The following is a 100,400-nucleotide window of genomic DNA, read 5'->3' on the forward strand; positions in this document are numbered from 1 at the left end:
GATCAACTCGCTCTGCCTGTGGTGCTGCCTCGCCTGGGTCGCCACCATCGTCATGTTCTGGTACGTGACCTCGCACAACGTCCGCAACGGCGTCATCCCCGCCCCCCGCGGCCTCAGGACCTTCTTCGACGAGTTCACCTGGATCCTGCCCGTCCTGCACATCGGGATCATCGGCATGCTGATCCTGACCCGCTGGTGGGAGTTCTGGACCTCCTGACGGCGACCGCGCTGTCAGTGCGGTGACCTAGGCTTCATGACGTGGAGCCCGACCTCTTTACCGCAGCAGCCGAAGACCGGCAGGAGAAGGACCCGTCCAGCAGCCCGCTGGCCGTCCGGATGCGCCCGCGCACCCTCGACGAGGTGGTGGGCCAGCGGCACCTGCTCAAGCCCGGATCGCCGCTGCGCCGACTGGTGGGGGACGGCGACGGCGGCCCCGCGGGCGCCTCCTCGGTGATCCTCTGGGGCCCGCCGGGCATCGGCAAGACCACCCTCGCGTACGTGGTCTCGAAGGCGACCAACAAGCGGTTCGTGGAGCTGTCGGCGATCACCGCGGGCGTCAAGGAGGTCCGGGCCGTCATCGACGGCGCCCGCCGCGCGGTCGGGGGGTACGGCAAGGAGACCGTCCTCTTCCTCGACGAGATCCACCGCTTCTCCAAGGCCCAGCAGGACTCGCTCCTGCCCGCCGTCGAGAACCGCTGGGTGACGCTCATCGCCGCCACCACCGAGAACCCGTACTTCTCCATCATCTCCCCGCTCCTCTCCCGCTCCCTGCTCCTCACCCTGGAGCCGCTCACCGACGACGACCTGCGCGGTCTGATGGCGCGGGCCCTCACCGGCGAGCGCGGGCTCGGCGGCGCCGTGACCCTCCCCGAGGACGCCGAGGCCCACCTCCTCCGCGTCGCCGGCGGCGACGCACGGCGCGCCCTGACCGCCCTGGAGGCGGCCGCCGGAGCCGCCATCGCCAAGGGCGAGCCGGAGATCACCCTGCAGACGGTCGAGGAGACCGTGGACCGCGCCGCCGTGAAGTACGACCGGGACGGCGACCAGCACTACGACGTGGCCAGCGCGCTCATCAAGTCGATCCGCGGCTCGGACGTGGACGCGGCCCTGCACTACCTGGCGCGGATGATCGAGGCGGGGGAGGACCCGCGGTTCATCGCCCGCCGGCTGATGATCTCGGCGAGCGAGGACATCGGGCTCGCCGACCCGAACGCGCTGCCGATCGCCGTCGCCGCGGCGCAGGCCGTCGCCATGATCGGCTTCCCCGAGGCGGCCCTCACCCTCAGCCACGCCACCATCGCCCTGGCCCTGGCCCCGAAGTCGAACGCGGCGACGACCGCGATCGGCGCCGCCCTAGCGGACGTGCGGAACGGCCTGGCCGGATCGGTTCCGCCGCATCTGCGCGACGGCCACTACAAGGGCGCGGCCAAGCTCGGCCACGCCCAGGGCTATGTCTACCCGCACGACGTCCCGGGCGGCATCGCGGCCCAGCAGTACGCGCCGGACACCATCCACGGCAGGCAGTACTACGAGCCCACCCGCTACGGCGCGGAAGCGCGCTACGCGGACGTGGTGGACCGGGTGAGGGCGAGACTCAAGGGCGCCGAGTAGGAAGCGCCCGCCCACCGGGACGGGTCGTCGGGCCCCGTGCGAGGGTGCGCCGCGGAGCCGGTACACTGGTCGGGATCGCTGCGTCCCGTGCCCGACTCGGTCGGCACCACCAGAACGGGACAGTCAGCCGGAGACCCGGTCCTCGGGTCAGGTCTCCAGGAGCGTCGCGCACCTTCGAAGGTGTCGCGGGCAACCCACCACCACCCGGAATCCCGGGAACGGCGGTGGGCCGTTCGCGTGCTGCACGTATGTGCCCAGACCTGGGAGCGGCTGCCCGGCAGGTCCGTCCCGTACGGACCCGGCGGGTTTCCCGGCTGCGGATGCGACCTCCCCTAACCCTGGTGAAGCCGTTTCGTACCAGTAGAGAGGTTGGTTCATGCCGAACCAGTCCCGTCCCAAGGTCAAGAAGTCGCGTGCCCTCGGCATCGCGCTGACCCCGAAGGCCGTCAAGTACTTCGAGGCCCGCCCCTACCCGCCGGGCGAGCACGGCCGTGGCCGCAAGCAGAACTCGGACTACAAGGTCCGTCTGCTCGAGAAGCAGCGTCTGCGCGCCCAGTACGACATCAGCGAGCGCCAGATGGCGCGCGCCTACGACCGTGCCAAGAAGGCCGAGGGCAAGACGGGCGAGGCGCTGGTCGTCGAGCTCGAGCGTCGCCTCGACGCCCTGGTCCTGCGTTCGGGCATCGCCCGCACCATCTACCAGGCCCGTCAGATGGTCGTCCACGGCCACATCCAGGTCAACGGTGGCAAGGTCGACAAGCCGTCGTTCCGTGTCCGTCCCGACGACGTCGTGATGGTCCGCGAGCGCAGCCGCACCAAGCCGCTGTTCGAGATGGCCCGCGAGGGTGGCTTCGCCGCCGACGGCGAGACCCCGCGCTACCTGCAGGTCAACCTGAAGGCCCTGGCCTTCCGCCTCGACCGCGACCCGAACCGCAAGGAAATCCCGGTCATCTGCGACGAGCAGCTGGTCGTCGAGTACTACGCCCGCTGATCCAGGCGTACTACCGCGGTTCACGGCCCGCCGCTTCCCCGCCCTTTCCGGTGGGGGAGCCGGCGGGCTTCCGCGTTCCCGGGACTGCCGACGACCCCGCCGTACGGAAGGGGCGCGGGGCGGACGGCTCCGCCCGGCCGCCGACGGCCGGACTCCGGCCGGCCGCGAGCGCGCGCTCCACCGCCTCCGCGGCCGAGAGCCCCTGCCCCTCCCGGAACGCGGCGCCGTACGCCTCCGCCCCCAGCGCCTCCTCCGCCTGTTGCGCGCAGAGCGACCTCGGCCCGTCGAAGGCCTCCGAGCCGAAGAGCCGGACACCCACCGTGTCCCACACCGGCACCGTCGCCCCCTGGAGCACCGCCGCCTCCACCGGGTCGCCCTCGCTCACCGTCACCAGCGCGAGGACCTCGATCGCGAGCACGAGCCCGACCAGGTCGCGGAAGGTGTGGTTGATGAGGACGCACTCGGTGAGCAGCTCCCGCGCCTCCCCGTACGCGCCCCGCGTCCACGCCGAGTACGCCAGTACGTAGAGGGCGTACGCCCGGGTCCACAGCTCGCCCCGCTCCTCGCAGATCTCCCGGACCTCCCGGCACAGGACGACCGCCCCCTCCAGGTCGCCCCTGAAGGCCCGCGCCATCGCCACCTCGACCTGCCCCATCAGCACGTTGCTGTTGAGCTCGCCGAGCTCCCGGTACGCGTCGAGCGCCCGCCCGATCAGCTCCTCGGCCCGCGCCATGTCGTCGGTGAGCAGCGCGAGACAGCCCATCCGGTGCGTCGCGTACGCCTCCGCCAGGGCGTTCCCCGAGGACCTCGCCCGCTCCCCGCACTCGTGGAGCGCGGCCACCGCCGCCGTACCGTCCCCCTGGAGCACCGCCACGTACCCGAGCACCCACAGCGCCTTCAGCCGCGCCTCCTCGTGCCCGGACTCGAGCGCGAGCGCCCGCTCCAGCCAGTGCCGTCCCTCCGCCAGACGCCCGCAGCCCACCCACGCGAACCACAGGGTGCCCGCCAGGTGCTGGGCGAGATGGGTGTCCTCCGGGCGTTCGAGACACAGGTCGAGGGCGGCTCGCAGATGGGGCAGCGCCGCCTCCGTGAGGGCCGCCACCTCCGGCTGGCGCGGGCTGAACCACTCCAGCTCGCACCAGGTGGCCAGGCCCATGTACCAGTCGCGGTGCCGCCGCCGCATCCGCTCCGTGTCGCCGAGCGCCGCAAGCCACTCCGCCCCGTACGCGGCGACCGTGTCGAGCATCCGGTACGCGGGACCTGCGGGGGAGTCCTCCCGGGTGAGCAGCGACTGCGCGAGCAGCCCGCCGAGCAGCTCGAGGATCCGCTCCGGCGGCAGCTCCCGGCCCCCGCACACGTACTCCACCGCGTCCAGGTCGAAGGGGCCGGGGAACACCGAGAGCCGCGCCCAGAGGAGCCGCTCCTCCGGTGTGCACAGCTCATGGCTCCAGCCGATGGCCGTGCGCAGGGTCTGATGGCGGGGGAGTGCCCCGCGTTCGCCGTCCGTGAGCAGCCGGAAGCGGTCGTCGAGGCGGCACAGCATCTGCTCGACGGAGAGGAGGGGGAGCCGTCCGGCCGCCAGCTCCAGGGCGAGCGGAATCCCGTCGAGCCGCCGGCACAGCTCGCGTGCGGTGTCCTCACCGGCCGGGAGAGCGGGAGCGCCGGCCTCCGCGGCCCGCTCCGCGAGGAGTGTCAGCGCGTCGGCGTCGCCAAGTGGCGCGAGGGGGAACACGGCCTCGCCCGCCACCCGCAGCGGCCGGCGGCCGACCGCGAGGACGGCGAGCCCGGGAGCGTGCGCGAGGATCTCCCGTACCAGGGGAGCGCAGTGCTCCACGAGGTGCTCGAATCCGTCCACGACGAGCAGCAGCCGCCGCTCCGCGAGGTGGTCGAGGAGCACCTCGCGCGGGGCCCTGTGGGTGTGGTCGGTCAGGCCGAGCGCCTCGGCCAGGGCGTGCTCGATGAGGCCCGGGTCGCGCAGCGGCGCGAGCTCGGCGAGCCTGACCCCGTCGCCGTAGCGTTTCTGCGCTCGCGCGGCAGCCCGCAGCGCGAGTCGGGTCTTGCCCACCCCGCCCACGCCGACCACCGTGACCAGGCGCGATTCTTCGAGGAGCGCCGCCAGTGCGGCCTGCTCGGCGGCCCGGCCGACGAACCGGTTCAGCTCCGCCGGGAGATTGCTGCGTCGCATGGGACACGGAGCGTACTCATCCACACGCTCTCCGTACAATCGGTTCCTGTGAGCCCCGCGGTACGGGCGGTAATGCGGTACGGCGGGACAGCCCGGGCGCGATAGGGTCGGGGAACGACTTTTCGCAAGGGCCCAACGACAGCAGAGAGCGGTGCAGCGTGACCGGTGGAGAGGTTGCCGGGATCCTGGTGGCCGTCTTCTGGGCGATCCTGGTCTCCTTCCTCGCCGTGGTGCTGGTGAGGCTGGCGCAGACGCTCAGGGCGACCACCCGGCTGGTGGCGGACGTGACCGAGCAGGCCGTTCCCCTGCTCGCCGACGCCTCGGCGACCGTGCGCTCCGCGCAGACCCAGCTCGAGCGGGTCGACGCGATCGCCTCGGACGTCCAGGAGGTCACCTCCAACGCCTCCGCGCTCTCCTCCACCGTCGCCACCGCCTTCGGCGGCCCCCTCGTCAAGGTCGCCGCCTTCGGCTACGGCGTGCGCAAGGCGCTGGGCCGGGGCGGGGACGGCGAGGACGTGCCGCGCGCCTCCTCGCGACGTACTGTGATCGTCGGCCGTACCGTGCCGTCCTCGCGACGCCGGAAGCAGAAGGGCTGAGCCGCGATGTTCCGCCGCACGTTCTGGTTCACGGCCGGCGCAGCCGCCGGCGTGTGGGCCACCACCAAGGTCAACCGGAAGCTGAAGCAGCTGACCCCCGAGAGCCTCGCGGCCCAGGCGGCGGACAAGGCGATCGAAGCGGGCCACCGTCTCAAGGACTTCGCCCTCGACGTGAGGGCGGGCATGGTCCAGCGGGAGGCCGAACTGGGCGAGGCGCTCGGCCTCGAGGCGGCCGACGATCAGGACCGTGAGCTTCCGCCGCCCCGCCGCAGGGCCGCGCTCGACCCCTCCGCGCGCCCGACCACCACGTATTCAATCCCCACGATCTCGTACAACCGGAATGAGGACCACTGATGGAGTCGGCTGAAATCCGCCGCCGCTGGCTGAGCTTCTTCGAGGAGCGCGGGCACACCGTCGTCCCTTCGGCGTCGCTCATCGCGGACGACCCGACTCTGCTGCTCGTCCCCGCCGGCATGGTGCCCTTCAAGCCCTACTTCCTGGGCGAGGTCAAGCCGCCCTTCACGCGCGCGTCCAGCGTGCAGAAGTGCGTGCGCACGCCCGACATCGAAGAGGTCGGCAAGACCACCCGCCACGGCACGTTCTTCCAGATGTGCGGCAACTTCTCCTTCGGCGACTACTTCAAGGAAGGCGCCATCAAGCTCGCCTGGGAGCTGCTGACCACCTCGGTGGCGCACGGCGGCTACGGGCTTGACCCGGAGAAGCTCTGGATCACCGTCTACCAGGAGGACGACGAGGCCGAGCAGATCTGGCGCGACGTCGTCGGCGTCCCCGCCGAGCGCATCCAGCGCCTCGGCAAGAAGGACAACTACTGGTCGATGGGCGTCCCCGGCCCCTGCGGCCCGTGCTCCGAGATCAACTACGACCGCGGCCCCGAGTTCGGCGTCGAGGGCGGCCCGGCCGTCAACGACGAGCGGTACGTGGAGATCTGGAACCTGGTCTTCATGCAGTACGAGCGCGGCGAGGGCACCGGGAAGGACGACTTCCCGATCCTCGGCGAGCTGCCGTCGAAGAACATCGACACGGGCCTCGGCCTCGAGCGCCTGGCGATGATCCTCCAGGGCGTCCAGAACATGTACGAGACGGACACCCTCCAGGTCGTCATCGACAAGGCCACCGAGCTCACCGGCGTCGCCTACGGCAAGGCCCACGACAGCGACGTCTCGCTGCGCGTGGTCGCCGACCACATGCGCACCTCCGTGATGCTCATCGGTGACGGCGTCACCCCGGGCAACGAGGGCCGCGGCTACGTCCTGCGCCGCATCATGCGCCGCGCCGTCCGCAACATGCGCCTGCTCGGCGCCACCGGTCCGGTCGTCCAGGAGCTCGTGGACACCGTGATCAACACGATGGGCGAGCAGTACCCGGAGCTCGTCACCGACCGCAGGCGCATCGAGACCGTCGCCCTCGCCGAAGAGGCCGCCTTCCTCAAGGCCCTCAAGGGCGGCACGAACATCCTCGACACCGCCGTCACCGAGACCAAGGCCGCCGGCGGCACGGTCCTCTCCGGCGACAAGGCGTTCCTGCTCCACGACACCTGGGGCTTCCCGATCGACCTCACCCTGGAGATGGCCTCCGAGCAGGGCCTCTCCGTGGACGAGGACGGCTTCCGCCGTCTGATGAAGGAACAGCGGGAGCGCGCCAAGGCCGACGCCAAGGCCAAGAAGACCGGTCACGCCGACATGACGGCGTACCGGGAGATCGCCGACGGCAACGGCGCCACCGAGTTCACCGGCTACACCAACACCGAGGGCGAGACCACGGTCGTCGGTCTCCTCGTCAACGGTGTCCCCTCGCCGGCCGCCTCCGAGGGCGACGAGGTCGAGGTCGTCCTCGACCGCACCCCGTTCTACGCCGAGGGCGGCGGTCAGATCGCCGACCAGGGCCGGATCAAGCTGCACAGCGGCGCCGTCATCGAGATCCGCGACGTCCAGCAGCCGGTCCCCGGCGTCTCCGTCCACAAGGGCTCCGTGCAGGTCGGTGAGGTGACCGTGGGCGCCACCGCCTACGCCGCCATCGACGTGCGCCGCCGCCGGGCCATCGCCCGCGCCCACTCGGCCACCCACCTGACCCACCAGGCGCTGCGCGACGCCCTCGGCCCGACGGCCGCCCAGGCCGGTTCCGAGAACCAGCCCGGCCGCTTCCGCTTCGACTTCGGTTCGCCGAACGCCGTCCCCGGCGCCGTCCTCACCGACGTCGAGCAGAAGATCAACGAGGTCCTCTCGCGCGAGCTGGAGGTCCACGCCGAGGTCATGCCGATCGACGAGGCCAAGCGCCAGGGCGCCATCGCCGAGTTCGGCGAGAAGTACGGCGAGAAGGTGCGCGTCGTCACCATCGGCGACTTCTCCAAGGAGCTGTGCGGCGGTACGCACGTCCACAACACCGCCCAGCTGGGCCTGGTGAAGCTCCTCGGCGAGTCCTCCATCGGCTCCGGCGTGCGCCGTATCGAGGCCCTCGTCGGCGTCGACGCGTACAACTTCCTCGCCAGGGAGCACACGGTCGTCGCCCAGCTCCAGGAGCTGGTCAAGGGCCGCCCCGAAGAGCTGCCGGAGAAGATCTCCGCCATGCTCGGCAAGCTGAAGGACGCCGAGAAGGAGATCGAGAAGTTCCGCGCGGAGAAGGTTCTCCAGGCCGCCGCCGGTCTCGTCGACTCCGCCCGGGACATCCGCGGTGTCGCCCTCGTGACCGGCCAGGTCCCGGACGGCACCGGCGCCGACGACCTGCGCAGGCTGGTCCTGGACGTGCGCAGCCGACTGGATCAATTGTCGGGGGCCTCCGACCGTCCGACGGTCGTGGCCCTGTTCACCACGGTGGGCGGCAAGCCGCTGACGGTCATCGCCACCAACGAGGCCGCCCGCGAGCGCGGTCTCAAGGCCGGCGAGCTGGTCCGCACGGCTGCCAAGACCCTCGGTGGCGGTGGCGGCGGCAAGCCGGACGTCGCCCAGGGCGGCGGTCAGAACCCGGAGGCCATCGGCGAGGCCGTCGCCGCCGTCGAGCGCCTCGTGACGGAGACGGCGTGACGATGCGCCGCGGCCGCCGACTCGCGGTCGACGTCGGGGACGCCCGGATCGGGGTCGCCTCGTGCGACCCCGACGGGGTCCTCGCCACGCCGGTGGAGACCGTGCCGGGACGTGACGTCCGGGCCGCCCACCGGCGGCTCCGCCAGATCGTCGAGGAGTACGAGCCGATCGAGGTCGTCGTGGGCCTGCCCCGCTCGCTCAACGGGCGGGAGGGTCCGGCCGCGACCAAGGTCCGCGCCTTCGCCGGGGAGCTGGCGCGGGGGATCGCCCCCGTGCCCGTCCGTCTGGTCGACGAGCGGATGACGACCGTGACCGCCACGCAGGGCCTGCGGGCCTCGGGGGTGAAGGCGAAGAAGGGGCGGTCCGTCATCGATCAGGCCGCCGCTGTGATCATCCTGCAGAACGCTCTTGAGTCCGAACGGGTATCAGGTAATCCGCCCGGTGAGGGCGTCGAAGTGGTCATCTGATCGCGATACGGTAACGTTCCGCGCGATGCGGCGGTGTTCGAACAGCTGCCGCACTACGTAGAGGCGGATCGTCCGGAAGCCTCGCGGCTGTTTTGGGGATCGATGACTGAGTATGGCCGGAGCCCCGGCTCCGAACCGTGGCACCCCGGGGACCCGCTCTACGGGGACCAGGGGTGGGAGGGCCAGCAGCAGCAGTACCCGCACCCGCAGCAGGCGAGCCAGTACGGGCATGACGGCCAGGGCTACCAGGACCCGTACGGGCAGGGCGGCCAGGGGTACGAGGGAGACCCGTACCAGCAGCAGCACGCGCAGCAGCAGTACGAGCAGCAGCAGTACGAGCAGCCGCAGCAGCAGGGATACGCCGATCCGCAGTACCAGCAGCAGGCGCCCCAGCCTCAGCAGCAATACCAGCAGGCGTACGAGCAGCAGCAGTACGAGACGGGGTACCAGGGCGGTTACGACGGTTACGACACGCCCGGGCACCTCGGACAGCAGTACGACGGCGGCTGGGAGTCCGGCCAGGCGGCGATGGCCTACAGCGCGCCCCCGGCCGATCCGTACGGCGGTCAGAACCCCGACCTCTACGGCACCCCCGAGGCGTACCCCCCGCCCCAGCCTCCCGGCCACCGGCAGAACCCGCCGGAGCCGGTGATCGACTGGGCGCCGGAGGAGGAGACCCGCCCGGAGCCGGAGGAGGAGAAGCACCCCTTCTTCACCGGCGACGACCGGGACGACGAGTACGAGGACGAGCCCGGCCCCGGCCGAGGCTCGCGCGGCGACGACCGCGAACGCCGCAGCAAGGCGAAGAAACGCAAAGGCAAGAACGGCGTGGCCTGCCTGGTCGTCGCGCTCGTCCTTGCGGGCGGCGTCGGCGGCGTCGGCTACTTCGGGTACCAGTTCTGGCAGGGCCAGTTCGGTGAGGCGCCGGACTACGCCGGCGGCGGCACCGGCGAGATCCAGGTCGAGATCCCGAAGGGCGCCCTCGGGACCGAGATCGGCAACATCCTCAAGAAGGCCGGCGTGGTCAAGAGCGTCGACGCCTTCGTGTCGGCGCAGCAGAAGAACCCCAAGGGCAACGCCATCCAGGACGGCGTCTTCACGCTCAAGAAGGAGATGTCGGCGGAGAGCGCGGTCGCGCTGATGCTGAACCCGGCGAGCCAGACCAACTTCGTCATCCCCGAGGGCAAGCGGAACACCTGGGTGTACGACACCCTCGACAAGCGCCTCGACCTCAAGCCGGGCACCACCAAGGAGATCGCCCGCGCGAAGGCGGACTCGCTCGGCCTGCCCGACTGGGCCAGGAACCACGCCGACGTCAAGGACCCGCTGGAAGGATTCCTCTTCCCGGCGAGCTACCCGGTCGCCAAGAACAGCAAGCCGGAGGACGCGCTCCGCAAGATGGTGTCCCGCGCGAACCAGGAGTACGCGAAGCTGGACCTGGACGCGAAGGCGCAGGAGCTGGGCGTCAAGGGACCGTGGGAGCTCGTCACGGTCGCGAGCCTGGTGCAGGCGGAGGGCAAGACGCACGACGACTTCCGCAAGATGTCCGAGGTCGTCTACAACCGTCTCCAGCCCGACAACCGGGAGACCTACCAGCTGCTCCAGTTCGACTCGACCCTCAACTACCTGAAGGGTCAGAGCGAGATCAAGATCTCCGAGAAGGAGACCCGCACCAACACCGACCCGTACAACACGTACAAGCACAAGGGACTGCCGCCGGGGCCGATCGGCAACCCGGGTAACGAGGCGCTGGCCGCCATGCTCAGCCCCACGACCGACGGCTGGATCTACTTCGTGGCCACGGACGGCATGAGCAAGACGGAGTTCGCCAAGACCCATGCCGAGTTCCTCAAGCTGAAGGACAAGTTCAATGCCAGCACGAACCAGTGAGACGCGCCGCGCGGCCGTCCTCGGTTCGCCGATCGCCCACTCGCTCTCCCCGGTCCTGCACCGGGCCGCGTACGCGGAACTCGGCCTCGACGACTGGTCGTACGACCGCTTCGAGGTCGACGAGGCCGGGCTGCCCGGCTTCGTGGGCGAGCTGGACGACAGCTGGGCCGGGCTCTCGCTGACCATGCCGCTCAAGCGGGCGATCATCCCGCTGCTCGACGAGATCAGCGACACGGCCGCGTCCGTGGAGGCCGTCAACACCGTCGTCCTCCGTGAGGACGGGCGGCGGGTCGGCGACAACACCGACATCCCCGGCATGATCGCCGCCCTGCGCGAGCGGAACGTCGAGAAGGTGGAGTCCGCGGCGATCCTCGGCGCCGGCGCCACCGCCTCCTCCGCGCTCGCCGCGCTCGCCCGGATCTGTGCGGGGCCCGTCACCGCGTACGTACGGAGCGAGGCGCGCGCCGAGGAGATGCGCGGCTGGGGCGAGCGGCTCGGCGTGGACGTGCGTACCGCCGCGTGGGACGACGCGGCGGAGGCCTTCGCCGCGCCGCTGGTCGTCGCGACCACCCCCGCCGGGACGACGAACGCCCTGGCGAGCGCCGTCCCCGACACCGTCGGCACGCTCTTCGACGTCCTGTACGACCCCTGGCCGACGGCGCTCGCCGCCACCTGGTCGGAGCGTGGCGGCAAGGTGGTCGGCGGCCTCGACCTCCTCGTCCACCAGGCCGTCCTCCAGGTCGAACAGATGACGGGCGTCCCCAGGGCGCCGCTGGCGGCGATGCGGACGGCGGGGGAACGGGCGCTGGCCGCCCGATAGGTCGGAGCCCGTGCCGAGGAGACCGGCACGGGAAGCAGGATGAACACGGGGGAGTACGAGGAAACATGGGCGGGGCGACAGAGCTGGCGTCGAAGTGGGACGTGGGCGTCGATGTGGTGCGCTTTCTCTGGGTGGGGTTCTTCAGCTCCCTGCCCGCATGGGCGCGCTACACGGTGCTCGCCCTCTTCGGCCTGACCTTGGCGTACGGCTTCCTCTCCTGGCTGCGGAACCGCTCGGCCTCCGCCCGGGAGACCGAGGGGACCGGCGAGGAGCACGAAGAGACCGCCCCGGAGGACGACGAGACCGTCCAGGAGAACGGGACGCGCGTCCGATAGCTGGACCGGGGACCGAGTGGGCGCCCCGGACGTGGGAGGATCGGGGGTGGCGGGCCAGGGCCGCGCACCCGGTCGCGCCGTCGCAGTGCCCAGGCGCGAGCATGAGGAGCATCGTTGAGCAGGTTGCGTTGGCTGACCGCTGGGGAATCCCACGGACCCGCGCTGGTCGCGACACTGGAGGGTCTTCCCGCCGGCGTCCCGGTCACCACTGAGCTGGTGGCGGACCACCTCGCGCGGCGGCGTCTCGGCTATGGGCGCGGCGCCCGCATGAAGTTCGAGCAGGACGAGATCACCTTCCTCGGCGGCGTCCGCCACGGGCTCTCCCTCGGTTCCCCGATCGCCGTCATGGTCGGCAACACCGAGTGGCCCAAGTGGGAGAAGGTCATGTCGGCCGATCCGGTCGACCCCTCGGAGCTCAAGGAGACGGGCCGCAACGCGCCCCTGACCCGGCCCCGGCCCGGCCACGCCGACCTCGCCGGCATGCAGAAGTACGGCTTCGACGAGGCCCGGCCGATCCTGGAGCGCGCCAGCGCCCGGGAGACCGCCGCACGGGTCGCCCTCGGCGCCGTCGCCCGCTCCTTCCTCAAGGAGGCCGCGGGCATCGAGATCGTCTCGCACGTCGTCGAGCTGGCCGCCGCCAAGGCGCCGTACGGCGTCTACCCGACCCCCGCCGACGTCGAGAAGCTCGACGCCGACCCGGTCCGCTGCCTCGACGCCGACGCGTCGAAGGCGATGGTCGCCGAGATCGACCAGGCCCACAAGGACGGCGACACCCTCGGCGGCGTCGTCGAGGTCCTCGCGTACGGCGTGCCCGTCGGCCTCGGCTCGCACGTCCACTGGGACCGGCGCCTCGACGCCCGGCTCGCCGCCGCGCTCATGGGCATCCAGGCCATCAAGGGCGTCGAGGTCGGCGACGGCTTCGACCTCGCCCGCGTGCCCGGCTCCCAGGCCCACGACGAGATCGTGAAGACCGACGAGGGCCTCCGGCGCACCTCCGGCCGCTCCGGCGGCACCGAGGGCGGTCTGACCACCGGTGAGCTGCTGCGCGTCCGCGCCGCGATGAAGCCCATCGCGACCGTCCCGCGCGCCCTCGCCACCGTCGACGTCGTCACGGGCGAGGCCACCCAGGCCCACCACCAGCGCTCCGACGTGTGTGCCGTCCCCGCCGCCGGCATCGTCGCCGAGGCCATGGTGGCGCTGGTCCTCGCGGACGCCGTCGTCGAGAAGTTCGGCGGCGACAGCGTCCCCGAGACCCGCCGCAACGTGCGGTCGTACCTCGACAACCTGACCATCCGGTGACCGCCGGCCCCCTGGTCGTCCTCGTCGGGCCGATGGGCTCCGGCAAGTCCACGGTGGGCGCGCTCCTTGCCGAACGGCTCGGCGCGCCCTACCGGGACACCGACGCCGACATCGTCGCCGCCGAGGGACGCGAGATCTCCGACATCTTCGTCGAGGACGGCGAGGACCACTTCCGCGCCCTGGAACGGGCCGCCGTCGCCGCGGCCGTCGCCGAGCACGAGGGCGTCCTCGCCCTCGGCGGCGGCGCCGTCCTCGACGCCGGAACCCGCGCCCTGCTCGCCGGCCTGCCCGTCGCGTACCTCTCGATGGACGTCGACGAGGCGGTCCGGCGCGTCGGCCTCAACACCGCCCGGCCGCTGCTCGCCGTCAACCCGCGCCGACAGTGGCGCGAGCTGATGGAGGCACGCCGCCATCTGTACACCGAAGTCGCGCGGGCCGTCGTCACCACCGACGACCGCACTCCCGAAGAGGTCGCGGACGCGGTCCTCGCGGCACTGGATCTGAAGAAGGACGCATGACGACGGACCAGGAAGTCACCCGTATCCAGGTCGCGGGCAGCGCGGGCACGGATCCGTACGAGGTGCTGGTCGGCCGGCAGCTGCTCGGTGAGCTCCCGGCCCTGATCGGCACCCAGGCCAAGCGGGTCGCCGTGATCCACCCGGAGGCGCTCGCCGACACGGGCGAGGCGCTCCGCGCCGACCTCGCCGACCAGGGGTACGAGGCGGTCGCCATCCAGGTGCCGAACGCCGAGGAGGCCAAGACCGTCGAGGTCGCCGCCTACTGCTGGAAGGCGCTCGGACAGACCGGCTTCACCCGCAGCGACGTGATCGTGGGCGTCGGCGGCGGCGCCACCACCGACCTGGCCGGCTTCGTGGCCGCGACCTGGCTGCGGGGCGTGCGCTGGATCGCCGTACCGACCACCGTGCTCGCCATGGTCGACGCGGCCGTCGGCGGCAAGACGGGCATCAACACCGCCGAGGGCAAGAACCTCGTCGGCGCCTTCCACCCGCCCGCCGGGGTCCTCTGCGACCTGGCGGCCCTCGACTCGCTGCCGGTGCACGACTACGTCAGCGGGCTCGCGGAGATCATCAAGGCCGGCTTCATCGTCGACCCGGTGATCCTCGACCTCATCGAGGAGGACCCGGAGGCCGCCCGCACCCCGGCCGGTCCGCACACCGCCGAGCTGCTCGTCCGTTCGATCAAGGTGAAGGCGGAGGTCGTCTCCGGCGACCTCAAGGAGTCCGGCCGCCGCGAGATCCTCAACTACGGCCACACCCTCGCCCACGCCATCGAGAAGAACGAGCGGTACAAGTGGCGTCACGGCGCCGCCGTCTCCGTCGGCATGGTCTTCGCCGCCGAGCTCGGCCGGCTCGCCGGGCGCCTCGACGACGCCACCGCCGACCGGCACCGCTCGATCCTGGAGTCCGTCGGCCTGCCGCTCACCTACCGCGGCGACCAGTGGCCCAAGCTCCTGGAGACCATGCGGGTGGACAAGAAGTCCCGCGGCGACCTGCTGCGCTTCATCGTCCTCGACGGGATCGGCAAGCCGACCGTCCTGGAGGGCCCCGACCCGGCGGTCCTGATCGCGGCGTACGGCGAGGTGTCGGCGTGAGCGAACCGCGTCCGGTTCTGGTGCTCAACGGCCCCAACCTGGGCCGGCTCGGCTCCCGCGAGCCCGACATCTACGGCGCCACCTCGTACAGGGGGCTCGTCGAGTCCTGCCGCACCCTCGGCGCGGAGCTCGGCTTCGACGTCGAGGTGCGGGAGACGAACGACGAGGGCGAGATGATCCGCTGGCTCCACGAGGCGGCGGACGCCTCGACGCCGGTGGTCATCAACCCGGGGGCGTTCACGCACTACTCGTACGGGATGCGGGACGCGGCCGCTCAGCGGACCGCCCCGCTGATCGAGGTCCACATCTCGAACCCGTACGCCCGCGAGGAGTTCCGGCACACCTCGGTCGTCGCGGCGGTGGCGACCGGGACGGTCGCCGGGTTCGGGATCGGTTCCTACCGGCTGGCGCTGCGGGCGCTCGCCGAGGAACTGGCCGACTGACAGGGCACCAGGAGACGTCCCCGGCCGTTCCCCCTGTGGGGGCCGGGGACGGTAACGTTCCGGCGTCACCGCATACATCAGGCGTACGAGACGGAGTGGCACCGGATGCAGCACGCAGTGGGGGGTCCGCTGCCACCGCCCGAGCGATCGGGCCAGGCGCCGGGCGAGAGCCCTGCCCAGGGCCACGGCCCTGTCCCCGGCCGACCCGGCCCGGATCTCGGCCGGGGGCCCGGTCCGGGCCAGGCTGCCGGCCCCGGCCAAGGGTTTGGCTCCGGCCCCGGCCAAGGGCTTGGCCCCGGCCCCGGCCCCGGCCCCGGCCAAGGGCTCGGCTCCGGCCCCGGCCAAGGGCTCGGCTCCGGCCAGGGCCCGGGCGCCGGCCGGGCTCCCGGCGTCGGCCAGGCTTCCGGGCCCGGCCAAGCCCCCGGCTCCGGCCAAGCCCCCGGCTCCGGCCAGCCCCCCGCCCCCCGGGCGGAAGGCGGCCCCGTCGGCGTACCGCCGCTCCTGCCGCCGCCTCCCTCGGGTGCCCCCCAGCAAGGCCCGTCGGCCGGGCCCCGGCTCGGGGTGCATCCGACCGTGCGGGCCGGGGGCCCCAGGCCTCCGCACGCGGCCCCCTCCGCGCCCCCCGCGCAGCCGGGAGCGCCCGGCTGGGGCGGCCCCGGAGCAGTACCGCCGCACCCCGGCGCGTCGCAGTACCCCTCCGGCGGTCCCCACCGCGCGGACCCCACCGGTCATGTGCCGCTGCCGCCCGTGAGCGCCCCGCTCGCGGCCTCCGTGGAGCACGGCGCCGGTACGGGCACGGCGACCCTCGCCGTGCTGCTCATCGGCCCCGCGGGCGCCGGCAAGACGACCGTGGCCCGGCACTGGGCGCAGCGCCGCCGCGTGCCCACCGCGCACATCAGCCTCGACGACGTGCGCGAGTGGGTCTGCTCCGGCTTCGCCGACCCGCAGTCCGGGTGGAACGAGCACTCCGAGGCCCAGTACCGGCTCGCCCGCCGCACCTGCGGCTTCGCCGCGCGCAACTTCCTCGCCAACGGCATCTCCTGCATCGTCGACGACGCCGTCTTCCCCGACCGGCCCGTGGTCGGCCTCGGCGGCTGGAAGCGCCATGTCGGCCCCGGCCTGCTGCCCGTGGTGCTCCTGCCCGGTCTGGAGATCGTCCTGGAGCGCAACGCCGAGCGCAGCGGCAACCGGCGCCTCTCGGACGAGGAGGTCGCCGCCATCCACGGCCGGATGGCCGGCTGGTACGGCTCGGGTCTGCCGATCATCGACAACTCCACGTACGACGTCGAGACCACCGCCCGGGTCCTCGACGACGTCCTGGCACGCGCGATAGCCAGCCCGCCCACCTGGTGACCCCGTCCGGGACTCCCGGACGGCCGTCCTGAACAGGCCGCGTCGGCGCGCTCCTCGTACGCTCGGAGCATGTCAGAGGTGTATGCGGACCGCCGTGTACGGCTGCGCGACCGGTGCGCCGCCGCGGGCAGCCCGGCGGCCCTGGTCTCCCGCCCCGCCAACGTCCGCTATCTCGCGGGCGGTTCGCCCGCAGGCGCCGTCCTCCTCGTCGGTCCTGAGCCGGACGCGGACGTCCTGCTCTGCCCCGTCGCCCCCGGCGCCGAGCCGGCCGACGGACGGCTCGACGAGCTGCTCCGCCGGCAGGTCCAGCCCGTCGGCGGCGGTGATCCGGCCGTCGCCGCGGTCGACCTGGCCCGCCGGACGGGCGCCGACGCCCTCGCGGTCGAGGAACACGACCTGACCGTGGCCCGGCACCGGGCCATGGGCTCCGTCGCGCCCGGACTCCGCCTCACCGACCTCGCCTGTGCCGTCGAACAGCTCAGGATCGTCAAGGACGAGGACGAGATCGCCTGCCTGCGGATCGCCGCCGAGATCGCCGACCAGGCGCTCGGGGAGCTCCTCGAGTCGATCCTGGTGGGGCGGACCGAGCGCCATCTCGCCCTGGAGCTGGAGCGGCGGCTCGTCGACCACGGTGCCGACGGGGCCGCCTTCCCCACCACGGTGGCGACCGGCGCGCACTCCGGGCGGCGCGGGCACCGGCCCACCGACCGCCGGGTCGAGGAGGGTGATTTCCTCTCCGTCTGCCTCGGCGCCGACTACCGCGGCTACCGGTGCGAGATCGGCCGGACCTTCGTCATCGGCACGACCCCGGCCGACTGGCAGATCGAGCTGTACGAGCTCGTCTTCGCCGCTCAGCGGGCCGGACGGGAGTCCCTCGTACCCGGCGCGGAGTACCGGGACGTGGACCGGGCGGCCCGCCAGATCCTGGACGCGGCGGGGCACGCGGAGGCCGCCGTACCCCTCACCGGGCACGGGGTCGGGCTCGAAATCGACGAGGACCCGCAGCTCTCACCCTCGGCCATGGGTAAACTGGACGCTTGTGTGCCGGTCACCGTCGAACCGGGGGTCCACCTCCCGGGCCGGGGCGGGGTCCGGATCGACGACACGCTCGTCGTGCGCCAGGAGGCGGACGGCGGACCCGAGCTACTCACCATCACGACCAAGGAGCTGCTCGCGCTGTGAGGCGCGTACGCCTCCGTGGTCCCACGTCAGTCCAGGAGATTCCGCAACCGTGGCTTCCACGAACGACCTCAAGAACGGCATGGTGCTCAAGCTCGAAGGCGGCCAGCTCTGGTCCGTCATCGAGTTCCAGCACGTCAAGCCCGGCAAGGGCCCGGCCTTCGTGCGCACCAAGCTCAAGAACGTGCTGTCCGGCAAGGTCGTCGACAAGACCTTCAACGCCGGCGTGAAGGTCGACACGGCCACCATCGACCGCCGCGACATGCAGTTCTCCTACATGGATGGCGACTACTTCGTCTTCATGGACATGGAGACGTACGACCAGCTGATGGTCGAGCGCAAGGCTGTCGGCGACACCGCCAACTTCCTCATCGAGGGCTTCACCGCCTCCGTCGCCCAGCACGAGGGCGAGGTGCTCTACGTCGAGCTCCCGGCCGCCGTCGAGCTGACGATCGAGCACACCGACCCGGGCGTCCAGGGCGACCGCTCCACCGGCGGCACCAAGCCGGCCAAGCTGGAGACGGGTTACGAGATGCAGGTCCCGCTCTTCATCACCACCGGTGAGAAGGTCAAGGTCGACACCCGCGACGGCAGCTACCTCGGCCGGGTGAACAAGTAACCGTGGCCGCTCGGAGCAAGGCACGCAAGCGCGCCTTCCAGATCCTCTTCGAGGCGGACCAGCGTGGTGCCTCCGTCCAGGAGGTTCTCGCGGACCAGATCCGGCACGCGCGGTCGGACGACCGTCAGCCGCCGGTGAACGACTTCACCATGCAGCTGGTCGAGGGCTACGCGTCCCACGTGGCGCGGATCGACGAGCTCATCGCGACCTACGCGGTGGACTGGGACCTCGACCGGATGCCCGTCGCCGACCGGAACATCGTGCGCCTCGGGGCGTACGAGCTGATCTGGGAGGACGGGACGCCGGACGCGGTCGCGATCGACGAGGCGGTGCAGCTCGCCAAGGAGTTCTCCACGGACGAGTCCCCGACCTTCGTCAACGGTCTGCTCGCGCGCTTCAAGGACTTGAAGCCGCGTCTGCGCCGGGACGCCGACGCCTGAGCCGCCTGGGCCGTCTGAGTCCTCAGACGTCACCGGCGGCCGAAGGGGCCCGCAGCACTCGTGCTGCGGGCCCCTTCGGCGTTCCCGTGGCGCAGCGGGGACGGGTGGTGCGAAAAGCACCGGGCCCGTGAACGTCGGATGACGTCCACGGGCCCGGCGGTACGTTTCTGCTGGGACCCCGGAAGGGGGTCAGTTCTCCTCGTGGGCGACCGCGCGGCGCGCGTCCGCGTCGAGGACGCCCCAGCTGATCAGCTGCTCGGTGAGGACCGAGGGCGACTGGTCGTAGATGACGGCGAGGGTGCGCAGGTCGTCCTGACGGATCGACAGCACCTTGCCGTTGTAGTCGCCGCGCTGCGACTGGATCGTCGCCGCGTAGCGCTGGAGCGGGCCGGCCTTCTCCTGCGGGACGTGGGCGAGACGCTCCAGGTCGAGGACGAGCTTCGGCGGCGGCTCGGCGGCCCCGCCCGGGGTCGTGCCCGGCAGGAGCTCCTGCACCGGCACCCCGTAGAAGTCGGCCAGCTCGGCAAGACGCTGCACGGTCACCGCGCGGTCGCCGCGCTCGTACGAGCCGACCACGACGGCCTTCCAGCGGCCCTGGGACTTCTCCTCCACCCCGTGGAGCGAGAGACCCTGCTGGGTGCGGATGGCACGGAGTTTGGCCCCGAGCTGCTTTGCGTATTCGCTGGACATAACGCTCCCGGACGCTGTGACGACATGCGGCTGCGCCGCGCGGCTGGTAACTCACTGTGAGGTTACGCAGCGTTACTCTTTCCCGTCAAGCCGAACGGTCCGTACCGCCCCCTCCCGGGGGACCGCGCCCGGAGTGGCGCCAGGGGTGCGGGGGAGGCCCCCGTCCACCCCTGGTATCGTTGACGTCGCAAATCCGACGTCCTTTAAGAGCCGTCCCGTGAGGCGGAGAAGGAGGTCCGTTTCTTCATGGACACTCAGCAGAAGTACGGCGATGACGCACGGCCCGTTCTCGAGGCCCCGGACATCGCGCGGGTCCTCACCCGCATCGCACATGAGATCGTCGAGCGCGCCAAGGGCGCGGACGACGTGGTTCTCCTCGGCATCCCCACTCGCGGTGTCTTCCTCGCCCGCCGGCTCGCCGAGAAGCTCGAATCGATCACCGGCACCAAGATCCCGGTCGGTTCCCTCGACATCACCATGTACCGGGACGACCTGCGGATGAAGCCGGCGCGCGCCATCGGCCGCACCGAGATCCCCGGTGACGGCGTCGACGGCCGCCTGGTCGTCCTCGTCGACGACGTGCTCTTCTCCGGCCGCACCATCCGCGCCGCCCTCGACGCCCTCGGCGACATCGGCCGCCCCCGCGCGGTCCAGCTCGCCGTCCTCGTCGACCGCGGCCACCGCGAGCTCCCGATCCGCGCCGACTACGTCGGCAAGAACCTCCCCACGTCGCTGCGGGAGACGGTCAAGGTCCAGCTCGCCGAGGAGGACGGTCGCGACACCGTCCTGCTCGGTTCCAGGCCCTCCGCCTAGCCGGACCGGCTTCCCCCGCGGGGCCGGGGCACACCCCTGCGCCCCCGCATGCCCTCACACCTCCCCACCACGGAGAGACACCCCGATGATGCGTCACCTCATCTCGGCCGCCGACCTCACCCGCGACGACGCCGTCCTGATCCTCGACACGGCCGAGGAGATGGCCCGGGTCGCCGACCGGCCCATCAAGAAGCTGCCGACGCTGCGCGGCCGGACCATCTGCAACCTCTTCTTCGAGGACTCCACCCGGACCCGGATCTCCTTCGAGGCCGCCGAGAAGCGCCTCTCCGCCGACGTGATCAACTTCGCGGCCAAGGGCTCCAGCGTCTCCAAGGGCGAATCCCTCAAGGACACCGCGCAGACCCTGGCGGCCATGGGCGTCGACGCGGTCGTCATCCGGCACAGCGCCTCCGGCGCCCCGTACCGCCTCGCCACCTCCGGCTGGATCGACGCCCCCGTCGTCAACGCCGGCGACGGCACCCACCAGCACCCCACCCAGGCCCTCCTGGACGCCTTCACCATGCGCCGCCGCCTGGTCGGCCGGGACACCGGACTCGGCCAGGACCTCGCGGGCAAGCGGATCACGCTCGTCGGCGACGTCCTGCACAGCCGGGTCGCCCGCTCCAACGTCGACCTGCTGCACACCCTCGGCGCCGAGGTCACCCTGGTGGCCCCGCCCACCCTGGTCCCCGTCGGCGTCGAGACCTGGCCCTGCGAGGTCAGTTACGACCTCGACCGCGTGCTGCCGAAGTCCGACGCGGTCATGATGCTGCGTGTGCAGCGCGAGCGGATGAACGCCGCCTTCTTCCCCACCGAGCGCGAGTACTCGCGCCGGTACGGGCTCGACGGCGAGCGGATGGCGAAGATGCCCGAGCACGCCATCGTCATGCACCCCGGCCCCATGGTCCGCGGCATGGAGATCACCGCCGAGGTCGCCGACTCCGACCGCTGCACGGTCGTCGAGCAGGTCGCGAACGGCGTCTCGATCCGGATGGCCGTCCTCTACCTGCTGCTCGGCGGCAACGACTCCGACTCCGCCACCCCCGCCCGTACCGAGGAGAGCAAGTAACCATGAGCAAGACACTTATCCGCGGTGCGAAGGTCCTCGGCGGCGACGTCCAGGACGTCCTCGTCGACGGCGAGACCATCGCCGAGGTCGGGACCGGCCTCTCCGCCGAGGGCGCCACCGTGATCGAGGCCGACGGCCAGATCCTGCTGCCCGGCCTCGTCGACCTGCACACCCATCTGCGCGAGCCCGGCCGCGAGGACTCCGAGACCGTCCTCACCGGCACCCGCGCCGCCGCCTCCGGCGGCTACACCGCCGTCTTCGCCATGGCCAACACCCACCCGGTCGCCGACACCGCCGGCGTCGTCGAGCAGGTCTACCGGCTCGGCAAGGAGTCCGGCTACTGCGACGTGCAGCCCATCGGCGCCGTCACCGTCGGCCTCGAGGGCAAGAAGCTCGCCGAGCTCGGCGCCATGCACGACTCCGCCGCCGGCGTCACCGTCTTCTCCGACGACGGCAAGTGCGTCGACGACGCCGTGATCATGCGCCGCGCCCTGGAGTACGTGAAGGCCTTCGGCGGCGTCGTCGCCCAGCACGCCCAGGAGCCCCGGCTCACCGAGGGCGCCCAGATGAACGAGGGCATCGTCTCCGCCGAGCTCGGCCTGGGCGGCTGGCCGGCCGTCGCCGAGGAGTCGATCATCGCCCGCGACGTCCTCCTCGCCGAGCACGTCGGCTCCCGCGTCCACATCTGCCACCTCTCCACCGCCGGCTCCGTCGAGATCGTCCGCTGGGCCAAGTCCCGCGGCATCGACGTCACCGCCGAGGTCACCCCGCACCACCTCCTCCTCACGGACGAGCTGGTCCGCTCGTACGACCCGGTCTACAAGGTCAACCCGCCGCTGCGCACCGAGAAGGACGTCCTCGCCCTCCGCGAGGCGCTGGCCGACGGCACCATCGACATCGTCGCCACCGACCACGCCCCGCACCCCCACGAGGACAAGGACTGCGAGTGGGCCGCGGCCGCGATGGGCATGGTCGGCCTGGAGACCGCGCTCTCCGTCGTCCAGCAGACGATGGTCGAGACCGGCCTCCTCGACTGGGCCGGCGTCGCCGACCGCATGTCCTTCGCCCCGGCGCGCATCGGACGGGCCAAGGGGCACGGACGACCCGTCTCGGCAGGTGAGCCCGCGAACCTGACGCTGGTCGATCCGGCTTACCGTGGAGTCGTGGACCCCGCGGACTTCGCCTCCCGCAGCCGAAACACCCCCTACGAGGGCCGTGAGCTGCCGGGACGCGTCACCCACACCATCCTGCGGGGCCGGGCAACGGTCGTGGACGGGAAGCTGGCGTGACACCACTCATCGCAATCGCCGCAGAGGCTGCCGAGCAGAAGTCGGCGGAGGTGACCGACTGGGCCGGCAGGATCGGCTGGGTCGCCGGACTGCTGCTCTTCATCGCCTTCGTCTACTGGCTGATGCGCCAGGGCTGGAAGTGGCGCGGCAGCCTCCAGTCGGACCTCCCCGAACTCCCCACCGCGCCCCCGGCGCCCGGTGCGGCGAAACTGACTCTCAGCGGGCGCTACCACGGGTCCACGACCGCCGGGCAGTGGCTCGACCGGATCGTCGCCCACGGCCTCGGCACCCGCAGCCGCGTCGAGCTCACGCTCACCGACGCCGGGATCGCGGTCGTACGCCCCGGGGCGAACGACTTCTTCGTACCGGCCGAGGCCCTGCGCGAGGCCCGCCTCGACAAGGGCATCGCCGGCAAGGTCCTCGCCGAGGGCGGCCTGCTCGTCGTCACCTGGGCCCACGGCGAGCAGCTGCTCGACTCCGGCTTCCGCTCCGACCGGGCGGCCGAGCACACCGCCTGGGTCGAGACCATCAACTCCATGATCAACACGACGGAAGGCATCGCACGATGACGACCTCCATCCAGGGAGTCGCCTCTCAGAGGCAGAAGACGGCTCCCGCCGTACTCGTCCTGGAGGACGGCCGCATCTTCCGCGGCCGCGCCTACGGGGCCGTGGGGGAGACCTTCGGCGAGGCCGTGTTCTCCACCGGCATGACCGGCTACCAGGAGACCCTCACCGACCCGTCGTACCACCGCCAGGTCGTGGTCATGACCGCCCCGCACGTCGGCAACACCGGCGTCAACGACGAGGACCCCGAGTCCTCGAAGATCTGGGTGGCCGGCTACGTGGTCCGCGACCCCGCCCGCGTCTCCTCCAACTGGCGCGCCCGCCGCTCGCTCGACGAGGAGCTGGAGCGCCAGGGCGTCGTCGGCATCTCCGGCATCGACACCCGCGCCCTCACCCGCCACCTGCGCGAGCGCGGCGCCATGCGCGTCGGCATCTTCTCCGGCGACGCCTGGAGCGGCGTCCGCGACGAGGCCCTGCTCGCCAAGGTGCAGGAGCAGCCCCAGATGAAGGGCGCGAACCTCTCCGCCGAGGTCGCCACCAAGGAGGCGTACGTCGTCCCCGCGATCGGTGAGAAGAAGTTCACCGTCGCCGCCGTCGACCTCGGCATCAAGGGCATGACCCCGCACAGGATGGCCGAGCGCGGCATCGAGGTCCACGTGCTGCCCGCCACCGCCACCGTCGAGGACGTGTACGCGGTCCAGCCCGACGGCGTGTTCTTCTCCAACGGCCCGGGCGACCCGGCCACCGCCGACGGCCCCGTCTCCGTCATGCGGGGCGTCCTGGAGCGCAAGACCCCGCTCTTCGGCATCTGCTTCGGCAACCAGATCCTCGGCCGCGCCCTCGGCTTCGGCACCTACAAGCTGAAGTACGGCCACCGCGGGATCAACCAGCCGGTCCAGGACCGCACCACGGGCAAGGTCGAGGTCACCGCGCACAACCACGGCTTCGCCGTCGACGCGCCCCTCGACACGGTCTCCGAGACGCCCTTCGGGCGCGCCGAGGTCTCCCACGTCTGCCTGAACGACCAGGTCGTCGAAGGCCTCCAGCTGCTCGACCAGCCGGCCTTCTCCGTCCAGTACCACCCCGAGGCGGCCGCGGGCCCGCACGACGCCGCGTACCTCTTCGACCGCTTCGTATCCCTCATGGAGGCCGAGCGTGCCTAAGCGCACCGATATCCAGTCCGTCCTGGTCATCGGCTCCGGCCCGATCGTCATCGGACAGGCCGCCGAGTTCGACTACTCCGGCACCCAGGCCTGCCGCATCCTCAAGGCCGAGGGCCTGCGGGTGATCCTGGTCAACTCCAACCCGGCCACGATCATGACCGACCCGGAGATCGCCGACGCCACGTACGTCGAGCCGATCACCCCCGAGTTCGTCGAGAAGATCATCGCCAAGGAGCGCCCCGACGCCCTCCTGCCCACCCTCGGTGGCCAGACCGCGCTCAACACCGCGATCTCCATGCACGAGCAGGGCGTCCTGGAGAAGTACGGCGTCGAGCTCATCGGCGCCAACGTCGAGGCCATCAACAAGGGCGAGGACCGCGACCTCTTCAAGGGCGTCGTCGAGGCCGTCAAGGCCAAGATCGGTTACGGCGAGTCCGCCCGCTCGGTCATCTGCCACTCCATGGACGACGTCCTCAAGGGCGTCGAGACGCTCGGCGGCTACCCCGTCGTCGTCCGCCCCTCCTTCACCATGGGCGGCGCCGGCTCCGGCTTCGCCCACGACGAGGAGGAGCTGCGCCGCATCGCGGGCCAGGGCCTGACGCTCTCCCCGACCACCGAGGTGCTCCTGGAGGAGTCCATCCTCGGCTGGAAGGAGTACGAGCTGGAGCTGATGCGCGACAAGAACGACAACGTCGTGGTCGTCTGCTCCATCGAGAACTTCGACCCGATGGGCGTCCACACCGGTGACTCGATCACCGTCGCCCCGGCGATGACCCTCACCGACCGCGAGTACCAGCGGCTGCGCGACATCGGCATCGCGATCATCCGCGAGGTCGGCGTCGACACCGGCGGCTGCAACATCCAGTTCGCCATCGACCCGGCCGACGGCCGGATCATCGTCATCGAGATGAACCCGCGTGTCTCCCGCTCCTCGGCGCTCGCCTCCAAGGCGACCGGCTTCCCGATCGCCAAGATCGCGGCCCGTCTCGCCGTCGGCTACACGCTGGACGAGATCCCGAACGACATCACGGAGAAGACCCCGGCGTCCTTCGAGCCCTCGCTCGACTACGTCGTCGTCAAGGCCCCTCGCTTCGCCTTCGAGAAGTTCCCCTCCGCCGACTCCACGCTGACCACGACCATGAAGTCGGTCGGCGAGGCCATGGCGATCGGCCGCAACTTCACCGAGGCGCTCCAGAAGGCCCTGCGCTCCCTGGAGAAGAAGGGCTCGCAGTTCACCTTCGTCGGCGAGCCCGGCGACAAGGCCCTCCTCCTGGAGCAGGCCGTCCGCCCGACCGACGGCCGCATCAACACGGTCATGCAGGCCATCCGCGCCGGCGCCACCCCGGAGGAGGTCTTCGACGCCACGAAGATCGACCCCTGGTTCGTCGACCAGATGTTCCTGATCAAGGAGATCGCCGACGAGCTGGCCGCCGCCGAGAAGCTCCACCCGGAGATCCTCGCCGAGGCCAAGCGCCACGGCTTCTCCGACGCCCAGATCGCCGAGATCCGCGGCCTGCGCGAGGACGTCGTCCGCGAGGTCCGGCACGCCCTCGGCGTCCGCCCGGTCTACAAGACGGTCGACACCTGCGCCGCCGAGTTCGCCGCCAAGACCCCGTACTTCTACTCCTCGTACGACGAGGAGAGCGAGGTCGCCCCGCGCGAGAAGCCCGCCGTGATCATCCTGGGCTCCGGCCCGAACCGCATCGGCCAGGGCATCGAGTTCGACTACTCCTGCGTCCACGCCTCCTTCGCCCTGAGCGACGCCGGCTACGAGACCGTGATGGTCAACTGCAACCCGGAGACCGTCTCGACGGACTACGACACCTCCGACCGTCTGTACTTCGAGCCGCTGACGCTCGAGGACGTCCTGGAGATCGTCCACGCCGAGACCCTCGCCGGCCCCGTCGCCGGTGTCGTCGTCCAGCTCGGCGGCCAGACCCCGCTGGGCCTGGCCCAGGCGCTCAAGGACAACGGCGTGCCGGTCGTCGGCACCCCGCCGGAGGCCATCCACGCCGCCGAGGACCGCGGCGCCTTCGGCCAGGTCCTCGCCGAGGCCGGCCTCCCCGCCCCCAAGCACGGCACCGCGACCACCTTCGCCGGCGCCAAGGCCATCGCCGACGAGATCGGCTACCCCGTCCTCGTACGCCCCTCGTACGTGCTCGGCGGCCGCGGCATGGAGATCGTGTACGACGAGGCCCGCCTGGAGTCGTACATCGCCGAGTCCACCGAGATCAGCCCCACCCGGCCGGTCCTGGTCGACCGCTTCCTCGACGACGCCATCGAGATCGACGTCGACGCCCTCTACGACGGCGAGGAGCTCTACCTCGGCGGCGTCATGGAGCACATCGAGGAAGCCGGCATCCACTCCGGCGACTCGGCCTGCGCCCTGCCCCCGATCACCCTCGGCGGCTTCGACATCAAGCGCCTGCGCGCCTCCACCGAGGCCATCGCCAAGGGCGTCGGCGTGCGCGGTCTGATCAACATCCAGTTCGCCATGGCCGGCGACATCCTCTACGTCCTGGAGGCCAACCCGCGCGCCTCCCGGACCGTCCCCTTCACCTCGAAGGCGACCGCCGTCCCGCTCGCGAAGGCCGCCGCCCGCATCTCGCTCGGCGCCACCGTCGCCGAGCTGCGCGCCGAGGGCCTGCTGCCGAAGACCGGCGACGGCGGCACCCTGCCGCTCGACGCGCCGATCTCCGTCAAGGAGGCCGTCATGCCGTGGTCGCGCTTCCGCGACGTGCACGGCCGCGGCGTCGACACCGTCCTCGGCCCGGAGATGCGCTCCACCGGCGAGGTCATGGGCATCGACGCGGTCTTCGGCACGGCGTACGCCAAGTCGCAGGCCGGCGCCTACGGCCCGCTGCCCACCAAGGGCCGCGCGTTCATCTCGGTCGCCAACCGCGACAAGCGCTCGATGATCTTCCCGGCCCGCGAGCTCGTCGCCCACGGCTTCGAGCTGCTCGCCACCTCCGGCACCGCCGAGGTCCTCAAGCGCAACGGCATCAACGCCACGATCGTGCGCAAGCTGAGCGAGGGCGAGGGCCCCGACGGCGAGAAGACGATCGTCCAGCTCATCCACGACGGCCAGGTCGACCTGATCGTCAACACCCCGTACGGCACCGGTGGCCGCCTCGACGGCTACGAGATCCGTACGGCCGCGGTGGCGCGCAGCGTCCCCTGCCTCACCACGGTCCAGGCGCTCGCCGCGGCCGTCCAGGGCATCGACGCGCTCAACCGCGGCGACGTCGGCGTCCGCTCGCTCCAGGAGCACGCGGAGCACCTGACCGCGGCCCGCGACTAGCAGCCCGTACGGAGATGGGGGACACCGGCGACACCGCGGTGTCCCCCTCTTCATGAGCACACCTGGACTCTCCGCATGTACAAGTTCTTCTTCAACCTCGTCTTCAAGCGCATGGACCCCGAGGAGGCCCACTACCTGGCCTTCCGCTGGATCCGCCTCGCCGCCCGCGTTCCCGTGCTCCGGACCTTCGTCGCCGCCGTCCTGGCGCCCCGGTACGAGGAGCTCCGCACCGAGGCCCTCGGCCTGCGGATGCACGGCCCCTTCGGGCTCGCCGCCGGCTTCGACAAGAACGCCGTCGCCATCGACGGCATGTCGATGCTCGGCTTCGACCACGTCGAGATCGGCACCGTCACCGGCGAGGCCCAGCCCGGCAACCCCAAGAAGCGCCTCTTCCGGCTGGTCCCGGACCGCGCTCTGATCAACCGCATGGGCTTCAACAACGAGGGCTCCGCCGCAGTCGCCGCACGCCTCCACGCGCGCGTACCGGTGTTCAGGACCGTCGTGGGCGTCAACATCGGCAAGACCAAGGTCGTCCCCGAGGCCGATGCCGCCGCCGACTACGTGAAGTCCACCGAGCGCCTCGCCGCGCACGCCGACTACCTGGTCGTGAACGTCTCCTCGCCGAACACCCCCGGCCTGCGCAACCTCCAGGCCACCGAGTCGCTCCGCCCGCTCCTCACGGCCGTACGCGAGGCGGCCGACCGCACGGTCACCGACCGCCGCGTCCCGCTGCTCGTCAAGATCGCCCCCGACCTGGCCGACGAGGACGTCGACGCGGTCGCCGACCTCGCCCTCGAGCTCGGCCTCGACGGCATCATCGCCACCAACACCACCATCGCGCGCGAGGGCCTGGGCCTGAAGTCCGACCCCGCGCTCGTCAAGGAGACCGGCGGCCTCTCCGGCGCGCCCGTCAAGGAGCGCTCCCTCGCGGTCCTCAGGCGCCTCCACGCGCGCGTGGGCGACCGCCTGGTCCTCGTGGGCGTCGGCGGCATCGAGAACGCCGAGGACGCCTGGCAGCGCATCCTCGCCGGCGCCACCCTGATCCAGGGCTACAGCGCCTTCATCTACGAGGGCCCGTTCTACGCCCGCGCGATCCACAAGGGCCTCGCCGCGCGCCTCGCCGCCTCCCCGTACGCCACCCTCGCCGAGGCCGTCGGCGCCGACAACCGAAAGGCCACCCCGTGACCCTCTCCTTCGGCACCCGCCTGCGCTCCGCCATGGACGAGCGCGGTCCGCTCTGCGTCGGCATCGACCCGCACGCCGCCCTGCTCGACTCCTGGGGCCTGACCGACGACATCGCCGGTCTCGAGCGCTTCACCTTCACGGTCGTCGAGGCGCTCGCCGACACCGTGGCCGTCTTCAAGCCGCAGTCCGCCTTCTTCGAGCGCTTCGGCTCGCGCGGCATCGCCGTCCTGGAGCGCGCCGTCGCCGATCTGCGGGCGGCGGGCGGCCTGGTCGTCATGGACGCCAAGCGCGGCGACATCGGCTCCACGATGGCCGCGTACGCGGAGACCTTCCTGCACAAGGACTCCCCGCTCTTCTCCGACGCGCTCACGGTCTCCCCGTACCTCGGCTACGGCTCCCTGAAGCCGGCCGTCGACCTGGCACGCGAGTCCGGCGCCGGTCTCTTCGTCCTGGCCCTCACGTCCAACCCGGAGGGGGCGGAGGTCCAGCGGGCCGTTCGCGAGGACGGCCGGACCATCGGCGCGACCATGCTGGCCCACCTCGCGGAGGAGAACGCGGGGGAGACCCCGATGGGGTCCTTCGGCGCGGTCGTGGGCGCCACCCTCGGCGACCTGTCCTCGTTCGACCTGGACATCAACGGCCCCCTCCTCGCCCCCGGCATCGGCGCCCAGGGCGCGACCCCGGCCGACCTTCCCGCCGTCTTCGGCGCGGCGGTCGGCAACGTCGTCCCGAACGTCAGCCGCGGGGTCCTGCGGAACGGCCCGGACGCGGCCGCCCTGCGGGACTCGGCTCTCCGGTACGCGGACGAGATCCGCGCGGCGGTCGGGGCGTAACGGACGCCGGGGTCAATCCGCAGGTCGGAGCGGAGCGACCCCGTTTCGGAGCCGTTTCGGCCCGGTGAGACGCACCGTCTCACCGGGCCGTCTCACTCCTTGACGAAAACTTGGCTCAAAACCGGGTCGTTTTGCCGGAATCGTCCCGGTCGGTCGATGCTGACCAGGACTTTTCCGCTGTTCTCGCTGACTGGAGCGGCCTCGGCCGCTAGTCTCCGGAGCAGAGCAGGCGTTCAACGACCACACCGTTGATCGTTGCTCCACTGGTGTGGGGCGACTAGGTTCCTCACCGGTCCGTATCCGACAGATCGACATCCGAGGTGACGTAGGCGTGGCTCTTCCGCCCCTTACCCCTGAACAGCGCGCAGCCGCGCTCGAGAAGGCCGCCGCGGCTCGCCGGGAGCGGGCCGAGGTCAAGAATCGACTCAAGCACTCCGGCGCCTCCCTGCACGACGTGATCAAGACCGGCCAGGAGAACGACGTCATCGGCAAGATGAAGGTCTCCGCGCTGCTCGAGTCGCTCCCCGGCGTGGGCAAGGTCCGCGCCAAGCAGATCATGGAGCGGCTCGGCATCTCCGAGAGCCGCCGGGTGCGCGGTCTCGGCTCCAACCAGATCGCCTCTCTGGAGCGCGAGTTCGGCAGCACCGGCGCCTGATCCGGTGACCGGTCCGGCTTCCGATCCGGGACACGCGTCCCGGGCACCCCGGTGAAGCTGGAATAATCGCTGCATGGCAGCAGAGGTACGTCCGCGGCTGACCGTGCTCTCCGGCCCCTCAGGGGTCGGCAAGAGCACGGTCGTCGCTCATATGCGCAAGGTCCACCCCGAGGTCTGGCTCTCGGTGTCGGCGACGACACGGAAGCCCCGCCCCGGCGAGAAGCACGGCGTCCACTACTTCTTCGTGACGGACGACGAGTTCGACAAGCTGATCGCCAACGGTGAGCTCCTCGAATGGGCCGAGTTCGCGGGCAACCGCTACGGCACCCCGCGCGGCGCCGTCCTCGAGCGCCTCGACGCCGGTGAGCCCGTGCTCCTTGAGATCGACCTCCAGGGCGCCCGTCAGGTCAAGGACTCGATGCCCGAGTCGCAGCTGGTCTTCCTGGCTCCGCCGAGCTGGGAGGAGCTGGTCCGCCGCCTCACCGGCCGCGGCACCGAGTCGCCCGAGGTCATCGAGCGCCGACTGGCCGCCGCGAAGGTCGAGCTGGCCGCCGAGTCGGAGTTCGACAGCACCCTTGTCAACACCTCCGTCGAGGACGTAGCGCGCGAGCTGCTAACGTTGATGCTGTTGACTTCTGGGGAATGATCCCCGGTTTCCATCTTCGGAAGGTAGAGCGTGTCCTCTTCCATCACCGCGCCCGAGGGCATCATCAACCCGCCGATCGACGAGCTGCTCGAGGCCACGGACTCGAAGTACAGCCTCGTGATCTACGCGGCCAAGCGCGCGCGTCAGATCAACGCGTACTACTCCCAGCTCGGCGAGGGCCTGCTGGAGTACGTGGGTCCGCTGGTCGACACCCACGTCCACGAGAAGCCGCTCTCGATCGCCCTGCGCGAGATCAACGCAGGTCTGCTGACGTCCGAGGCCATCGAGGGCCCGGCCCAGTAGGAACGTAACGCTTGTCACCACAGGCCCGGCGGAACATCCGCCGGGCCTGTGGTGTCTCATGGAGTCGTACGCATCCGAGTGCGGGGAGCAACAGTGAGCGTGGTGGCCAAGCCGAAGGTCGTTCTGGGGGTCAGCGGCGGCATCGCCGCCTACAAGGCGTGCGAGCTGCTGCGCCGGCTCACCGAGTCGGGCCATGACGTCCGGGTCGTCCCCACCGACTCCGCCCTCCACTTCGTCGGAGAGGCCACCTGGTCCGCGCTCTCCGGGAACCCCGTCTCGACCGAGGTGTGGGAGACCGTCCACGAGGTGCCGCACGTACGGATCGGCCAGGCCGCCGACCTCGTCGTCGTCGCCCCGGCCACCGCCGACATGCTCGCCAAGGCCGCCCACGGTCTCGCGGACGACCTGCTCACCAACACGCTGCTCACCGCGCGGTGTCCCGTCGTCTTCGCCCCGGCCATGCACACCGAGATGTGGGAGCACCCGGCGACCCAGGAGAACGTGGCGACCCTGCGCCGCCGCGGCGCCGTCGTCATCGAACCCGCTGTGGGCCGCCTCACCGGCGTCGACACCGGCAAGGGCCGCCTTCCCGACCCGGGGGAGATCTTCGAGGTCTGCCGAAGGATCCTGGCGCGTGGCGCGGCCGCGGTGCCCGACCTCGCGGGACGCCATGTCGTGGTCAGCGCCGGCGGCACCCGTGAGCCCCTCGACCCCGTCCGCTACCTGGGCAACCGCTCCTCCGGCAAGCAGGGCTTCGCCCTCGCGCAGGCCGCCGCCGCCCGTGGCGCCCGGGTCACCCTCGTCGAGGCCAACACCGGCCTCCCCGACCCGGCCGGCGTCGACGTCGTCCGGGTCGGCACCGCGCTCCAGCTCCGCGAGGCCGTGCTCAAGGCCGCCGCCGACGCCGACGCGGTGGTCATGGCCGCCGCCGTCGCCGACTTCCGCCCTGCCGTCTACGCCTCGGGGAAGATCAAGAAGAAGGACGACGGCGGTGCCCCCACCGTCGAACTGGTCCGCAATCCGGACATCCTCGCCGAGCTCGCCGCCGAGCGCGCCCTGCCGGGGCAGGTGGTCGTCGGCTTCGCCGCCGAGACCGACGACGTCCTCGCCAACGGACGCGAGAAGCTCCGCCGCAAGGGCTGCGACCTCCTCGTCGTCAACGAGGTGGGGGAGCGCAAGACCTTCGGCTCCGAGGAGAACGAGGCCGTGGTGCTCGCCCCGGACGGCGCCGAGACCCCCGTACCGTACGGTCCGAAGGAAGCGCTCGCCGAGACGGTCTGGGACCTGGTCCTGCCGCGGCTGCGCTCCGCGACCTGAGGGAGGACGAGACCGGGGAGAAGTCCGGAAAGAGACCCCGGACACGCTCGCCAGGCGAGACACCTGGTCCATCGCCCGACCGCGACCGATAGACTGTCCGCGGAACGTCTTGGGGCGCAGCCCCTGCCGGTCCGTCAACGAATAGCCAGCAGCCGCTGCAACCCCAGGGAGCGTTGTGTCCCGTCGTCTGTTCACCTCGGAGTCCGTCACCGAGGGGCACCCCGACAAGATCGCTGACCAGATCAGCGACACCATTCTCGACGCACTGCTGCGCGAGGACCCCACCTCGCGCGTCGCCGTCGAGACGCTGATCACCACCGGCCTCGTGCACGTCGCCGGTGAGGTGACCACCAAGGCGTGGGCGGACATCCCGACCCTCGTCCGGAACAAGATCCTCGAGATCGGTTACGACTCCTCGAAGAAGGGCTTCGACGGCGCCTCCTGCGGCGTGTCGGTGTCCATCGGGTCGCAGTCCCCGGACATCGCCCAGGGCGTGGACACCGCGTACGAGAAGCGGGTCGAGGGCGATGAGGACGAGCTGGACAAGCAGGGCGCCGGCGACCAGGGCCTGATGTTCGGCTACGCCTCGGACGAGACCCCCGAGCTGATGCCGCTGCCGATCCACATCGCGCACCGGCTCTCCCGCCGGCTGACCGAGGTCCGCAAGAACGGCACCATCCCGTACCTGCGCCCCGACGGCAAGACCCAGGTCACCATCGAGTACGACGGCGACAAGGCCGTCCGCCTCGACACGGTCGTCGTCTCCTCGCAGCACGCCTCCGACATCGACCTCGAGTCGCTGCTCGCGCCCGACATTCGCGAGTTCGTCGTCGAGCACGTGCTCGGGCAGCTCGTCGAGGACGGCATCAAGCTCGACACCGAGGGCTACCGCCTCCTGGTGAACCCGACCGGCCGCTTCGAGATCGGCGGCCCCATGGGCGACGCCGGCCTCACCGGCCGCAAGATCATCATCGACACCTACGGCGGCATGGCCCGCCACGGTGGCGGCGCCTTCTCCGGCAAGGACCCGTCCAAGGTCGACCGCTCGGCCGCCTACGCCATGCGCTGGGTCGCCAAGAACGTCGTCGCCGCCGGCCTCGCCGCGCGCTGCGAGGTCCAGGTCGCCTACGCGATCGGCAAGGCCGAGCCCGTTGGACTCTTCGTCGAGACCTTCGGCACCAACACCGTCGAGAACGAGAAGATCGAGAACGCCATCGCCGAGGTCTTCGACCTCCGCCCGGCCGCGATCATCCGCGACCTCGACCTGCTCCGCCCGATCTACTCCCAGACCGCCGCCTACGGCCACTTCGGCCGTGAGCTGCCGGACTTCACCTGGGAGCGCACGGACCGCGTGGATGCCCTGAAGCAGGCCGCCGGCCTGTAGGTCCCGCCGCACACGACCGGAGCCCGGCCACCCCATGGGGGCGGCCGGGCTCCGCTCTGCCCGGCTGTCGGTGGCGTCTGGTAGGTATGGGGCTGTGAGCAGCGAGAACGAGAGGTCCGAGGAGTCCGCCGAGCCCGAGCAGCTCGCGCTCATCCGCGAGACCGTGCGGAAGGCGAAGGTGCCGCGGGCCAAGCCGCGGACCTGGCGGGGAGCCGCGCTCGCCAAGGAGCTGCCCGTGGCGCGGGTCGTGGTGAACAAGGGATCGCTCCATCTCGACCAGTTCTTCGACTACGCGGTGCCCGAGGAGCTCGACGAGACGGCCAGGCCCGGCGTACGGGTGCGGGTGCGGTTCGGCGCGGGGGCGCACCAGGTCAAGAACGGCCGGCGGGAGGGCGGGCGGCTCATCGACGGCTTCCTCGTCGAGCGGCGCGCCACCTCCGACTACTCCGGGCCGCTCGCCGCGCTCGCCGACGTCGTCTCGCCCGAGCCCGTCCTCGGCCCCGAGCTGCTCGGACTCGCGCGCGCCGTCGCCGACCGGTACGCGGGGAGCCTCGCGGACGTGCTCCAGCTCGCCGTACCGCCGCGCAGCGCCAAGGCCGAGAGCCGCCCCTCGCCGGAGCCGCTGCCGCCGCCGCCCGCGCCCGAGCCGGGGAGCTGGACGCGGTACGAGCGGGGGCCCGCCTTCCTCGACTCCCTCGCGCGCGGCGGGGCGCCCCGGGCCGTGTGGAACGCGCTGCCCGGACCGCACTGGGCCGAGGAGATCGCCCGCGCTGTGGCCGCCACGCTCGCCTCCGGCCGGGGCGCGCTCGTCGTCGTACCCGACGGACGGGCGGCGGGACGGGCCGACGCGGCGCTCACCGCGGTCCTCGGGGAGGGACGGCACGCGCTGCTCACCGCCGAGGCGGGCCCCGAGAAGCGGTACGCGCAGTGGCTGGCGGTCCGGCGCGGCGCGGTGCGGGCCGTCGTCGGGACCCGGGCGGCGATGTTCGCCCCCGTCCGCGACCTCGGACTCGTCGTCATCTGGGACGACGGCGACGGCAGCCACAGCGAGCTGCACGCGCCGCAGCCCCACGCCCGCGACGTGCTGCTGCTCCGCGCCGCCCACGACCGGTGCGCCTTCCTCCTCGGCAGCACCAGCTGCACCGTCGAGGCCGCCCAGCTCGTCGAGTCCGGCTGGGCCAAGGCACTGATCGCCGGACGCGAGCAGGTCCGCAGGGCCGCCCCGCTGATCCGGACCGTCGGCGACGGCGAACTCGCCCGCGACGAGGCCGCGCGCGCCGCCCGGTTGCCCTCGCTGGCCTGGCAGGCCGTCCGCGAGGGCCTGAAGACCGGCCCGGTGCTCGTCCAGGTGCCCCGCCGTGGATACGTGCCGAGGCTGGCCTGCGAGCGGTGCCGGACACCCGCCCGCTGCCGTCACTGCGCCGGGCCCCTCGAAGCCCCCGAGCAGCGGGAACTGCACTGCGGCTGGTGCGGGCGCGGCGCCGCCGACTGGCACTGCCCGGAGTGCGGCTCGACCCGGCTGCGCGCCCAGGTCGTCGGCGCGCGCAGGACGGCGGAGGAACTCGGCCGGGCGTTCCCCGCGGTGCCGGTCCGCACCTCGGGACGTGACCACGTCCTGGACAGCGTGCCGGGCCGCCCCGCGCTCGTCGTCTCCACCCCAGGCGCCGAACCCGTCGCCGAGGGCGGCTACGCGGCCGCGCTGCTCCTCGACGGCTGGGCCATGCTCGGCCGGCCCGATCTCCGCGCGGGCGAGGAGGCGCTGCGCCGCTGGATCGACGCGGCCTCGCTCGTCCGGGGCCAGCCGGAGGGCGGCACGGTCGTCGTGGTCGCCGAGCCGACGCTCCGTCCGGTGCAGGCGCTGGTCCGCTGGGACCCGGTCGGGCACGCCCAGCGGGAGCTGGCCGAGCGCGCCGAGCTCGGCTTCCCGCCGGTCTCCCGGATGGCGGCGGTGACGGGCCCCCCGGAGGCCGTCGAAGGCTTCCTGGCGGCGGCCGGGCTGCCGCCGGACGCCGAGGTCCTCGGCCCTGTGCCCCTGCCCGTGGTCCGGCCGGGCGGCCCGCGTCGCCCCGGGGACCCGCCGCCGGGCGAGCAGTGGGAGCGCGCCCTGGTCCGGGTCCCGCCGGGCAGCGGCGCGGCGCTGGCGACGGCGCTCAAACAGGCACGGGCGTCCCGGCTCGCCCGCGGCGGCGGGGATCCGGTACGGATCAGGGTCGACCCGCCGGACATCGGCTGACGGGGGCCCGGGCGTCGCCGACGGTGGTGGGGCAGGCCGGGCGCTGGGCTCCGGCCGTGGCGGACGGTGGGGGACACCGGGCCGCGGTCGTGGAACGCGCGACGGCCGCCTGCCCCTGGTGGGGGCGGGCGGCCGTTCGGGTGTACCGGGCGTCAGCCGTTGCGCGGGCCCGGGAAGGCGGGCGGGCGGGGGTCCTCGCGGAGGGCGGCGCTGCCCGAGGTGGGCTGCGGGGGCATCGAGCGGGCCGCCGGGACCGAGGGCAGCGTCCGGGTCATGCCCGGCTCCACGATCGGGTCCTGGTCGACGGCGACGCCCGGCTGGGGCGCGCGCCGGGCACCGTAGCGGCGGTGGACGGCCTGCTTGGTGACGCCGAGCGCGGAGCCCACCGCGTCCCAGGAGAAACCGAGGGAACGGTCGAAGTCGACCGCGGCCGTCACCAGGTTCTCGACACTGTCCCGCAGCTCCTGCGCGAGACGGACGGTCGGGGCGGGTGCCCGCCCGTAGACGACGAAGCCCGTGGACGGGCCGGAGCGGCGAGGGCGGTAGACATTGCCCAGCTGGGCCGTGAGCGTGCGCAGTGCGTCCACCTGCCGCCGGACCCGCTCGATGTCCCGCACCAGCAGGTGCAGACTCGCCCGAGCCTGGGCGTCGTGGGTTGCGTGGTCGGCCATGTGAAAGCCTCTCGAACCGGCATGTAAGGGGGGAAGGGCCGCATGGGGGGACGGCGACCCTGTTCGGTCAATCTCTCTTGACCAACGCGCCACCGGGGCTTGGGTCACGCTGCGGGGGCGTACACGCATATGCGCGGGGCGCTCGTCCTTTCGTACGCCCCCTCCGTACGGGCGCCGACGCCCGGCGGGGACCCTGCTCGGCCCCGCGCGCGCACGCGGTGGCTCTCCGCCTCCGCCCCGCGAGCGCACCGCACCGGACGCCGGTCCCTGATCCGGCCCGATCCGCGGCCACCCCCTAGACTGGTGCGCTGCCCGCAACGCCCCCGGACAGACAGGCAGTCGCCATCCATGAAGCTCGTCTTCGCAGGCACCCCCGAGGTCGCCGTACCCGCCCTGGACGCCCTGCTCGCCTCCGGTCGGCACGAGGTGGCCGCGGTGGTCACCCGGCCGGACGCCCCGGCGGGACGCGGCCGGCGGCTCGTCGCCAGCCCGGTGGCCCAGCGGGCGGAGGAGGCGGGGATCGAGGTCCTCAAGCCGGCCAGGCCCCGCGACGAGGACTTCCTCGCCCGGCTCAGGGAGATCGCGCCGGACTGCTGCCCGGTCGTCGCGTACGGTGCGCTGCTGCCCAAGGTCGCCCTCGACATCCCGGCCCGCGGCTGGGTCAACCTGCACTTCTCGCTGCTGCCGGCCTGGCGGGGCGCGGCGCCCGTGCAGCACTCCCTGATGGCGGGCGACCAGGTGACGGGCGCGTCCACCTTCCTCATCGAGGAGGGGCTCGACTCGGGTCCGGTCTACGGCGTGGTCACCGAGGACGTCCGGCCGACCGACACCAGCGGTGACCTGCTCACCCGGCTCGCGTTCGCGGGCGCGGGGCTGCTCGCCGCGACCATGGACGGCATCGAGGACGGCACGCTCAAGGCCGTCCCGCAGCCCACCGAGGGGATCACCCTCGCGCCGAAGATCCAGGTCGAGGACGCCCACGTCGACTTCGCCGCCCCCGCGCTGCGGGTGGACCGGGTGGTCCGCGGCTGCACCCCGGCCCCCGGCGCCTGGACCGTCTTCCGCGGCGAGCGCCTCAAGCTGATCCAGGTCACCCCGCTGCCGGACCGTACGGACCTCGCCCCCGGCGAGCTCGCGGTGGGCAAGAACAACGTGTACGCGGGCACCGGCTCGTACGCCGTCGAGCTCCTCTGGGTCCAGCCCCAGGGCAAGAAGCCGATGAAGGCGGCCGACTGGGCCCGCGGCGTCCGCATCGCCCCCGGCGAGCGCCTCGGCGCCTGAGCGTGCTGCTGCCGCTCCCCGAGGGGTCCTGGTGGGACTGGGAGGTCCGCCACTACGACGGCAGCCGGCTCACCCTGGTCGCCGGCCATGACCTCTCGTACCACCACGGTCTCGAGGTCGTCTTCACGGACACCCTCTACGTCCGTTGCCCGATGCACTTCATGGACCCGGCGTTCCGCGCGCCCACGCCCGAGGAACGTGCGGAGGTCGTCCGGCTCGTCGGTGCCGAGCCGCCCGTGCTCGTCGCCTTCGAGGCGGACGGTGGCGGCACCGGGCCGGCCGTGTGTCTGATCGCGGCCGAGGAGTGGGCGGTCCACCAGGGGCGTTTTCCGCGGCGGAGGTGACCGGACGTACGCTGAGGGGGTCGGACCCCCTCATTTCGTCACGCGGAGCACCTTTGAGCGAGCAGGCACGTCGCCGTCCCCCCAAGCCCTACCGGCGGCCCCAGAAGGACCCCGTCCGGATGCTCGCCTTCGAGGCGCTGAGGGCGGTGGACGAGCGGGACGCCTACGCGAACCTGGTGCTGCCGCCGCTCCTGAAGAAGGCCCGGGAGAAGGGGGACTTCGACGGGCGGGACGCGGCGCTCGCGACCGAGCTGGTCTACGGGACGCTGCGCCGCCAGGGCACGTACGACGCGATCATCTCCGCCTGTGTCGACCGGCCGCTGCGCGAGGTCGACCCGCCCGTGCTCGACGTGCTCGCGCTCGGCGCGCACCAGCTGCTCGGGACCCGGATCCCCACCCACGCCGCCGTCTCCGCCAGCGTCGAGCTGGCCCGGGTGGTGCTCGGCGACGGGCGGGCCAAGTTCGTCAACGCCGTTCTGCGGAAGATCTCGAGGCAGGACCTCGACGCCTGGGTGGAGCAGGTCGCCCCGCCGTACGACAAGGACCCCGAGGACAACCTCGCCGTCGTCCACTCGCACCCCCGCTGGGTCGTCTCCGCGCTCTGGGACTCCCTCGGCGGCGGCCGTGCCGGGATCGAGGACCTTCTGGAGGCCGACAACGAGCGCCCCGAGGTCACCCTCGTAGCCCGCCCCGGCCGCTCCACCACGGAGGAGCTCGCCGCGGCGACCGAGACCCTGCCGGGCCGCTGGTCCCCGTACGCCCTGCGGATGGCCGAGGGCGGCGAGCCCGGTGCCATCGAGGCGGTGAAGGACGGCCGGGCCGGTGTCCAGGACGAGGGCAGCCAGCTCGTCGCGATCGCCCTCGCGAACGCCCCGCTCGAAGGCCCCGACGCCCGCTGGCTCGACGGCTGCGCGGGACCCGGCGGCAAGGCCGCGCTGCTCGCCGCCCTCGCCTCCGAGCGCGGCGCCGTCCTGCTCGCCTCGGAGAAGCAGCCGCACCGCGCCCGTCTCGTCGAGCGCGCCCTCGCCGGCAACCCCGGCCCGTACCAGGTGATCGCCGCCGACGGCACGCGCCCGCCGTGGCGGCCTGGCTCCTTCGACCGGGTCCTCATGGACGTGCCCTGCTCGGGCCTCGGTGCGCTGCGCCGCCGCCCGGAGGCACGCTGGCGCCGCCGCCCCGAGGACCTGGACGGCTTCGCGCCGCTCCAGCGGGCCCTGCTCACCGAGGCGCTGAGCGCCGTCCGCGTCGGCGGTGTCGTGGGGTACGCGACCTGCTCGCCGCACCTGGCGGAGACCCGGGTCGTCGTCGACGACGTCCTGAAGAAGACCGGAGGCGGCGAGCTGATCGACGCCCGGCCGCTGCTGCCGGGCGTACCGGCGCTCGGTGAAGGACCGGACGTCCAGCTGTGGCCACATCTGCACGGCACGGACGCCATGTACCTGGCACTGATCCGCCGGACCGCCTGACCGTCCGGCGGTTCGGCCGAGCGAACCGCAAGACTTCTCCGCCGGGCCGCCCGACGTCCGGCGGTTCGGCCGCCGACCGGCTGCCCGTTCGGGCGCCGAGCCCGGCCCTTCCGACCGCTATCTCCCGGTCTGTACGGGTCCCGGGCTCGTCGCTTCGTACCGAAAGTGGTCTGGACCGCAACCGAAACAGCTCGGCGGCAAAGAAGTACCCAAGAACGTGGGAGGCTTGGCACATGGCGCAGATCAACCCCAGCATCCTGTCCGCGGACTTCGCCCGGCTCGCCGATGAGGCGAAGGCCGTCGACGGCGCCGACTGGCTGCACGTCGACGTGATGGACAACCACTTCGTGCCCAACCTGACCCTGGGTGTGCCGATCGTGGAGTCGCTCGCCCGCGCGACCGACACGCCCCTCGACTGCCACCTGATGATCGAGGACCCCGACCGCTGGGCGCCCCAGTACGTCGAGGCGGGCGCGGGCTCGGTGACCTTCCACGTCGAGGCGGCGGCGGCGCCCGTCCGGCTCGCGCGGGAGATCCGGGCCAAGGGCGCGCGGGCCTCGATGGCCCTCAAGCCGGCCACGCCCATCGAGCCGTACGAGGACCTGCTCCCCGAGCTCGACATGCTGCTGATCATGACCGTCGAGCCCGGCTTCGGCGGCCAGGCCTTCCTCGACATCATGCTGCCGAAGATCCGCCGCACCCGTGAGCTGATCTCCAAGCACGGTCTCGAGCTGTGGCTCCAGGTCGACGGCGGGGTCGCCGAGTCCACGATCGAGCGGTGCGCCGAGGCCGGCGCCGACGTCTTCGTCGCGGGCTCCGCGGTCTACGGCGCGGCGGACCCCGCCGCCGCCGTCGCCTCCCTGAGGGCCCGCGCGGACGCCGTGACGGCAACCGCCCCGTGGGCGTGTGGCCACTGAGCCTCCGGCGGATGAACGCGGTCCGTCGGGCCGCCGACAGGACTGATCAAGGCCCGCCGGATCTGACAGGATGAACGGCGAGTCCAGAGTGTGAACGACATCGGTACGTGAACGTCGGTACGTGAACAGTCGGTACGTGAACAGCGGTACATGAACGGCAGTGAGGAGATCGCGGTGGCGGGTATGTCGGCGGGACGGTCAGCCCTGCGGATGGGCCCCGCGGAGCTGGTGCAGGCGGCGGCCATGGCCCGCCGCTTCTACCTCGAGGGCAAGTCCAAGATCCAGATCGCCGAGGAGTTCGGCGTGAGCCGCTTCAAGGTGGCCCGGGTCCTGGAGACCGCCCTCGAGCGCGACCTCGTGCGCATCGAGATCCGCGTACCGGCCGAGCTGGACGCCGAGCGCTCCGACGCGCTCCGCGCCCGCTACGGGCTCCGTCACGCCGTCGTCGTCGAATCCCCGGCAGAGGGCGAGGACGAGTCGCCCGACCCGGAGAACCTCGGCGAGGTCGCGGCCGACCTGCTCGGCGAGCTGGTCGCCGAGGGCGACGTCCTCGGCCTGGCCTGGGGCCGCTCCACCATCCACATGGCGGCCGCCCTCGACCGGCTGCCGCCGTGCACGGTCGTCCAGCTCACCGGGGTGTACGACGCCGGGACCGCCGAGCGCGGCTCCGTCGAGGCGGTACGCCGCGCCGCCCAGGTCTCCGGCGGCGAGGCCCACCCGATCTACGCGCCGATGCTGCTCCCCGACCCGGCGACGGCGGCCGCGCTGCGCAGCCAGACCGGCATCGCCCGGGCCTTCGAGTACTTCGACAAGGTGACCGTCGCCTGCGTCTCCATCGGCTCCTGGGAGCCGGGCATCTCGACCGTCCACGACATGCTCTCCGACGAGGAGCGCGCCCACTACGCCTCGCTCGGCGTCGCCGCCGAGATGTCCGCGCACCTCTTCGACGCCGAGGGGCGCCGGGTCGGACGCGATCTCGGCGAGCGCTGCATCACCGTCGAGGCGGACCGGCTGCGCCGGATCCCCGAGGTCGTGGCCATCGCCGGCGGCCAGCGCAAGGCGGCGGCGATCGGCGCGGTGCTCCGCTCCGGGCTCGTCACCAGCCTGGTGACCGACCGGGCCGCGGCGGACTTCCTCCTCACGGAGTCGAGCCCGGGCACCCACCCGGCACTCGACCGCACGGACCCCGACTACAGCTGAGGCGACACGGCCCCGGCCTCGCGGTGTCGGCTCCTCGCCCCACGGGGCCGACTTCCCGGCCCCACGCGTCGACCACCCTCCACCGCCGGGACGGCGCGCCCGTACCGGCCCCCGGGCGGCGCGGTGGCAGCATCGGGGCATGATCCTCAGGTGCGCGCGGGCCGCGCTCGCGCTGCTCGCCGGCCTCTCGCTCCTCCTCACCGGATGCTCGGGCGGCGAGACCGACCCGACCCCGCGCGGCGGGACCTCCGTCGCCTCCGCGCAGGCGAGCAGGGCCTCCACGCTGCCGGTGGTCAAGGTCGCGGATCTGCCTCCCGAGGCACGGGAGACGCTCGCGCTCATCGAGTCGGGCGGACCCTATCCGTACGCCAAGGACGGCGCCGTCTTCGGCAACTTCGAGCGGATCCTGCCGCGGAAGCCGCGCGGACACTACCGCGAGTACACGGTCCGGACGCCCGGCGAACGCGATCGCGGCGCCCGGCGCATCGTCACCGGCAGGACCGGGGAGACGTACTACACCGACGACCACTACCAGAGCTTCCGGGAGGTGGTCGGCTCATGAACGCGACCCACGGCACGGGCCACGGGGCCCCCGACCTTTCCCGCCCCGTCGTGCTCGACCTGCACGGAGTCACCGACAAGAACGCCTTCATGAACCGCTGCGTGCGCGCCCTCCCGCTGCCGGTCTGGTTCGGGCGCAACTGGGACGCCCTCGCCGACTGCCTCGCCGATATGCGCCGACCCATGGCGATCGTGGTGACCGGCTGGCAGGCTTATGCCGAGACCAGTCCCGACGAATGGGCGATCGCCGAGGAGGTGTTCTCCGCGGCGTCCCGCGCCAGCGCCGAAGGTCTCACCGTCCTCCTCTCGCTCGGTCATTTGGAGGATCCCACAGGCAAGCCCACGCAAGGCTCGGACGATTAGCCCGGGGCCGGAATTCGCACAGGCGTGGGAGAATGAACTACGTGCTTTTTCCCCTGGCTGAAATGCCTAGGGGCCGATCCGAACGACTGGGATGTCAGCACGTGCGTTTCCTCAATGACGTCAAGCCGCCCTACGACCTGACGTACGACGATGTCTTCATGGTGCCGAGCCGCTCGGCCGTCGGTTCCCGCCAGGCGGTGGACCTCTCCTCGCCGGACGGATCCGGGACGACGATCCCGCTCGTCGTGGCCAATATGACCGCTATCGCCGGCCGCCGGATGGCCGAGACCGTCGCCCGCCGAGGCGGCCTGGTCGTCATCCCGCAGGACATCCCGATCGAGGTCGTCACCGACGTCATCGCCTGGGTCAAGAGCCGCCACCACGTGCTCGACACCCCGATCGTCCTCGAGCCGCACCAGACCGTCGCCGACGCGCTCTCGCTGCTGCCGAAGCGTGCCCACGACGCCGGTGTCGTCGTCGACGAGAACCGCCGCCCGGTGGGTGTCGTCACCGACGCCGACCTCTCCGGCGTCGACCGCTTCACCCAGCTCTCCGAGGTCATGTCCAAGGACCTGCTGCTCCTGGACGCCGACATCGACCCGCGCGAGGCGTTCAACACCCTCGACGCCGCCAACCGCCGCTACGCCCCGGCCGTGGACGCCGACGGCAAGCTGGTCGGCATCCTCACCCGCAAGGGCGCGCTGCGCGCGACGCTGTACAGCCCCGCCGTCGACAAGAACGGGCAGCTGCGCATCGCCGCCGCCGTCGGCATCAACGGCGACGTGGCGGGCAAGGCCAAGCAGCTGCTCGACGCGGGCGTCGACACGCTCGTCATCGACACCGCGCACGGCCACCAGGAGTCGATGATCTCCGCCATCAGGACCGTGCGGGCGCTCGACCCGCAGGTCCCGATCGTCGCGGGCAACATCGTCGCCGCCGAGGGCGTCAAGGACCTCATCGAGGCGGGCGCCGACATCATCAAGGTCGGCGTCGGCCCCGGCGCCATGTGCACCACCCGCATGATGACCGGCGTCGGCCGCCCGCAGTTCTCGGCCGTCCTGGAGTGCGCCGCCGAGGCGAAGAAGTACGGCAAGCACGTCTGGGCCGACGGTGGCGTCCGGCACCCGCGCGATGTCGCCATGGCGCTTGCCGCCGGTGCCTCCAACGTGATGATCGGCTCCTGGTTCGCCGGTACGTACGAGTCCCCGGGCGACCTCCAGCACGACGCCAAGGGGCGTGCGTACAAGGAGTCCTTCGGCATGGCCTCGGCCCGCGCCGTGAGGAACCGTACGAGCGACGAGTCCGCCTATGACCGTGCCCGCAAGGCGCTGTTCGAGGAGGGCATCTCCACCTCGCGCATGTTCCTCGACCCGGCCCGTCCGGGTGTCGAGGACCTGATCGACTCGATCATCGCGGGCGTCCGCTCCTCCTGCACCTACGCCGGTGCCGGCTCGCTCGCCGAGTTCGAGGAGAAGTCCGTGGTCGGCATCCAGTCCGCCGCCGGCTACGCCGAGGGCAAGCCGCTGCACGCCAGCTGGAGCTAGTCACCGGGCACTGAGAGAGCCGTGGGCCCCCGGAGAGTTCCTCCCCGGGGGCCCACGGCGTTTCCGTACGGTCGCCTCGTCAGGGCCCTGGCGCCGTGGCAGGGCCGGTCGGGACGTACGGTCCGAGGGCCTCCGCCACCGCCGCCGCGATCCTGGCGTGCCCCCGGTCGTCCGGATGCAGTCCGTCCGCCAGGTGCTCCGGGCCGAGCAGTGGCCGTCCCGGGAGGACCAGGAGGCGCCCGTCGCCCTCCGCCGCCAGATCCCGGCCCGCCCGCTCCATCGCCCTGCGCAGCTCCGTGAGGGTCGCTCCGAAAGCGTTGCGGGTGTGCTCCGCCTCAGGGCGCAGCACGGGCGAGACGATGAGCAGCGGCGTCTCCGGATGCCCCTGGCGCACCAGAGCGACGAAGGCCCGGACGGTGGCGTACAGCCAGTCGGCCGTCGCGGGCGCCCGGGACCAGCAGTTGGTGCCGAACGCGAGGGTGATCAACTCGCCCGGGAGCCGCGCCAGGTGTTCGGCGAGGGGGAGCTCGCCCCGCGCCCCGCCCGCGTACCCGAGGTTCACCGGGTCGAGCCCGAGCAGCCGTCCCGCCGTCGCGGGCCAGGAGAGGGCCGGACGGGTCGACCACCAGCCCTCGGTGATGGAGTCGCCGTGGACCAGCCAGCGGGGCCGGACGGGAGCGCGGGAGAGGGCGCCGCCGACGGCCCGCAGGGCGAGCGGCAGGGGCGCCTCTCCCTCCGGGAGGTGGACGGTGAAGACACCGCCGCCCGGGGGCAGCGGGAGCGTGACGGTGGCCTCGGCGGCCGGCGCGGCGCAGGTCTCGCCGACGAGCCGCGTACCGCTCCAGACGGCGAAGCAGTGGCGAAGCCCGCCGAGCGGGTCGTCCGGCTCAGGGACGGCCGCCCGGTAGCGGAGCCGCACCGCGCGCGTACCCGGCGCGGCCGTGAACTCCAGCCGTACGCCGATGGGCAGCGCGGCCCGCTCGGCGACGTCCCACGGCAGCCGCTCCAGGTCGGCCGGGTCGGCCCGCACCGGCCGGCCGTGGTCGAGCCAGGCCGTGCCGCGCAGGAAGGGCGCCGGGTCGCACCAGCCCACCGGGGCCTCCGTCGTCGAGGGGGTCGGGAGCTCGAAGTGTGGGTCATCGGACATGAGGAGTCCATACGCGTGCGAGGGCCGGTTCACACCCCGATGTGTCGATTCATGCGGGGGAGCGCAATGTTTACCCGTCTGCGCCCGAAGCGCGCAATGATCATCCGCCACTGCGCAACAACCCTGCATTACGAGTGCGAACCTCTGGCGTTTAGGCTCGTGCCTCGTACCAGGAGTGGCGGCGACCGCCTGCTCGGCGGTTCCCCTTCCCCCGTGGGCCTGACTCGTCACGCCCGCGCACCGCTGCGGTCGTCTCCGTACCCACAGGCAGCGATAAGGAGCCTCCGCAGTGCTGGATCAAGGCGCAGCCCCGCCGGTCGTCGACACGGCCCCCCGCAAGACCTCCGCTCTCCGTGCTCTGACCCGCCGCAAGCCGGTGGAACAGCTGGTCGCAGAGGGTGGGCAGGGTGAGGGCGGCAGTCTCCGCCGGTCACTCTCGATGTGGCAGCTGACCATGATCAGCATCGGTGCCACGCTCGGCACCGGCATCTTCGTGGTGCTCGGTGAGGCGGTTCCGCTGGCGGGCCCCGCGGTCACCGTCGCGTTCGTCTTCGCCGGCCTCACGGCGCTGTTCTCCGCCCTCTCGTACGCCGAACTGGCCGGCACCATACCCGTGGCGGGATCCTCCTACTCGTATGCGTACGCAACGATGGGTGAAGTCATCGCCTGGATCTGCGGCTGGTGTCTGCTCCTGGAGTACGGCGTCTCCATCGCCGCCGTGGCCGTCGGCTGGGGCGACTACCTCAACGAGCTCCTCGACGGAACGATCGGCGTCACGCTCCCCACGGCGCTCACCGCGCCCCCCGGCGACGGCGGCGTGTTCAACCTGCCGGCCCTGATCGTCGTGGCCCTCGCGATGGTGTTCCTGCTCGGCGGCGCCCGGGAGTCCGCTCGCGCCAACACGATCATGGTGTTCGTGAAGTTCGCCTCGCTCGCGCTGTTCTGCGCGGTCGGCTTCATCGGCTTCAAGTCCGGCAACTTCTCGGACTTCATGCCGCTCGGTGCCGGCAGCATCGGCGCCGCGGGAGCCATCCTGTTCTTCTCGTACATCGGCTTCGACGCCGCCTCGACGGCTGGCGAGGAGGCCAAGAACCCCAAGCGCGACCTGCCCCGGGCGATCATGCTCTCCCTGCTGATCGTCACCGCGCTGTACGTGCTCGTCGCCTTCGTCGCCGTCGGCGCCTGGGACTGGAAGAAGTTCGCCGGCACCGACGCGACACTCGCCGCGATCATGAACGACGTCACCGGCCAGAGCTTCTGGGGCACCCTGCTCGCCGCCGGCGCGGTCATCTCCATCGCCAGCGTCGTCCTCACCGTCCTCTACGGTCAGACCCGCATCCTCTTCGCCATGTCCCGCGACGGCCTCGTCCCCAAGGTCTTCGGCAAGGTCCACGTCAAGACCGGCACGCCGCGCGCCAACACGATGATCGTCTCGCTCTTCTGCGGCCTCCTCGCCGCCGCCGTCCCGCTCGGCGAGCTGGTCAACGCCACGAGCATCGGCACGCTCTTCGCGTTCGCCCTGGTCAACGTCGCCGTGGTGGTGCTCCGCTACCGCCGCCCCGACATGGACCGCTCGTTCAAGGTGGCGCTCGGCCCGGTCTTCCCGATCCTCGGCTTCGCCTTCTGCGCGTACAGCATGTACAAGCTCGACATCATCACCTGGGTGTACTTCGGTGGCTGGATGGTGGTGGGCCTCGTGTTCTACTTCCTGTACGGCATGCGCCGCTCCCGACTGGCCTCGGCCCCGGCTCCGGCAGAGACCCCCGCAGAGAAGTGATCCACCCGTAGTGCGACTCAACGACCTCGACGAACGCATCGTCCACGCCCTCGCGGAAGACGCCCGCCGCAGCTACGCCGACATCGGCATGCTCGTCGGACTCTCCGCGCCCGCCGTGAAGCGGCGCGTGGACCGGCTCAGGGCCGAGGGCGCCATCACCGGCTTCACCGTACGGGTGGACCCGGCGGCGCTCGGCTGGGAGACCGAGGGGTTCGTCGAGATCTACTGCCGCCACAACACCTCGCCGGACGACATCCGGCGAGGTCTTGAGCGGTATCCCGAGGTGGTGTCCGCGTCGACCGTCACCGGTGACGCGGACGCCGTCGTCCAGGTCTTCGCCTCGGACATGCGGCACTTCGAGCGGGTCCTGGAGCGGATCGCGGGTGAGCCGTTCGTGGAGCGCACCAAGTCCGTCCTGGTGCTCTCGCCCTTGCTGCGGCGCTTCTCCTCGGGCTCACCGGCGTAGCTCCGTACAGCCCCCGCAGGTTGGGCGATCGGGGCGGTGCGGGCCGTGGTTCCCGCACCGCCCTTCGCCCGCCCACCCCCGTGGGGCGGTCCATGGGTGGCCGGCCGCCCTACTCGGTCGGGTAGACGAACTCCCAGGGCGTGACCCGGAAGTCGCCCGTCCCCTCCTGGACCTTCTCGAACGGCGCGCCGCTGAGGCACGGCGGGATCTTGTCCTTCTGCGGGTCGGCGGTCATCCAGGTGTAGCCGAGCCGGTCGCCGCCTGCGTCGTCGTGGACCGTGACGCCGACGCGCGCCTTCCGGAACTCCTTCACATCGGTCTCCACGACGACACCGGAGACGACGGCCACCTTCCCGCCCGTGGCGAGACAGTCGACCTTCACCTTCGCGTACCCGCCCCAGTCACCCTTGTAGTGGCTGAAGCGGAAGGTGCCGGTGGCCTTCATCGGATCCTGCCGGTCCTGTTCGGCCAGATGCGCGTCGAAGGTGAAGGTGATGTCGTCCCCGGCGGGCCGGTACAGCTTGGCCGTGCCGGTCAGCGCGGCGGCCTCCGAGACGGCGGCCGGGGCGGGAGCGTGGTCCGTCGAGGCGACGGCGGCACCCCCGGCCCCCAAGGTGAGCAGAATCGCGGCGGCGACGGCGACGGTCTTCGTACGACGGTTCATGGTTCCCCGGTCCTTTCGGCTGGTCCGGCGGGTCGACCGGACGACCACCACTCTTTCGCGGCGCCCGCCGGCCGGCGTCGCGCCGGAGGACGGTTCCGTCTCCGCCGCGCGGCGGGGAAGCCCTGGTACCCCGGGAGGAGCCGTACGCAACGAATCGCCGCCCGCCCGGCCGATCGCGCAACGGTTCGACGGTCGGTCCGCAACGCTGCAGTCTTGTCCCGACGGAGCGCGAAACCGTACCGTTTTTGACGTCTTCCCCCTTTACTTCGACCCCCGAGGATCACGCATGTCCGCGCTGCGCATCGCCCTGCTCCAGAGCTCCGGTGAGCTCGGTGACGTGGCCGCCAACCTCAAGATCCTCGACGAGGCCGCAGGACGTGCCGCCGCCGCCGGCGCGGGCCTGCTGCTCGCCCCCGAGCTCTTCCTCACCGGGTACGCCATCGGCGCCGACATGGCCCGCCTGGCCGAGCCGGCCGACGGCCCCTCCGCCCGTGCCGTCGCGGCCGTCGCCGTGCGCCACGGTCTGGCCGTCGGCTACGGCTACCCGGAGCGGAACACCGAGCGGCACGGGGTCCTGCACAACTCCGCCCAGCTCATCGGCGCCGACGGCGAGACCCTCGTGCGCTACCGCAAGACCCACCTCTACGGCGGCTTCGAGACCCAGTGGTTCACGCCCGGCGAGGAGAGCGTCGCGCAGGCGGAGATCGACGGACTCACCGTCGGTCTGATGATCTGCTACGACGTCGAGTTCCCCGAGAACGTACGGGCGCAGGCCCTGGCCGGTACGGACCTCCTCCTCGTGCCGACCGCGCTCATGCACCCCGCCGAGATCGTCGCCGAGTCCGTCGTCCCCGTGCGCGCCTTCGAGAACCAGCTCTACATCGCGTACGCCAACCGGACCGGCCCCGAGGGCGACTTCGAGTTCGTGGGCCTCTCCACCCTCGCGGGCCCCGACGGCACCGCCCGCGCCCGCGCCGGCCGCGGCGAGGACCTCGTCATCGGCGATGTCGACCCCGCCTTCCTGGCGGCCTCGCGCGCGGGCAACCCGTACCTCGCCGACCGCCGCCCCGGGCTCTACGGCTCCCTCGTCTGAGCAGCCCCCCGCCTCCCCGACCTGCCTCACCTTTTTCGTGCAAGGAGTCCGTACCCCATGACGTCCACGGTGCCCACGACCGCCGTTCCGCACAGCGACGGCCAGCCGCCGATCACCATGTTCGGTCCGGACTTCCCGTACGCCTACGACGACTTCCTGGCCCACCCGGCCGGACTCGGCCAGATACCGGCGACCGAGCACGGCACCGAGGTCGCCGTCATCGGCGGCGGGCTCTCCGGCATCATCGCCGCGTACGAGCTGATGAAGATGGGCCTCAAGCCCGTCGTCTACGAGGCCGACCAGATCGGCGGGCGGCTGCGGACCGTCGGCTTCGAGGGCACCGCCACCGAGGGCCTCACCGCCGAGATGGGCGCCATGCGCTTCCCGCCCTCCTCGACCGCGCTCCAGCACTACATCGACCTGGTCGGTCTCGAGACCACGCCCTTCCCGAACCCGCTGGCCGAGTCGACCCCCTCGACCGTCGTCGACCTCAAGGGCGAGTCGCACTACGCCACCACCGTCGACGACCTCCCGCAGGTCTACCGCGACGTGATGAACGCGTGGAACGCCTGTCTGGACGAGGGCGCCGACTTCTCCGACATGAACCAGGCCATGCGTGAGCGCGACGTCCCGCGCATCCGCGAGATCTGGTCGAAGCTCGTCGAGAAGCTCGACAACCAGACGTTCTACGGCTTCCTCTGCGAGTCCGAGTCCTTCAAGTCCTTCCGGCACCGGGAGATCTTCGGGCAGGTCGGCTTCGGCACCGGCGGCTGGGACACCGACTTCCCCAACTCCATCCTGGAGATCCTCCGCGTCGTCTACACCGAGGCCGACGACCACCACCGCGGCATCGTCGGCGGCTCGCAGCAGCTGCCGCTGCGCCTCTGGGAGCGCGAGCCGGAGAAGATCGTCCACTGGGCGCAGGGCACCTCGCTCAGCTCCCTGCACGAGGGCGCCCCGAAGCCGGCCGTGACCCGGCTGAACCGGACCGCGGGCAACCGGATCACCGTCACCGACGCCTCCGGCGACATCCGCACGTACCAGGCGGCGATCTTCACCGCCCAGTCCTGGATGCTGCTGTCCAAGATCGCCTGCGACGACTCGCTCTTCCCGATCGACCACTGGACGGCGATCGAGCGCACGCACTACATGGAGTCGAGCAAGCTCTTCGTCCCCGTCGACCGGCCCTTCTGGCTGGACAAGGACGAGGAGACCGGGCGTGACGTCATGTCGATGACGCTGACCGACCGGATGACCCGTGGCACGTACCTCCTGGACGACGGACCGGACAAGCCGGCCACCATCTGCCTCTCGTACACCTGGTGCGACGACAGCCTGAAGTGGCTGCCGCTCTCCGCGAACGAGCGGATGGAGGTCATGCTGAAGTCGCTCGGCGAGATCTACCCGAAGGTCGACATCCGGAAGCACATCATCGGCAACCCGGTGACGGTCTCCTGGGAGAACGAGCCCTACTTCATGGGCGCGTTCAAGGCGAACCTGCCCGGTCACTACCGCTACCAGCGGCGCCTGTTCACGCACTTCATGCAGGACCGGCTGCCCGAGGACAAGCGGGGCATCTTCCTCGCCGGCGACGACATCTCCTGGACGGCCGGCTGGGCCGAGGGCGCGGTGCAGACGGCGCTCAACGCCGTCTGGGGCGTGATGCACCACTTCGGCGGCGCCACCGACGGCACCAACCCGGGCCCGGGCGACGTGTACGACGAGATCGCCCCGGTCGAGCTGCCGGAGGACTGACCTCCAGAGGTCTCAGGGCCTGGTGAGCGGCGTGAGCAGCATCCGTCCCACCAGGCCCACCGACCGGTCGAGGCGCTCGGTGAACTCCCCGGCGAGCTCGGGGACACCGCGCAGCTCCCAGAGGGAGCGCGCCGCGAGCCAGGCCCCGTCCCTGGCCCGGTCCAGGCTCCAGCAGCCGAGCAGATGGGTGAGCGGGTCCGCGATCTCCAGGAGGTCGGGGCCGGGCATCAGCTCCTCCCGGATCCGCTCCTCCAGGAGCACCAGGATGTCCCCGACCCGGTCGAACTCGTCCTCCAGATCGGGCGGCGCGCACTCCAGGATTCCGCAGGCGTCGACGACGGCGAGCGCCAGGTCGTGGCCGATGTGGGCGTTGATCCCGGCGAGCGCGAACTGCAGCGGCCGTACGCCGGGGTGGCGCCGGTAGTGGAAGAGGGGCCGCCAGCAGGCGGGGGCAGGGCCGCCGGTGGCGACCGCGTCGACCGCCGCGAGGTAGCGCTCGGCGAACCGTACGTCGAGGGTGGCGGCGGCCCGCCGGTCGGCGAAGCCGCCCGCCTCGATGGCGTGGCCGATCTCCTCCGTGACGGTCAGATAGACGCGGTTGAAGACGGCGACCCCGTCGGCCGGATGCCAGGCCGCGCGCAGCGCCCGCATCCGGTCCACCACGGGGTCGACGGCTACGAAGGGTCCGAGTTGCTGCCCGAGCTGCTGGGTCTGCGCCATGGGGGCAGGCTCCCAGCCGCCGGGCCCGCGAGGGAACTCCCCGGGCCCGGCTTACCCAGAACGGGCGAATCACTCAGTTCTTCGACACCGGTTCCTCGCCGGGCGTGCTCTCGTACGAGCTGGTCCCGGAGTCGAGCAGGGGCTCCTGCTCCTTGAGGTGGGCCGGGGCGAACGCGCGCAGCACGTGGTAGCCGGTGATGACGACGATCGTGCCGAGCGCGATGCCGCCCAGCTCGAAGGTGTCGGTGATGGTCAGCTTCACCCCGCCGACGCCGATGATGATGCCGGCGGCGGTCGGGACCAGGTTGAGCGGGTTGCGCAGGTCCACCTTGGCGTTGATCCAGATCTGGGCGCCGAGCAGGCCGATCATGCCGTACAGGATCACGGTGATGCCGCCGAGGACGCCGCCGGGGATGGCGGCGACGACCGCGCCGAACTTCGGGCAGAGGCCGAAGAGCAGGGCGAAGCCCGCGGCGGCCCAGTACGCGGCGGTCGAGTAGACGCGGGTGGCGGCCATGACGCCGATGTTCTCGGAGTACGTGGTGTTCGGCGGGCCGCCGACGGCCGTCGACAGCATCGAGGCGGCGCCGTCGGCGGCGATCGCGGTGCCGAGCTGGTCGTCGAGCGGCTTGCCGGTCATCTCGCCGACGGCCTTGACGTGTCCGGCGTTCTCGGCGATCAGGGCGATGACGACGGGCAGCGCGACCAGGATCGCGGACCACTCGAAGCTCGGGCCGTGGAACGAGGGCAGGCCGATCCAGTCGGCCGTGGAGACCCCGGACAGGTCGAGCCGCCAGTGGTCGGTGACCTGGCCGCTCGGGGACATCGAGTGGATCCTGCCGAAGACCAGGTCGAACACCCAGGAGATGCCGTAGCCGAAGATCAGGCCGAGGAAGATCGCGATCCGGGACCAGAAGCCCCGCAGACAGACCACGGCCAGCCCGGTGAAGAGCATGACGAGGAGCGCGGTCCACTGGTCCTGCGGCCAGTAGGTGGCGGCGGTGACCGGGGCGAGGTTGAAGCCGATCAGCATGACGACGGCGCCCGTCACGACCGGGGGCATCGCCGCGTGGATGATCCGCGCCCCGAACCTCCGCACCGCGAGACCGGCGAGGAAGAGCACCGCGCCCACGACGAGGACCGCGCCGGTGACGGTGGCGCTGCTGCCGCCGGAGGCCCGGATGGCGGCGGCGACACCCACGAAGGAGAGCGAGCAGCCCAGGTAGGAGGGGACGGTGCCGCGGGTCGCGAGGAGGAAGATCGCCGTCGCGACGCCCGACATCATGATCGCCAGGTTCGGGTCGAGGCCCATGAGGACCGGGGCCACGAACGACGCTCCGAACATGGCCACCACGTGCTGGGCGCCGAGGCCCGCCGTACGGGGCCAGGAGAGCCGTTCGTCCGGGCGGACGACCGCTCCGGGCGCGGGTGTCCGCCCGTCGCCGTGCAGACTCCAGCGCACGCCGAGGTTCATGAGGTCGCTCCCGTTCTCCGGTTCCTGCGGCCGCGTCATGACCGCAGAAGATCAGCCATATGGTAGGCGCCACCGCCAGACGGAGTTGTGCGCGCCAGCCGGCCCGCGCCCTAGCCCCCCACCGGACCCGAGGTCTTCGCGGAGGGCGCCGCCGGGGTCGACGCCGCCTTCCGGCCCGCCGTCCTGAGCACGCCCGCACCGACCACGAGGCCCAGGGTGAGCAGGGTGACCAGGCCGAAGGAGACGACGAGGGAGGTCGCGTCGGCGATGCCGCCGATCGCCGAGGGGGCGATCAGACCCGAGGTGTACGTGATGGTGGCGACGCCCGCGATGGCCTGGCTGGGGTTCGGGCCGCTGCGCCCGGCCGCCGCGAAGGCGAGCGGGACGACGACGGCGATCCCGAGCCCGATGAGACCGAATCCGGCCATCGCCACGGCGGCGTGCGGGGCGAACACCACCATGACCCCGCCGACGGTCGCGGCGACGCCCCCGACGCGTACGGTACGGACCGCCCCGAAGCGGTCCACGACCCGGTCGCCGGCGAGCCGGGCCACGGCCATCGTCAGCGCGAAGGCGGTGGTGGAGGCGGCCGCGAGACCGGCCGAGCTGCCCAGCTCGTCCCGGAGGTAGACGGCCGACCAGTCGAGGCTGGCGCCCTCCGCGAAGACGGCGCAGAAGCCGATGGCGCCGATGACCAGGGCGGACCTGGGCGGCAGCGCGAACCGTGGCGGGGCCTCCTCGTCGGGGGTGCTGCGCACGTCGAGCACGCCCTGGCAGAAGAGCAGGCCGAGCGCGGTGAGGAGCAGGGCCGCGAGGAGGTGGTGGAGCCGGGCGTCGCCGCCGAGGTGGGCGGCGACCGTGCCGGCGGCGGAGCCGATGAGGGCGCCGACGCTCCACATGCCGTGCAGGCTCGACATGATCGACTTGCCGAGCCGGTTCTCGGTCTCGACGCCGAGCGCGTTCATCGCGACGTCGGACATGCCGGCCGTGGCGCCGTACACGAAGAGCGCGCCGCACAGCCCCCAGATGTTCGGTGCAAGGGAGGGCAGCGTCAGCGAGAGCGTCCAGAGGGCCAGCAGGCCGCGCAGCGCCGTGCGGGCGCCGAAGCGGTGGCCGATGGCTCCGGCGAGCGGCATCGCGAGCGAGGCGCCGAGCGCGGGGAAGGCGAGCGCGAGTCCGAGCTGTCCCGCGCTGACGCTCGCGTGCTCCTGGATCCAGGGGATGCGGGTCGCGAAGCTGCCGGTGACGGCGCCGTGGACGCAGAACACGGCGGCGACGGCGAAGCGCGCCCGCCGCAGGCGATCGGTGCTGGTGACGGTCTCCGCCGCCATGGGCCCCTCCCAGTGGTCGTGGTGTGTCGCGTAAACTATCAGGAAGCCTGCCTGATAAATAGAGCGCCGTGGGGAGTGCCGCTCCCCACGCGTCTGAGAGGATCGCCGCATGGCCGCATCCCCGAGCACCGCACGAGCCATCAACGACCGGTTCGCCCTGCGACTGCTCCAGGACGAGGGCCCGTTGACGGCCACTCAGCTCAAGGCCCTCACCGGACTCTCCCGGCCCACCGTCGCCGACCTCGTCGAACGGCTCCAGGGCTCCGGGCTCGTCCATGTCGTCGGGGAGTCGGGAGCCGAGCGCCGCGGTCCCAACGCCAAGCTGTACGGGATTGTCGCCGACCGCGCGCACCTCGCCGCCCTCGACGTCCGCACCCGCTCGGTCTCCGTCACCGTCTCCGACCTGCTCGGCACCACCCTCGCCGAGGCGTCGGTCCCCGTCGGCGACGACAGCGGCACGGGACCGGCCGTGGAGAAGGCGGTCACGCTCCTGGAGCGGACCGTGAAGGAGGCGGGCGCCGACCGGCTGCACAGCGTGGCCGTCGGAGCCCCCGGACTCATCGACCCGGCCACCGGCGAACTCCGCGACTCCACGGGACTGCCCGCCTGGCACCGGCGGCTCGTCGCTGTCCTCCAGGAGCGGCTGCCCGCCCGCGTCCTCGTCGAGAACGAGACCAACCTCGCCGCCGTCGCCGAACTCCGCGAGGGCGCTGCCCGCGACCGGGAGGACTTCGTCCTGCTCTGGCTCGGCCAGGGTGTCGGCGCCGCCGTCGTCCTCGACGGGAGGCTGCGCCGCGGGGCCTCCGGCGGGGCCGGCGAGATCGGGTTCCTGCCCGTCCCCGGCACCTCGGGGCTGCCCTCGGCCACCGGCTGCGACGGCGGCTTCCACGAACTGGCCTGCGCGGCCGCCGTCGAGACCCTCGCCGCCGCCCATGGACTCGACCCGGCCGACGCGCTCGCCTCGGGCCACGGACCCTTCCTCGACGCCCTCGCCCGCCGCCTCGCCGTCGGAGCGGCCGCGGTCGTCTCCGTACTGGACCCCGGCTGTGTGGTCCTCGGCGGGGAGACCGGCCACCAGGGCGGCGCGGAGCTCGCCGCGCGGGTGGAGTCCGAACTCGTGGCGCTCTCGCCCCTCCGTACGGAGGTCAGGCCCAGCAGCCTCGGCGACGCGGCCGTCCTCCGCGGCGCCCTGCTGCGCGCCCGCGACGCGGCGCAGGACGAGCTGTTCCCGTAGGAAATCCGGCCAGGGCCCGGCCTCGCGGAACGCCTCCGCGCCGCGCCCCGGACAGGGGGGCGCGGCGCGGAGGGAGCCCGGCGGCGGCAAGGGCCGTGAGTGTCCGCCGCCGGGGGTCTTCAGAGGGGAGGCGTCACAGGACGTGTCAGCAGGCGCCGAGGTCCTTCCAGACGCCCCACTCGCCGGTCTTGCCCGGCTCCTCGTTCTGGGTCCACCACTGGGCCTTCCACTTGCGGCCGATGTGGGAGACCTCGTTGCCCGCGGTGTAGACCGCGCCGGCCACGTACGCCGGGACGGTGCAGGATCCGGTGGGCGGCGTCGTCGGAGGCGTGGTCGGGGGAGTCGTCGGCGGCGTGGTGGGGGGCGTGGTCGGCGGGGTGGTGGGCGGCGTCGTGGAGCCCGGCTCCACCACCGTCGTGCCGCGCGCCAGGTCACCGGCGAGGGCGTACGTCGTGCCGTTGATGTTCACCGTCCAGTTGGAGGGGGTGGACACCGGCAGGTAGTAGTTGAACGCCAGGTCGACCGTGGCGCCGGGGGCCAGCGACTGCCAGGCCGGGAGCTTCAGGGAGACGCGGTGGAAGTCGCCCTTCAGGCCGCCCACGTTGGAGCCCGTGTGGTCGCTGCTGATCACCTTCGTGCCGAAGCCCGACTGGTCGGAGGCGTTGGCCGGCGCCGAGGTCCCGTAGTCGAACTGGAACTCCGTGCCGCCCGGCAGCGTCGTCGCCGTGTTGTTGGTGATCTTGATCTTCGGGGTGATCGGGTAGTTCGAGTCGCCCAGCTTGAACTCGGTGAACTGGGCGTCGATCTTCACGGCCTGGGTCGGCAGCGCCTTGTTCGACTTCTTCGCGCCGTACGGGGTGGCCGCCCTGAACTTGTCGTACATCAGCGAGGTGAGCGTGGAGCCCATCTCGTACTGGCCCTTGGCCGCGTTCCAGGCGTAGTCGCCGGCCATCTCCCAGACCATCGTGCCGCCGATGCCCTTGCTCACGACGTAGTCGGCCTTGGCGGCCACCGACTGCTCGTCCTCGGTGGAGAGGAAGACCTTCTTCTGCGCGTTCCACAGCCACGGCGCGACCAGGGTCGAGTCGTACCTGCGGGCGTAGGTGCCGGTCAGCGTGGTGTTCGCCGGGAAGCCGTACTGGGTGACGTAGTCGCCGACGATCCCCTTCTCCAGGTTCTTGGCGTGCCACATCGGGTTGGAGCCGGCGGGCGACTCGGCACCGTTGGTGTCCTTGTCGTGCCACAGGTTGTCGATGCCGACGGCGCCGTCACCGCACTTGGTCAGACCGGCTCCGGCCGGGCAGGTGGCCGCGGAGGCCTTGCCCCAGAGGCCGTCGGTGCCGCCCTGCACGTTCTTGTGGCCGCGGGTGTAGTAGGGCAGGCCGATGTTGATGCGGCCGGCCGGCATCGAGCCGCGGAAGTAGTGGTACGCCCAGTCGGTGTTGAGGTACCCGATGTTGCCGTACTGCGCCGAGCCGTAGACGTTGGCGGCGGCGAGCTCGCCGTCCTTGCCGTCGTCGAAGAGGGAGGCGTTGGGCCCGACGTACTCGTTCCAGGCGCCGTGCAGGTCGTAGGACATGATGTTGACGTAGTCCAGGTACTTCTGCACCTGGAAGGTCTCCATGCCGCGCAGCAGGTAGCCGGAGGACGGGGCGGCGACGGTCAGCAGGTAGTGCTTGCCGTCGGCGGCGCCGGCCGTGTCCAGCTTCTCGCGCAGGGACTTCATCAGGGCGGCGTAGCCCTGGACGAGCCCGGCGCGGCGGGCGTTGGCGAACTGCCAGTCGAGCGGGTTCCCGGCGTCCTTCATGGTCGTCGGGTACTCGTAGTCGATGTCGACGCCGTTGAACCCGTACTTCCGGATGAAGTCGACGGCCGAGGTGGCGAAGGTGTCGATCCCGGCCTGGTTGACCGAACCGTCCGCCTTGGTGGCCATCGAGTAGAAGCCGCCGGAGTCCACCCGGTCGCCGTTGTCCGCGAAGTAGCCGCCGGTCTCCGCCCAGCCGCCGACCGAGATCAGCGTCTTCACGTCGGGGTGCTGCTTCTTGAACTTGTTGAGCAGGTTGAAGTGGCCCTTGTACGCGTACGCGGGGTCCATCTCGGCTCCGGCGACACCGGGCCAGGTCATCCCGGTGGCCGCGTTGTCCGGGCCGTCCGCGCCGACGGAGAGCTTGTTGTCCCCGCCGATGTGGCCGAAGGCGTAGTTGATGTGGGTGATCTTCTCCCACGGGATGTCCTTGGCCAGGTACGCGGGCTGGCCGTTCTTGCCGGTGCGCCAGCCGGTGAAGTAGCCGATGACCCGGCGCTGGTGGTCCGCGCCCATCTTCTCGCGGCCCTCGGTGTCGTAGACCGAGCAGTACGGGACGTCGACGCCGGGGGTCTTGTGGAGCCCGTCGGGACGACAGGTCTCGTTGTCGGCCGCGTACGAGACGCCGCCGGAGAGCGAGCTGAGCAGCAGCCCGGCGACGGCCGCGCCGGAAGCGAGCAGCGAGGCTCTCTTGGTCGTGGGGGACAACACGATCGGTCCTCCTGGGGAGGTTGAAGAACACGCAACGAACAAGGGGGTGGTACGTGTTGGGCCCGTGGAGTGCGCACGCCGCCGGGCCGTTCCTCGGAGGTGACACGGAGATTAAGAGGACTAGACCAGTGCGTCAATAGGTCTGGACCAAAGAGGCCGTCGAGGATGCCGTGTGAGCCACCCCACAGGATCTCGCCCGTATCGCCCCGCGCGGCTCGTGGCACACTGGCCCTGTATCAGCAGCAGCGCACTCCGGGGTCGGTGTAATTCCGAACCGGCGGTATAGTCCGCGACCCGTCCGCAGCCAGCGGCCGGTTGACCAGGTGAGATTCCTGGACCGACGGTGAAAGTCCGGATGGGAGGCAGTGCGCGGCGGGTGACCCCTTTCAGGGGTGTGCCGGCCGTACGTCCGCTGGCCGCCGTTCTCGGCGTACCACGCGACGCCGGCCTCGGCGCACCCTGCGCGAGGCGTCTTTCCGCTCTCTGTCGTCATCGACAGGCCCCGGAGTCCGTGCCCGAAGAGGCAGGAGGACCCGGTGGCCCAGCAGGCCGACACCACCGCCATGCGACGCGCCGTCGAGCTCGCCGCCCGCGGTCTCGGCGCCACGAGCCCCAACCCCGTCGTCGGCTGCGTGATCACCGACGCCTCCGGACACCGGGTCGGCGAAGGCTGGCACCAGCGCGCCGGAGGCCCCCACGCCGAGGTCCACGCCCTGCGCGAGGCCGGCGTCCTGGCCCGCGGCGGCACCGCCTACGTCACCCTCGAACCCTGCGACCACACCGGCCGCACCGGCCCCTGCGCCCAGGCCCTGATCGAGGCCGGGATCAGCCGGGTCGTGTACGCCGTCGGTGACCCGAACCCGCAGGCCACGGGTGGCGCCGACACCCTCCGCGCCGCCGGCGTGGAGGTCTCCCAGGGCCTCCTCGCCGACGAGGCCGAGGCCGGCAACCTCGCCTGGCTCACCTCCGTACGCCAGGGCCGCCCCTTCGTCCGGTGGAAGTACGCCGCCACCCTCGACGGCCGGATCGCCGCCGCCGACGGCACCTCCCGCTGGATCACCTCCGCCGAGTCCCGCGCCGACGTCCACCGGCTGCGCGCCGAGTCCGACGCCGTCGTCGTCGGCTCCGGCACCGCCCGTGCCGACGACCCCCACCTCGCCGTCCGCGGCCTCGAAGGGGCCGTCCAGCCGCTGCGGGTCGTCGTCGACACCGAGGCGACCGCCGTGAAGCCCGGCGCCCGCGTCCTGGACGACGCGGCCCCCACCCTGATCGCCGTCGCCGAGGACGCCGCGACCGACCTCGCCGAGGCCGTACGGCTCCCCAGGGCGGCCGGCGGCGGCATCGACGTACGCGCCCTCCTGGACGCCCTCCACGCGCGCGGTGTCCGCTCCGTCCTCCTCGAAGGTGGCCCCACCCTCGCGGGCGCCTTCCTCGCCGCGGGCGCCGTCGACCAGGTCGTCGGCTATCTCGCCCCCGTCCTCCTCGGCGCCGGCCCCACCGCCCTCGCCGACGCAGGAATCAGCACCATCACCGACGCGTTGCGGCTCGACATCACCGAGACCGTGCCTATCGGATCCGATATCCGCATCACCGCCACCCTCAAGGGAGCCTGACCGTGTTCACCGGAATCGTCGAAGAACTGGGCGAGGTCGTCGCCGTCGAGCAGCTGGAGGACGCCTCCCGCTTCCGACTGCGCGGCCCCCTGGTCACGGAAGGCGCCCAGCACGGCGACTCCATCGCCGTCAACGGTGTCTGTCTCACGGTCGTCGAGTTCGGCGACGGCGAGTTCACCGCCGACGTCATGGCCGAGACCCTCAAGCGGTCCAGCCTCGGCGCCCTCGAGATCGGCTCCCGCGTCAACCTGGAGCGGCCCATGGCCGTCGGCGGCCGCCTCGGCGGTCACATCGTCCAGGGCCACGTGGACGGCACCGGCACGATCCTGGAGCGGACCCCGTCCGAGCACTGGGAGCTTGTCAAGGTCGGTCTGCCCGCCCACCTCTCCCGGTACGTCGTCGAGAAGGGCTCGATCACGGTCGACGGCGTCAGCCTCACCGTCGTCGAGGTCACCGACGACTGGTTCACCATCAGCCTCATCCCCACCACCCTCGACCTGACCACGCTCGGCATCAAGAAGAGCGGCGACCCGGTCAACCTCGAAGTGGACGTCATCGCCAAGTACGTCGAGCGGCTGCTCGGCCCCAGCGCCCGGGAGAACGTCAAGTGAACTGGCTCAACTCCGAGGCGTTCACCGTCCTCGACCAGCGCATCATCTGGTCCGACATGGTCGGCAACATCTGCGGACTCGTCGCCCTCGCGCTCGGCTGGCGCCGCTCCGTCTGGACCTGGCCCGTGCAGTTCCTCGCCGGCCTCATCCTCTTCGGCGCCTTCTTCGGCCATCTCACCGGCAGCGCCGGCAAGCAGGTCGTCGTCATGGTCGTGGCGCTCTTCGGCTGGTGGCAGTGGCAGCGCCGCCAGGGACGCGGCGGGGACGGCCACATCGCCGTCCGCTTCGCCACCTTGGGTGAGCGCGCCGCCATGATCGCCGCGGCCGCCGCCGGCACCGTCGCGGTGGCCCTGCTCTTCCAGGCCTTCCCGAGCCTGTCCTGGGACCCCTGGCCCGACGCGTACATCTTCGTCGGCACCGTCGTGGCCATGTACGCCCAGGCCCGGGGCATGGTCGAGTTCTGGTTCGCCTGGCTGCTCGTCGACCTGGTCGGCGTCCCGCTGAACTTCGCCAACGGCTATGCCTTCTCCGGCTCCGTCTACGTCATCTACGGCGCGCTCGTCCTGTGGGGCCTGCGCGACTGGTGGCTCCGGACGCGTACGCCCGCCGCTCTGGAAGGAGCACACGCATGAGCGCGCTTCACCCCTGGGACGGAACCGACCTCGCCCTCGACCCCGTCGAGCAGGCCGTCCGTGACATCGCCGCGGGCCGGCCCGTCGTCGTCGTCGACGACGAGGACCGCGAGAACGAGGGCGACCTCGTCATCGCCGCCGAGAAGGCCACGCCCGAGATCGTCGCCTTCATGATGAGCGAGTGCCGCGGCCTGATCTGCGCCCCCATGGAGGACGACGAACTGGAGCGCCTCCAGCTCCCGCAGATGGTCGAGCACAACACCGAGTCGATGCGGACGGCCTTCACCGTCTCCGTCGACGCGGGCCCCGCGCACGGCGTCACCACCGGCATCTCCGCCGCCGACCGCGCCACCACCCTCCGGATGCTGGCGAGCGGCGCCCACGAGCCCTCCGACTTCGTCCGCCCCGGCCACATCTTCCCGCTGCGCGCCAAGGCCGGCGGCGTCCTCGTCCGCAACGGCCACACCGAGGCCGCCGTCGACCTCGCCCGCCTCGCCGGACTCCGACCGGCCGGCGCGATCGTCGAGATCGCCGGTGAGGACGGCGTCATGCTGCGCCTGCCCGAGCTGGTCCCCTTCGCCCGCAAGCACGGCCTGACGATCATCTCCATCGAGGACCTGATCGCCTACCGGCGCTCCGCCGAGCCGACCGTCCGCCGCGAGGCCGAGGTCCAGCTCCCCACCGCGCACGGCGACTTCACCGCGTACGGCTACCGCTCCACCGTCGACGGCGTCGAGCACGTCGCCCTCGTCCACGGCGAGGTCGGCGACGGCGAGGACGTCCTGGTCCGCGTCCACTCCGAGTGCCTGACCGGCGACATCTTCCACTCCCTGCGCTGCGACTGCGGCCCCCAGCTCCAGGCCTCCATGGACCGGATCCAGGAGGCGGGCCGGGGCGTCGTCGTCTACCTCAGGGGCCACGAGGGGCGCGGCATCGGCCTGCTGTCCAAGCTGCGCGCGTACGAGCTCCAGGAGCGGGGCCGCGACACCCTCGACGCCAACCTGGAACTCGGCCTGCCCGCCGACGCCCGCGACTACGCGGCCGGCGCGCAGATCCTCGTCGACCTGGGCGTCCGCAGCCTGCGCCTGATGACCAACAACCCCGACAAGATCGACGCCCTCACCCGGCACGGCCTGACGGTCGAGGGCCGCGAGCCGATGCCGGTCACGGCGGGCGAGCACAACCTCCGGTACCTGACCACCAAGCGGGACCGGATGGGCCACGACCTGCCCTGGCTGGACGGCTCCCCGGCCTCCACCTGCGGCAACCAGTAAATCCTTCATTCGTACGGTTCAAGGAGAGACATGAGCGGCAAGGGCGCACCCGTCCTCAGCGTGAAGAACTGCGGCGACCTGCGGGTCGCGGTCATCGCGGCGCAGTGGCACGAGAAGATCATGGACGGTCTCGTCGACGGCGCCCTGCGCGCCCTGAGCGAGCTCGGCATCGACGAGCCGACGCTGCTGCGCGTCCCCGGCAGCTTCGAGCTCCCGGTCGTGGCGAAGGTCCTCGCCGGCCGCGGCTACGATGCCATCGTGGCGCTCGGCGTCGTCATCCGCGGCGGAACGCCGCACTTCGAGTACGTGTGCCAGGGCGTCACCCACGGCCTCACCCAGGTCTCGATCGACACCGGCGTACCCGTCGGATTCGGCGTCCTCACCGTCGACACCGAGGAGCAGGCCCTCGACCGGGCCGGCCTCGAAGGCTCCAGCGAGGACAAGGGCCACGAGGCCGTCACCGCCGCCGTCGCCACCGCGACCACGCTGCGCACGGTCAGCGAACCCTGGCGCTGAGTGCGCGACGCTCACCCCGTACTCTTAGGACCATCATGGCGAACAAAACCTTCGAAGAGCTCTTCGCCGAGCTCAAGCTCAAGGCCGAGACCGGCGACCCGGCCACCTCCCGCACCGCGGAGCTGGTGGACAAGGGCGTCCATGCCATCGGCAAGAAGGTCGTCGAAGAGGCCGCCGAGGTCTGGATGGCCGCCGAGTACGAGGGCAAGGAAGCGGCCGCCGAGGAGATCTCGCAGCTGCTGTACCACGTCCAGGTGATGATGGTCGCCCGCGGGATCTCGCTCGACGACGTCTACGCCCACCTCTGAGCACGACTCACCGGTCTCCCCACCACTCCCACGCAAAGGAAGCTCACCCCATGCTGCGCATCGCCGTTCCCAACAAGGGTTCCCTCTCCGGACCTGCGTCGGCAATGCTCCATGAGGCCGGCTACCGCCAGCGCAAGGAGTCCAAGGAGCTCGTCGTCATCGACCCCGACAACGAGGTCGAGTTCTTCTACCTGCGCCCGAAGGACATCGCGATCTACGTCGCCTCCGGGAAGCTGGACATCGGCATCACCGGCCGTGACCTGCTCCTGGACTCCGGCGCCAGCGCCGAGGAGATCCTCGCGCTGAACTTCGGCCGCTCCACCTTCCGGTACGCCACGCGCCCGGGCACCGCGAACGGCCCCGAGGACTTCGGCGGCATGACGATCGCCACCTCCTACGAGGGCATCGTCGCCAAGCACCTCGCCGACCAGGGGATCGACGCCTCCGTCGTCCACCTGGACGGCGCCGTCGAGACCGCGATCCAGCTGGGCGTCGCCCAGGTCATCGCCGACGTCGTGGAGACCGGGACCAGCCTGCGCAACGCGGGTCTCGAGGTCATCGGCGAGCCGATCCTCACCTCCGAGGCCGTCGTCGTCCGCCGCCACGGCGCCGAGGACGACCACCCGCAGGTCCAGCAGTTCCTCCGCCGCCTCCAGGGCGTCCTCGTCGCCCGCTCGTACGTGATGATGGACTACGACTGCCGCGCCGAGCACCTGGAGCAGGCCGTCGCCCTCACCCCGGGCCTGGAGTCGCCGACCATCTCCCCGCTGCACAACGAGGGCTGGGTCGCCGTCCGCGCGATGGTCCCCGCCAAGGAGGCGCAGCGGATCATGGACGACCTGTACGAGATCGGCGCCCGCGCCATCCTCACCACCGCCATCCACGCCTGCCGCCTCTGACGGCACGGACCGTACGCCCCCAGGCTCCGAGGAACACCCGATGTCCCAGCCCGCCGCCCCCGCCCTCCCGGTCACCTTCCGCCCCGGACGCACCCGGGCCGTCCTGCTGACCGTGGGGATCACGATGTTCGTCGTCATCACCGCCGTCGCGCTGATGCTGGAACGGCTCGGGCCGGGGGAGCGCGTCAGCTTCGTCTTCACCGCCGCGCTCTTCCTCGGGATCCTCGTCCTGCTGAGCCGCCCCAAGGTCGTCGCCGACGACGAGGGCGTCACGGTCGTCAACATCACCCGGACCCGGCGGCTCGCCTGGGCGGAGATCCTCAAGGTGAACCTGCGCCCCGGCGACGCCTGGGTGTTCCTCGACCTGAGCGACGGCACCAGCCTGCCGGCGCTCGGCATCCAGCCCGGCATCGCCAAGGAGGCGGCCATCCGGGACGCCCGCGCGCTGCGGGCCCTCGCCGAGACCCATGGGACGGGCGCGGAGCGGACGGCTTGAGCCTGGCCTGAGGTCCGGTCTGAGCTTGGCCTGAGTCCGGTCTGAGCCCGGCTTGGACCCGGTTTGGACCCGGTCTGAGCCCCGGCCGGGGCCACAGGGTCACGCCAGGGGTTTCCCCTCCGGCGGAACCCCGGTCCGTCCCCCATCCGGGGCCGGCCCCCTGCCCCTCGGGGCCTTCGCGTGGCTACTCTGGACGCGGTGGTGCCGAGCGGCACCACCGCCTCGCGTGTGCAGGGCCGCCGCCGCGGCCCGCGAGGCCGCCCTTCGACCCGAGGAGTGACTCCCTCCAGCAATGGACGGATCGTCCGGTAGTACCCGCGCCGCCCCCTCCCAGGAGGCGGCGGCATGATCATCTCCCTTCTGCTGCTCGTCGCGGCCTTCGTCCTCATCCTCGCCAACGGATTCTTCGTGGCCGCCGAGTTCGGTCTCGTGACCGTCGAGCGCGCCGAGGCCGAGCGGGCCGCGGCCGCCGGCGACCGGCGCGCCCGCACCGTCGTCGACGCCCTGCGCGAGCTGTCCTTCCAGCTCTCCGGAACGCAGCTCGGCATCACCCTCACCTCACTCGTCGTCGGCATGCTCGCCGAGCCCGCGCTCGCCGGACTGCTGCACGGCCCGCTCACCGCGACCGGACTGCCCGCCGGGGCGGTCTCCGGGATCTCGGTCGTGATCGGGATGCTGCTCGCGTCCGCCGTCCAGATGGTGGTCGGCGAGCTCGTACCGAAGAACTGGGCGGTCTCCCGGCCGCTCCAGGTGGCCCGCTTCGTGGCCACTCCGCAGCGCTGCTTCTCCGCGCTCTTCCGGCCGGTGATCTCCCTGCTCAACCGGGTCGCCAACCATCTGGTACGACTCCTGGGCGTCGAGCCGACGGAGGAGCTGGACTCGGTCCGCACCCCCGGCGAACTGGTCTCCCTCGCCCGGCACTCCGCCCTCGCCGGGGCGCTCGAACAGGACACCGCGGACCTCTTCGTACGGACCCTGTCCCTCGGCGGCCTCACCGCCGAGCAGGTCATGACCCCGCGCGTCAAGGTCAGCGCGCTCCAGTGGGACGCCACCGCGGCCGACGTCCTCAACCTCACCCGGGCCACCGGCCTCTCGCGCTTCCCCGTCTACCGCGACCGCATCGACGAGATCGTCGGCATGGTCCACCTCAAGGACGCGCTCGCCGTCGCCCCGCCCGCCCGGCTGCGTACCCCCGTGGGCCGGATCGCGGTCCCTCCGCTCCTCGTGCCCGGGACGCTGCCCGCCCAGACCCTCCTGGAGCGGCTGCGCCGAGAACAGCCCATCGCGGTCGTCGTCGACGAGTACGGCGGCACCGCCGGTGTCGTCACCCTTGAGGACATCGTCGAGGAACTCGTCGGCGAGGTCCGCGACGAGCACGACACCGTGAGCGACGGCCGGCCCGAAGTGGCCACCGCCCCCGCCGAGGACGGCCGGCCGACCTGGGACGCCGACGGCTCCTGCAGGGTCCACACCCTGCGCCGGATAGGCCTCGACGTGCCCGAAGGGCCGTACGAGACCGTCGCCGGTCTTGTCGCCGACCTCCTCGGGCGCATCCCCGCCCCGGGCGACCGGGCCGAACTCCCCGGCTGGCAGCTCTCGGTGCGCCAGGTCGACCGCTACCGCGCCGAGCGCGTACGGATCGTACGGACGGACCGGGAGCCGGCCGCCGGCCAGGACCACAACCCGGTCGGGGAGCCGGTCGCGGGCCGGAGCCAGGACCGGAGCGCGGTCGCGGAGCCGGTCGTGGGCCAGGGCCGGAGCCCGGTCGCCGCGCCGGTTGCGGGTCAGGGCGCCGTCGCTGTGCCCTCCGCCTCCCCGCTGGTCACGGAGGGCGTCCGATGAGCATGCTCCCCCTGCTCTTCGCCGTCCTCCTCGTCCTCGCCAACGGCTTCTTCGTCGGGGCCGAGTTCGCGCTCGTCTCCGTCCGCCGCAGCCAGATCGAACCGCTCGGCGGCGCCCGGGCCCAACAGGTTCTGTACGGTCTGGAGAACCTGCCGCAGATGATGGCGGCCGCCCAGTTCGGCATCACCGTCTGCTCCCTGACGCTCGGCGCCGTCGCCGAGCCGACCGTCGCCCGTCTCCTCGAACCCGTCTTCCACTCGGTCGGCGTCCCCGAGGGACTGATCCATCCCCTCGGTTACGTCATCGCCCTCGCCGCGGTCGTCTTCCTCCACCTCGTCATCGGCGAGATGGTCCCGAAGAACCTGGCGATGGCCGCGCCCGAACGGACCGCGCTCTGGCTCGCCCCCGGCCTCGTCGGCTTCGCCCGGCTCTGCCGTCCGGTCACGGCCGCGCTCGGCGCCTGCGCCCGGCTCGTCCTGCGGGCGTTCAAGGTCGAACCGAAGGACGAGGTGGAGGCGGTCTTCACCCGCGCGCAGCTGGGCCGGCTCGTCGAGGACGCCGGGCAGGCCGGACTGCTCGACCCGGCCGAGCAGGAGCGCCTGGAGGACGCCCTCGAACTGGGCACCCGCCCGGTGACGGACGTCCTCATCGCCCCGGCCTCCCTGATCACGGTCCCGCCGACGGTCACCCCACAAGAGGTCGAGGAGCTGACCGTGCGCACCGGGTACTCGCGTTTCCCGGTCCGCGCCGAGGAGGGCACAGCCTTCCAGGGCTTCGTGCATGTGAAGGACGTCCTCGACCTGGAGGAACGGGAGCGGCCGGTGCCGCCGCGGCTGTGGCGGCCGATGGCGACGGTCCCGGCCGAACTGCCGCTCGACGACGCCCTCACCGTGATGCGCCGCGCCGCCACCCATCTGGCGCAGGTCGAGGACGGCTCGGGCCGGGTGCTCGGTCTTGTCGCCCTGGAGGACGTCCTGGAGATGCTGGTGGGCGAGGTCCGCGACCCCGCGCACCGGAACCGCTCGGCGTCACCCGCCCAGCCCCTCGGAGCCGTATAGGCGTCACCCGCCAAGGCGCTCGGGGCCGGCAAGACACCCCCTGGTACCTGCCTTCCGGCCTCAGTACCCCGGCGGTTCCTGCTGCGGGCCGCGGTCGACAGGACCGCGGCCCGACAGGACCTCGCCGTACGCCTGCATGAGGTCGGCGAGCCGGAGGGTGGCGAGGTCCTCCCGGGTCGGGGTGCTCGCGTAGCCGGAGAGCCGCAGGTCCCGGTAGGCGCAGGACTTCTCGTACAGGGTCCGCAGGAAGCGCCCGTTGCCCAGTTCGTCGATCCAGCCCTGCTCGACGACGTGCCCGCTGATCGAGCGCAGTTCCTCGCGGGCCTCCTCGTCCCAGCCGTCCCCGTTGGCCGCGGCGAGGACCTCGCCGATGGCGGTGAGTTCCAGCGGCCGGTACGAGGGGAAGTCGACCCGGGTGGTGAACCGGGAGGAGAGGCCGGGGTTGGTGTTGAGGAGCCGGTCCATGCCCTCGGGGTAGCCGGCCAGGATGACCACGAGGTGGTCGCGGTTGTCCTCGGCCCGTTTGAGGAGGACCTGGAGCGCCTCGTCCCCGTAGGCGTCGCCCTTGCTGTAGCCGGTGTTGGAGAGCGCGTACGCCTCGTCCACGAAGAGCACCCCGCCGACCGCCGAGTCGATGAGCTCGTTGGCCTTGACCGCGGTCTGTCCGAGGAACTCACCCACCAGGTCGGCCCGTTGGGCCTCGACGAGATGGTCGCCGCCGAGCAGCCCGAGGGCGTAGAAGACCCGGCCGAGGATGCGGGCGACCGTGGTCTTTCCGGTCCCCGAGGGCCCGGAGAAGACGAAGTGACGCTTGGGAGGCTGGACCGGAAGGCCCTGGTCCGCCCGGAGTCGTGCCATCTCCAGCTGCGCCGACAACGCCTTGACCTGGCGCTTCACCGGCTCCATGCCGACCATGCCCTCCAGCTCGGCGAGCGCCGCCGCGAGCAGCGCCGGGTCGGTGGGCCCCTCGGGGAAGCGCGGCGGCACCGGCTGGGAGGGCAGCGGGGCCTTCTGCCGTACGGTCTCCGGCGGGGTGAGCGGGGCCACCGGCGGTACGGGCTCGGGTGCGAGCCGCAGTCCGTCGCCCAGTGGCCCGGGGTCGGGATCGGCGCCGGGCGCGGTGTCCCCGGCGTCCTGCCCGAGGCCCCCGCCGACGGTGCCCAGGGCGACCGTCGCGAGGCCGGCCGGGTCGTCCACGCCGTCGTACCCCTCGAAACCGTCGTACTCGGCGATCGCGGCGAGCCGCGCGGCGGTGTCCATGAACGTCGGGTCGATCCGGTGCACGGCCCGGTAGAGCGGCAGGGCGGCGGCGCTGCGCCCGGTGCCCTCATGGGCGCGCGCCAGCCAGTAGCGCAGCTCCTTGCGCTGGGGCTGCTCGCTGCGGCACCGCATGAGCGAGGCGGAGAGCAGCGGCTCGGCCTGGCCGTACATCTCCAGCCGGACCCGGGCCATGCCGCCGAAGAGCCCGGCCTCGATGCCGAGCAGTGGGTCGTCGACGAGGGTCTCGGTGTGCCGTACGAGCTGGTCCCAGTCCTTGACCAGATAGGACCGGCAGGCGTGCAGGAAGCGCACCTGGGGGTCGGTGTCGACCGGAGGGAGCCCCGCGAGCGCCCGGTCGAGCTCCGGTACGTGGCGCCCGTCGAGCCAGTGGGAGGCGTGCGCGAGCAGCAGGTCGCGCGGGCTCTCGAGCACCGGCTGTACCCACCAGCCCAGCCAGTACCAGGAGTTGAGGGTGCGCCGGTAGCGGGCCCGCTGCTCGCCGAAGCGGTCGCGGTTGCGGTACATCCGCAGCAGCGCGGTCGTGGTGTCGACCCGGAGCGCGTGCAGCCCGAGCCAGGCGTCCGCCATGCCGGGGTCCATCCGTACCGCCGTCCGGAACTCGTCCTCCGCCTGCGGATAGGCGCCCATCGTGTAGGCGTCGACTCCGCGCAGCCAGGCGAGCTCGGCGGGGGCCTGCGCGCCCTGCGTGCCGATGTCCATCGGGTCCCCCACAACCGTCTTCGCATGGACGGGATTTGACCGCACCTGGGGGCATCGTACCTGCGCAGGGGGTGCGCGCTTAAGGAGAAGCGCATGATCCGGAAGCGGTGACCCTGGGTGAGCGTCAGGGCTCGCGAAGGGCCCCGGAGAGGGCCGTCAGGGGGCCGTCGGGGGCAGAACGAAGCCCCCGATCACGGGGGAACAACCGGGGGCTTCGTGTCCGCGGCGGCTCCGAAAAGCCGCACATTCAGAACGTAAGACCTGTACGGCCCTGGGGTCAAGCGGAGTTGAGGCACTTGCGAAAGCGGACTTTCGACCTCTCAGTTCACGGACATGAAGCCGTCACGGTACGTGATGATCTGGTCCGCGCCCGCTGTCACACCCGGACCGGGAAGCCAGTCGTAACCCGTGCGGCACTCCCGTACCAGGGTGTCCGCGTCGGGCCGGGAGGGGTCGTCGGCGAAATGGCGAGTCTCCGCCACGGTCCAGCCGTCCCAGAAAGCGGCCTGGTCCGGACCGTCCCGGTGGCGGCCCCGCGCCCAGGACTCCTCGGGGTCGCGCTCCATCCACAACAGCCAGGCCAGGAACGGCCGCACCGCCCGCCGTCCCGCGCCGACGCCCTCGACGATCACGACGGGGGCCGGGGGCAGTGTCCGCGCCTCCCCGAAGCGCCGCAGCACCCAGTCGTACGGGCGGTAGGACGCCGTCTCGCCGCGCGAGAGGGGGTCGAGGACCTGCTCGCGCAGCCGACCGGTCCACGCGAAGAGCTCCTCGTGCGTCGCGAGATCGTCGAGGTGGAGGACGGGGGCGTCGCCGAGGGCGGCGGAGAGACGGGCCGCGAGGGTGGACTTGCCGGAGCCGGCGTGCCCGTCGACCCCGATCAGCCGGACCGGTCCGCAGGAGGGCGGCAGCCGGAGCAGCGCGTGCGCCGCGCGGTCGAGGTCGTTCATGGGCCCAGGGTAGGGGAGCGGGGACCTTCGCAGGTCAGCAAGGTACGGCCGTCACCGGTCGAGACCAATATTGGTACGGCGACGCGGGGCGAAGTGCTGGCGGAGGCGCGCCGCGAGCCGCGATAGTGGGCCGCGCGACCCGGGGCCGGAGGTCCGGTCGCCCGTGGTTCCCGCCACCCGCTCGTCCACAGGTCCGTACGCCCACCGTTCTCGACTGGGGGTCACCGCCCATGACCAGCTCCACCCCGCGCAGAACCGTTCTCGCCGCGGCCCTCGCGGCCGCCGGAACGGCCGCCACGGCCGCACCCGCCGGCGCCGCACCGGCCTCCGCCTCCGTGGCACCCGCCTCCGCCGCCCGGGGCCACGCCCCCGAGCCCGGACTCGTCGACAACCGTTTCTGGTCCTCGTACACCGACTGGAGGTGCGGCAGCGCCGCCGGCACCCGGGCGGTCGCCGGGTACCGTCCCGGCCTGGTCCTCGCCGCGCCCGACGGACGCACCGACTACACCGACCCGCACACCGGACGGACCTCCGCCTGGGAGTACGCGAGCTGGACCTCGCCCGTCCACACCCCGACCGTGCCCGCCACCGAGGTCATCGCCTCCTGGAACGCCCACACACCGCCCGGCACCTGGCTCCAGGTCGAACTGTCCGGCACCTACACGGACGCCACCGCCACGCCCTGGTACGTCCTGGGCCGCTGGGCCTCCGGTGACGGCGACATCCGGCGCACCTCCGTCGACGACCAGACCGACGGCAGGAGCACCGTCTGGACCGACACCCTCGCGATCGACGACGCGGCGAGCGGGCTGCGGCTCGTCTCGTACCGGCTGCGCCTGACGCTGTACCGCACCCCGGGAAGCACCGTCACGCCGACGGTCTGGCGGCTGGGCGCGATGGCGTCGGACATCCCGCACCGCTTCACGGTCCCGGCCTCCGCGCCGGTCCCGGCCCCCGAGCTGATCGTGCCGCGCTACTCGCAGAACACCCACATCGGGCAGTACCCCGAGTACGACAACGGCGGCGAGGCCTGGTGCAGCCCGACCTCCTCCCAGATGATCGTCGAGTACTGGGGGCGCCGGCCGTCGGCGGAGGACCTGGCCTGGGTGAACCCGGACTTCGTGGACCCCCAGGTCTGCCACGCGGCCCGCCAGACCTACGACCACCAGTACGAGGGCTGCGGCAACTGGCCCTTCAACGCGGCCTACGCGGCGACGTACCCCGACATGAACGCGGTGGTCACCCGACTGAGCTCGCTCACCGAACTGGAGGACCTGGTCCGCGCCGGCATCCCGGCCATCACGTCCCAGTCCTTCCGCAAGGAGGAGCTGACCGGAGCCGGCTACGGCACCGCCGGCCACCTCATGACCGTCATCGGCTTCACGGAGAACGGCGACGTCATCGCCAACGACCCCGCCTCCCCGAACAACGAGGCCGTACGCCGCGTCTACCGACGGCGCGAGTGGGAGAACATCTGGCTCCGCACCAAGCGCTACGACGCGAACGGCAAGGTCAGAAGCGGTACGGGCGGTGTCTGCTACCTCTTCTGGCCGGTCAAGTCAGCACCAAGTCAGCGCCGCGCGCTGCAGTCGCTGGGCCTGGTGTGAGCATGTACGGCCCCACAGCCGTCTCGACGACCTGACGGCAGCGCTCCTGGCCGTCCTGAGTGAGGTGGCGCGGGCCCCGACGTCGAGCACCGCGAACTCACCCCGAGCCTCAAGGTGAAGCGGCCCGTCGTGGAGAGTGAGTACGCCGAGCTCGTCGAGGCGATGTACGAGGGCGCCCGCGAAGCATGACGTCCGCACGTCCGGTACGGCAGGTCCACAGCCGTACCGGACGTCCCGTTCCCTACGCGGCCGCGGCCTCCGGCGGCGGGGAGCTCACGGCCTCCGGGCGGTCTTCCTCCCGGACAACCGCCTCGATGACGCTGTGCCCACGCGTGGTGGCCATGCCCGGGTCGTCCCACACCCGCCGCAGCGCGAATCCCGCCGAGTCCAGAAGCTCCGTCCACTCGCTCTCCGTGCGCTCCCTGCCTCCGAGGACCACCAGCATGAGAAGGTCTCCCAGGACGCTGCGCAGATCCCCCTCGGCCGGCCTCAGCACGCTCTCCACGAGGATGAGCCGTCCATGGGCGGGCATGGCCTCCCGTACCTTCCGGAGGATCTTCCTGGCGTTCTCGTCGTCCCAGTCGTGCAGGACGCGGGACAGGATGTACACGTCCCCGCCGGTGGTGACCGTGTCGAAGAAGCTCGTCCCGACCAGAGTGCACCGGTCGGCGACGCCGGCGAGGTTCTCCTCGGCCTGCGAGACCGTCTCGGGCAGGTCCTGGACCACACCGCGCATTCCGGGGTGGCGCGCGAGTACGGAAGCCATGAGCCGCCCGTCGCCACCGCCGACGTCGACGACCGTGCCGCACGTCCCGAACTCGTAGCGCTCCAGCGCCGCAACCGCGGCCGGCATGGTGGCGCCCATGGCGCGGTTGAAGACGCGCGCTTCGTCGGGGTTGGCGGCGAGGAACTCGAAGTAGTTCATCCCGAGCGCCTTGTCGAAGGCCGGACGTCCGGTCCTGACGGTGTGCAGGACGTCCGCCCAGGCGCGGAAGACGGCGCCGCTCTGCAGGAGCACACCGTCGCGGAACCCGTCCGCCGCGTCCTGCCGGAGCGCCCGGCCCGCCGGCCGCAGCGTGAAGGACTTCCCGGGGTGCTCGGCCAGCATGCCGAGGGCGGTGAGCGCCCGGCAGAAGCGGTAGAGCGCGTCCTCGTCACTTTCGGTCGACTTCGCGATGTCCCCGATCTCCCGGGGATCGTCGCCCAGGAGATCGGCCAGGCCCAGGTGCGCGGCCACGTAGATCGTCTGCCCGATCCACGGGCCGGACGCGTGGTACATCGCCTGGAGATCGGGTTCCTTCGGGGCATCGGTCGGCATGCTCTCCTCCAAGGGAGTCGGCGGCTGTCCTGGCATGGCTCTGATCCGTGGCGGGCCGCCGACGCTCAGCCCTCGGCCCCGGGGAGTTCGGCGACGACGAGCAGGTAGCCGAGCTCCCACACCTCGATGAGCTCCGACAGGTCGAGATCGTCGGCCATGTCGGCGCCGAGCGTCTCGTCGATGTGCTGCTTGTCGTGCGCGATCCGCCGGGCGATTCCCTCCAGGGTCCGCTTCATCACCTGCTCGCTGATATCGGACACCTCGACCAGGCGCAGGCCCGCCGCGCGCACCAGCCGGGGGTAGTCGTCGATGGTGACCATGGGGCCCATGACCCAGTTCTCGTAGAACTTCTCCACGGCCGGCCGCTTCCGCTCCGGAATGGGGGCGCGCTCGAAGAAGTCGGTCAGCACGAGCCGACCGCCGGGCCGGAGGACCCGGGCCATCTCGCCGAGCACCCGGAGGCGGTCGGGCATGTGGATGATCGACTCCAGCGCCCATACGGCGTCGAAGGAGTCGTCCTCGAAGGGCAGGGCCGCGGCGTCCGCATACTGGAACGAGACACGGTCGGCGAGCCCCGCCGAGGAGGCCCGCGCCCCGGCCCGTTCGACCTGTTCGTGGCTGACGGTGATGCCGAGCACGTCACTGCCGGTCGCCCGGGCCAGGCGCATCGCGGGGGTGCCCATCCCGCAGCCGACGTCGAGGACCCGGTTCCCGCGCTCGGCCCTGAGCTTCTCGATCATCAGCTCGGTGAACCGCTCCTCGGCGCGTTCCAGGGACCAGGTGTCCGTGGGGGCGTCCCAGTAGCCGAAGTGCAGGTTGTGGTCGCCGGTGAAATTGTCCGACTCGAAGCCGGCCATCTGGTCGTAAAGCATTCCGACTCGATCAGAAGAATTGATTTCCGCAGAGGGCATGTGATTCTCCATTTCGCTTCTATTGAACGAGGAGCACAGTGGCCGCAGTATGGCCGGGTGGTCGCCGCGGATATTTCGAATCCGGCGGCTCCGTTTCCCTTTTGGCGTGCGGTTTCCGGTTGATCTTCCGTGTGTCGCAGGGAACGCTACCAAGCCGTCTGTCGATCGGGCAACAAATTCTTTCATCTCGTGGATATTTCGGTGTTTGTTTCGGTGGTCCACGGATGACATGTTCTCGGCTATTCATTTCACACCGTGGGCCCCGGTGGCTGGGGCGGGACGGAGCGCTGACGTTGACTCTCGATGCGGTCCGATGTCGCACTTTTGACCATTTCGCGCCATTTACTATGCAGTGGATGGCCTGTTCGTGTTGATTCCTGTCTCACATTGTGTGCCTTTGCCCGAGGCGCCCGGGTTGCACATCGCGGTTTCAGCCATATGTGGGTACCACTCGGCCATCGGGCTGGCGTGAAATCGGACGCGATGATTCACTCGTCAGGGCGATGGGGTGCGAGAAATGGCCCCCTGTCGGCCACCGGCTCAGCAGTCAGCACAACGGGTGTTTGACCGCTTAGGTCTGCGGATCCATCAAATGGGGGAGTAGTGCTGAAAACGGGGGTTCCCGGAGAGGTCTTCTCCGGTGACGAAAGGCCGGGGCGACGGCCGGCGGCCTTCGGTATCGAGCGTTGATCCGGCCGCCATCCGCGGTCGATGAATGACGCGTGAGTATCGGGCCGGGCCGGCGCGCGTCCCTTTCGTGAGTCAGCGTGCCGCACGGCCGTCCCGCTGGTCGCCACGCTGTCCTCGCGTCGGTCCATCCGCCCACCGCGCCCACCGCGCCCGACGGCACGCCTGACCGCGCCGGTTCCGGATCTTCCCACCGGCGCGGTCCCGCGAGGCCTGTCCGGTGCGGCCACGCTTCGCCGGACAGAGTCGACCGGCCTGCCCGGTGCGGCCATGCTTCGCCGGACAGAGCCGTCAGGCCTGCCGGGTGCCGCCATGCTCGCCGGACAGAGCCGTCCGGCCTGCCCTTCCTCCTCCGTGTGTCATCCGCGCGTCCATGTCAGAACACGTGATTCCTGCCCCAAGCCACGCTTAAGGAGAAAGATCGTGCCTGCCACCTCCACGCCGTCTCAGGATCCGGACCTCATGCAGCTGTACCACATGGGCGGTCCCTGGATCGGTCAGACCATGTACGTCGCCGCCGAGCTCGGCCTTGCCGACCACCTGGGCCCGGAGCCGAGGTCCATCGCGGAACTCGCCACCGTCACCGAGGCCGACGAGGACGTCCTGTACCGGTTCTGCCGCGTCCTCGCCTCCATGGGCGTGCTGCACGCCCACCCCGGCAAGCGCTTCTCGCTGACCGAGGCGGGTGGCATTCTGCGCAGCGACGCCCCCGGAGGCTTCCGCTACGGCGTCATGCTCCAGAGCGGTGCCTGCTTCCGCGCCTGGACCGAGGTGATGCACACGGTCCGCACCGGGAAGCCGGCCTTCGACAAGGTGCACGGCGCCGCGTACTACGACTACCTCGAAGCCAACCCGGCGGAGAACGAGCTGTTCAACCGGGCCATGGGCGTCACCTCCCTGGCTCCGGCCGTCGCCGCCCTCGAACGGTACGACTTCTCGGGCATCAAGCGCCTCGTCGACGTCGGCGGTGGGGTCGGCACCCTGCTGGCCGCCGTCCTCAAGATGAACCCGGGAATGACGGGCGTCGTCCAGGACCTCGCCACCGTGACCGCCGAAGCCCCCGCCCACCTCGCGGAACAGGGCGTCGAGGACCGCGTCGAGGTGGTCAGCGCGAGCTTCTTCGACTCCGTCGTGCCCGGCGCGGACGCCTACGTGCTCTCCCGGGTGCTCCACAACTGGAGCGACGCGGACTGCCTGAAGATCCTCGGCCGCATCCGGGAGGTGATGCCCCCGCACGCCAAGCTCATCGTCGTCGACAGCGTGGTCCCCGAAGAGGGCGGTCTGCACCCCAGCATGCTCGCCGACCTCTTCATGATGGTCATCCTCGGCGGCAAGGAGCGCACCGAGCAGGACTGGCGCGAACTCCTCGACGCGGCCGGCTTCCGCATGACCCAGGCGGTGCAGGCCGAGAACGCCGGCGGCACGCTCGTCCACGCTCTGGTCGAGGCGGTACGGCGCTGACGGTGACAGACCTCCGACGCCCTTCGTACGCGCCGAGGGCCGGGCAGAGCCCCCACACCCCTCCGCACAGCCCTGCGACAAGCGCGCACCGCACCGTCCGCACCGTCCGCACCGGAGAAGAGGTACTCGCATGGTGACCCGCAGAGCATTCATCCGCACGGGCGCGATGGCGACACTGGCAGCCGCGGGCATGTCGACCACACTGCCCGCCGTCCTGGCCCACGCCGCCGACCCGCCCAACTGGGCGCAGCTCCAGCAGCGTCTGAGCGGCACCCTCGTCCTGCCGTCCGATGCCGTGTACACCGCGGCCAAGCAGCTCTCCTGGACCGAGTTCGACACCTTGACGCCGGCGGCCATCGCGTACTGCCAGTCGGAAGGCGACGTGAGCGCCTGCCTGAAGTTCGCCCGGGCCAACGGAATCCCCGCCACCGCGCGCAGCGGCGGACACAGCTTTATGGGCTTCTCGCTGACCACGGGGCTCGTCATCGACGTCTCCCGGCTCAACGGCGTCACCGCCACCGGCAACAAGGTCACCATGGGCGGGGGAGCGCTCCAGATCGACACGGTCAGCGGACTGTCGGGGACGGGCCTCGCCCTGCCCGGCGGCCTCTTCCCGACCGTGGGTGCCGGCGGCTTCATCCAGGGCGGCGGCCTCGGGTGGCAGACGCGCTTCCTCGGCATGGCCTCCGACACCCTGGAGAGCGCTCGGGTCGTGTTGGCCGACGGCAGCGTCGTCGTCGCCTCGGCGGACTGCAACGCCGACCTCTTCTGGGCACTGCGCGGGGGCGGCGGCGGCAACTTCGGCATCGTCACGTCCTACCGGGCGGTCGCGACCGCGGTGCCCACGCTCTCGCGCTTCACCCTCAACTGGACCTGGGACCAGGCCGCGGACGTCCTGACGGCCTGGCAGCACTGGGCCATCGCGGCCCCGCGCGCCCTCAGCTCCGGGCCGGTCCTCGCGCTCTTCGACGCGGCGCCCGGCAACGTCCCCACGGTGGGCGTGTCCGGGGTGTGGCTGGGCGACCCCGCCCAGCTGACGCCCCACCTGGACACCCTGGTCGGGGAGGTCGGCCACGCCCCGACGGTCCGTACCGTGGTCGACTCCACCTATACGGACGGGATGCTCGCGCTGTACGGCTGTGCCGACCTGACGGTGCCGCAGTGTCATCTGCCGGGCACCACGGGGGAGGGCAAGATCAGGCGCTTCAACTGGTCTTTCGACCGGAGCCGTTTCTTCGGCGCCGCCATACCCGCGACGGGTGTCGACGCGCTGCTCGCCGCCTTCGACGCCGACCGGGTCGCCGGGCACTCCAGGTTCATCCGCACCCTCGCCCTCGGCGGCCGGGCGAACGACCCGCGCCGCACGGAGACCGCGTACGTCCACCGCGACACCGAGTTCGTGATGAGCATCGCCACGGGTCTGCCCACGTCAGCGCCGCCGGAGGCCGACCGGACCGTCGCCCGCAACTGGGCCGGCAGCGTCTTCGACGCGGTCAACCCCCATTCGAACGGCGAGAGTTACGTCAACTACCTCGACAAGGTCCTGCCGAACTGGGCCGACGCCTATTACAAGGAGAACCTGAACGGGCTGCGGGCCGTGAAGCGGCACTACGACCCGACCAACTTCTTCCGGTTCGCACAGAGCATCAGCTGACTTACCGCGGGTGGTCGGCCCAGCGCGTGGCCGGCCACCCGCGCGGCCGTAGTGGCAGGAACTAGCGTCCAGGAGAGTCGTGCAACGCATCTTGGTAGAACGTTGGTCGGAGTTACTCGTTCTCAACCGCACCGTCGACACCCTGTGCCAGGGGACCGGCGACCTCTTCATGATCGAAGGGGCCTGCGGCGTCGGCCGCACGGCCCTCCTGCTCGAACTCGAGAAGATGGCCTCCGCACGCCAGCTGACCGTCTGCACGGCTCGCTGCAGCACCATGGAGGCGGACTTCCCCTACGGAGTGATGCGCCAGCTCCTGGAGCCGCACCTCTCCACCCTGGCGGCGGACGGCACCGAAGCGGCACGATCCGCCGTCGATCTGCTGCGGACCATGGACTCCGACACCGGTGTGCACGACGTCCACGTCCTCCACGCGATGCTCGGGGCCATCCGCAGTCTCGCCGAACGCGCCCCGGTGGTCCTGGCCGTCGACGACCTGAACTTCTGCGACGAGCCGTCCCTGCACGCCCTCGCCTACGCCGCCCGGCGTCTGAAGGGGTGGCCCGTCGCGATCGTGGGCACGCGGCGGCGCGGTGAGCCGGTGACCGCGCCGGCCATGCTGGCGGCTCTCCAGGAAGCCGGCGGATGGACCGCGCTGCACCCCGCGCCGCTGACCGCGGCCGGTACGAGGGAACTGGTCGACGCGCTCCTCGGCCACACCCCCCTGTCGGTCGTCGAGGAGGTCCACGCGCTGACCGGGGGGAACCCGATGCTGCTCGACGCAGTCATCAGGGCCTCGACCGTGCCCCACCGGGAGTCCGCCGGAGCCGACTGGTCCATGGGAGCGCTGGAGAGCCTCGTCGGAAGCACGGTGCGGACCCGGCTCTCGCACCTGCCCGCCGAAGTGCCGCGCGTCGCCGAGACCATCGCCCTCCTGGAGGGGCGGGCCGACTCCGCGCTCACCGCCGAGGCCGCCGGCCTGCCGGAGCGGGAGGGCGCGGGCGGCCTGGCCGTGCTGGCCGGCATGGGCCTGCTGACCGACTCCGCGTATCCCTCCTACGTCCACCGCGTCGTGGGCAAGGCGCTGCGGAGGCTCCCGGAATCCGTGGTGCCGGAGTGTGTGCACCGCCGCGCCGCCGAGGGACTGCACCGACGCGGCGCGCCCTCGGCGGAGGTCGCCCGGCATCTGCTCCGTACCGGGCCGACCGGGACCGACTGGGCCCCCGAGCTGCTGCGCGCCGCGGCCATGGAGGCCGTGAACGAGCGCAAGGCGGAATGGGCGCGGACCCTGCTGCGGCGTGCCCTCGAGGAGTCCCTGCCGGACGAGACGCGCGACGGGATCCAGACCACTCTGGACTGCGTCGAACTGATCACCGACCCGCACGGCCTGGTGCCCCGGCTCCGGGCGCGGCTGGGCCGGGAGCCGGACCCGCACGCCCGGGTGCGTACCGTCCTCGCCTATGCCCAGGGGCTTCTGCTCACCCATCAGGTCGAGCAGTCCGCGGAGGCGCTGGAGGAGTGTCGCCTCGGCATCGCGGCGCTGCCGCCGTCCCGGTCGCGCGAAGCGCTGCTGCGTCAGATCGACAGCGCCGAGGCGATGACGGCGCTGTTCGGCGCGTCGGCGGCGACGCAGATCACCGATCTGCTCGCGAAGCTTCCCGAGTGGGGAACCGGCAGCCGGCTGCACCGGCTGTCCCTGGAGAGCCTCAAGGCCGCCATCGAGGTGCGGACCTCGGCGGACGCGGTGATCCAGGCCCTGGACGAGGCGCTCACGAGCCAGCTGCAGACGGGCCGGGAGTCGCTGTCCATGCCGTACACGCCGTTCACGCTGCTCTGGGCCGACCAGCTGGAACTCGTGGACCAGTGGTGCGACGCGATGTTGACCGGGCGGGGGTCGGTCAATCTGTCGACGACGGTCGTGGCGTTTGCTCTCCGGTCCGCCTCGCGGCTGGAGTCCGGGCGGCTGGCCGAGGCGGAACACGACGCCCGGCAGGCCCTGGAGGTGCTCGGCGAGCAGCAGGGCCCGGACCCGATGCAGTCCCTGGTGCTCGCGCCGCTGCTGAAGGTGCTGGTCGAACTCGACCGTGCCGAAGAGGCCATGACCTTGCTGGAGACCCGCGGTTGTGCGGGGGAGCTCCCCGATCTCTGGCCGTACACCATGGTTCTCGAGGCGCGTGGTCGGGTGAAGGGCGCCCGCGGCGACATCGAGGGAGCGCTGGAGGACCTGATGGAGAGCGGCCGGCGGATGGAGCTCTGGGGAACGGTCAATCCCGCCGTCTCACGGTGGCGCTCCGAGGCGGCTTTCATGCGCAACCGGCTGGGTGACGTCGAGGGTGCACTCCGGCTGGCGGAGGAGGAGCTGTACGCGGCCCGCCGGTGGGGCACCACGCGGGCGATCGGCGTGGCCCTGCGGGCCAAGGGCCTCATTCTCGGCGGCGAGGAAGGGGCGGCCGCGCTGGCCGAGGCCGTGGAGCTGCTCGGATCCGGCCCGGCCCGGCTGGAGGAGGCGTACGCGGAATCCGGACTCGGCATCGTGCAGCGGCGCGGGAACAACAGACGGGCGGCGAGGGAGTCGCTCCGGCGTGCCCTGGCGCGCGCCCAGCAGCTCGGCGCGGTACGTCTGGCCTCGCGGGTCCACGCGGAGCTGCTGGCCGCGGGGGGCCTGCCCAGGCGCTGCGAGCACTTCGGGGCCAAGGCGCTCACGGCGAGCGAGTACCGGGTGGCCCAGCTGGCCGCGGGCGGCCGGACCAACGGATCGATCGCCCGCGAGCTCTTCGTGACCAGGCGGACCGTCGAGACGCATCTGACCCGGGCCTACCGCAAGCTCGGGATCCAGAGCCGCTCCGAACTGGGCCGGGTGCTCCAGGCGTGATCCGGGGCCGGTGCGGCCGGCGGCCGGCGCGTGTCACGCGTCGGCCGTCACGCCTGCCGGGGGGCGCAGGCGTTGTCGTACTCCTGCCCGTTCTCGATACGGGCGACCGGGGTGCCGACGAGTCGGCCCAGGACGGTGTGCAGTGCCTGCCGGGCCGACGGCTCCAGGTCGGAGAGCAGGCTGTCCTCGATCGCCCGGACGTCGTCCCGCGCGGCGTCGAGGACGCGCCGGCCGGTGTCGGTCGCCTCGACGATGCGGGCCCGCCGGTCCGCCGGGTCGGGTCGGCGGGCGACCAGCCCGGCGGCTTCCAGCTCGTCGAGGACGAGGACGAGCTTGCTCTTGTCGACGGAGACGGCCTGGGCGAGGGCGAGCTGGCTCCTCGTGGGCGCGTCGACGATCGCCATCAGCACCGTGTAGCCCCACAGGGACAGGCCGTGCTCGCGTACGGCCGAGGCCTCCGCGGTGGCGAGGCCCTGCTTGAGCCGGGCGAAGAGCCAGTGCAGATCGCTGTGGAGCCGGCTGCCCGACGCCTGCTCGTCGGCGGGAGTGGTGAGGGACATGTCAGCAGAATAGCAAAGGACCAAAATCGTCTTGACTTGAGATTATCTTGGCTTACTCTGGTCAAGACTTCAGATCGTCTTGCTTGGAAGGGATCGTTGTGCCGCAGCTTTTGCATCTCGACGCCAGTGCCCGAAGCGACTCGTTCTCCAGGGAGCTCGGCGTCGCCTTCGTCGACCACTGGAAGGCAGCACACCCGGACGGGGGGTACACCTACCGCGACCTGGTGGCGGACCCGGTGCAGCCGATCGACGAGGCCCGCGTGAAGCTGTCCACCCAGTCGTCCCTGAACGGGGTCAAGGACCTCGCGGCCATGGACGAGGTGGCCGCCACGCCCGAGCTCGCCGAGGCGTGGGCCGCGACCCGCCCCCTCATCGAGGACCTCATCTCGGCGGACGTCCTGGTCATCGGGACGCCCATGTACAACTTCACCGTCCCGGGCGCCCTCAAGACCTGGATGGACCGGGTGACCCTGCCGTGGCTCCCGCTCGCCGGCAAGTCCGCCGTCATCCTGAGTGCCCGCGGCGGCGCGTACGGCCCGGGCACGCCGCGGGAGCAGTTCGACTTCCAGGAGCCCTTCCTCCGCGCCTACTTCTCGGTCCTCGGACTGGAGGACCTGGAGTTCGTGCACACCGAACTCACCCACGCGCCGGTCATGCCGTTCCTCGCGCAGTTCCGGGACGTCCACGAGGCGTCGCGCGAAGCCGCGCTCGACCGGGTCAAGGCCCTGGCCGCCCGCGTGCCCGCAGAGAACCCCGCCGCCTGAGACGCCGCAGCGGGCGGTGAGGGCCGCCCCGTCCGTCGCACGCGCACTTCCGCAGAACACGCACTTCGTAGGAGAGGACACCTCGCACGATGGATACCGCACTCAAGGACCGCGTGGTCCTGGTCACCGGCGCCTCGACCGGCATCGGCGCCGCGACCGCCCGGGCGTACGGTCAGGAGGGCGCCCGGGTCGCCATCACCTACCGCAACAACCCGGAGAAGGCCGAGAAGGTCGTCTCCGAGATCGAGGGCGCGGGAGGGCGGGCGCTCGCGGTCCGCCTCGACCTCGAAGACCTCGGCACCGTCGAGGAGGCCGTGAACACGGTCGTCGAGGAGTGGGGCGGGATCGACGTCCTCGTCGCCAACGCCGTGCGCTGGGGCGGCGACGGCCCGCCGGACCCGAGCATCCGCTTCGAGGACGTGCCTCTCGAGGAGTGGCAGGCCATGATCAGCGCCAACCTGATCGGAGCCGCCGCCCAGGTGCGTGCCGTCCTGCCGAGCATGCGCGCACGCGGCTGGGGCCGGATCGTGCTGATCTCCTCCAGCGTCGCCGAGGAGGGCCTGCCGGGCCCCGGCCCCTACGGGACGGCCAAGTCCGGACTCTACGGGCTCGCCCGTAGCCTCGCCTGGGAGGCGGGCAGGGACGGCATCCTCGTCAACGTGGTGGCCCCCGGCTTCACGCTGACCGACAGCCGTCCGCCCATTCCCACGTTCATCACCGACAAGCTCGCCGCCGGCACGCCCACGCGCCGTCTCTCCGACGCGGACGACGTCGCCAAGCTGGTGCTGTTCCTCGGCTCGGGAGCCAACGGCAACCTCACGGGTGAAGTCGTCCGTGACGGCTCGTCGGCCGCCCGCGCCCCCCACGTCGGTCCCTGACCCTGAAACACCCCTGAACCACCCCTGACCGGGGTTCCGTCCCGCCGTGGCGAGACGGAACCCCGGTCTTTTTCATGCCCGGACGACGCCCGCACCGCCCCGGACGGCGAGCCCGCACCGCCCCGGACCGCGAGCCTGCACCGAGTGACGACCACGACGGCACGGAGTGACGGAGATTGTGACGGTACTGCTCTGACGCCCCCGCACCGCCTCTCCCCGGAGGATGACTCATGAACGGGGCGGCCGAGGAGCCGCCCCGCAAGGGAGAGGAAGGGCAGCAGGACATGCAACCCCGAATCGCCATCATCTACTTCAGCTCGAGCGGGGTGATCTCGCAGGCCGCCGAGCACCTGGCGGAAGGGGCCACGGCACGGAACGCGGAAGTCCGCGTACGGGCCCTGGGCACGCAGAGCGAGTCCGCCGACCCCGATTCCCCGGCGCCGGCCGGACGGCCCGCCGCGCCGACACTCGACGACCTCGACTGGGCGGACGGGCTGCTGATCGGGACCCCGACGTGGTTCGGCAACATCGCGGCCCCGCTGAAGGCGTTCCTGGACACCACGAGCCCCCTGGCGCTGCACGGCCGGCTGGCCGACAAGCCCGTCACCGGGTTCACCAGCGCCTCGCTGCCCAACGGGGGCCAGGAAGCCGCGCTGCTCGCGCTGTATCACACGATGTTCCACTGGGGCTCGCTGATCGTCCCCACCGGATACACCCATCCCGTACTGCGCAGGATCGGCGGCAACCCCTACGGCCTGTCCCTGACGGCCCCGGACTCGGGCCGCCTGACGGCCGACCAGATCGAGGCGGCACGTTTCGTGGGCGACAGGATCGCCCGGCTGGCCGGGCGGCACGCCTCCGCCGGCCTGCCGTCCACCCGCGAGCTCTGGGCGTCCAACGCCCGCACCGGCCCCGCGGGGGCCCTCGCCGCCGTGGACTCCCGGCGCGCGTGAAACCCGAGCTCCCCCACCAATGAGGCGAGAGGCCCCGATGAACGCGAGAACACGAGTGGCAGTGGTCGGCGCAGGCTGGGCCGGCGGACTGCACCTGGAAGGATTCCGGCGCGCGGGCGCGGAACTGGTGGGCGTCTTCAGCCGCACCCGGAGCCGGGCCGAGCAGCTCGCGGCCCGCTACGACGTGCCGGTGGTCGCCGACAGCCTCGCCGCGCTCCTGCGCGAGGCACGGCCGGACGTGGTGTCCATCGCCTCGCCCCCGCCCGCCCACCACCGGCAGGTCATCGAGGCCGTCGAAGCGGGCTGTCACGTCCTGTGCGACAAGCCCGTGGCCATGACGGCGGCCGAGGCGGAGGAGATGCTCGCGGCGGCCGTCAAGCAGGGCGTCCACCACGCCACCGGCTTCATCTGGCGCGGCGACCCCGGCCTCTCCCGGATGCGGGACCTCCTGCGGGCCGGACACGTGGGCCGGCTGCGCGAAGTCCACAGCACCTGCGCACTCGGTGCGCCGCGCATGGCCATGAACTGGATCTACGACGAGTCGGCGGGCGGCGGCGGGCTCATGCAGCACGGCACCCACGTCATCGACCGTCTCCGCTGGCTGCTGGACGCGGAGTTCACCGCGCTGACCGGCCGGCTCCTGCACGACGTGCGCACCGCGCCGGTCGGCCCCGACTTCCACAACACCCTCGACGCCTTCGCCTGGGCCAGGGACAACCACGGCCGCGAGCCCGTCGGACTGCCGACCGCTGAGGTCACCGCCGACGTCGGCTACGACATCCTCGCCGAGCTGAGCACCGGCGTGCGGGTGCGGCTGTGGGAGTCCACCCACCTCACCGGACCGGCGGAGGAACAGATCACCGTCATCGGTGACGACGGCGCCCTGACCTGGGGCGGTACGGACGGGCTGACCTTCCAGCCCCTCGGCGGACCGGCGGAACGGCTCGCCGTGGACGGAACGTCAGGCTCCGGGGCCAACACGCGGCACGAAGTGGGCCTGCGCCGCTGGGAACGGCTCAGCACGGCCTTCCTCACGTCCATCCGGACCGGCATCCCGCAGGACCACCCCACCCTCGAGGACGGCTGGCACGTCGCACGCATCGTCGACGCCGTCAAACGCAGCCATACGACCCGACGCTGGGAGGAAGTGTGAGCGCGCAAGCACCCACGGTGCCGAGCAGTCACCTGAGAGTCATGTTCTTCCTGACGGTCGAGGAAGAGGCCCAGGGCCGCTTCCTCGCCGCCTACGACCGCATCTGCGCCGACGTGGCGAACGTCCCCGGACACCTCATGGACCAGGTGTGCCAGTCGCTGACCGACCCCCAGGAGTGGGTCATCACCAGCGAGTGGCGCAGCGCCGAGGACTTCCTCGCCTGGGAGGCGGGGGAGGGGCACCGGGAGCTGGCGATGCCGCTCGTCGCGGAGACCACCAGCCGCCGGTCGCTGCGCTTCACCGTGCGGCGCGAGACCCGGCAGAAGACCGGGATCCGATGAGCGGCCGGGGACGCGTCCTGATCGCGGGCGCCGGCATCGCGGGCCTCGCCACGGGCATCGCCCTGCGACAGGCCGGCTTCGACGTGACCGTCTTCGAGCGGGCCGGCGACCCCCTCGCCGCCGCGGGCTCGGCACTCGGCCTGCACCCGACGGCCGTACTGGCCCTGCGGTCCCTCGGCCTCGACGGCCCGGTCGTCGAGGCCGGCGCGGAGGTCCACCGGTGGGAGCTGCTGGACTGGCGCGGCGAGCGCATCGGCGGCTGGCCGCAGACCAAGGTCTCCGAGGCGTTCGGCGCGCCGAGCATCACCCTGCCGCGCGCCCGCCTCCACCAGGTTCTCCACGGGGCCTTTCCCGCCGGGGAGCTGCGCCGCGGAGCCACCGCGGTGGGGTACCGCGAGACCGACGCCGGAGTCGAGATCCTGCTCGCCGACGGAACACGCGAGAGCGGCGACCTGCTCATCGGGGCTGACGGCCTGCACTCGGCGATCCGGCGCCATATGCACGGGGACGCACCGCTGCGCGCGGCGGGCTTCACCGCCTGGCGGGCGGTCAGCGACGAAGTCCTCACCGATGACACCGTGCCCACGGCACGTCAGACACTCGGCGCCGGCGCCACCTTCGGCTCCTGGCCACTGCCGGGCGGACGCACGTACTGGGTCGCGACGCTCTCCGACGAGGCGCAGAAGGACGCGGGACTCGCCGACCGCCCGGAGGGCTCCGCCCACACGGCCGAGGAGCACGCCCTTCTCGCCGAGGCCTTCCGGACCGCGCAGTCCCCGGCCGCCGGGCTCGTCGAGGCGACGCCGTCGCACCGGGTCGTCCGCACGCCGATCGTCGACCGGCCGCCACACGCCGGCTGGTCCACCGCACGCACCCTGCTCATCGGCGACGCGGCCCACCCCATGGTGCCCACCACCGGCCAGGGAGGCGGGCAGGCGCTGCTGGACGCCGCGGCGCTCGGCCCCGTACTGGGCGGCGTCGACCTGCGCGAGCGGCACGCCCTCGGCGAGCGGCTCCACGCCTTCGAGGAGCAGCGCTTCCCGGCGGCCACCGGAGTCGCGCAGGCCGCATGGCACCTGGGTCGCCTCCACCACGAAAGAGACCCCGAACAGGTCGCGCTGCGCGACCGCCGTCTGCACGCCACCACCGAGGCCGAATGGCTCAGCCGCCAGGGGCTGGGCCCGGCATCCACCGCCGGCTCCAGGAGCGCCAGATGAACCGCTACGCACTCACCTTCACCGTGAAACCGGGAACCGAACCCGAGGTCGCCCGCATCCTGTCCGGCTACGGCCGTCCGGCAGCGGGGCAACGGCCGGGCGGTCCCGCACTGCTGCGCAGGACCTCCGTGTTCCTCGCCGGGAACCGGGTGATCCGGGTGATCGACGTCGACGGAAAGCTCAGCACCGTCATGGCGCACCTGGGAAGCCAGCCCATGATCAAGGCAGTCGAGGAGGCCCTCGACCCACACCTGGAGGAGCCCCGGGACCTGTCCGGAGCCGACGGAGCCCTCGCCTTCCTGCACCGGGCACTCCTCCCGGTCGTCCACGACCGGCACACCCCCGCCCACCTGCTGCCCGGCGGCCCCGAGGCCTCCGAGAACCGCGTCGGACTGCTCTACCCGGCCCGGCAGGGGCGGGGCGGCGAGCTCGCCGAACTCCTCACCGGCACCCGGGTGCTGCGCCCGGACGTCCCCACCACCCTCGCCCGCACCACGATCTTCCGGCGCGGAGACGTGGTCCTGCGCCTGGTCGAGGCGCAGGGCGACATCGAGGACGCCCTCGACCGGATCGCCGAGGCCGCCACCCGCCACGGCGGCGACAAACTGGCCGAGCTGATCGAGTCCACCGAGAACCTCGACGACAAGGACGGCTTCAGGGCCTTCCTTGACCGCATCTCCGCTCCCCTCCTCACGGACCGCCGGATCGGAGTGCCGGCATGAGCTCCGGAACCACCGCGGCCGTGCTCGGCCTGGGCGTCATGGGCGGCGGCATCGCCCGCCGCCTCCTGGACCGAGGGGTCTCGCTCACCGTGTGGAACCGCTCGCCGGAGCCCGCCGAAGCCCTCCGCGCGCTCGGCGCGACGGTGGCGCGGACTCCCGCCGAGGCGGCCCGCCACGCGGATGTCGTCCTCGTCTCCCTCGCCGACGGCGCGGCCACCGAACAGGTGCTGCTGGGCCCGGACGGCGTCCTCGGAGACGGCCCCATCGACGGGGTTCTCGCCTCGGCGAGCACGATCGCCCCGGATCTCCTGCGTGTCCTGCGCGAGCGTACGCCCACGGTGCTCGACCTGGGCCTGCTCGGCAACGGCGAGCACGCCAGGAACGGCGAACTGCGGGTCTACGCCGGAGGAACCGAGAAGGACCTGGCGCGGGCCCAGGACGTCCTCGACCTCATCGCCAAGCAGGTGGTGCACGTCGGCGGGCCGGGCGACGGCATGCGGCTGAAGCTGCTGATGAACGCCCTGATGGGCATCCAGGTACAGGCCATGGCCGAGGCGACCGCACTCGGCGAGGCGACCGGACTGCCGCGCCAGGCCGTGCTCGACGCCATCACGGTCAGCGGATTCGCCACGCCGGTCATGGGTTTCAAGGCCCGGCGGCTCGCCGCGGACCGCTACGACAAGCCCGACTTCCGCCTCCGGCTCATGGCCAAGGACCTCGGACTCGCGGTGGCCGAGGCGGACCGCACCGGCCTCCGTCTGCCCCTCGTCGAGAGCGCCCTGGCCACCCACGAGCAGGCCGTGCGCCGCGGCGACGGAGACCTGGACTGCGCCGCCGTCGGCCGCACCCTCACCGCTGCCGACGGGGAGGGGAGCAAGCCGTGACCATCGACGTGCACGGCCATCTCAGCCCGCCGGAGTCGCTGCGCAGATACCCCATGCCTCGCTCGCTCGGCGACGCGGAGGCGATGATCGAGACGAAGCTGGCCGCCGGCGTCGATCTGACGATCATCGGCAGCCCGGTCGGGGGCGGCGCGATGGTTCCCCTGCCGGGGGTCGACAACTACGCGCAGACCGAGGAGGAACTGGCCCGCTTCCACGACTGGCTCGGCGAGTTGGTCGCCCGCCACCCGAACCACCTGCGGGCCTACGTCTACGTGAACCCGTTCGGGGGCGACGCGCACCTCGCGGCCGTCCGCGCGCGGCTGGCCGACGACGAGTTCGTCGGACTCATCGCGAACAGCAGCGTCGCGGGCCGCTACCTCGACCACCCCGACGCCGCCGACTTCTTCGCCCTCGCCGCCGAGACCGAGGCCCCCGTGCTCCTGCACGCACCCGCCGCACCCGCCGCGGGCGCCGGACTCGCGGACCTCATGGCCGTGGAACAGCTCGGCCGGTTCGCCGACGTCACGATCGGCCTCGCCTGCTGCGTACTCGGCGGCTGGCTGGAGCGCCACCCCGGCCTGCGTCTCATCGGCCAGGGTGCGGGCGGCGCCCTCGCCCTGCTCGCGGAGAAGCTCGACCGTGCCTGGTCGCCCGAGCACTGGCAGCGGGGCCCCGGCCCGCGCCCCGGCCCCGGCGCCCCTCCGCTGCCCCGGCCGCCCAGCAGCTACCTCGGACGCCTCTGGGTGGACACCGCCACCCCGAGCACCGCGGCCGTCGAGCTCGCCCTGCGCGTCTTCGGCCCCGACAAGGTCCTGTACGGCACCGACTCCCCGCCCCTTCCCGGCACTTCCGTCACCGAAGGGCTCCGGCTCGTCGAGCGCCTCGACGTCCCCGAGACGGACCGGCAGGCCGTTCGCGAGGGGAACGCCCGCGCGCTGTTCGGCGCGAGCCTGCCGCGCCCGGTCCCGGCCGGCGCCTGACCGACCACCGTCCCCGTCCCTTCCCGTACCACTTGGAGCATCCGTGACCACAAGCAAGCCCACCATCCGTATCGTCTCGATCGACGAGGTCCCCGCCAACCGCAAGCGCGGCGGCGACATGCGCACCCTGCTCAGCCCCGGCACGGTCGGGTCCACCTCGGGCTTCATGGGCGTGGCGATCCTCAAGCCCGGAGAGCGCGTGGTGGAGCACTACCACCCGTACTCCGAGGAGTTCCTGTACCTCACCACCGGCGAGGTCACCGTCGACCTCGACGGCGTGCCCCACGAGGCGCACGCCGGCCAGGGCCTCCTGGTCCCCATCGGCGTCCGGCACCGCGTCCGCAACACCGGTGACGAGGAGGCGCGGATCGTGTTCCACCTCGGTCCGCTGGCGCCCCGCCCCGAGCTGGGCCACGTCGACACCGAGGTCTTGTCGTGACCCGTCAGGCGGTCGTCACCGGCGTGGGAGTCGTAGCCCCGGGAGCCACCGGCGCGAAGGCCTTCTGGGAGCTCCTCTCCTCCGGCCGCACCGCCACCCGGGGGATCACCCTCTTCGACCCCGCGGGCTTCCGTTCCCGGATAGCAGCCGAATGCGACTTCGACGCCGGGACCGTACTCGCCCCGGAACAGATCTCGCGTATGGACCGGTACGTGCAGTTCGGCGTGGCCGCGGCCCTGGAGGCCGTCGCCGAGGCCGGCCTCGGAACCGACGAGGAGCTGTCCTGGCGCACCGCCGTCTCGATGGGCAGCGCCGTCGGCGGCACCACACAGCTCGAGGCCGAGTACGTCGCCGCCAGCGCCCGGGGCGCCACCTGGGCGGTCGACCACCGCAAGGTCTCCAGCGACCTGTTCCGGGTGTTCTCGCCGGCCCCCCTGTCCGGGGAGGTCGCCGAGGCCGTCGGAGCCCGGGGCGCCGTGCACACGGTGTCCACCGGCTGCACCTCCGGGCTCGACGCGATCGGTTACGGTCTGCGGCTCATCGAGGAGGGCAAGGCCGACATCGTCATCGCGGGCGCGGCGGAATCCCCCGTCTCCCCGATCACGGTGGCCTGCTTCGACGCCATCCGGGCCACCTCCACCCGTAACGACGACCCGGCCCACGCCTCCCGGCCCTTCGACCGCACCCGCGACGGATTCGTGCTCGGAGAGGGCGCCGCCGTCCTGGTGCTGGAGGAGGCCGGACACGCCCGCCGCCGCGGGGCACGGGCACGCTGCCGGGTGAGCGGCTTCGCGACCCGGGGCAACGCCTACCACATGACCGGTCTGACCAGGGAGGGACTGGAAATGGCCGAAGCCATCGACCAGGCCCTGTACCACGCCCGGGTGGACCCCGCGGACGTCGACTACGTCAATGCCCACGGCTCCGGCACCCAGCAGAACGACCGTCACGAGACCGCGGCCGTCAAGCGGGCACTCGGCTCGCACGCCTACGAGACCCCCGTCAGCTCCATCAAGTCGATGGTCGGACACTCGCTCGGTGCCATCGGCGCCATCGAGCTCGCCGCCTGCGTCCTGGCGATGGAGAACGAAGCGGTGCCGCCGACCGCCAACCTCGAGGTCCCGGACCCCGACTGCGACCTCGACTACGTGCCGATCGAGGCACGCCCGGCCCGCCTGCGCAACATCCTCTCGGTGGGCAGCGGCTTCGGCGGGTTCCAGTCGGCCGTCGTCCTCACGCCGGGGGAGCACGCGCGATGACCCGACGGACCATCATCACCGGCATGGGAGTGATCGCTCCCTCCGGCGTGGGCACCGACGCCTTCTGGCGCTCCGCGCTCGAAGGCCGTGGCGTCCTCGGCAGGCTCTCCCGGTACCCGTCCGACGGATATCCCCTGGCGGTCGCGGGGGAGGTGCGGGACTACGACCCGGCCCAGTCCATCGATTCGCGCATCACCGTACAGACCGACCGGTTCACCCAGTTCGCGCTCGCCGCGGCCGATCTCGCCCTGGCGGACGCCGAGCTGAGCCCCGACACGCTGCCGCCCTACTCCTTCGGAGCGGTGACCGCCAGTGCCGCCGGCGGGGTCGAGTTCGGGCAGCGTGAGATCGCGCGGCTGTGGAGCAAGGGTCCCACCCACGTCGGCCCCTACCAGTCCATCGCCTGGTTCTACGCGGCGAGTACCGGCCAGCTGTCCATCCGCCACGGGCTCAAGGGCCCCTGCGGCGTTCTCGTCGCCGACGAGTCCGGCGGCCTCGACGCCATCGCGCACGCCGCCCGGGACATCCGCTACGGCACCGCGGCCATGCTCGTGGGCGGGGCCGAGGCGCCGTTCGCCCCGTTCTCCATGGCCTGCCAGTACGGGCACGGACTGCTCAGCGACGCGACGGAACCGGACCGCGCCTACCTGCCCTTCGGCACCGGGGCACACGGATTCGTCCCGGCGGAGGGCGGCGCCATGCTCGTCGTCGAGGAGGAGGGACTGCGCGGCGAGGGCTCCCGGTCCCCGGCGCGCGGCGCGGGCTCCCGGCCCCCGGTGCGCGTCGCGGGGCACGGCACCACGCACACCGGAGCCCTGAACCACGAACTGAGCGCGGAGGGCCTCGCCAAAGCCATCACCGCGGCCCTCGACGAGGCGGAGTGCCCGCCCGGGGACATCGGTGTCGTCTTCGCCGACGGGCTGGGCGTCCCCGCCGCCGACCACGCCGAGGCGGAAGCGCTGCGCGCCGTCTTCGGCCCCACCCTCGGCACCCTCCCCGTCACCGTCCCCAAGGCCGGCTACGGACGGGCCTACGCGGGGGCGGCCGCCCTCGACGTGGTCCTCGCGACCCTCACCCTCCGCCACGGCCTGATCCCTCCTACCCCGTACGCCGACGGCACCGACCTCGGCATCGACCTGGTGACCGGCGGGCCCCGCCCGACCGGCACCCGGGCCGCCCTGGTCCTCGCCCGGGGCATCGCCGGCGGCAACTCCGCGCTCGTCCTGCGCACCGACCGGACCTGACCCACCTGGACGCCACACCCACGCCCATCTGGAGGAGAAGCATGTCCCCAACCACGGTCCTCAGCCACGAGGAGCTCGCCGAGGTGATCACCCGGTGCGCGGGAGCACCCACCGACGCGGCCGCCCTCCGGACCGAACACCCCACCTTCCAGGACCTCGGTGTCGACTCGCTGGGGCTCCTCGGCATCGTCGCCGAACTGGAGCAGATCCTCGGCATCCAGCTCGGCCCGGACGCCGAGCGGTGCTCGTCCCCGGACGAGCTGCTCGCCACGACCAACGCCCTCCTGCGATCGGCGGCCTGACATGCCCGGCAGCACCAGCAACTCCGTGGTCATCGCCGCACCCATGGACCTCGTCTGGGAGATGACCAACGACGTCGAGAACTGGCCCCGGCTGTTCAGCGAGTACGCCTCCGCCGACATCCTCGAGCGCGACGGCAACCGTGTGGTCTTCCGGCTGACCATGCATCCCGACGAGCAGGGCCGGACGTGGAGCTGGGTCTCGCAGCGCGAGGCCGACCCCGAGACGCGCACCGTCAGGGCACACCGCGTCGAGACCGGCAACTTCACCTACATGAACATCCACTGGGCCTACAGCGAGGTCCCCGGCGGTGTCCGCATGGAATGGCGGCAGGACTTCGCGATGAAGCCCGAAGCGCCCGTGGACGACGCCTGGATGACCGACAACATCAACCGCAACAGCGTGGCGCAGATGGACCTGATCCGCCGGCGCGTCGAGGCGCGCGCCGCGGAGGGCATCGCCCGAGCGAAGGAGACGCGCTCATGACCGACGGCATCGCAGCGGGCACCGCGCACGGAGCGGACAGGGCCCTGCTGGAGTCCGCCCGCAGGATCGCGGCCGGACTCCCGGCCCGCTCCCTCGAGATCGAGTCGTCCGGCACCCTCCCCGCCGATCTGGTCAAGGAGTTCACCGAGCACGACCTGTTCCGCCTCGCCATGCCGGTGGCGCTCGGCGGGACCGGGGCCGCACCCCGCACCATCGTCGAGATCATCGAGGAGGTGTCCCGCGGCGACGGAGCGACCGGCTGGTCGCTGCTCATCGGGAACATCGGCAACGCCTTCCTCGCCTGGCTGGAACCCGAGGTCTCCCGGCGCATCCTGGCCGACACCCCGGACATGATCGTGGCCGGCGGCCAGGCCCCGCTCGGCCAGGCCGTGCCCAAGGCGGACGGCAGCGGATACACCCTCACCGGGCGGTGGCCCTTCGGCAGCGGCAGCCTCCACGCCCACTGGTACATGGGCGGCTTCATCGTCATGGAGGGCGGGAAACCGAAGACGAACGACTGGGGCGCCCCGGTCATGGGAGTCGCGTACTTCCCGGCGGACCAGGCGGAGATCGACGACACCTGGCACGTCGCCGGACTTCAGGGCACCGGCAGCCACGACATCCTCGCGAAGGGCATCGACCTCCCCCTCGCCCACACCTCGGTGCCCTACTTCGCCCGTGCCACGTACGACGACCCGCTCTACCGGCTCACCGCCTACAACCTTCTGCTCACCGTGATGTCGGGCTTTCCGCTCGGGGTCGCCCGCCGCGCCCTCGACGAGACCCGCAGCCAGCTCGCCGAGCGCACGCTGCACGGCAACGGCAAGGCGTACATCGAGGACCCCGCCGTCCAGGTGGCCCTGCTCACACACGAAACCGCCCTGGACGCCGCCCGACGGCACCTCCTGGGAACCCTGGACGAGCTCCTGGGCGAGCTCGCCCACGACGAGCTCGACTACGCGGCGCGGGCCCGGCTGGCCGCCGCGATCATCCACGTCTACGACGTCGGCCGGGAGCTGGTGCAGGGACTGTTCCGGCTCGCGGGAACAGCCGCCGTACTCGACACCAACCCCCTCCAGCGCTGCATGCGCGACCTGGTCGCCGGGTCGCAGCACGTGGCCTTCTCCTTCGACTCCCGCAAACGCATCGCCAACGCCCGGCTCGGCCTGCAGACCGCACCCGCGTTCTTCGGCGTGTGAACGGCCCCACCCAGCCGCAACCGAGAACAAGTGAGGCAGAGACTATGTCCGTCACCACACTGGAGAGCTCCCCGGTCGAGGAGGCCGTCCGCCTGGCGGCGACGCTGCCGGGCCGTGCGTTGGAGGTGGAAGCCGGCCGGACCGTTCCGGCGGACCTGGTGGCCGAGCTGCGTGAGGCGGGTCTGTTCGGCCTCATGACGCCGGCCTCGCTCGGCGGACTCGAGACCGACCCGCTCACCATCACCCGTGTCGTCGAGGAGCTGAGCCGGGGCGACGCGGCCACCGGCTGGACCGTGCTGATCGGCCAGGGCGCCGGCTATCTGGCCTGGCTGGAGCGCGACGCCGCCCAGGAGATCGTCGCGGGCACCCCCCACCCGCTGATCACCGGTTCGATGGCACCGCTCGGCACGGCCGTCGACACCGGCGAGGGCGGGATACGGCTCACCGGCCGCTGGCCCTACACCAGCGGCTGCGGGCTCTCCGACCACCTCGTCGCGGGGTACCGGCCGGCCGAGGGCCCCCCGCGCTTCGCCCTGCTGCCCCGGGCCGCCGTCACCGTCCACGACACCTGGCACGTCGCCGGGCTGCGCGGTACGGGCAGCCACGACATCGAGGCGACCGACGTCCTCGTTCCCCACCGGTTCACCTTCGATCCGTTCGGTCCGGCACGCGAGGAAGGACCGCTGTACCGACTCCCGTACATGAGCTACCTGCTGGTCGCGATGGCCGGATTCCCCCTCGGCGCGGCCCGGCGCATCGTGGACGAGTACCGCGAGATCGTCCTCGGCAAGCGCAACACGGAGCGGACGCTCCTCGCCGAGACGCCCATCGTGCAGGCGGAGATCGCCCGCTGCGAGGCCGCCGTCGGGTCCGCCCGCGCCTACGTCCACGAGGCCGTCGGCCGGGTGTGGGAGGAGACCCAGGACGGCGTCGCCACCCCGCGTTCCCGTGCCCGGCTGACCGGGGCGGTCCAGCACGCCATGCGGGCCACGCTCGACGTCGCCGACTCCGCCATGCGCGCGTGCGGCGCGAGCCAGCTGTACGACAGGGCGCCGCTCCAGCGCTACTTCCGCGACGTCCAGACCGCCGCCCAGCACATCGCCTTCGGTCTGGAGGCGCAGCGTCGCGTGGGCTCGGTCCTGCTCGACCAGCGCGTCCCCGATCACCTCATCTGACCCGCACCGGCCGCACCCGTCGACCCCGCCCCTCCGTCGGCCCCGAACCAGGAGAGAAAGATGTACCGAAGCCTGATCGTCGCCCGCATGCTCCCCGACGCCGCCCCTGACATCGCCGGAATCTTCGGACGCTCCGACCGCGAATCCGACCTTCCGCAGACCATCGGCGTCCGCTCGCGGAGCCTCTTCCAGTTCGGTGAGGTCTACCTCCACCTGGTGGAGGGCGACGATCCCGTCGAGGAAGCCGTGACCCGGAACAAGAAGCACCGGGAGTTCCGGCGCATCAGCGAGGAACTGGGCCCCTTCGTGTCCGCGTACGACCCCGAGACCTGGCGCGAGCCCAGGGACGCCATGGCCCACGAGTTCTACCGCTGGGAACGCGATGCCTGAGGTGGAGCCCCGGGTCACCGCGTACCGAAGGCGCCACAGCCTGGCGGATCCCTTCGCCCACGGCTACCAGGCGCCGTCCGACGCGTCTCCCGCGTACCGGATCTGGTGCACGGTCGCCGCCGGCCTCTTCCACCTCGGGTGGTGGTACGGCGGAGTGCCGCTGTACGCCGTCCTCACCGACCGACGTCATGAGAAAGGGACCCCATGAGCGGCGACCCGCGACAGACCGGCCTGCCGAGGCGGGGAGTACCAGGCCCCCCGGACGCCGTGGCGCTCAACGAACTCGTCGTCGCCACGGCCCCGTGGGCCTTCCAGAGTCTGTACGTCGCGGCCAAACTGGGCCTCGCGGACGCGCTCCGTGAGGGCCCCCGGTCCAGCGACGACCTCGCGAAGGAGACCGGCACGCACCCCGGGGCGCTGTACCGCTTCTGCCGGGCCCTCGCGGCCCTCGGAGTCCTGCACGAACACCCCGGACACGTCTTCGATACGACACCGATGGGCGCCGCCCTGCGCTCCGACGCTCCGCGCGGTCTGCGGCACTTCATCATCGTCAACGGCGAGGAGAGCTTCCGCGCCTGGGCCGACGTGATGCACACCGTACGCACCGGCGAAGCCGCCTTCGACCACGTCTACGGCATGTCGCACTTCGCCTACCTGGCACGGGACTCGGGCGCCAGCACCTCCTTCAACGCCATGGCCAGGACGGGAGCCCCGACCCAGACCGTCGACCGCTGCGACTTCGGAACGGACCAGGTCGTCGTGGACGTCGGCGGCGGCGCCGGGGGACTCCTGGCCCACATCCTGGAGCGGAACCCGCAGCTCAAGGGCATACTCCTGGACACGCCCGAGGGCGTCGCCCAGGCCCCCGAACTCCTCGCCTCCCGAGGCGTGCGCGACCGTGCCGAAGTCAGGGGAGGGAGCTTCTTCGACTCCGTCCCCACCGGCGGGGACAGCTACATCCTGTCCCGCGTCATCCACGACTGGAACGACGAGGACTCGCTGCGCATCCTGCGCACCGTACGCGAGGCGATGCCGCGGGGAGCCCGGCTGATCCTCATCGACAAGGTGATCCCCGACGTCGCCGGCTTCCACCCGGGGAAGTTCTCCGACCTGCAGATGCTGGTCGTGCTCGGGGGCCAGGAACGCACCCTCGACGAACTGACGGCGCTGCTGGACCGCGCGGGCTTCCGCATCACCGGCACTCAGATGCCCGAGTTCGGGCCGGAGGCCCCGTGGGCCGAGGCCCTGATCCAGGCGACCGCGATCCACCCCGACGAGAGGAACGAACGATGACCGGCGCACGACCTCACCGGAGCAAGGGGCTGCGCCTCTTCACCTCGGAGTCCGTCACGGCGGGCCATCCCGACAAGATCGCCGACCAGATCAGCGACACGATCCTCGACGCCCTCCTCAGCGAGGACCCCGGCTCCCGCGTCGCTGTGGAGACCCTGATCACGACCGGCCTCGTCCACGTAGCCGGCGAGGTCACGAGCAAGGCGTACGCCCCGATCGCGCGGCTCGTACGCGAGAAGATCCTGGAGATCGGCTACGACTCGTCGGCCAAGGGCTTCGACGGCGCCTCCTGCGGGGTGTCCGTCTCGATCGGCGCGCAGTCCCCCGACATCGCCCGGGGAGTGGACACCGCGTACGAGAAACGCGTCCGCACCGCCTCCCCGGCCGAGGACGCCGCAGACGAACTGGACGAGCAGGGCGCGGGCGACCAGGGCCTCATGTTCGGTTACGCGTGCGACGACACGCCGGAACTCATGCCGCTCCCGATCCACCTCGCCCACCGCCTCTCCCACCGCCTGTCGGAGGTCCGCGGGAACGGGACCATGCCCTACCTCCGCCCGGACGGCAAGACACAGGTCACCATCGAGTACGACGGCGACCGGGCCGTACGCCTCGACACGATCGTCGTCTCCTCCCAGCACGCCCCGGGCATCGACCTCGACTCCCTGCTCGCCCCCGACATCCGGGTGTTCGTCGTCGAGCCCGTCCTCAAGGCGCTGAACGACGACGGCATCAAGCTGGACTGCGAGGACTACCGGCTGCTCGTGAACCCGACGGGCCGCTTCGAGATCGGCGGCCCGATGGGCGACGCCGGCCTGACCGGTCGCAAGATCATCATGGACACGTACGGCGGGATGGCCCGCCACGGCGGCGGCGCGTTCTCCGGCAAGGACCCCTCCAAGGTGGACCGTTCGGCGGCGTACGCGATGCGCTGGGTCGCCAAGAACGTCGTCGCGGCCGGTCTCGCCCGCCGCTGCGAGGTGCAGGTGGCGTACGCGATCGGCAAGGCCGAGCCGGTCGGTCTCTTCGTGGAGGCCTTCGGGACGAACACCGTGGCCATGGACCGGATCGAGGCCGCCATCGCCGAGGTGTTCGACCTCCGCCCGGCCGCCATCATCCGTGATCTCGACCTGCTCCGGCCGATCTACGCACAGACCGCGGCGTACGGCCACTTCGGGCGACCCTCGGCCGACTTCACCTGGGAGAGGACCGACCGGGTCGACGCTCTGCGCGAGATCGTGGGGACCTGAGATGCGGACAGCGGTCACGGGCTCCATCGCCACCGACCATCTCACCGTCTTCCCCGGACGCTTCACCGAACAGCTTCTCCCCGAGCGGCTGGACTCGGTGAAGGTGAGCCGCACACGCCACACCGCGCGGTTCATGTGCACGACGGACTCCGACCAGAACCAGATAGCCGTCTTCTACGCCGGAGCGATGGCCGAGGCGCGTGAGATCGCGCTGTCGGAGGTCGTGGAGCGCGTCGGCGGGCTCGATCTCGTGGTCGTGTCCCCCGACGACCCCGAAGCCATGCTGCGGCACACCGCCGAGAGTCGGCGGCTGGGCATCGACCGGGCAGCGGACCCCTCGCAGCAGCTCGCCCGGATCGGTGCCGAGGAGGCGCGCCGACTCGTCGACGGGGCGGTACTGCTCTTCACCAACGAGTACGAGGCCGCGCTGCTGCAGGAGCGCACGGGCTGGACGGAACGGCAGGTCCTGGACCGCGTCGGCACGTGGATCGTCACCCGCGGCGGCTCCGGAGTGTCCGTCATGGCCTCAGGATCCGCAGCCCGCAACGTCCCCGCGGTGCCGACGGACCGCGTGGCCGACCCGACGGGCGGCGGCGACGCGTTCCGCGCCGGCTACCTGGCCGGCCTGGGACGCGGACTGCCCCCGGAGCGCTCGGCACAGGTGGGCTGCGCCCTGGCGGTCACCGTGCTGGAAACGGTCGGGACCCAGGAGTACAAGCTGGTGCCCGCCGAGTTCTCGTCCCGGATCGCGGACGCGTACGGAACGGATGCGGCACGGGAGATCACGGAGCGGGGGGTGGGCACGGGATGACCGGAACACATCCCTCCGGCCTGCGGGAGGAGTTCGCGAAGCGGGTGGTGGTGGCCGACGGGGCGATGGGCACGATGCTCCAGGCGGCCGACCCGACGATGGACGACTTCCGGCAGCTGGAGGGCTGCAACGAGATCCTCAACCTCACGCGCCCCGACATCGTCGCCTCCGTCCACGACGCCTATTTCTCCGTGGGTGTGGACTGCGTCGAGACCAACACCTTCGGGGCGAACCTGGCGGCGCTCGCCGAGTACGGCATCGAGCACCAGGTGTACGAGCTGTCCGAGGCCGGCGCCCGGATCGCCCGTACGTCGGCGGACGCGCACACGGCCGCCGACGGCCGGCCCCGCTGGGTCCTCGGCTCGATGGGCCCCGGTACGAAGCTGCCGACCCTGGGCCACGTCACCTACGAGCCGCTGCGGGAGGCCTTCCAGCAGAACGCGGAGGGCCTGATCCGTGGCGGCGCGGACGCTCTCCTCATCGAGACCTCGCAGGACCTGCTCCAGACGAAGGCGGCCGTCATCGGCGCCCGCCGGGCCCTGGACCGGGCCGGCGTGGACCTGCCCGT

The 100,400-nt window shown here is 71.9% G+C and carries 95 protein-coding genes and 1 riboswitch (1 of these 96 only partly in view); of the genes, 81 read left to right on the forward strand and 14 right to left on the reverse strand.

Annotated elements, in window-relative coordinates; translation table 11 throughout:
- The 3 genes from ACZ4VK_RS21425 to rpsD all read left to right on the forward strand — a co-directional run.
- Nucleotides 1–217, forward strand: partial view of a vitamin K epoxide reductase family protein gene (locus tag ACZ4VK_RS21425; RefSeq protein WP_468354155.1) — the end only. Its footprint begins 410 nt before the window's first position; only the last 217 of its 627 coding nucleotides appear in the window; its start codon lies beyond the left edge, outside the window; the stop codon is at nt 215–217.
- Nucleotides 218–258: 41 nt separating this feature from the next.
- The gene (locus ACZ4VK_RS21430) at nt 259–1,611 is read left to right on the forward strand and encodes a replication-associated recombination protein A (RefSeq protein WP_468354157.1); all 1,353 of its coding nucleotides are present in this window, start codon (nt 259–261) and stop codon (nt 1,609–1,611) included.
- 376 nt (nt 1,612–1,987) lie between these two features.
- A complete protein-coding gene (gene rpsD, locus ACZ4VK_RS21435) occupies nt 1,988–2,602 on the forward strand; it encodes a 30S ribosomal protein S4 (RefSeq protein ID WP_015032311.1) in 615 nt (204 codons plus the stop codon).
- 10 nt (nt 2,603–2,612) lie between these two features.
- Here rpsD and ACZ4VK_RS21440 read toward each other — a convergent pair whose 3' ends face one another.
- On the reverse strand, nt 2,613–4,787 hold the full coding sequence (locus ACZ4VK_RS21440; protein ID WP_468354159.1) for an ATP-binding protein: 2,175 nt from the start codon (nt 4,785–4,787) through the stop codon (nt 2,613–2,615).
- 158 nt (nt 4,788–4,945) lie between these two features.
- On the opposite strand from ACZ4VK_RS21440, the gene ACZ4VK_RS21445 reads away from it, so the two are divergent.
- From ACZ4VK_RS21445 to nusB, 15 genes are all read left to right on the forward strand, one after another.
- Nucleotides 4,946–5,383, forward strand: coding sequence for a DUF948 domain-containing protein (locus ACZ4VK_RS21445; RefSeq protein WP_468354161.1), 438 nt, complete (start codon nt 4,946–4,948; stop codon nt 5,381–5,383).
- Between the two features lie 6 nt (nt 5,384–5,389).
- Nucleotides 5,390–5,737: a DUF6167 family protein gene (locus ACZ4VK_RS21450; RefSeq protein WP_468354163.1), complete on the forward strand. Its 348-nt coding sequence runs from the start codon at nt 5,390–5,392 to the stop codon at nt 5,735–5,737.
- Nucleotides 5,737–8,421: an alanine--tRNA ligase gene (alaS, locus tag ACZ4VK_RS21455; RefSeq protein ID WP_468354165.1), complete on the forward strand. Its 2,685-nt coding sequence runs from the start codon at nt 5,737–5,739 to the stop codon at nt 8,419–8,421. The genes ACZ4VK_RS21450 and alaS overlap by 1 nt, the downstream gene beginning before the upstream one ends.
- 2 nt (nt 8,422–8,423) lie before the next feature.
- A complete protein-coding gene (ruvX, locus tag ACZ4VK_RS21460) occupies nt 8,424–8,888 on the forward strand; it encodes a Holliday junction resolvase RuvX (RefSeq protein WP_468354351.1) in 465 nt (154 codons plus the stop codon).
- Between the two features lie 102 nt (nt 8,889–8,990).
- The gene (gene mltG, locus ACZ4VK_RS21465; RefSeq protein ID WP_468354167.1) at nt 8,991–10,778 is read left to right on the forward strand and encodes an endolytic transglycosylase MltG; all 1,788 of its coding nucleotides are present in this window, start codon (nt 8,991–8,993) and stop codon (nt 10,776–10,778) included.
- On the forward strand, nt 10,759–11,598 hold the full coding sequence (locus tag ACZ4VK_RS21470) for a shikimate dehydrogenase (protein WP_468354169.1): 840 nt from the start codon (nt 10,759–10,761) through the stop codon (nt 11,596–11,598). The genes mltG and ACZ4VK_RS21470 overlap by 20 nt, the downstream gene beginning before the upstream one ends.
- A gap of 65 nt (nt 11,599–11,663) precedes the next feature.
- Nucleotides 11,664–11,933, forward strand: a complete 270-nt coding sequence (locus tag ACZ4VK_RS21475; protein ID WP_468354171.1) for a hypothetical protein — start codon at nt 11,664–11,666, stop codon at nt 11,931–11,933.
- 114 nt (nt 11,934–12,047) lie between these two features.
- A complete protein-coding gene (gene aroC / locus ACZ4VK_RS21480; protein ID WP_389685048.1) occupies nt 12,048–13,232 on the forward strand; it encodes a chorismate synthase in 1,185 nt (394 codons plus the stop codon).
- On the forward strand, nt 13,229–13,750 hold the full coding sequence (locus tag ACZ4VK_RS21485) for a shikimate kinase (RefSeq protein WP_468354173.1): 522 nt from the start codon (nt 13,229–13,231) through the stop codon (nt 13,748–13,750). The genes aroC and ACZ4VK_RS21485 overlap by 4 nt, the downstream gene beginning before the upstream one ends.
- Nucleotides 13,747–14,844, forward strand: a complete 1,098-nt coding sequence (gene aroB / locus ACZ4VK_RS21490) for a 3-dehydroquinate synthase (protein ID WP_468354175.1) — start codon at nt 13,747–13,749, stop codon at nt 14,842–14,844. The genes ACZ4VK_RS21485 and aroB overlap by 4 nt, the downstream gene beginning before the upstream one ends.
- Nucleotides 14,841–15,287, forward strand: a complete 447-nt coding sequence (gene aroQ, locus ACZ4VK_RS21495; RefSeq protein ID WP_468354177.1) for a type II 3-dehydroquinate dehydratase — start codon at nt 14,841–14,843, stop codon at nt 15,285–15,287. The genes aroB and aroQ overlap by 4 nt, the downstream gene beginning before the upstream one ends.
- A 501-nt stretch (nt 15,288–15,788) precedes the next feature.
- A complete protein-coding gene (locus tag ACZ4VK_RS21500) occupies nt 15,789–16,640 on the forward strand; it encodes an AAA family ATPase (RefSeq protein ID WP_468354353.1) in 852 nt (283 codons plus the stop codon).
- 69 nt (nt 16,641–16,709) lie between these two features.
- The gene (locus tag ACZ4VK_RS21505) at nt 16,710–17,822 is read left to right on the forward strand and encodes an aminopeptidase P family protein (RefSeq protein WP_468354179.1); all 1,113 of its coding nucleotides are present in this window, start codon (nt 16,710–16,712) and stop codon (nt 17,820–17,822) included.
- 49 nt (nt 17,823–17,871) lie between these two features.
- Nucleotides 17,872–18,438 (forward strand): elongation factor P, encoded by a 567-nt coding sequence (gene efp, locus ACZ4VK_RS21510; RefSeq protein ID WP_365787516.1) that lies wholly within the window; start codon nt 17,872–17,874, stop codon nt 18,436–18,438.
- 2 nt (nt 18,439–18,440) lie between these two features.
- The gene (gene nusB / locus ACZ4VK_RS21515; protein WP_468354182.1) at nt 18,441–18,878 is read left to right on the forward strand and encodes a transcription antitermination factor NusB; all 438 of its coding nucleotides are present in this window, start codon (nt 18,441–18,443) and stop codon (nt 18,876–18,878) included.
- A gap of 189 nt (nt 18,879–19,067) precedes the next feature.
- Here the strand turns inward: nusB and bldD are convergent, their stop codons facing one another.
- Nucleotides 19,068–19,568 (reverse strand): transcriptional regulator BldD, encoded by a 501-nt coding sequence (bldD, locus tag ACZ4VK_RS21520; protein WP_015032294.1) that lies wholly within the window; start codon nt 19,566–19,568, stop codon nt 19,068–19,070.
- A 246-nt stretch (nt 19,569–19,814) separates the two neighbouring features.
- Between bldD and pyrR the strand changes: the two genes are divergently transcribed.
- The 14 genes from pyrR (at nt 19,815) to ACZ4VK_RS21590 (ending at nt 36,325) form a co-directional block, all read left to right on the forward strand.
- Nucleotides 19,815–20,381, forward strand: a complete 567-nt coding sequence (pyrR, locus tag ACZ4VK_RS21525; RefSeq protein ID WP_468354184.1) for a bifunctional pyr operon transcriptional regulator/uracil phosphoribosyltransferase PyrR — start codon at nt 19,815–19,817, stop codon at nt 20,379–20,381.
- A gap of 85 nt (nt 20,382–20,466) precedes the next feature.
- A complete protein-coding gene (locus ACZ4VK_RS21530) occupies nt 20,467–21,450 on the forward strand; it encodes an aspartate carbamoyltransferase catalytic subunit (protein WP_468354186.1) in 984 nt (327 codons plus the stop codon).
- A 2-nt stretch (nt 21,451–21,452) separates the two neighbouring features.
- Nucleotides 21,453–22,739 (forward strand): dihydroorotase, encoded by a 1,287-nt coding sequence (locus ACZ4VK_RS21535; protein ID WP_468354188.1) that lies wholly within the window; start codon nt 21,453–21,455, stop codon nt 22,737–22,739.
- Nucleotides 22,736–23,308 (forward strand): PH-like domain-containing protein, encoded by a 573-nt coding sequence (locus ACZ4VK_RS21540; RefSeq protein WP_468354190.1) that lies wholly within the window; start codon nt 22,736–22,738, stop codon nt 23,306–23,308. Before ACZ4VK_RS21535 ends, ACZ4VK_RS21540 begins: the two co-directional genes overlap by 4 nt.
- A complete protein-coding gene (gene carA / locus ACZ4VK_RS21545) occupies nt 23,305–24,468 on the forward strand; it encodes a glutamine-hydrolyzing carbamoyl-phosphate synthase small subunit (protein WP_468354192.1) in 1,164 nt (387 codons plus the stop codon). The genes ACZ4VK_RS21540 and carA overlap by 4 nt, the downstream gene beginning before the upstream one ends.
- A complete protein-coding gene (carB, locus tag ACZ4VK_RS21550; protein WP_468354194.1) occupies nt 24,461–27,769 on the forward strand; it encodes a carbamoyl-phosphate synthase large subunit in 3,309 nt (1,102 codons plus the stop codon). The genes carA and carB overlap by 8 nt, the downstream gene beginning before the upstream one ends.
- Before the next feature lie 75 nt (nt 27,770–27,844).
- Nucleotides 27,845–28,954 (forward strand): quinone-dependent dihydroorotate dehydrogenase, encoded by a 1,110-nt coding sequence (locus tag ACZ4VK_RS21555; protein ID WP_468354196.1) that lies wholly within the window; start codon nt 27,845–27,847, stop codon nt 28,952–28,954.
- A complete protein-coding gene (pyrF, locus tag ACZ4VK_RS21560) occupies nt 28,951–29,787 on the forward strand; it encodes an orotidine-5'-phosphate decarboxylase (RefSeq protein ID WP_468354198.1) in 837 nt (278 codons plus the stop codon). The genes ACZ4VK_RS21555 and pyrF overlap by 4 nt, the downstream gene beginning before the upstream one ends.
- A gap of 331 nt (nt 29,788–30,118) precedes the next feature.
- Nucleotides 30,119–30,442, forward strand: a complete 324-nt coding sequence (locus ACZ4VK_RS21565) for an integration host factor (protein ID WP_121828861.1) — start codon at nt 30,119–30,121, stop codon at nt 30,440–30,442.
- 73 nt (nt 30,443–30,515) lie between these two features.
- On the forward strand, nt 30,516–31,088 hold the full coding sequence (gene gmk / locus ACZ4VK_RS21570) for a guanylate kinase (protein WP_468354201.1): 573 nt from the start codon (nt 30,516–30,518) through the stop codon (nt 31,086–31,088).
- 30 nt (nt 31,089–31,118) lie between these two features.
- Nucleotides 31,119–31,391, forward strand: a complete 273-nt coding sequence (gene rpoZ / locus ACZ4VK_RS21575; protein WP_005319902.1) for a DNA-directed RNA polymerase subunit omega — start codon at nt 31,119–31,121, stop codon at nt 31,389–31,391.
- A gap of 102 nt (nt 31,392–31,493) precedes the next feature.
- Nucleotides 31,494–32,708, forward strand: a complete 1,215-nt coding sequence (gene coaBC / locus ACZ4VK_RS21580) for a bifunctional phosphopantothenoylcysteine decarboxylase/phosphopantothenate--cysteine ligase CoaBC (RefSeq protein WP_468354203.1) — start codon at nt 31,494–31,496, stop codon at nt 32,706–32,708.
- Between the two features lie 175 nt (nt 32,709–32,883).
- A complete protein-coding gene (gene metK / locus ACZ4VK_RS21585; RefSeq protein ID WP_468354205.1) occupies nt 32,884–34,092 on the forward strand; it encodes a methionine adenosyltransferase in 1,209 nt (402 codons plus the stop codon).
- A 94-nt stretch (nt 34,093–34,186) separates the two neighbouring features.
- A complete protein-coding gene (locus ACZ4VK_RS21590; protein ID WP_468354207.1) occupies nt 34,187–36,325 on the forward strand; it encodes a primosomal protein N' in 2,139 nt (712 codons plus the stop codon).
- Nucleotides 36,326–36,477: 152 nt separating this feature from the next.
- Here ACZ4VK_RS21590 and ACZ4VK_RS21595 read toward each other — a convergent pair whose 3' ends face one another.
- Nucleotides 36,478–36,996, reverse strand: coding sequence for a hypothetical protein (locus ACZ4VK_RS21595; RefSeq protein WP_468354209.1), 519 nt, complete (start codon nt 36,994–36,996; stop codon nt 36,478–36,480).
- Between the two features lie 348 nt (nt 36,997–37,344).
- Here ACZ4VK_RS21595 and fmt point away from each other — a divergent pair, with 348 nt between their 5' ends.
- From fmt to ACZ4VK_RS21635, 8 genes are all read left to right on the forward strand, one after another.
- The gene (gene fmt / locus ACZ4VK_RS21600; protein WP_468354211.1) at nt 37,345–38,277 is read left to right on the forward strand and encodes a methionyl-tRNA formyltransferase; all 933 of its coding nucleotides are present in this window, start codon (nt 37,345–37,347) and stop codon (nt 38,275–38,277) included.
- 2 nt (nt 38,278–38,279) lie between these two features.
- Nucleotides 38,280–38,621 (forward strand): hypothetical protein, encoded by a 342-nt coding sequence (locus tag ACZ4VK_RS21605; RefSeq protein WP_468354213.1) that lies wholly within the window; start codon nt 38,280–38,282, stop codon nt 38,619–38,621.
- A gap of 53 nt (nt 38,622–38,674) precedes the next feature.
- Nucleotides 38,675–40,087 carry an RsmB/NOP family class I SAM-dependent RNA methyltransferase gene (locus ACZ4VK_RS21610; RefSeq protein ID WP_468354215.1) on the forward strand — a complete coding sequence of 471 codons (1,413 nt, stop codon included), beginning with the start codon at nt 38,675–38,677 and terminating at the stop codon, nt 40,085–40,087.
- A gap of 233 nt (nt 40,088–40,320) precedes the next feature.
- Nucleotides 40,321–41,004, forward strand: coding sequence for a ribulose-phosphate 3-epimerase (rpe, locus tag ACZ4VK_RS21615; protein ID WP_266889584.1), 684 nt, complete (start codon nt 40,321–40,323; stop codon nt 41,002–41,004).
- Nucleotides 41,005–41,154: 150 nt separating this feature from the next.
- Nucleotides 41,155–42,204, forward strand: coding sequence for a sugar-binding transcriptional regulator (locus ACZ4VK_RS21620; RefSeq protein ID WP_468354217.1), 1,050 nt, complete (start codon nt 41,155–41,157; stop codon nt 42,202–42,204).
- A gap of 139 nt (nt 42,205–42,343) precedes the next feature.
- Nucleotides 42,344–42,766 carry a guanyl-specific ribonuclease gene (locus tag ACZ4VK_RS21625; protein ID WP_468354219.1) on the forward strand — a complete coding sequence of 141 codons (423 nt, stop codon included), beginning with the start codon at nt 42,344–42,346 and terminating at the stop codon, nt 42,764–42,766.
- Nucleotides 42,763–43,128 (forward strand): barstar family protein, encoded by a 366-nt coding sequence (locus tag ACZ4VK_RS21630; protein WP_468354221.1) that lies wholly within the window; start codon nt 42,763–42,765, stop codon nt 43,126–43,128. The genes ACZ4VK_RS21625 and ACZ4VK_RS21630 overlap by 4 nt, the downstream gene beginning before the upstream one ends.
- Nucleotides 43,129–43,229: 101 nt before the next feature.
- The gene (locus tag ACZ4VK_RS21635; RefSeq protein ID WP_389684742.1) at nt 43,230–44,672 is read left to right on the forward strand and encodes a GuaB1 family IMP dehydrogenase-related protein; all 1,443 of its coding nucleotides are present in this window, start codon (nt 43,230–43,232) and stop codon (nt 44,670–44,672) included.
- Between the two features lie 79 nt (nt 44,673–44,751).
- On the opposite strand, the gene ACZ4VK_RS21640 is transcribed toward ACZ4VK_RS21635, so the two are convergent.
- Nucleotides 44,752–45,819, reverse strand: a complete 1,068-nt coding sequence (locus tag ACZ4VK_RS21640; protein ID WP_468354223.1) for a GDSL-type esterase/lipase family protein — start codon at nt 45,817–45,819, stop codon at nt 44,752–44,754.
- 289 nt (nt 45,820–46,108) lie between these two features.
- On the opposite strand from ACZ4VK_RS21640, the gene ACZ4VK_RS21645 reads away from it, so the two are divergent.
- Nucleotides 46,109–47,596 carry an amino acid permease gene (locus ACZ4VK_RS21645; RefSeq protein WP_468354225.1) on the forward strand — a complete coding sequence of 496 codons (1,488 nt, stop codon included), beginning with the start codon at nt 46,109–46,111 and terminating at the stop codon, nt 47,594–47,596.
- Nucleotides 47,597–47,606: 10 nt separating this feature from the next.
- On the forward strand, nt 47,607–48,062 hold the full coding sequence (locus tag ACZ4VK_RS21650) for an Lrp/AsnC family transcriptional regulator (RefSeq protein WP_389684745.1): 456 nt from the start codon (nt 47,607–47,609) through the stop codon (nt 48,060–48,062).
- Nucleotides 48,063–48,171: 109 nt separating this feature from the next.
- Here the strand turns inward: ACZ4VK_RS21650 and ACZ4VK_RS21655 are convergent, their stop codons facing one another.
- On the reverse strand, nt 48,172–48,726 hold the full coding sequence (locus ACZ4VK_RS21655; RefSeq protein WP_468354227.1) for a Repetin: 555 nt from the start codon (nt 48,724–48,726) through the stop codon (nt 48,172–48,174).
- A 286-nt stretch (nt 48,727–49,012) separates the two neighbouring features.
- Between ACZ4VK_RS21655 and ACZ4VK_RS21660 the strand changes: the two genes are divergently transcribed.
- Both ACZ4VK_RS21660 and ACZ4VK_RS21665 read left to right on the forward strand, forming a co-directional pair.
- The gene (locus ACZ4VK_RS21660) at nt 49,013–49,819 is read left to right on the forward strand and encodes a carbon-nitrogen hydrolase family protein (protein ID WP_468354229.1); all 807 of its coding nucleotides are present in this window, start codon (nt 49,013–49,015) and stop codon (nt 49,817–49,819) included.
- A 57-nt stretch (nt 49,820–49,876) separates the two neighbouring features.
- Nucleotides 49,877–51,574, forward strand: a complete 1,698-nt coding sequence (locus ACZ4VK_RS21665; protein ID WP_389684748.1) for a flavin monoamine oxidase family protein — start codon at nt 49,877–49,879, stop codon at nt 51,572–51,574.
- Between the two features lie 12 nt (nt 51,575–51,586).
- Here ACZ4VK_RS21665 and ACZ4VK_RS21670 read toward each other — a convergent pair whose 3' ends face one another.
- The 3 genes from ACZ4VK_RS21670 to ACZ4VK_RS21680 form a co-directional block, all read right to left on the reverse strand.
- Nucleotides 51,587–52,294: a DUF5995 family protein gene (locus ACZ4VK_RS21670; protein ID WP_468354231.1), complete on the reverse strand. Its 708-nt coding sequence runs from the start codon at nt 52,292–52,294 to the stop codon at nt 51,587–51,589.
- Between the two features lie 73 nt (nt 52,295–52,367).
- On the reverse strand, nt 52,368–53,768 hold the full coding sequence (locus ACZ4VK_RS21675; protein ID WP_468354355.1) for a uracil-xanthine permease family protein: 1,401 nt from the start codon (nt 53,766–53,768) through the stop codon (nt 52,368–52,370).
- A gap of 110 nt (nt 53,769–53,878) precedes the next feature.
- Nucleotides 53,879–55,099, reverse strand: coding sequence for an MFS transporter (locus ACZ4VK_RS21680; RefSeq protein WP_468354233.1), 1,221 nt, complete (start codon nt 55,097–55,099; stop codon nt 53,879–53,881).
- A 109-nt stretch (nt 55,100–55,208) separates the two neighbouring features.
- On the opposite strand from ACZ4VK_RS21680, the gene ACZ4VK_RS21685 reads away from it, so the two are divergent.
- Nucleotides 55,209–56,333 (forward strand): ROK family transcriptional regulator, encoded by a 1,125-nt coding sequence (locus ACZ4VK_RS21685; RefSeq protein WP_468354235.1) that lies wholly within the window; start codon nt 55,209–55,211, stop codon nt 56,331–56,333.
- A gap of 145 nt (nt 56,334–56,478) precedes the next feature.
- Here ACZ4VK_RS21685 and ACZ4VK_RS21690 read toward each other — a convergent pair whose 3' ends face one another.
- The gene (locus ACZ4VK_RS21690; RefSeq protein WP_468354237.1) at nt 56,479–58,848 is read right to left on the reverse strand and encodes a chitinase C-terminal domain-containing protein; all 2,370 of its coding nucleotides are present in this window, start codon (nt 58,846–58,848) and stop codon (nt 56,479–56,481) included.
- A 243-nt stretch (nt 58,849–59,091) separates the two neighbouring features.
- Nucleotides 59,092–59,221: riboswitch (FMN riboswitch) on the forward strand.
- Between the two features lie 163 nt (nt 59,222–59,384).
- Between ACZ4VK_RS21690 and ribD the strand changes: the two genes are divergently transcribed.
- The 10 genes from ribD (at nt 59,385) to ACZ4VK_RS21740 (ending at nt 68,097) form a co-directional block, all read left to right on the forward strand.
- Nucleotides 59,385–60,461: a bifunctional diaminohydroxyphosphoribosylaminopyrimidine deaminase/5-amino-6-(5-phosphoribosylamino)uracil reductase RibD gene (ribD, locus tag ACZ4VK_RS21695; protein ID WP_468354239.1), complete on the forward strand. Its 1,077-nt coding sequence runs from the start codon at nt 59,385–59,387 to the stop codon at nt 60,459–60,461.
- 2 nt (nt 60,462–60,463) lie between these two features.
- On the forward strand, nt 60,464–61,072 hold the full coding sequence (locus ACZ4VK_RS21700) for a riboflavin synthase (protein WP_468354241.1): 609 nt from the start codon (nt 60,464–60,466) through the stop codon (nt 61,070–61,072).
- Nucleotides 61,069–61,704, forward strand: a complete 636-nt coding sequence (locus tag ACZ4VK_RS21705) for a nicotinamide mononucleotide transporter family protein (protein WP_468354243.1) — start codon at nt 61,069–61,071, stop codon at nt 61,702–61,704. The genes ACZ4VK_RS21700 and ACZ4VK_RS21705 overlap by 4 nt, the downstream gene beginning before the upstream one ends.
- Nucleotides 61,701–62,978: a bifunctional 3,4-dihydroxy-2-butanone-4-phosphate synthase/GTP cyclohydrolase II gene (locus ACZ4VK_RS21710; RefSeq protein WP_468354245.1), complete on the forward strand. Its 1,278-nt coding sequence runs from the start codon at nt 61,701–61,703 to the stop codon at nt 62,976–62,978. Before ACZ4VK_RS21705 ends, ACZ4VK_RS21710 begins: the two co-directional genes overlap by 4 nt.
- Nucleotides 62,979–63,008: 30 nt before the next feature.
- Nucleotides 63,009–63,494, forward strand: coding sequence for a 6,7-dimethyl-8-ribityllumazine synthase (gene ribH, locus ACZ4VK_RS21715; protein ID WP_125665105.1), 486 nt, complete (start codon nt 63,009–63,011; stop codon nt 63,492–63,494).
- 35 nt (nt 63,495–63,529) lie between these two features.
- Nucleotides 63,530–63,802 carry a phosphoribosyl-ATP diphosphatase gene (locus tag ACZ4VK_RS21720; RefSeq protein WP_030551960.1) on the forward strand — a complete coding sequence of 91 codons (273 nt, stop codon included), beginning with the start codon at nt 63,530–63,532 and terminating at the stop codon, nt 63,800–63,802.
- Between the two features lie 50 nt (nt 63,803–63,852).
- Nucleotides 63,853–64,701 carry an ATP phosphoribosyltransferase gene (hisG, locus tag ACZ4VK_RS21725; protein WP_389684758.1) on the forward strand — a complete coding sequence of 283 codons (849 nt, stop codon included), beginning with the start codon at nt 63,853–63,855 and terminating at the stop codon, nt 64,699–64,701.
- Nucleotides 64,702–64,741: 40 nt separating this feature from the next.
- Nucleotides 64,742–65,197 (forward strand): PH domain-containing protein, encoded by a 456-nt coding sequence (locus ACZ4VK_RS21730; protein WP_468354248.1) that lies wholly within the window; start codon nt 64,742–64,744, stop codon nt 65,195–65,197.
- A gap of 345 nt (nt 65,198–65,542) precedes the next feature.
- Complete coding sequence (locus ACZ4VK_RS21735) at nt 65,543–67,039, forward strand: hemolysin family protein (protein ID WP_468354250.1); 1,497 nt, start codon at nt 65,543–65,545, stop codon at nt 67,037–67,039.
- Entirely contained in the window at nt 67,036–68,097 is a 1,062-nt protein-coding gene (locus ACZ4VK_RS21740; RefSeq protein WP_468354252.1) for a hemolysin family protein, read from the forward strand. The genes ACZ4VK_RS21735 and ACZ4VK_RS21740 overlap by 4 nt, the downstream gene beginning before the upstream one ends.
- Nucleotides 68,098–68,157: 60 nt before the next feature.
- Here the strand turns inward: ACZ4VK_RS21740 and ACZ4VK_RS21745 are convergent, their stop codons facing one another.
- Both ACZ4VK_RS21745 and ACZ4VK_RS21750 read right to left on the reverse strand, forming a co-directional pair.
- A complete protein-coding gene (locus ACZ4VK_RS21745) occupies nt 68,158–70,077 on the reverse strand; it encodes an AAA family ATPase (RefSeq protein WP_468354254.1) in 1,920 nt (639 codons plus the stop codon).
- Nucleotides 70,078–70,397: 320 nt separating this feature from the next.
- Nucleotides 70,398–71,027 (reverse strand): uridine kinase family protein, encoded by a 630-nt coding sequence (locus ACZ4VK_RS21750; protein WP_468354256.1) that lies wholly within the window; start codon nt 71,025–71,027, stop codon nt 70,398–70,400.
- A 230-nt stretch (nt 71,028–71,257) separates the two neighbouring features.
- On the opposite strand from ACZ4VK_RS21750, the gene ACZ4VK_RS21755 reads away from it, so the two are divergent.
- Nucleotides 71,258–72,634, forward strand: coding sequence for a peptidase C39 family protein (locus tag ACZ4VK_RS21755; protein WP_468354258.1), 1,377 nt, complete (start codon nt 71,258–71,260; stop codon nt 72,632–72,634).
- Nucleotides 72,635–72,875: 241 nt separating this feature from the next.
- Here the strand turns inward: ACZ4VK_RS21755 and ACZ4VK_RS21760 are convergent, their stop codons facing one another.
- On the reverse strand, nt 72,876–73,952 hold the full coding sequence (locus ACZ4VK_RS21760; protein ID WP_468354260.1) for a methyltransferase: 1,077 nt from the start codon (nt 73,950–73,952) through the stop codon (nt 72,876–72,878).
- Between the two features lie 65 nt (nt 73,953–74,017).
- Nucleotides 74,018–74,824: a methyltransferase domain-containing protein gene (locus tag ACZ4VK_RS21765; protein WP_468354262.1), complete on the reverse strand. Its 807-nt coding sequence runs from the start codon at nt 74,822–74,824 to the stop codon at nt 74,018–74,020.
- Between the two features lie 1,149 nt (nt 74,825–75,973).
- Here ACZ4VK_RS21765 and ACZ4VK_RS21770 point away from each other — a divergent pair.
- The 3 genes from ACZ4VK_RS21770 (at nt 75,974) to ACZ4VK_RS21780 (ending at nt 81,534) form a co-directional block, all read left to right on the forward strand.
- Nucleotides 75,974–77,011 carry a methyltransferase gene (locus tag ACZ4VK_RS21770; RefSeq protein WP_468354264.1) on the forward strand — a complete coding sequence of 346 codons (1,038 nt, stop codon included), beginning with the start codon at nt 75,974–75,976 and terminating at the stop codon, nt 77,009–77,011.
- 130 nt (nt 77,012–77,141) lie between these two features.
- Nucleotides 77,142–78,665, forward strand: a complete 1,524-nt coding sequence (locus tag ACZ4VK_RS21775) for an FAD-binding oxidoreductase (RefSeq protein ID WP_468354266.1) — start codon at nt 77,142–77,144, stop codon at nt 78,663–78,665.
- 79 nt (nt 78,666–78,744) lie between these two features.
- The gene (locus tag ACZ4VK_RS21780) at nt 78,745–81,534 is read left to right on the forward strand and encodes an AAA family ATPase (RefSeq protein WP_468354268.1); all 2,790 of its coding nucleotides are present in this window, start codon (nt 78,745–78,747) and stop codon (nt 81,532–81,534) included.
- 47 nt (nt 81,535–81,581) lie between these two features.
- Here ACZ4VK_RS21780 and ACZ4VK_RS21785 read toward each other — a convergent pair whose 3' ends face one another.
- Complete coding sequence (locus ACZ4VK_RS21785; RefSeq protein WP_468354270.1) at nt 81,582–82,094, reverse strand: MarR family winged helix-turn-helix transcriptional regulator; 513 nt, start codon at nt 82,092–82,094, stop codon at nt 81,582–81,584.
- Nucleotides 82,095–82,192: 98 nt separating this feature from the next.
- On the opposite strand from ACZ4VK_RS21785, the gene ACZ4VK_RS21790 reads away from it, so the two are divergent.
- The 22 genes from ACZ4VK_RS21790 to ACZ4VK_RS21895 all read left to right on the forward strand — a co-directional run.
- Entirely contained in the window at nt 82,193–82,858 is a 666-nt protein-coding gene (locus tag ACZ4VK_RS21790) for an FMN-dependent NADH-azoreductase (RefSeq protein ID WP_468354272.1), read from the forward strand.
- Nucleotides 82,859–82,947: 89 nt separating this feature from the next.
- A complete protein-coding gene (locus ACZ4VK_RS21795) occupies nt 82,948–83,736 on the forward strand; it encodes an SDR family NAD(P)-dependent oxidoreductase (RefSeq protein ID WP_468354274.1) in 789 nt (262 codons plus the stop codon).
- A 230-nt stretch (nt 83,737–83,966) separates the two neighbouring features.
- Nucleotides 83,967–84,689 carry a flavodoxin family protein gene (locus ACZ4VK_RS21800; RefSeq protein WP_468354276.1) on the forward strand — a complete coding sequence of 241 codons (723 nt, stop codon included), beginning with the start codon at nt 83,967–83,969 and terminating at the stop codon, nt 84,687–84,689.
- Nucleotides 84,690–84,726: 37 nt separating this feature from the next.
- The gene (locus ACZ4VK_RS21805; RefSeq protein WP_468354278.1) at nt 84,727–85,842 is read left to right on the forward strand and encodes a Gfo/Idh/MocA family protein; all 1,116 of its coding nucleotides are present in this window, start codon (nt 84,727–84,729) and stop codon (nt 85,840–85,842) included.
- Between the two features lie 41 nt (nt 85,843–85,883).
- Nucleotides 85,884–86,183 carry an antibiotic biosynthesis monooxygenase family protein gene (locus ACZ4VK_RS21810; protein ID WP_468354280.1) on the forward strand — a complete coding sequence of 100 codons (300 nt, stop codon included), beginning with the start codon at nt 85,884–85,886 and terminating at the stop codon, nt 86,181–86,183.
- The gene (locus ACZ4VK_RS21815; RefSeq protein WP_468354282.1) at nt 86,180–87,400 is read left to right on the forward strand and encodes an FAD-dependent monooxygenase; all 1,221 of its coding nucleotides are present in this window, start codon (nt 86,180–86,182) and stop codon (nt 87,398–87,400) included. Before ACZ4VK_RS21810 ends, ACZ4VK_RS21815 begins: the two co-directional genes overlap by 4 nt.
- Nucleotides 87,397–88,122 (forward strand): SchA/CurD-like domain-containing protein, encoded by a 726-nt coding sequence (locus ACZ4VK_RS21820; protein ID WP_468354284.1) that lies wholly within the window; start codon nt 87,397–87,399, stop codon nt 88,120–88,122. The genes ACZ4VK_RS21815 and ACZ4VK_RS21820 overlap by 4 nt, the downstream gene beginning before the upstream one ends.
- Nucleotides 88,119–89,006, forward strand: a complete 888-nt coding sequence (locus ACZ4VK_RS21825; RefSeq protein ID WP_468354286.1) for an NAD(P)-dependent oxidoreductase — start codon at nt 88,119–88,121, stop codon at nt 89,004–89,006. Before ACZ4VK_RS21820 ends, ACZ4VK_RS21825 begins: the two co-directional genes overlap by 4 nt.
- Nucleotides 89,003–89,986 carry an amidohydrolase family protein gene (locus ACZ4VK_RS21830; protein ID WP_468354288.1) on the forward strand — a complete coding sequence of 328 codons (984 nt, stop codon included), beginning with the start codon at nt 89,003–89,005 and terminating at the stop codon, nt 89,984–89,986. Before ACZ4VK_RS21825 ends, ACZ4VK_RS21830 begins: the two co-directional genes overlap by 4 nt.
- Before the next feature lie 43 nt (nt 89,987–90,029).
- Nucleotides 90,030–90,425, forward strand: coding sequence for a cupin domain-containing protein (locus ACZ4VK_RS21835; protein ID WP_468354290.1), 396 nt, complete (start codon nt 90,030–90,032; stop codon nt 90,423–90,425).
- Nucleotides 90,422–91,684 carry a beta-ketoacyl-[acyl-carrier-protein] synthase family protein gene (locus tag ACZ4VK_RS21840; RefSeq protein WP_468354292.1) on the forward strand — a complete coding sequence of 421 codons (1,263 nt, stop codon included), beginning with the start codon at nt 90,422–90,424 and terminating at the stop codon, nt 91,682–91,684. Before ACZ4VK_RS21835 ends, ACZ4VK_RS21840 begins: the two co-directional genes overlap by 4 nt.
- A complete protein-coding gene (locus ACZ4VK_RS21845) occupies nt 91,681–92,928 on the forward strand; it encodes a beta-ketoacyl synthase N-terminal-like domain-containing protein (protein ID WP_468354294.1) in 1,248 nt (415 codons plus the stop codon). Before ACZ4VK_RS21840 ends, ACZ4VK_RS21845 begins: the two co-directional genes overlap by 4 nt.
- Nucleotides 92,929–92,969: 41 nt before the next feature.
- On the forward strand, nt 92,970–93,230 hold the full coding sequence (locus tag ACZ4VK_RS21850) for an acyl carrier protein (protein ID WP_468354296.1): 261 nt from the start codon (nt 92,970–92,972) through the stop codon (nt 93,228–93,230).
- A 1-nt stretch (nt 93,231) separates the two neighbouring features.
- Nucleotides 93,232–93,714: an SRPBCC family protein gene (locus ACZ4VK_RS21855; protein WP_468354298.1), complete on the forward strand. Its 483-nt coding sequence runs from the start codon at nt 93,232–93,234 to the stop codon at nt 93,712–93,714.
- Nucleotides 93,711–94,913 (forward strand): acyl-CoA dehydrogenase family protein, encoded by a 1,203-nt coding sequence (locus ACZ4VK_RS21860; protein ID WP_468354300.1) that lies wholly within the window; start codon nt 93,711–93,713, stop codon nt 94,911–94,913. Before ACZ4VK_RS21855 ends, ACZ4VK_RS21860 begins: the two co-directional genes overlap by 4 nt.
- A 44-nt stretch (nt 94,914–94,957) precedes the next feature.
- Nucleotides 94,958–96,088 carry an acyl-CoA dehydrogenase family protein gene (locus ACZ4VK_RS21865; protein ID WP_468354302.1) on the forward strand — a complete coding sequence of 377 codons (1,131 nt, stop codon included), beginning with the start codon at nt 94,958–94,960 and terminating at the stop codon, nt 96,086–96,088.
- A gap of 60 nt (nt 96,089–96,148) precedes the next feature.
- Nucleotides 96,149–96,478 carry a TcmI family type II polyketide cyclase gene (locus ACZ4VK_RS21870; protein WP_468354304.1) on the forward strand — a complete coding sequence of 110 codons (330 nt, stop codon included), beginning with the start codon at nt 96,149–96,151 and terminating at the stop codon, nt 96,476–96,478.
- Nucleotides 96,471–96,686, forward strand: coding sequence for a hypothetical protein (locus ACZ4VK_RS21875; protein WP_468354306.1), 216 nt, complete (start codon nt 96,471–96,473; stop codon nt 96,684–96,686). Before ACZ4VK_RS21870 ends, ACZ4VK_RS21875 begins: the two co-directional genes overlap by 8 nt.
- A 59-nt stretch (nt 96,687–96,745) precedes the next feature.
- Nucleotides 96,746–97,771 (forward strand): methyltransferase, encoded by a 1,026-nt coding sequence (locus ACZ4VK_RS21880; RefSeq protein ID WP_468354308.1) that lies wholly within the window; start codon nt 96,746–96,748, stop codon nt 97,769–97,771.
- Entirely contained in the window at nt 97,768–99,021 is a 1,254-nt protein-coding gene (metK, locus tag ACZ4VK_RS21885) for a methionine adenosyltransferase (RefSeq protein ID WP_468354310.1), read from the forward strand. Before ACZ4VK_RS21880 ends, metK (ACZ4VK_RS21885) begins: the two co-directional genes overlap by 4 nt.
- 1 nt (nt 99,022) lies before the next feature.
- Nucleotides 99,023–99,832, forward strand: coding sequence for a PfkB family carbohydrate kinase (locus ACZ4VK_RS21890; RefSeq protein ID WP_468354312.1), 810 nt, complete (start codon nt 99,023–99,025; stop codon nt 99,830–99,832).
- The coding region (locus ACZ4VK_RS21895; protein WP_468354314.1) for a homocysteine S-methyltransferase family protein at nt 99,829–100,400 on the forward strand (572 nt) is incomplete at its 3' end. The genes ACZ4VK_RS21890 and ACZ4VK_RS21895, both read left to right, overlap by 4 nt.

It is taken from the genome of Streptomyces sp. NPDC028711, assembly GCF_055565415.1.

Coding starts and splice junctions, on each gene's coding strand:
- rpsD (WP_015032311.1), top strand. CDS start 1,988: ATGCCGAACCAGTCCCGTCCCAAGGTCAAGAAGTCGCGTGCCCTCGGC.
- ACZ4VK_RS21440 (WP_468354159.1), bottom strand. CDS start 4,787: ATGCGACGCAGCAATCTCCCGGCGGAGCTGAACCGGTTCGTCGGCCGG.
- ACZ4VK_RS21450 (WP_468354163.1), top strand. CDS start 5,390: ATGTTCCGCCGCACGTTCTGGTTCACGGCCGGCGCAGCCGCCGGCGTG.
- alaS (WP_468354165.1), top strand. CDS start 5,737: ATGGAGTCGGCTGAAATCCGCCGCCGCTGGCTGAGCTTCTTCGAGGAG.
- ruvX (WP_468354351.1), top strand. CDS start 8,424: ATGCGCCGCGGCCGCCGACTCGCGGTCGACGTCGGGGACGCCCGGATC.
- mltG (WP_468354167.1), top strand. CDS start 8,991: ATGACTGAGTATGGCCGGAGCCCCGGCTCCGAACCGTGGCACCCCGGG.
- ACZ4VK_RS21470 (WP_468354169.1), top strand. CDS start 10,759: ATGCCAGCACGAACCAGTGAGACGCGCCGCGCGGCCGTCCTCGGTTCG.
- ACZ4VK_RS21475 (WP_468354171.1), top strand. CDS start 11,664: ATGGGCGGGGCGACAGAGCTGGCGTCGAAGTGGGACGTGGGCGTCGAT.
- aroB (WP_468354175.1), top strand. CDS start 13,747: ATGACGACGGACCAGGAAGTCACCCGTATCCAGGTCGCGGGCAGCGCG.
- ACZ4VK_RS21505 (WP_468354179.1), top strand. CDS start 16,710: ATGTCAGAGGTGTATGCGGACCGCCGTGTACGGCTGCGCGACCGGTGC.
- bldD (WP_015032294.1), bottom strand. CDS start 19,568: ATGTCCAGCGAATACGCAAAGCAGCTCGGGGCCAAACTCCGTGCCATC.
- pyrR (WP_468354184.1), top strand. CDS start 19,815: ATGGACACTCAGCAGAAGTACGGCGATGACGCACGGCCCGTTCTCGAG.
- ACZ4VK_RS21530 (WP_468354186.1), top strand. CDS start 20,467: ATGATGCGTCACCTCATCTCGGCCGCCGACCTCACCCGCGACGACGCC.
- ACZ4VK_RS21535 (WP_468354188.1), top strand. CDS start 21,453: ATGAGCAAGACACTTATCCGCGGTGCGAAGGTCCTCGGCGGCGACGTC.
- carA (WP_468354192.1), top strand. CDS start 23,305: ATGACGACCTCCATCCAGGGAGTCGCCTCTCAGAGGCAGAAGACGGCT.
- ACZ4VK_RS21555 (WP_468354196.1), top strand. CDS start 27,845: ATGTACAAGTTCTTCTTCAACCTCGTCTTCAAGCGCATGGACCCCGAG.
- gmk (WP_468354201.1), top strand. CDS start 30,516: ATGGCAGCAGAGGTACGTCCGCGGCTGACCGTGCTCTCCGGCCCCTCA.
- ACZ4VK_RS21595 (WP_468354209.1), bottom strand. CDS start 36,996: ATGGCCGACCACGCAACCCACGACGCCCAGGCTCGGGCGAGTCTGCAC.
- fmt (WP_468354211.1), top strand. CDS start 37,345: ATGAAGCTCGTCTTCGCAGGCACCCCCGAGGTCGCCGTACCCGCCCTG.
- rpe (WP_266889584.1), top strand. CDS start 40,321: ATGGCGCAGATCAACCCCAGCATCCTGTCCGCGGACTTCGCCCGGCTC.
- ACZ4VK_RS21620 (WP_468354217.1), top strand. CDS start 41,155: ATGAACGGCAGTGAGGAGATCGCGGTGGCGGGTATGTCGGCGGGACGG.
- ACZ4VK_RS21625 (WP_468354219.1), top strand. CDS start 42,344: ATGATCCTCAGGTGCGCGCGGGCCGCGCTCGCGCTGCTCGCCGGCCTC.
- ACZ4VK_RS21630 (WP_468354221.1), top strand. CDS start 42,763: ATGAACGCGACCCACGGCACGGGCCACGGGGCCCCCGACCTTTCCCGC.
- ACZ4VK_RS21640 (WP_468354223.1), bottom strand. CDS start 45,819: ATGTCCGATGACCCACACTTCGAGCTCCCGACCCCCTCGACGACGGAG.
- ACZ4VK_RS21655 (WP_468354227.1), bottom strand. CDS start 48,726: ATGAACCGTCGTACGAAGACCGTCGCCGTCGCCGCCGCGATTCTGCTC.
- ACZ4VK_RS21660 (WP_468354229.1), top strand. CDS start 49,013: ATGTCCGCGCTGCGCATCGCCCTGCTCCAGAGCTCCGGTGAGCTCGGT.
- ACZ4VK_RS21665 (WP_389684748.1), top strand. CDS start 49,877: ATGACGTCCACGGTGCCCACGACCGCCGTTCCGCACAGCGACGGCCAG.
- ACZ4VK_RS21670 (WP_468354231.1), bottom strand. CDS start 52,294: ATGGCGCAGACCCAGCAGCTCGGGCAGCAACTCGGACCCTTCGTAGCC.
- ACZ4VK_RS21675 (WP_468354355.1), bottom strand. CDS start 53,768: ATGAACCTCGGCGTGCGCTGGAGTCTGCACGGCGACGGGCGGACACCC.
- ACZ4VK_RS21680 (WP_468354233.1), bottom strand. CDS start 55,099: ATGGCGGCGGAGACCGTCACCAGCACCGATCGCCTGCGGCGGGCGCGC.
- ACZ4VK_RS21685 (WP_468354235.1), top strand. CDS start 55,209: ATGGCCGCATCCCCGAGCACCGCACGAGCCATCAACGACCGGTTCGCC.
- ACZ4VK_RS21710 (WP_468354245.1), top strand. CDS start 61,701: ATGAGCGCGCTTCACCCCTGGGACGGAACCGACCTCGCCCTCGACCCC.
- ribH (WP_125665105.1), top strand. CDS start 63,009: ATGAGCGGCAAGGGCGCACCCGTCCTCAGCGTGAAGAACTGCGGCGAC.
- ACZ4VK_RS21720 (WP_030551960.1), top strand. CDS start 63,530: ATGGCGAACAAAACCTTCGAAGAGCTCTTCGCCGAGCTCAAGCTCAAG.
- hisG (WP_389684758.1), top strand. CDS start 63,853: ATGCTGCGCATCGCCGTTCCCAACAAGGGTTCCCTCTCCGGACCTGCG.
- ACZ4VK_RS21730 (WP_468354248.1), top strand. CDS start 64,742: ATGTCCCAGCCCGCCGCCCCCGCCCTCCCGGTCACCTTCCGCCCCGGA.
- ACZ4VK_RS21735 (WP_468354250.1), top strand. CDS start 65,543: ATGATCATCTCCCTTCTGCTGCTCGTCGCGGCCTTCGTCCTCATCCTC.
- ACZ4VK_RS21740 (WP_468354252.1), top strand. CDS start 67,036: ATGAGCATGCTCCCCCTGCTCTTCGCCGTCCTCCTCGTCCTCGCCAAC.
- ACZ4VK_RS21745 (WP_468354254.1), bottom strand. CDS start 70,077: ATGGACATCGGCACGCAGGGCGCGCAGGCCCCCGCCGAGCTCGCCTGG.
- ACZ4VK_RS21750 (WP_468354256.1), bottom strand. CDS start 71,027: ATGAACGACCTCGACCGCGCGGCGCACGCGCTGCTCCGGCTGCCGCCC.
- ACZ4VK_RS21755 (WP_468354258.1), top strand. CDS start 71,258: ATGACCAGCTCCACCCCGCGCAGAACCGTTCTCGCCGCGGCCCTCGCG.
- ACZ4VK_RS21760 (WP_468354260.1), bottom strand. CDS start 73,952: ATGCCGACCGATGCCCCGAAGGAACCCGATCTCCAGGCGATGTACCAC.
- ACZ4VK_RS21765 (WP_468354262.1), bottom strand. CDS start 74,824: ATGCTTTACGACCAGATGGCCGGCTTCGAGTCGGACAATTTCACCGGC.
- ACZ4VK_RS21775 (WP_468354266.1), top strand. CDS start 77,142: ATGGTGACCCGCAGAGCATTCATCCGCACGGGCGCGATGGCGACACTG.
- ACZ4VK_RS21785 (WP_468354270.1), bottom strand. CDS start 82,094: ATGTCCCTCACCACTCCCGCCGACGAGCAGGCGTCGGGCAGCCGGCTC.
- ACZ4VK_RS21795 (WP_468354274.1), top strand. CDS start 82,948: ATGGATACCGCACTCAAGGACCGCGTGGTCCTGGTCACCGGCGCCTCG.
- ACZ4VK_RS21800 (WP_468354276.1), top strand. CDS start 83,967: ATGAACGGGGCGGCCGAGGAGCCGCCCCGCAAGGGAGAGGAAGGGCAG.
- ACZ4VK_RS21805 (WP_468354278.1), top strand. CDS start 84,727: ATGAACGCGAGAACACGAGTGGCAGTGGTCGGCGCAGGCTGGGCCGGC.
- ACZ4VK_RS21810 (WP_468354280.1), top strand. CDS start 85,884: ATGTTCTTCCTGACGGTCGAGGAAGAGGCCCAGGGCCGCTTCCTCGCC.
- ACZ4VK_RS21815 (WP_468354282.1), top strand. CDS start 86,180: ATGAGCGGCCGGGGACGCGTCCTGATCGCGGGCGCCGGCATCGCGGGC.
- ACZ4VK_RS21820 (WP_468354284.1), top strand. CDS start 87,397: ATGAACCGCTACGCACTCACCTTCACCGTGAAACCGGGAACCGAACCC.
- ACZ4VK_RS21825 (WP_468354286.1), top strand. CDS start 88,119: ATGAGCTCCGGAACCACCGCGGCCGTGCTCGGCCTGGGCGTCATGGGC.
- ACZ4VK_RS21845 (WP_468354294.1), top strand. CDS start 91,681: ATGACCCGACGGACCATCATCACCGGCATGGGAGTGATCGCTCCCTCC.
- ACZ4VK_RS21850 (WP_468354296.1), top strand. CDS start 92,970: ATGTCCCCAACCACGGTCCTCAGCCACGAGGAGCTCGCCGAGGTGATC.
- ACZ4VK_RS21855 (WP_468354298.1), top strand. CDS start 93,232: ATGCCCGGCAGCACCAGCAACTCCGTGGTCATCGCCGCACCCATGGAC.
- ACZ4VK_RS21860 (WP_468354300.1), top strand. CDS start 93,711: ATGACCGACGGCATCGCAGCGGGCACCGCGCACGGAGCGGACAGGGCC.
- ACZ4VK_RS21865 (WP_468354302.1), top strand. CDS start 94,958: ATGTCCGTCACCACACTGGAGAGCTCCCCGGTCGAGGAGGCCGTCCGC.
- ACZ4VK_RS21870 (WP_468354304.1), top strand. CDS start 96,149: ATGTACCGAAGCCTGATCGTCGCCCGCATGCTCCCCGACGCCGCCCCT.
- ACZ4VK_RS21875 (WP_468354306.1), top strand. CDS start 96,471: ATGCCTGAGGTGGAGCCCCGGGTCACCGCGTACCGAAGGCGCCACAGC.
- metK (WP_468354310.1), top strand. CDS start 97,768: ATGACCGGCGCACGACCTCACCGGAGCAAGGGGCTGCGCCTCTTCACC.
- ACZ4VK_RS21890 (WP_468354312.1), top strand. CDS start 99,023: ATGCGGACAGCGGTCACGGGCTCCATCGCCACCGACCATCTCACCGTC.